We start from the raw sequence: 115,343 nt of genomic DNA on the forward strand, positions 1-115,343 counted from the left end.
CGACGACCTCCACTGTCTTCTTCAGCCACTTGGGCATGCCCCAGTTGCCGTCGAGGTCGGTGCAGTTGACCGGATCGCCGGTGCAGTAGTCGTACGGACTGGCGTTGCCGCCGGGGACGGGGTCGATCTGGAGGAATCGGCCCAGGGCCGGGCTGTAGAGGCGGGCACCCATGAGGATGTCGCCGTCCAGCGCCTCCGCGGAGCGCTCCTTGCCGCCGAGCCAGCCGTAGCGGACGTTGGCCTGGCCGTCCTGGGGGATGCCGAACTCGTCGAAGTCCAGCACGACCGGCTTGGTCAGCGCGGTGTCCGTGGTGACGACCACCGACCCGAACAGGTTGGTCAGTTGGAGCTGGATGTCACCGGTCCTGCTGGTGGTGGCGGCCAGACCGGCGTCCGGACCCGTGACGTTACGGGTCAGGTTGCCCTGGGTGGTGTCTTCGACCGTCCAGCGGACCTGGTCGGAGTCGTCGCCGTAGTGGTTGAGCTTCGACGTGGCGTTGGCCCAGGTGCCGTCGGCCTGCTTCTTGCTGGTGGTGAACGCGGTGAGGCGGTGGGCGGCGTCGACGGCCCACTCCTGCTTGGTGTCCCCCTTCTCCTGGACGGCGACCTTGTCGTTCGCCCAGTAGGTGTTGGTCGCGCCGGTGGCCGTCTTCACGGTGCGCCCGAACGCGTCGTAGACGAAGCCCGCGTCGGTGAGCCGGTCGGCGCTGTCGTAGGTGTGGTTCTCCGCCGTGACCCCGGCCGTGCTGCACTCGCCGGCCGCCCCGCGCGGGGAGGTCTGCTTGGACAGGCGGTTGGAGTGGGCGTCGAAGGCGTACTGCCGGGTGACGCAGCCGGTGGCGGCCGTGGTCTGCTCGGCCTTCACCAGCCGGCCGAGCCGGTCGTACTGGTAGGAACGGGTGGCGGTGGAGCTGGTGTCTTTGGCGACCTGGCCCTGGGTGGACATGTCGGTGGTCTGGGCCCAGACCACCGTGCTGTCCGAGGTGCGGGTGTAGGTGCGGCCGGTGGCCTCACCGACGGCGTTGAAGGTGTCCTTGCGGACGATGCCGCCGGGGTAGGTCTGCTCGACCAGCTGGCCGTCCGGACCGTACTTGGCGGTGAACTCGCCCGCCACGCTGTCGGTCACGGAGGTGACCAGCCCGCGGGGCTCCTTCACCCGGTCGTAGGCGTAGCCGGTGGACCCGGTCGGGTCGCTCACCTTCACCGGCTTGCCGAACCGGTCGAACTCCGTGGTGGTGGTGCCGCCGTCGGCGTCCGTGTAGGAGATCAGTCGGCCCAGTTGGTCCATGACCCGGGTCAGGGACTTGCCGTCGGAGGTGGTCTTCACCGCGTCGCCGGTGGCCGGGTCGTACTCGACGGTGACCTTCGGCAGCGGCTTGCCCTCGTCCGAGGTGATCTCGGTCGAGAGGATCCGGTCCAGCTCGTTGTAGACGGTGACGGTCTTGCGGGACTTGCCCGCGTTGGTCTCGGTGACCTCCTCCGGCTCGTTGAACGCCGAGTACCGCGTGACCCGCTTCACCGGCAGGGTGGTGGGCATCCGCGAGGCGTCGGCCCCGGTGACGGCCCCGCCCGGCAGCGTGACGCAGGGCAGGCCCGCCCACTCGGGACGGTTGGCGCACGCGGCGTCGTCCGCATTGGTCCCGGCGGTGTAGAACACCGACTTGACCGTTCCGGCGTCGGTGCCGTTGGAGCCCGGCTTGCGGGATTCCAGCGCCCGCCCGGAGGCGTCGAACTTGACGTAGGCGGTCAGCTTGGCGCCGAGGGCGTCGGTGGTGACCGAGGTCGCCTTCTTCAGCGTCCAGCCGGGGGTGCCGCCGATCGGAGTGTCGAAACCGTGCTTGGTGACGCGCAGCTCCACGTCGTCGGCGTAGCCGTCGATGCGGGCGCCGTCGGTGGCGGTGGTGACCAGGTGGTAGGCCTGGCCGTCGGGCTTCCCTTCGTCGTAGGTGTTGGTGTTGTGGTCCCGCGCGACGACCGAGGTCCCGGCGGCGAGCGTCGGGTTGACGGTCGCCTTGGTGAGGGTGACGGTGTCGATGCCGGTGTGGAACCGCTCGCCGCTGCTGGCCGCGTTGGTGTCGACCACGGTGAGCTTCAGCTCGTGGTCGCCGCGCGTCAGCTTCACGGGTGCGCCGGTGGTGTACGGGGCCACCACGGCGCTGGCGCTGTAGGTGTCGAGCCGCTGGCCGACGTCCTTGCCGTCGATCGCCCACTGGATGACGCCGTGGTCGCTGTTCTTCGTCAGCTGGCCGGAGAGGACGTACTCGCCCTCCTCGGGAACGGTGACGCGCATGGCGTCGAACGCTCCCGCCGCCGTGCCGCGGATGCCCAGCTGGGCACCGCCGGACCAGGTGACGCCGCAGCAGTCGTTGTCGATCTGGACCTTGGCGTTGGTCCCCAGCTGCGGCAGCTTCTCGGCCTCGGCCGTGACGACGGCCGGGTTGGTCTGCCCGTTGACCTGTTCGGCGAGCGAGGCTCGGTAGACCGGGCCGAGGATCTCCGTCACGTCCAGGCCGTCGGCCGTGTAGACGGTGCGGGAGTCCAGCAGCCGGGCGCGCGAGACGGAGTCGGCCGTCGTCAGGTTCAGCTCGGCAGCGAGCTTGTCCGCGTCCGGGTGGACGCCGAGCGCGATGGAGCGGTTGGTGGCCGACAGGCCGCGCACGGCGTGGCCGTAGCGGTCGTACTCGGTGGTGCTGATGTCACCGCCCGGTGTAGTGGACGGTGCCGCGGTGTTGACCTCGTTGCCGGAGGCGTTGAGGTAGTGGACGGTGGCCGGCTTGTAGCCGTCCGGACCGGGCTTCGCTGCCGAGGCGGTGTTGGCGCCAGGGTCGTCCTCGGGGCCGAACACGGCGGTGGCGTCGGTCGGCGCATCGGTCTGCGCCCACTTGGCGACGTCCGCGCCCGCCAGGTCGTTCGGACCGCCGGCGCCGCGGGTCAGCGGCACCTCGTAGACGACCGACGTCGCGTTCTCGCCGGTGACCTGGTCCTTGCTGCCCGGCGCGAGCGTGCCGCGACGGACCTTCAGCAGGCGGCCAGGATCCTGGTCGGCCGCTGCCTTGCCGTAGTCGAAGTTCCACGGCAGCTCACCGGCGGCGCCGATCCGGGTGACCCGGCCGGCGTCGTCGTAGCTGTACGCGGTCTTCAGCGGGGTGGCCAGGCGCGGGTCCCAGACCTGGGCGAGGCGGCCGCGGTCGTCGTACGCGTAGTGCGCGACCTCGACGGCCTCCTGCTTGGAGGTGGCCGGGTTCCACGTCCAGACCTTCACGCCCCGGACGCGGTCCAGATAGTCACCCGGGGTCGCGGCCGTGGCGGTGGTCGCCTTGGCGTAGTCGTACTCCATCACCTCGCAGCCGCGCGGCAGCGGGTCGACGGTGCAGCCGTTGACGTCGTCGACGCCCGGCTCGACGGCCGGGATGATGCGCTTGACGAGCGAGCGGCCGTCGGTGGTGTCGTACTGGTAGCGGGTGGTCGAGGCCGCGTCGGGCCCCGTCTCGCTCACCACCTGGTAGATGTTCGAACCGGCCTGGCGGGCGAAGACGGTCTTGGAACCGTCGAGCTCGCCGAGCTCGTAGGCGGTGCCGGAGGTCTGGAGGTCCCAGACCTGGTTGGGCCCGGTCCAGCAGACCCAGATCGAGGCGCCCTTGTCGGCGTCGAGGCACTGGCCCGACTGGCGGTTCATGACCGTGCCGTTGGTGCGCACCTCCCACTGCTGGTTGGCGCCGCCGTTGCAGTCCCAGAGCGTGAGCGCGGTGGCGTTGGCGGTCTGGCCCCAGGGGTTGTCCAGGCAGTAGCCGAGCAGGCGCAGGGTCAGGTCGTCCCCACGGGTCCACTGCTGGTTCGACCCGCCCGTGCAGGCGGCGGGCCGCAGTCCGGCGCCGTTGCCGGCGGCCCCGTTCGGGACCTCCAGGCACTGGCCGGTGGCCGACAGGACGATCGCGCCGGACTTGGCCGGCACGGCCTTGAGCGACATCGACTCGGCGCCCGGCTCGGGGAAGAACGTTCCGTCCGTGCCCTTGGCGAAGGTCAGCGAGTTGTCGTCGTTGCTCTTGATCTCGACCAGGTCGGACTGCGGGAAGGACAGCGCCCGGTAGTCCGAGCCGGTGCCCGCGTCCGGGCCGCCGGCCCACTGCGGGCCGAACGGGGCGACGATCTCCTTCAGCGACAGGTCGTCGAAGAAGACCTCCTTGCCGCTGCCGGCGGTGTTGCCGTTGTAGAGGCGGAACCAGGCCTCGGTGGCGTCCTTGGGCACCGTCAGGTCCAGCGTCAGCTGTTGCCAGCCGTCGGTGAACGACGCCTTCGGAGAGGCGGTCTCGCCGTAGCCGGCCGGGGTGCGGTAGACGCCGACCATCCGCAGGCCGCGGTTGGCCAGCGGGTTGTCCAGGCCGGTCGCGCCGGGGACGTAGATCCAACCGGTGAGCCGGTAGGTCCTGCCGGGCTGCATGCCCTGGCCGAGCGTGTACTCGGGGCCGAGCGCGGCGAAGGAGTCCCACCCGGAGCCGGCCGGGACGACCAGGAGCGAGTCGGGCGAGTTGTCGTGGCCGCGGACCGTGGAGCGGGACAGCGCCGCCTGCCCGGCGGTGAAGCCGGTGAGGTCGGTGCCGATCTGACGTTGGTTCAGCGTCAGGCGCTCGCCCTGGGGCTGCCAGCCGCGGCCGAGGTCACGCGAGGAGGCGGTGCGCTTGACCGACAGGCCGCGTTCGTCGGCGTCGGTGATGTCGGTCGAGTAGTCACCGGTGAGCAGGTTGACCGAGCCGGGGCCGATGCCGGCGCCGGCCGCGCCGTCGGCGTTGCGGTCGACCGTGATGGTGTTCCAGACGGTGGCGTAGCCGTTGCCGGAGCCGTCCTCGGGGAAGAGGAGAGCGCGGACCTGGACGACGCCGCCGACCTGGCCGAGCGTGTCGAGGACGCTCCAGTTGGCGTGCGGGCCGAGGTCCGCGAGACGCGGCTTGTCCTCGGTGACCGCGGTGTTGTCCGCCTTGGTCAGGTTGGTGCGCGGGACGTTGTACTCCGCGGCGCCGGGGCCCCGGCGGTACTGGTAGACGACGCGCTGGAACTGCGCCTGGGCGTCGACCGCGAGCTTGACGCGCTTCGCGGACTGGGTGCCGTTGACCGGCGAGCTCATGCCCGCCTGGCCGACCTGGAAGGTGTACGTCGCGGGCGGGGACAGGTTGCCCGCGCGGTCCTTGGACTGCACGCTGAGCACGCGCCGACCCTCGGTGGTCGGCGTGATCGACGTGGTCAGCGCGCCGGTGGCGGCGACCGTCACCGGGGTGCCGCCGTCCAGGGTGTAGACGTAGGCTGCGGTGTCGTCGGTGCCCGGGGCGGGGGAGAAGGTGAACGACCCGGCCTGGTTGGCGGTGCCGTGCCAGAGCCCATCCGCCGGGTAGTCCGCCGAACTCACGAACGGCGTACCGGGCTTGACGGTGTCGGCGATGACGTTGGTGCCGACCCAGCCGGAGCGGGACTTGCCGTCGTCGAGCATGGCCCAGATCGTGTACTGCACGCCCTCGTCGAGCTTGGCGATGCCGTAGTCGGAGGGGCGGACGGTCGCGATCGCGCCGTTCGGGGTGTCCCGGACGATGCTGCCGATGAACGTGCCGCCGCGCCACAGGTCCAGGTAGATCTTCAGCGGGTCGCCGTCGGGGTCGGCCGCCTGCACCTGGAAGCGCGGGTTCGCGTCCGAGGTGTAGCGCGGGTTGCCCTGCTGGGACGGCTGCACCTCCACTGTCGCCGGGGTGGCCGGGACGGTGTTGTAGGTGATCGAGAGGTACGGAGGCCAGTAGCCCTCGGCGGAGCTGAACTTCTTCCAGGACAGGTTGCTCGACTCGTCGGCCGCCTTGAGGGCGAACCCGTATTCGTTGTGACCGAACCCGGCGAAGTACCGGATCATCTCGGTGACGTCGGCCTTGGCCCAGAACGTGCCGTCGGAGGCGTAGCAGTCGTGGGTGTCACCGTCGTTCGCCACGTCGTACGTGTCGTTCGAGGTGGCCCACTTGCGCTCCATCGCGGGCTGGTTGCCCCAGCGGGTCCACCAGGCCGCGCCGGGCGCGTTCCAGACCTCCCACTGCTTCGGGATGCAGGACGAGGAGTGATGGTTGGCGAGGTTGAGCGTGGCGCCCAGGATCTGCTTGCCGTTGAACGACCCGCCCGGGACGGTCAGGAACGACCGGGCCACGACCTTGCCGTCGTAGCTGCCCAGCTTGAGGTCCGTCGACGAGGAGGCGTCGATGTTCTCGTTGGTCTGGACGTAGGTGTCGAAGGTCGTGCCGACGTCCACCACCGGGTCGACGGTGACCGGGAATCGGGTCTTCGGGTCGGCGAGGAAGGCGGCGTCCGGGGTGAACACCAGCTCGGTGTCCGCGCCCTGGCCGCGTACCTCCATCGTCACCGGGCCGCGGTTCAGGTGCTCCTGCGAGGCAGGGTCGACCGCGGCGTCCCACATGACGGGGGTCGGGATCTTGACCGCCGCCTTGCCGGTCGCCTTGTCGAGCAGCTGGATCGAACCGTCCTGCTGCGGCGAGACGGTGAGCCCGGTGGTGTCCAGCGGGAGCGTCACCGTGCCGGTCTGGGCGACGGCGGAGCGGTCCTTGACGATCAGGAACTGCTCGAAGCCGGTCCGGGTGGCTTCGAGGACCAGGTCGACGCCGGGGCGGGCGTTGACGTAGGTGGCCTTGTTGCCCTCCAGCTTGGGCTTGGGCAGCTTGCCCAGCCAGCCGAACTTGACCTGCTGCTCACCGGAGCCGATCCTGACCAGCTCGCGCTCGGCGGGGACCGGGGCCGGGGCGGACTGCGGGTCGGCGGCCGGGGCGGCGGCGCGGGCGCCGCTGCGGGAGGCCCGGCTCGCGTCGGCCGAAGCCGAAGCCGAGGTCGAAGCCGAAGCCGAAGCCGAAGCCGACGCCGACGCCGGGGTCGAAGCCGAAGCCGAAGCCGAAGCGGACGGAGACGATGACGGGGACGCGGAAGCGGGGGCCGTCGGTATCGCACTGGGCGACGTCGCCGGTGCCGTGGTCGGCGCGGTCGTCGGTATCGCGGCGCCCGGCAGGCTGTCGCCCACCGTCACCCCGGCGTCGCCGCCCTCGAAGACCACCCCGCCCGGGTGCGCCTTCGGCGCTACCTTGCCGTCCGGGGTCTGCACCAGCGTGGTGTCGACGGGCACCCAGGCCTCGCCGAGCTTCATCCGGATCGGGCCGGTGGAGCGGTCGGAGGTCAGCGTGCCGTCCGGGTTCGCCCACAGCGTGGTGAACTCCGTCCGGGCGTTGGTGACCTCGATCCGTCGCTTCTGCAGCCGGGCCGAGAGCAGCGCCGAAGCCTCGTCAGGCGCCTCGGTGGCCGGAGCAGTGGGCGGAGTGGCGGGTGAGGGTGCGGCGGTGGCCGGAGCGGCTGTCACCGCGTCCACCACCACGCCGGCCTGCACCAGCAGGCCGAGCGTCAGGAGCGCTGATACGGGGCGCATCCGACGCGTAGAGAAGGCCCCGCCCGCAAAAGCGGACGAGGCCCGAGACCGTCGTTTCATCAAAAACTCTCTCAAGGGATGTGCATTGTTTTGAATGGCCTGATCGAAGCCGAAGCACAATCTCTCACCCCCAGCTGACTCCCAGTGACCAATCAGGATGACGATTGCGTAACAGATCGCTTACGCTGAGAAGCCGTGAGAAATGGAGTCATTTCGATGACATCGTCCCAGGTGAGCGAGGTGTCCGACATGCGAAGAGGGTCCCCAATCGCGTGCGCTAAGGGGGTCGGGACGGTCGTGAAATTAATAAGTGACGTGCAGTCAATTGCTGTGCGGGCTTTCCACCGCTACCCGCCGATGGCGAGACACCCGGAGGTGCCCCGCCATCGGCGCTGTTCGCAAAGTGGAACCCGAGCACAGGTGCCGTCAGGCGGTGCCGCGGCCCGCCCGGCGGCGGCGCAGCAGCGCTGTGCCGAGCCCGAGGGCGGCGAGCAGGGTGCCGGCCCCGGTGAGCAGGGCGGCGGTCGGGGTGGAGTCGCCGGCCGGCGCCGCGACGGGGGCCGTTCCCCGGTCGAAGCCGCCGAGCAGGTGCGCCTTGGCGTAGTCGGTGCCGGGCAGCTTGTCGGCGTACCGGTCGTGGACCACCTGCTGGTACTGGGCGAGGGTGATGCCCGCGTCGCCCACGGACCGGACCGCGTCCGGGTTGAGCGGCCGTACCTGGCCGTCGACCAGGGCGTACCAGGCCCGGATCTGCGGTTCCTCGAAGGCCACGGCGCCCCGGCCCAGTGCTGCCGCGGCGGCGGCGTGGTCGGTCTCGTCGCTGCCGGAGGCTATGTTGATCTCGGCCCAGGACCCGCTGGCGTGCGGGTCGGGGGCCGTCCACACCGAGGCCTTGCGGCCGTCGGCCGCGTCGGCCTCGGTCGCCATGAACGCGAACTTCGCGACCGGCGCCCCGACGGAGGCCGCCGCGACGAAGTCCGGGTTGAGGTAGTACACGGGGACGGTGTCGCCGACCACCCGGGCCGGGGCGGCGGCCTGCGCCTGGCGGGCGTCGGAGGAGCCCTGGCCGGAGCCGTGGGCGAAGAACCCGCCGAGGGTCTGCACGACGGGGGCGGCCTTCGCCGCCGCGGCGGCCGCGGTGACGTCGGCCGCGGACGGGGCGGACGGGGCGCCGGCTGCCGTGGCCGGGGTGGCGGCGAGGGCGGGGGCGGCGGCGAGCAGTCCGCTGCCGGCCAGGGCGATGGCGGCGAGGGCGCGCGGGGCGCGGAAGTGCGTCATCGTGTCACGCCCCGATCCGGTACAGCGAGTCGTTCCAGTTGAACTGGCCGTTGTAGCCGGCGTAGTAGCTGTACGACGCCAGGTTGTAGCGGTTGCTGCTGGGCCACGGGTCGCCCCAGTAGATGGACTTGTTGCTCTGGTCGTAGCCGTAGATGACCTGGGCGTGCCCGCCGCCGGCCAGCCAGGAGATGCCGGTCTCGATCGGCCGGCCCGCGTTGATCTCGCTGACGATGGTGTTGAAGGACAGGGCGCCGGTCTCCTGGCCGGGGGACACCCCGAGGGCGGAGAGCGCGTTCTGCACCCAGGAGAGCTGGCCGGGCTGGTTGGGGCACTGGTACGAGGTGTCCTGGCCGTAGGCGAGGTCGCAGAACGAGTTCTGGTCGGTGCCGTGGCCGAGGAAGGTGGCGATGGTGTCGCCGGAGGCGGCCCAGCACCACTGGTCCTGCTCCTGCGTCTGCATGGAGATGTTGAGCCGGGAACTGGCGGCGAAGGTCTGGGAACTTCCGGCGGCGGCCTGGGGGGAGGCCGAGGCGGTGCCGGCGCCGGTGGTCACGACGGCGGCCAGCATGCACAGCGCGGCCAGTGCGGCGCGCAGGGACGACCCACGGATGGGTCCGCTCATGGGGGAACTCCTTCGTGCGGGGGCACGGGCGGCTCCGTGTGCACCCGGCGCCGCCCTGGGGTGTGCCTTGTGTGGGGGTGTGCTGTGTGGGGGTGTGCCGCGCGGCCGACGCGGCGGGCCCGGACCGGGGTTGCTAGGAAGAGTAGGCAGCCCGCCGGGCCTCTCCCAGACCCCCCGGAGGGGCGCGGGCGGTGCTGTGAACGGGGCTGTGAAGAGGGGTGCTGCGGCGGAGGTGCTGAGCCGCAGACGGGCGGCCGGGAGCGGGGCTCCCGGATATGGACGCGGCCGGGGTAAGCCGGTAATTTCACAGCGCGCCGCGTCCCCCCGTACCGCGTCCCCCCGCCCCCGCGCCGCCGTCCCCCGCACCCCCCGCCCCCGCACCGCCGCCGTGTCCCCTCGGCCCCGCCGCCGCGTGCCGGCCGGGCCAGTAGCCCCGGGAGTCCCGATGGTCAGTCGTCAGGAACCGCCGCCCGGTGTTGCCCCGGAGAGCGCCGCCGTGCTGGCCGCGCTGCGGAGCGGGCCCTTCGGTCTCGCGCTGCGCACCGCGATCGAGGCCCGCGGGCTGCCGCTGGAGCGGCTGCGCAGCCGGCTGGCCGAGCGCGGACTGCGGATCGCCGTCACGACCCTGAGCTACTGGCAGCGCGGGCTGCGCCGACCTGAGCGCCCGGAGTCGTTACGGGTGGTGGCCGCGCTGGAGGAGATCCTCGGGCTGCCGACGCACGCGCTCACCGCCCTGCTGGGTGCGCCGCGGCCGCGCGGCGGGGCGGACCGCGACGGCGGCGGGCCGCGTCCGTACCCGCAGATGGTGCGCACCCCCGGTGATCTGGGCGGGCTGCTCGCGGATCTGGACAGCCCGGCGGCCGGGAAGCTCCAGGTGGTCACCGAGTGCGCGACGGTGACGGTCGGGCCGCATCGTGAACTGGCGGCGCTCAGTTCGATGGTGGCGGTCCGGGCCCGTCAGGACGGGGTCGACCGGGCGCTGCTGATCTACGACTGCGACGAGGGGGTGGACGAGGGGGCCGTCGAGATCGTGGCGGGGGACAGCTGCCGGCTGGGCCGGGTGCGCCGGGATCCGGTGGCCCGGGTGGTGCTCGCGGAGCTGCTGTTCGACCGCTCGCTGCACTGCTCCGAGACCCAGGTGTTCTCCTTCGAGGTGCGCCCGCACAGCGCGGCCGAGTGCTGCCGCTACCGTGCGGCCTTCCGCTTCCCGGCGGACCACTACGTCCTGCGGGTGCGCTTCGATCCGGGTGAACTCCCGGTGCAGTGCCAGTGGTTCACGGCGAGTGACTCGGAGGGTCCGGACGACAGCCTGGCCGACCTCACCCTGGACAGCCACCACCTGGCGCACGTGGTGGCGACCGCGCTGGGGCCCGGGGTCGCGGGCATCCGCTGGGCGTGGACCTGAGGCGGCCCTGAGGTGTGGACCTGAGGCGCGGCCCTGAGGTGTGGACCTGAGGTGTGGACCTGAGATCGGGGGTCAGGCCGGTTCGTGCGCGGTGCCGCCGACGAGGGCGCGGGCCTGCGGGGCGGTCATGGGGTGGGCGAAGAGGTAGCCCTGGCCGAGCGGGCAGCCCATGGCGGCGAGGAGGTCGCGCTGTTCGGGGTGTTCGATGCCTTCGGCGATGACCCGGACGCCGAGGGTGTCGGCGATGCGGGTGATGCCTTCGACGAGGGCGTACTGCTGCGGGGAGAGGCCGAGGCCGTCGATGAAGGACTTGTCGATCTTGAGGATGGAGATCGGGAACTCGCGCAGGTAGGAGAGCGAGGAGTAGCCGGTGCCGAAGTCGTCGATGGCGATGCCGACGCCGAGGTCGCCGAGGGTGGCCATGTCGGCGTGGACGCGGTCGTCGCGGCGCATCAGGACGGATTCGGTGAGTTCGAGGACGAGGGTGTGGGGGTCGATGCCGGAGCTGCGCAGGGCGCCGCGGACGACGTCGACGAAGCCGGCGTCGCGGAACTGGCGGGCGGAGACGTTGACGTTGACCCGCAGCGGGGGGAGGCCGGCGGCGGCGCGGTCGGCGGAGCTGGCGGCGTGCCAGGCGGCGGCCTCCTGGGCGGCGCGTTCCAGGACCCAGGCGCCGAGGGGGACGATCTGGCCACTCTCCTCGGCGAGGGCGATGAACTCGTCGGGCAGCACCATGCCGCGCCGCTGGTGCGGCCAGCGGACGAGCGCCTCGAAGGCGACCAGGCCGCCGGTGCGCAGGTCGACGATCGGCTGGTAGTACAGCTGGAAGGAGGATTCGGCGATCGCCGCGTCCAGGTTCTCGTTCAGCTCGTGCCGCTCCACCAGCCCGGTCTGGAGGGCGGGCTGGTAGTGGCGCCACTGGCGGCGGCCGGCCGCCTTGGCGGAGTAGAGCGCGAGGTCGGCATGGGTGAGCAGTTCGGCCGCGTCGACGCTGTCCTCGGTGGTGGCGACGCCGATGCTGGCCGTCACCCGGACGGCCCCCGCGCTCAGCTTGAACGGTTCTGCGAACACCGCCAGTACGGTGTCCGCGATGGCGTCCACGTCGGCCGGGCGCAGCGCGTCCTCGACCAGGACGGCGAACTCGTCGCCGCCGAGCCGGGCGGCGGTGTCCGAGCTGCGCAGCGCGGTGGAGACCCGCAGCGAGACGGCGATCAGCAGTTCGTCGCCGACCGCGTGCCCCTGGGTGTCGTTGACCACCTTGAAGTCGTCGAGGTCGAGGAAGAGCACCCCGGTGACGGCGCCGCTGCGCTCGCCGCGGGACAGCGCGTGGCCGACCCGGTCCAGGAACAGCACCCGGTTGGCGAGGCCGGTGAGGGAGTCGTGGAAGGCCCGGTGGGTGAGTTCACGCTCCATCTGGCGCTGCTCGGTCACGTCGCGCAGGGTGAGCACCAGGCCGCCGACCGTCGGGTCGGCGCGCAGGTCGTTGAAGCGGACCTCGGCCTCGATCGGGGTCCGGTCCTGCCGCAGCAGCCGCCAGTGCTCACGGGGCTGCTCGCGCAGCGGTTCGCGTGTCGGCGAGTGCGGAGGCGAGTGCGGCGGTTCGCGCGGCGGCGAGTGCTCCGGCGCGTGGGCCGGGGCGGCGTCCACCGGGCCGCGCATCCGGGCCAGCGCCCTGCCGACGGCCCGGCTGTCCTCGGGCGGGACGAGCTCGGTGAGCAGGGTGCCGTCCAGGCTGGGGTAGCCGAGGACCCGTTCGGCGGAGGAGGAGGCGTAGCGGACGCCGTCGTCGGCGTCCAGGATCAGGATGACGTCGCTGGCGTTCTGCACCAGGGTGCGGAAGTACAGCTCGCTGTTGCGGCGGTTGACCTCCTGGCTCAGCATGACCCGTTCGACGGCCAGCGCGGCCTGCGCGGCCAGGATCTCCAGCGAGCCCCACAGGCTGGTGAGCTCCTGCGCGGTGCCGGTGACGATGAGCGCGCCGATCAGCGGGTCGCCGGAGGGGCGCTCGTCGAGGGTGAGCGGGCACAGCAGGGCGGAGGGCATGCCGTCGAGGCGGGCGGCGAGGTCGCTGCCGATGTCCTCGACGGGCAGCAGCCGGGTCTCCCGGTAGGCGGCGAGGGCGAGCGCCTCGTCGGAGTCGGTGACGGGGCCGAGGTGGTGCTGGGCGGCGCCGCGTTCGGCGTGCCGCACGTGCAGGACGCCGGCCTCGGTGACGGCGAGCAGGGCGACGTGCCCGGGCTCGGTGGGCATCAGGGTGGAGGCGGTGGCCTGGACGGCGTCCGCGACCTCCTCGACGGTGACGGCCGCGGTGAGTCTGGCGCCGGCCTCGCGCAGGGCCCGCTCGCGGGCGATCGCCTGTCGGCGGGCGACCACGACGACCGCCAGCCGGGCCAGCACCAGCAGGTACAGGAGGGCGGAGAAGGCGCCGATCACGCCCGCGTTGCTGGTGTTGCCGTTCAGCGACTCGATGATCAGGATCGCCGGGGCGATCAGCGAGGCCAGGGTGAGCAGGGCGAGGCGGCCGGCGCTCAGGTCGGGCTGCTGGGTGGGGACGGGTCTGGTCAGCTCGACCATGGACGGGTGCAGCGCTGCCGCGCCCCAGGCGGTGTAGAAGGCGGCCCAGCCGAAGTCGACGGGGGTGCCGATGTGCCAGTTGCCGTGCAACTGGATCAGCCCGTAGAGGGTGTCCGCGACCAGCATGCCGACGGTGCCGACGGTGAGCAGTTGCAGCGCCCGGCTGTTGCCGCCGCGCGGGGTCAGCAGCCGCAGCAGCAGGGCGAGGACGACCACGTCGCCGAGCGGGTAGCCGATCGAGACGGCCTTCCGGAACCAGGAGAGGTCGGGGTTGCGGGCGTACGGGAGGATCAGGTAGATCCAGGCGAGCAGCGCCAGGCCCATGGTGAGGATCAGCGCGTCGAGCAGGCCGGCGCGGTCCTGACGGGCCGTGCGCCAGCGGATGAATCCGAGCACACCGGCCGCGTACAGCACGAACTCGGCCAGGTAGAAGCCGTCGGCGACGGACGGGAACGGGTTGTGCAGGTGCAGGAACTGGGTCTGGACGACCTGGACGACCTCGCCCGCGGTGAAGCTCAGGTTGGCGAGCGCCAGCACGTACCAGAACAGCGCGTGCGCGGGGCGGTTGAGGCGGACGCCGGCCACGATGGCCGCGCTGCTGCCGAGTCCGATGCCCGTCCACCAGATGATCCGCTGCGAGGGGTTGACATAGTAGACGCCGGTGAACAGCACCATCCACAGCAGGTAACAGACCATCAGGCGTTGTCGCCGACGTGTCAACGGGGCTACCTCCTCCGCGACGCCACCCGGCCGGTGGGACGGGGGAGTTCGGGCGAGGACGGGTCTTGGCGGTCGCAGGGTCGTCTCGCCCCGGGCTGACGGGCACACGGCAGCGTCGCGTCCGGTCGGGTTGCGATCGGACGTTCGTCCTGTGCCCTGAGTGCGTATAGTCGGAAATGTCGCACCTCCCAGGAAACTGCCGCCACAGCACGAGGTCAAGCCGGTGGACGACGCAGCAGACAGCGCACAGGGCGTACGAACGGATGTGAACTCCGGGCGTCACGCCGTGGTTCGCAACGACAGCGGTCAGTACGCGATCTGGCCCGGCGACTTGACCGTGCCGCGTGGCTGGCACCTGGTGTACGGGCCGGCCGGCCGCGACGACTGCCGGGCCCACGTGGCCCGCGAATGGCGCCCGCCCGGGCTCGGCTTCCCCGGGCTCGGCTCCCCCGGGGAGCGCGGCCGCGGGCGGGCCGAGGGCGACGGCGGCACCGTGCCCGGACTGCTGCGCTCCCGCGCCGCGCAGCACCCGGACGCGGTCGCCGTCGTCGCCGACGACGCCACGCTGAGCTACCGCGAGCTGGACCGGCGCAGCGACCGCCTGGCCAGGGCACTGCGGGCGCGCGGGGCCGGCCCCGAGCAGGTGGTGCCGGTCTGCCTCGAACGCGGTGCGGGCCTGGTCGTCGCCTGGCTCGGCGTGCTGAAGGCGGGCGCGGCGCTGCTGCCGCTGGATCCGGCGTACCCGGCGCGGCGGCTGGCCCGGCTGGTCGAGGACAGCGGGGCGCGGGTGGCGGTCACCGAGGGCGGGGCGCTGCCGGGCGTCGAGCCGGTGCCGGTGGACGCCGAGGACGGGCCGGACGGCGGCGGTGAGCCGGTCCTCGCCGGGTTATGCGGCGCGGGCGGGCCCGACGGCGCGGGTGAGCCCGACGGCGCCGGGCCCGACGGCGCCGGTGAGCCCGACGGTGCCGCGCCCGACGACCTCGCCTACCTGATCTACACCTCCGGCACCACCGGCACCCCCAAGGGCGTCCCCGTCACCCACCGCGCCCTGGTGTTCACCCTCGACCGGGTCGTCCACGCCTACGGCCTCGCCCCCGGCGAACGCGTCCTGCAACTCGCCGCGCTCGGCTTCGACACCGCACTGGAGCAGGTCTTCGCGACCCTGCTCGCCGGGGCCACCCTCGTCCTCGGCGGCGGCCGCACCTGGGCGCCCACCGAACTCGTCCACCGGATGCGCGGACTCGGCCTCGCCGTCGCCGACCTCACCCCCGCCTACTGGCACCACGTGCTCACGCTGCTCCCGCCCGGCGGGCCCGGCCCGGAGGGGCTGCGGCTGGTCGTCGTCGGCGGGGACGTCGTGCACGCCGACGACTGCCGCAGTTGCCTGGACCGGCTGCCCGGCGTCCGGCTGGTCAACGCCTACGGGGTCACCGAGGCCGCCGTCACCTCCACGCTCTGCGAGGTCACCCCCGCCCTGCTGGACGGCGCCGGCCCGGGCGGCCCGGCCGCGCCGGTGCCGATCGGCCGCCCACTGCCCGGCGTGCGGGTGCACGTCCTGGACGCCCGACTGTCCCCCGTACGGCCCGGCGAGAAGGGCGAGATCCACCTCGGCGGGCCCGGCCTCGCCCGGGGCTACTGGCGCGCCCCCGTGGCGACCGCCGAGGCCTTCGTCCCCGACCCGTACGCGCCGGTGCCCGGCGAGCGGATGTACCGCACCGGCGACGCCGGGCGCTGGCGGGCCGACGGGCAGCTGGAGATCCTCGGCCGCTTCGACGACCAGGTGAAGGTGCTCGGCCACCGCGTCGACCCCGCCGAGATCGAGGCCGCCCTCGCCGCCCACCCCGACGTCCGGCAGGCCCGCGTCGCCGCCGACGGCGGCGACCCCGACGGGGGCCGCGCGCTCACCGCCTACTACACGCTCGCCGACCACGCCGACGCCGGTGCAGAAGCCGGGGTCCGCCGCGACCGGCTCCGCGCCTACCTGGCCGAACGGCTGCCGGAGTACATGCTCCCGGCCGCCTTCGTGGCGCTGGAACGCATGCCGCTCACCCCGGCCGGAAAGGTCGACCGCCGCCGGCTGCCGCACGCCGAGCCCCGCACCCCGGGCCGGCCCGGCCCGGGCGGCACCGGGGCGGCGGGCGGTGGGGGAGCCGTCGAGGACGCCATCGGCCGGCTGTGGGCCGAACTGCTCGGCGTCGAGGAGGTCGGGCCCGCCGACGACTTCTTCGCCCTCGGCGGCAACTCCCTGCTGGCCATGGAGATGCTCGCCCGCGCCCGGATCATGCTCGGCCTCGACGTCACCCGCGTCCGCGCCCTCACCCGCGCCCTGCTGCGCGACGCCACCCTGCGCGCCTTCGCGACCGCCGTCCAGGCCGCCCGCGCCGACGGAGCCGTGCGCACCGCCCGCGTCGACGGAACCGACCCTGGCTCCGGCTCCGGCTCCGGCGAGGCCGCCGTCGACTGGGCCGCCGAAGCCCGGCTCGCCCACCCCGTCCAGCAGTCCTGGAGCCCGGCGCCCAGCCGGGCCGAACCCGCCGAGATCCTGCTCACCGGCGCCACCGGCTTCTGCGGCGCCCACCTGCTGCACGCGCTGCTCGCCACCACCGGGGCCCGGATCCACTGCCTGGTCCGCGCCCCCGACGAGGAACACGCGCTGGAACGCCTGCGCGCCGCCCAGCAGCGCTTCCTGCGCCACGACCTGACCGACAGCCGGGTGGTGCCCCTGGTCGGCGACCTCGCCGCACCCCGACTAGGACTGACGCAGCGTCAGTTCGACGGTTTGGCCGGGAGTCTGGACGCCGTCCACCACCTCGGCGGACAGGTCAACTTCCTCTACCCGTACCACCAGCTGCGCGCGCCCAACGTCGGCGGCACCCGCGAGATCATCCGCCTCGCCGGGCACAGCCGGGGCGTGCCCGTGCACTACCTGTCCACCCTCGCCGTGCTGGCCGGCTTCGGCGCGGCCGGCGTCCGCGAGGTCACCGAACGGACCCCGCTCGCCCACCCCGACCGGCTCGGCGTCGGCTACGTCGAGAGCAAGTGGGTCGCCGAACAGCTGCTGCACGAGGCAGCCGCCGCCGGTCTCCCGGTCACCGTGCTGCGCACCAACGACGTCACCGGGGACCTCGCCACCGGTGTGATGAACACCGGCACCGAGATCTGCGCGCTCATCGCGTACCTGGCGGACAGCGGCACCTGCCCGGACGTGCTGCTGCCGCTCGACTTCGTCCCGGCCGACCGCTTCGCGCGCGCCGTCGCCCACATCGCCGCCCACGCCCCCGCCGACGGCGAGGTCTACCACCTCACCTCGCCGCGCCCGGCCGACCTCGCCGATCTCGCCGAACGGCTCCGGGCCCGGGGCCACCCGATCGCCGAACTCCCTTACCGCGACTGGGTGCAGGGCCTGGTCCGGTTCGCCGCCAGGCACCCCGCCCACCCCATCACGCCGTTCGTCCCGCTGTTCGTCGACCGCGCTCCCGGGTCGGCGCTGTCGATCAGCGAGCTGTACTTCCGGCCCGTCTTCCCGCTGTTCGACCGCGCCAACACCGACGCCGCGCTCGCCGGCAGCGGCATCGACCTGCCCGCCGTGGACGCCGGCCTGCTCGACCACTACCTGGGGCGGCTGGCGGCGGAGGGCTTCCTCGGGCCGCCGGCGTGAGCCCCTTCGACGGGCTGGACGTCCAACGCGGGCCCGGGGACGGGCCGGTGGCGTTCGGCGCCGGCCTGGGCGCGTCGGACCTGCTGGCGGCGTACCGTCGCGGCCTGTTCCCGATGCCCGCGGCGGACGAGTACGCAGGCGCCTACAACGAGGCGCGCTACGAACAAGCCGTCGAGGCGGGCGAGGTGGCGCTGCTGCCCGGCGGGAACGACCCGTACGCGCTGGCCTGGTGGTCGCCCGACCCCCGGCCCGTCCTGCCGCCCGACGGCGTCCGGCTCGGCAGCCGCCTCGCCCGGCGGCTGCGCCACCGGCCGCAGTGGTGGACCAGCGCCGACCGGGCCTTCGGCGAGGTGGTGGCCCGCTGTGCCGAGGGCCGCCAACCGGCCTGGCTGACCGGCGAGTTGCGGTCCGCACTGGAGCGGCTGCATGCGCTCGGGGCCGCCCACAGCGGCGAGGTGTGGGAGGGCGAGGAGCTGATCGGCGGGGTGTTCGGCGTCGCCGCCGGGCCCGTCCTCAGCCTCGACTCGATGTTTCACCGCCGCCCCGACGCCGCCCGCGTCGCCGTCGCCGACCTCGGGGTGCGCTTCGGCGCGGCCGGCGGTCGGCTGCTCGACGCCCAGTGGGACAGTCCGCACATCCGCAGTCTCGGCGCCGAGCCGGTGCCCCGCTCCCGGTACCTGGCCGCGTTGGCGGCGGACGCCGCGGTGGGCCCGCTGCCGGGAGCTCCGCTGCCCGTGGCCCGACTGGTCTGACCTGCGCCTTTTACCCTGCCTGGCCTGTCTTCGACAAACTTATTCCCCGTCAGTAACATGACGCCGCGTGTTCAAAAGCTCCATAGGCAGGGCCGTCGGCCCCGCCCTCCTCACCCTCGCCCTCGCCGGGGTCGCCGCCTGTGGGCCGACCACCTCCGGCACTCCGCAGGCCACCGCCGGCACCACCGAAGCGGCCGTCACCACCGGCACGACCACGACCGCGTCCGCCGCCGGCAGTCAGGCCCCGACAGCCCAGGCCGCCGGCACCCCCCGCGCCCGGGCCGCCGCCGCCCCGACCACCGCCGCTGCCACCGCACGGCCGACCGGTACGGCCGGTACGCCGGTCACCGCCGCCCCGGCCGGCGACCGGCAGGCCGCCGTGGCCGCTCCCGCCAAGGACGGCGGCGCGGCCACCCCCGCCGGGCAGAACCTCCAGCTCACCGCGTACGACCCGGCGGGCGGCACGGCCGTCCTCTCGGCGCCGCCGGCCGCCGGGCCCACCGCGACCGCCGGCGCGACGCCGACCCCCGCCCCCGCCGTTCAGCCCGGGCAGCTCATCGCCAGCCCGCCCACCGCCGCCGCGCCCCAGGGCGCGCTGGTCGCCGTCACCGGCGTCCGCCCCGGCGCGGGCGCCAGCCTCAACCTGACCACCCGCCCCGCCACCCTCGCCGAACTCCTCGGCGGCACCGAGGCCGACGGCCCGGTGCCCGTCGACCCGCACGGCATCACCGTCACCCCGCTGGTCAAGGACCTCAAGGCCGTCGTCGGTGCGGACGGCGGCGGTGTGAAGGCCGACGCCTCCGGCACCCTGGAGGTCGACGTCAAGGCCCCCGTCCCGCTGCCCGACGGCGCGAGCGTGGACGCCTCCGGCTCCCTCCAGCTGCACCCCGCCGTCCACTTCGCCTACCACGGCGCCGCCGCCGGCAGCCCGCGCACGGCCTCCATCGGCTTCGACCTCGGCGCCCACGCCCAGTGGAAGGTCACCGGCGACGTCGCGCGCAGCACCGGCGCCGCGCCCGTCCGGCTGCCCTTCGCCACGTTGCAGGCCAGCCCGGTGCTCACCGTCGCCGGACTGCCCGTCGTGGTCAACCTGAAGCTCACCTGCTACCTGGAGGTCGGCGCCGACGGCCAGGTCCACCTGGAGGCCGAACAGGAGGCCACCGGCACCTGGGCCGTCCGCGCCGACTACACCGGCGGCAAGGGCTGGACCCCGACCACCGACGCCGACACCAAGGTCTCCCCGGTCCGGGTGCGCCTCACCGGCAGGGCCGGGGTGCGGGCCGCGCTCGGCGCCGAGGTCTCCGTCGGCCTCTACGACACCGTCGGCGTCCAGACCACCGTCGCCCCCTACCTGCGGGCCCGGGCCGACGGCTCGCTGACCGCCGACTCCTCCGGCAACCCGCCGCAGGCCCAGGGCAGTTGGTCGCTGGTCGGCGGCGTCGACCTGAACGGCTCGCTGCTCGCCCACCTCAAGGTCTTCGGCACCCCGGTCATCGAGGGCACGTACCCGCTGCCGCCGTTCCACCGCGAATGGCCCCTGGCGGCCGGCTCCGCGGCCCTGCCGTCCCCGCGCCCGAGCGGCTGACCCGGAACCGCCCCGGGCTCAGGTCCGGTTACTGCCCGGGTGGTACGCCGGGCAGCGGGGCTACTGCTCCTGACGTACCGACAGTTCGTGTCCCAGGGCGATGATCCGGCGCCGGGTGCGCTGGAAGGCTGACGCGCAGGAAGTCGGCCTGACCGACTTCCTGCGCATCCGCACCCGCATCCGCACCCGTCATCGTCAGGAGACCGCATGACCACCCCCAAGGCCCTGCGCCGCGTCGCGGCCGCGGGCCTCGCCCTCACCGCCTGCCTCGCCACGGCGCCCGCCGCCACGGCCGCCGCCGCCGAGCGTGACGGCGGCCCCGCGAGCGCCGGAGCCGGACTCGACCGCTACCACCACCAGCGCCTCGACTGGCGCAGCTGCGTCCTGGGCCCCGACGACGAGGTGGGCCGCGGCCTGGAGAGCGCGGGCGCGCGCTGCGCGGACGTGACCGTGCCGCTCGACTACAGCGCCCCCCGGGGGCGGACGATCACCGTCGCGATCTCCCGGCTCAAGGCCACCGACACCCGGCACCGGATCGGCTCCCTCCTGCTCAACTTCGGCGGCCCCGGCGGGCCGGGCCTCGCCAACTCCGTACTGGTGCGCGGGGCGATGAAGGAGGCCGGCGCCCGCTACGACGTGATCGGCATGGACCCGCGCTTCGTCGGCCGCAGCACTCCGCTGGACTGCGGCCTGTCCACCGGCCCCGTCCTGCCCTCGGCCAGCGCCGACCGGGCGGTCTTCGACCGCCAGACGGCGTGGGCCAGGAGCGTGGCCGACCGGTGCCGCGCCACCAACGGCTCGGTGCTGCCGCACGTCACGACCCGGAACACGGCCCGCGACCTGGACGTCGTCCGGGCCGCGCTCGGCGAACGGAAGATCTCCTACCTGGGCTACTCGTACGGCACCTACCTGGGCACGGCCTACACCCAGCTGTTCCCCGGCCGCTACGACCGGGTGGTCCTCGACGGCGGGATCGACCCGCGTAGCTACAACCCCCGGCTGATGCGGGGCACCGAGAACGAGCACGAGCGGGCGCTCGACGGCTGGGCCGACTGGGCGGCCGCGCACCACGCCGACTACGGCCTCGGCGACACCCGCGCGCAGGTGCGCGCCACGATCGACCGCGTCGTCGCGGCGGCCGAGCGGGAGCCGCTCACCGTCGGTACCGCCCCCGACGTCTTCCGGCTCGACGGCAGCCAGGTCCCCTCCCTGGTGTTCGCCGGGATCGCGAGCGACCTCGATCCGGCGCGGGCGGGCCTCGCCGAGCAGTTGTCCGTGCTGGCCGGGGCCGCGGACGGGCGGCCCACCCGGGTGTCGCCCGGCTTCGCCGCCTTCCTGCGGGGGACGTTCACCAGCGCGGGTTCGGCCACCGGCAGCGTGCAGACCGCCATCCTGTGCGGGGACGTGGCCGCCCCGCGCGACCCGGAGCAGTACTGGCGCGACATCGAGCGCGGCCGGGCCGCCCACCCGCTGTTCAGCCCGATGACCGAGAACATCACCCCGTGCGCGTTCTGGGACGCGCCGCGCGAGGAGCCCACCCGGGTCCGGCGCGACACCGCGGCGCTGATCGTGGCCGCCAGCAACGACCCGCGCACCCCGTACCGGGGCAGTGTGGCCCTGCACGGCATGCTGCCCAGCTCCCGGCTGGTCACCCTCGAAGGCGCTTTCCAGCACACCAGCTTCGGCGTCTACGGCAACGCCTGCGTCGACGACTCGGTGAACACCTACCTGGCCACCGGCCGGCTGCCGGGTAAGGACCGCACCTGCGCCAAGCAGTCCTGAGCAGCCCTCAACAGTGCCGAGCAGCCGTGGGCAGCCCTTCCTGACCAGCCGAAGGCTGCCCTAGGCTGCGGCCATGCTCTCTGTGGTGGTGGCCCCCTGGGCGGGCGAGGCGGAGCCGGTGTTCGTGCGGGCGCCGGACGAACTGCACGATGCCGCGAGCACGATGAAGGTCGCGGTGTTGGCGGCGCTCGCCCGTGGCGGGGCGGATCTCGATGCCGAGGTGCCGGTGGTGAACCGGTTCGAGTCCGTGGTGGGCGGGGAGTTCGGCAACGATCCCGACTGGGACAGCGATCCGCTGCCGTGGGAGCTGCTGGGCACGCACGTGCCGCTGCGGCTGCTCGCCGAACGGATGATCACGCACTCCTCCAACCTGGCCACCAACCTGTGCCTGGCCCGGGTCGACCGGGCGGCGGTGGCCGAGGCGTGGCGGCGGGCCGGGGCGACGCGCAGCGCGAGCCCGCGCGGGATCGAGGACTACGCGGCGCGCGACGCCGGGGTGCACAACCTGGTGAGCGCGCGGGACCTGGTGCGGCTGCTGCACTCCCTGGGCGGGGAGCCGGAGTTGCTGGCGCTGCTGGAGCGCAACGCGTTCCGGGTGGACCTGGCGGCGGGCCTGCCGCCGGGCACCCGGATCGCCTTCAAGAACGGCTGGGTGCCCGGCGCCCGGCACAGCGTGGGCCTGGTCCACCCGCAGGACTGCCCGCCCTACCTGATCGCGGTCTGCTACACCGGCCCGCTGGCCTCGGGCGAGGACCGCACGGACCCGGCGGCCCGGCTGCTGGCCCGGGTCTCGGCGGCGGTGTGGCGGCGGCGGCACGAGCTCGCCGGCGCGTGAGCCGACGCGTGAGCTGCCGCGCGAGCCGACGCGAGAGCTGGCCGGCCGCCCGCCCGCCTGCTGCGCGGCTTCGCGCAGCAGGCGGGACAGCGGTCAGTACGGCTGGACGAGGACGTGGGCGGCGCCGGGGATGCCGACCTTGAGGAGTTCGTCCTCCTCCGGGGTGGTGGGCGTGCCGGTCTCCTGCTTGAGGACGGCCCGGGAGAGCGCCTGGACCCACATGGCGCGGGGCCGGCGGCGCTCCTCCCAGGCGGCGAGCGCGGCGGGGACGGCCTCGGCGGCGTCCAGGCTCTGGGCGAGGACGAGGGCGTCCTCGACGGCCATCGCGGCGCCCTGGGCGAGGTGCGGGGTGGAGGCGTGGGCGGCGTCGCCGGCGAGCGCGATCCGGCCGACGTGCCAGGGCTCCTCGACGCTGACCTGGGAGATCCGCGAGTAGACCACGGCGGACGGGTCGGTGACCTGGGCGAGGGCCTCGGCGATCGGGCCGCCGAAGCCGGCCAGGCGCTCGGCGAGCTGCTCGTGGGCGTGCCCGGGGTCGGGCCGGAAGTCCTCGGCCTCGGCGAACACCGAGCCCAGGTACATGAGGTCGTCGGTGATCGGGGTGAGCAGTGCCTTGGCCTTGAGGTTGCCGGTGGACATCACCACGCCCTGGACCTCGGGTGAACGCGGCAGGGTGACGCGCCAGTTGGCGAAGCCGGTGTACTCGGGCGCGTACTTCTCCCCGTAGAGGCGCTTGCGCAGCGGGGAGCCGATGCCGTCGAAGCCGACGACGAGGTCGTAGCGGTCGCGGTGCCCGTCGGTGAGGGTGGCGTCGACGCCGTCGGCGTCCTCGGCGAGGTCGGCGATGGTGGTGCCGAAGCGCAGGGTGGCGCCGGCCCGGGTGGCGGCGGTGGCGAGCACCTGGGCGAGGGCGGGGCGGGGGATGCCGTTGTTGGAGGGGGCGTCGCCCATCCGGGGCTGCGGGATCTTGGCGAGGGTGGCACCGGTCGGGTCGCAGATGGTGAGCACCTCCCACTCGAAGCCGGCGGCGAGGCAGTCGTCGAGGACGCCTATCTCGCGCATCACGTGGAGGGCGTTGGAGGGCTGGATGATGCCGACGCCGAGGGCTTCCAGCTGGTCGCGGAGTTCGGCGACGTCGACGTGGTGGCCGCGCTTGGCGAGGGCGGTGGCGAGGGTGAGCCCGCCGATGCCGCCGCCGTGGACGAGGACGCGCAGGGGTGAGGTCATGGGGTAGCTCCTGGGGAAGGGAGGTGGTTCAGCCGACGTTCAGCCGACGGGGGCGGCGGAGAGGTCCATCAGGTGGTCGACCAGGGCGAGCAGCAGGTCGCGTCCGAAGGCGCGTTCGCGGACGTCGCCGAGGAGCATCGGTACCTGCGGGTCCAGGTCGAGGGCGGCGCGGATCTCGTCGGGGGTGCGGGTGTTGTGGCTGTGGAAGCAGTTGATGGCGACGACGAAGGGGATGCCCCGACTCTCGAAGAAGTCGATGGAGGCGAAGCTGGTGTCGAGCCGGCGGGTGTCGGCGATGACGATGCCGCCGAGGGCGCCGTTGACGAGGTCGTTCCACATGAACCAGAAGCGTTCCTGCCCGGGGGTGCCGAACAGGTAGACGACGAGGTCCGGGTTGACGGTGATCCGGCCGAAGTCGAGGGCGACGGTGGTGGTGTCCTTCTGGTCGACGCCGGACAGGTCGTCCACGCCGACGCTGGCCCGGGTCAGGTACTCCTCGGTGCGCAGCGGGGCGACCTCGCTGACGGAGCCGACGAGGGTGGTCTTGCCGACGCCGAAGCCGCCCGCGATGAGGATCTTGACGGCGGCCGGCGCGGTGGCGACGCCGGCGTCAGCGGCACTGCTGGGGTGGGGTGTTGCCATGGTTCAGAGTCTCCGGAGTCCTTCGCGAACGGCCGTGAGCAGGCCGAGGTCCACGCCTCCGGCGGCCCGGGCCACCGAGAGCGGTGCCCGGGCCCGCAGCAGGCCCTGGGCGACCAGGTCGCCCAACAGGATCTTGGTGACCGAGACCGGGAGGTCCAGGCCGGCCGACACCTCGGCGACGGCGGCGGGCCGCCGGCAGTGGTCGAGGATCATCCGGTGCTCGGGCTGGAGGCCGCGGGCACCGGCGCGGCTGCCCCGCGCCAGGGCCCGGGTGGCCTCGTCCTCGACGGTGGTGAGCACGGTGATCAGGGTGAGGTCGTCGCGCTCGGGCGCGGTGCGGCCGCGGGTGATGGTGTACGGGCGCACCATGGCGCCCGACTCGTCCTCGGCGTCCTCGTCCGGCAGTTCGCTCCAGTGCGGGACCCCGCCGCGCTGCCCGCTCCCGTTTCCGCTCCCGTACGGGCCCACCGGTGTCAGCTCCGGTTCCGGGCGGCGAAGGCGTCGAAGCCGGCGGGGGAGGCGGCGCCGGCCTCGGCACGCACCGGGGTGGTCATCTTCTGGCCGACCTGCTGCACCAGGGTGTGCATGGCGACCGACATGACCTCGGCGTCGACCTCCTGGGAGGCGACGACGGCCAGGTGGGTGCCCCGGGCGGCGGCGATGATGAACAGCCAGCACTCGGCGAGTTCGACGATCACCTGGTGGACGGCCCCGCCGTCGAAGAGCTGGCCGACGCCGCGGGCCAGGCTCTGCTGGCCGGTGGCGACGGCGGCGAGGCGCTCGGCGTCGGCCCGTTCGATGGTGCGGGAGTGGCTGACGACCAGGCCGTCGTCGGAGAGCAGGACGGCGTTCCTGGTCCCGGGCACCGAGTCGACGAGTCCGTCCAGCAGCCAGTCCAGGTCCTGGTGGGTGGCGATCGTTCGGTTCATGACTGGTCATCCGTTCGTGTGGTTCGGGGGTCCGCGGCCGGCAGGGCCCAGGGGGAGGGGCCGGGCGCGGGCGTCGGGGAGCCGGCGGGGGCGGTGGGGGGAGCCGGTGGGGTCACGGCCCCGGGCAGCGGGTGCTCGCCGCTGTCCTGGGCGCGGGCGGCACGGGACTGGCGCTGGAAGGCGCCGATCGTCGCACCGGAACGCTTCGCCGGGCGCTGGAAGGGGCCGCCGGCGGGCTCGGTGGCCGGGGCGGCGGGTTCGGCGGCGGGCTCGGCCCACTGCGGGCGGGGCGCCGGCGGGACGCGCAGTTCGGCGGCCAGGCTGGCCTGCCGGACGCGCTGGGGCAGCGGGGGCTGCTCGGTCTCGCTGGGGCTGAGCGGCACCGCGGAGGCGTACTCGCGGCGCCGGCGCCGTTCGGCCAGCCGGTAGTGGTCGGCCGGGCGGTACTGCTCGTCGGCGTACGGGGCCTCGGCGTCGGTGACCCGGGCGTAGGCGATGTCCGGGTAGGCGGGCACGTCGTGCGAGGGCAGCTGGTCGACCGGGGCGTCGGGGGCCGGCGAGCTGTGCTCGATCGGCTGCTCGGCGTACGGGACGGGGAACGGCGCGGGCTCGGCGGCGGGCGCGGCCTCGGGCTGGACGTACTCGACGTGCCCGAAGGCCTGGAGGGGGGCGGTCAGCGGGTCGTGCGGGAGCTGCTGGGTCTGCCCGAGCGGTTCCGCGTACCCGAGCGATTCCGCGTACCCGAGCGGTGCGACGTACCCGGGCTGCTCCACGTGCTGGACCTGCCCGAACGCCTCCACCGGGGGGAAGGATTCGGCCGCGGCGAAGGCCTCCACCGGTGGGAGGGGCTCCGCCGGCGCGAAGGACTCTCCCGGCGGGAAGGAGTCCACGGGCGCGACCGGCGGCCCCGCCGGCTCCGGCTCCGGGGCCTCGTTGGAGGCGGTGAGCAGCGCCTTGCGGGAGCGCCGCACGAGCGGGATCGGTTCGACGGGGGCGGCGTCGGGGAGTCCGGCGTCGCCGTCGATGACGAGCTCGTCGGGGACGAGCACGACGACCCGGGTGCCGCCGAAGGCGGACGGCCGGAACTCGATCTTGAGTCCGTTGTGCGCGGCCAGCCGGGCGATGACGTAGAAGCCGAGGCGGACGTCGTCCGCCCGGGCGAGCACGTCGGTGCGGGGCGGGCGGCTCATCAGTTCGTTGGCGGCGTCGTACTGCTCGGGGTCCATGCCGAGGCCGCGGTCCTCGATCTCGACGGCGAGTCCGCGGCCGACCATGGCGGCCCGGACCTCGACCGGGGTGGGCGGCTTGGAGAAGGTGGTGGCGTTCTCCATCAGCTCGGCGAGCACGTGCGCGACCGGGCCGACGGCCCGCTCGGACAGCCACGGGTGGCCCTCGACGTCGATCATGATCCGGCGGTAGTCCTGCACCTCGCCCTGCGCGGCGCGCAGCACGTCCAGCAGCGGGACGGGCTTGCGCCAGCGCCGCTGCGGCTGGCCGCCGGCCATGATGACGAGGTTCTCCTCGTAGCGGCGCAGGCGGGCGGTGAGGTGGTCGAGGTCGAACAGGCCCTCCAGGACCTCAGGGTCCTCGTGCTTGCGCTCCAGCTCGTCGAGCTTGCGCAGCTGGCGGCCGATCAGCAGCTGGGTGCGGCGGGCGATGCGCTGGAGCAGCCGCTCGAAGCCTCGGTGCTGCTCGGCCTGCTTGACGGCGGCCTCGACGGCGGAGGCGCGGGCCAGGTTGAGGGCCTGGCCGAGGCGGGCGAGCTCGTCGGTGCCGTTGCCGTGCGGGCCGGCGGTGATGGTGCGGCTGTCGGTCTCGACGTCGACCTGCTCGCCGCGGCCGAGGCGTTCGACGACCTCGGGGAGGGTGCGCTCCATCTCCTCGGCCTGGGTCTGGAGTTCCTTGATGCGCCGGCGCAGCGAGCGGCTGAGCCGCCAGGAGGCGATGATCACCGCGACGACGGTGATCAGGCCGACGACGGTGGTCAGGACGACCTTGGTGAGGAGGGAGAGGATGGTGCCCTTGCCGACGTCGACGATGGCGCTGGTTCGGTTCTCGATGGCCTTGACCAGCTGCGGGTTGAGCTGGTCGAGGGCCTGGCGCCACTGGTCCTGGGCGGCGGGGAGCTTGACGGTGCCGTTGGCCTCGGCGGCGGTGGGCTTGGTGAGCGACTGCTCGACGGCGGCCTTGGCCTGCCAGGCGGGGCTGTTCATCAGGTCGTGCCAGGCGGCGGCCTCGCCGTCCGGGATGTACGGGAGGACCTGGACGGTGAAGAGGTGCTCCTGCGCCCCGACGGCCTGCTGCACCTGCTGGTAGTCGGCGGCGGAGAGTCGCCCGGTGGGCCAGCCGCGGGCCAGGATGGCGTCCTCGCGGGCGAGCATCTCCTTGGCCCAGAAGGTGTTCACCAGGGTCTTGGAGACCCAGGTGACCTCGCCGGCGTCGACGCGGCTGAGTGCGGTGAACAGCCGCAGGTCGACGGCGATCAGGTCGGTGTAGTACGCGTAGAGGGCCTGCTGGTCGATCGAGCCGTGGTCGACGGCGGTGCGCTGCTCGGCGAGCTTGCCCATCGCCTGGCGGGCTTCGGTGACGGCGGTTCGGACCTCTTCGGGGGCGCTGTCGGCGGTCTCGCCGGAGAGGACCTGGAACTGGCGGACCGCGTCGTCGGTCTGCTGGCGCTGGCGGCGCAGCTGGTCGGTGTTGCCGCCGGGCCGGGCGAGCGCCTCGGCGCTGAGCCGGCGTTCTTCCTGGAGGCTGTAGTAGACGATGTTGGACGGCTGGCCGGCCTTCTGGGCGAGCAGGCCCTGGGCGGCCTGGCGCTGGAAGTCGAAGACGGTCTCGCCGCTGGTGACCGCCCACAGGGCGGCCAGGGCGATGCTGGGGACGACGGCGAGGACGAGCAGCGCCGTCCGCAGTGACAGGCGCGGACGCCTGCGGGGGGCCTTCGGCGTCGGGGGCCGCCGATTCGCACGCGCGCGCAGAGCAGTCTCCTTGGGGATGGCGGCCGGCCTGAGCGGGGCGGCCGTCCGGGGCACGGGCTTGACGAGGCGATACTAGTCATACCGTGTGATTGGAGTGAAAGTGCGTTCGCCGCCTGGGCCGTGGTCACACACGCTCCGGACACAATGTCATCTGACGGTTGATCGTGCGTGCTCGAAGCATCCCAGTTCGGAGCGGGTTGACGAGGCGTCGGCCATCGGAGCGGGCGGCCGGGTGGCCGCCGTGTGAAAACTGTGTGTCCGCGCTCCGGATATTCGCCCGACCGGTCGGTCGGTGGCCTCGGTGCCCGCTCCGCCCGCTCCGCTCAGTCGGCCAGCAGGCGCGACCGGGTGGCCTCCAGCTCGGCCGCCAGCACCCGCCCGGCCTCCTCGGGATCGCCCCGGTGCAGCGCCCCGACGAGGTCCGCGTGCGACGCGTAGCCGTGGTTCGGGTCCCCGCTGCGCAGCCCCAGCACCCCCACCAGGTCCACCAGGTGCTCCCTCAGGACCGGCGCGAACTGGGCGAACAGGTCGTCCAGCACCGGGTTGTGCGCGGCCGCCACCACGGCGGTGTGCAGCGCGATGTCTGCGTCCACGAAGGCCGCGTCGTCCGCGCCGCCCGCCGCCAGCCGGGTGGCCAGCGCCGTGTCCACGGAGGTGAGGTCCGTCTCCGTGCGGCGCGCGGCCGCCAGTCGGGCCGCCTGCACCTCGACCATGGTGCGCACCTCGTAGACGTGCGCCAGCTCCGCCCGGCGCAGCCGGGTCGGCCAGTCCAGGGCGGGCCGGTCCGCCGTCACGAACACGCCCGACCCCTGCCGGCTCTGCACCATCCCGGCGCCGGCCAGCGCGCGCAGCGCCTCCCGGACGGTCGAGCGGCCGACGCCCAGCTCCTTCGCCAGGGTCACCTCGCCCGGCAGCTTCCCGCCCACCGGCCAGTGTCCGGCGGTGATCTGCTCCTCCAGGCGTCGGGTGGCCTGGTCGACCAGGGGGGAGCGGTGGAGGGGGCCGAGCGGGGGCATTCGCGTTCACCTGTCAGCTTGTCTGAGGACTTGGTTCGTGGTTAGTCTACCCGGCATGCAGCCGTGGAGTCTCCCTCCGGGTGGCCTTCTTCTTGGTGGCCGCAGCGGGGCGTGACCGGACCGGCACCCCGCTGCGGGGCGCCGTCCTGCCGGTCCACCGGTACCTCCGTAAGGACTCATCATGCGATTCCCGACCCTGCGTACCCCCGCCGGCCCCGTCCCGGTCACCGCCCCCGCCTGGAACCCGCAGCGCCCGGGTGCCATGCCCTCCCACCGCTACCGGCCCGCCCACGAGCGCGTGCACGTCCCCGCGCTGATGCGGCGCTGGCCCGGCCGACGGATCGACCACGCCCCGCTGTGGGTCCCCGTCGACCTGCGCGACGGCAACCAGGCACTGGCCGAACCCATGGACCCGGCACGCAAACAGCGGATGTTCGACCTGCTCCTGGCCATGGGCTTCAAGGAGATCGAGGTCGGCTACCCCTCCGCCAGCCGCACCGACTTCGACTTCGTCCGGCAACTGGCCACCGTGCCCGGCGCGGTGCCCGAGGACGTCACCGTCGTCGTCTTCACGGCGGCGCGCGCCGACCTGATCGACCGCACCTTCGAGGCCGTCGAAGGCCTGCCCCGCGTCGTCGTCCACCTCTACACCGCCACCGCCCCGCTCTGGCGCGAGGTCGTCCTCGGGCGCGACCGGCACGAACTGCGGGCCCTGATCACCGAGGCCGCCACCCACCTGGCACGGCGGGCCGACGGCCGGCCCGGGGTGCGCTTCCAGTTCTCGCCCGAGGTGTTCAACCTGACCGAACCGGACTACGTCCTGGAGGTCTGCAACGGACTCACCGAACTGTGGGACGCCGGCCCCGACCGGCCCGTCGTCCACAACCTGCCCGCCACCGTCGAGATCGCCACCCCCAACGTCTACGCCGACCAGATCGAGTACCTGCACCGGCACCTGGAGCGCCGCGAGTCGGTGATCCTCTCCGTCCACCCGCACAACGACCGGGGAACGGGCGTCGCCTGCGCCGAACTGGCCGTGCTGGCCGGCGCTCAGCGGGTGGAGGGGTGCCTGTTCGGCAACGGCGAGCGGACGGGCAACGTCGACCTGGTGACGCTGGCGCTCAACCTGCACACCCAGGGCGTCGACCCCATGCTCGACTTCTCCGACCTCGACGAGATCCGCCGCACCGTCGAGCACTGCAACCGGCTGCCCGTGCACGAGCGCCACCCCTACGCGGGGGACCTGGTGCACACCGCCTTCTCCGGCACCCACCAGGACGCCATCAAGAAGGGCTTCGCCCACCACGCCAAGGTGGCGGCCGAGTCCGGCGTCCCGGCGCGCGAGGCGCCCTGGTCGGTGCCGTACCTGCCGATCGACCCGGCCGACCTCGGCCGCGACTACGAGGCGGTCATCCGGGTGAACAGCCAGTCCGGCAAGGGCGGCATCGCCTACCTGCTCCAGACCGGGCACGGGCTGGAACTGCCGAGGCGGCTCCAGATCGAGTTCTCCCGGGTCGTGCAGGAGGCCACCGACGACAGCGGGCGGGAGGTGACGGCGGAGGGACTGTACGGGCTCTTCCGCGCGGAGTACCTGGACGCGGCGCCGGACTGGCCGTGGCAGGCCGGCGACGACTGGGCGGAGGTGGACGGCCGGCGCGGCGAGGGCGCCGGGCCGCTCGACGCGGTGGCCGACGCGCTGCGGGTCGACATCCTGCACTTCAGCGAGCACGCCGTCGGGGCTGGTGCGGGTGCGGGTGCGGGTGCGGGCGCTGGTGCCGGCTCCGGTACCGACGCCGTCGTCTACGTCGAGGCCCGGGTCGGGGGACAGGTGGTGTGGGGCGCCGGGCGGGACGGCTCGGTGCTCACGGCGGGCGTACGGGCGGTGCTCAGCGCCGTCGGCCGCGCGCAGCGGGGGTGACGGACGGGCCGCCGTCGGCCGTCGCGCCGGAGTGACCCGTACGGACGGGAGTTGTACGGAGACGGCCCACCGCGACACCGTGCGCGGTGGGCCGCGCCGCCTACATCGGTTTCGGTGCGATCACCGCGAACGGCGCGCCCTGCGGGTCGGTCACCACCGACATCCGGCCCGCCACCATGTCGAACGGCGGGGCGAGGACGGTGCCGCCGTGCTTGACCAGGGCGTCCACGGTGGAGTCGACGTCGTCCACCGCGAAGTACGTCAGCCAGTGCGCGGGCGTGCCGGGCGGGTCGTCGGCGAGCAGCGAGGCCCCGCCGACGGCCCGGCCGCCGACCCGCAGCTCCCAGTACTGCTCGGCGCCCTGCGCCGGCTCGATCTCGATGCCGAACGCCTCGCCGTAGAAGGCGGTGGCGCCGGGCAGGTCGCTGGTGTGCAGCTCGTTCCAGATCAGCGCGCCACTCTCGTTGACGACCCGGGCGCCGAAGAACTCGCCCGGCTGCCAGACGCCGAACACCGCGCCCTGCGGGTCGGCGGCGATCAGCATCCGGCCGAGCTCGCCGACGTCCATCGCCGGGACGAGCAGGGTGCCGCCCGCGCCGACGATCGCGTCCTGGGTGGCCTGGGCGTCGGTGGTGGACAGGTAGCTGGTCCACACGGTCGGCGGGGTGGGCATCCCCTCCGGCGCCATCGCCGGTCCGATCCCGGCCGACGGCTTGCCGTTCAGCTCGCAGACCGCGTACCCGCCGAACTCGGCCGGGCCGACCTGCCCCTGCCAGCCCAACAGGTCGCGGTAGAAATCCAGTGCCGCCTGCTGGTCCTGCGCCATCAGATCGACCCAGCACGGGGTGCCGGTCGGGTACGGAGTGGTGACTTCGGGCATTCTCGCTCCTTCAGGTGAGGTCCTGCGTCGGTCACCCTCTCGTCGCGGACCGTGCGCCGCCACTCGACACGCTGTCACGACCCGCCGGGCGGCCGGTGACGAGCCGGTCAGCACCGGTCAGCGCCGGTCACCGCCGTCGAAGCGGGCAGAGCGGGGGCGTTTCGGAGGTGGGGCCGAACGTCCGGGGGCACGCCACGGCGGCGACCGACCGGAGCTGCTGGCCGGGTGTCCAGTACGTCCACACCACGTCGTGCGGGAACGTGTCGAGGAACGCCAGGGCGTGATCCAGCCGGGTGAACGCGGGGAGGTCGGCCTCCGAAGCGGGGGAGTCGGCGAGCTGCTTGCCCAGCCAGTCGAGCGCCTCGGCGGGGTCGTTGGTGGTGAGCCTGATCTGCGCCGCCGACTTGGCGAGCCAGTGCATGACCTCCAACGGCGGTATGGGGCTGCCCCATTCGGGCCGCGAGCCGTTCTGCGGTTCCGGCGACCGCCGCTCGGCGTCGTCGGGTCGCTTGCTGCCCGCCCACGCGTAGCAGTGCCAGTGGAGGCCGGGCCTGTTCCAGTGATCCATGAGCGCCCTACCCTGGGTGTGAGGCGGGCCCCGCTCCCAGTTGCGTTGGGAGCGGGGCCCGCTGGTGCGAGGTGGTGCGTCAGGCGGAGGCGGTGAAGCGGTCCGGGTCGATGCCGGCGGAGCTCAACTCCACGGTGGTGAAGCGCAGTTCCCGCCCCGGCGCCTTGGTGTCGCCCATCACCCACAAACCGCCGGCCACCCCCGGCACCTCCTGCAGGGTCACGCACGACTCCCCGTCGTCACCCCCACCCTGGTTCCCGCCACGCGCCTTGTAGGCGGCGAGTCCGGCCGGGATCTCGATCTCGTACAGGTCGCTCACTGCACTGCCTTCCTGTTCGGTGAAAGGGGAATCCGTTCCCACGCGGTGGTGCACCCGCACGCGGTCGGATTCCCCAAATGGCCGGATGCGGGAGTCTGTTGGGTTTGCCTCACGCGGCGGTGTCCGGGTTCAGGCACTCCCCGACCTCGCGATGCTTCCGCCGGAGGACCGTCACGTCCGTGAGCTTCGAACGGTCCAAGCCCTCCGGGTCCTTGAACGCCTCCCGCGCCATGGCGTCGTGCCAGCAACAGGTGGGGCACAGTCCGGAGTCCGGTGCGGCCGGCTCGGGTTCACGCTGGGCGATCTCACGCAGAGACATCTGGCCGGCTCCCTTCCTGGGGCGCTTCGTTGATGAGGAAGACGCTACGGAGGGTAGGCGGTTGGTCTCTACGAGGTTCTACAAGATTGCACGCCCATCACCCGAGTGCATCAATCGCCGCCGTGATCAGCGCGCGGGCCGGGGTGCCGTACACCGCTATGTCGGACAGCTTCTGAAACGCGGCGAGGTACTGGGCGATCTCGCCCGGCGCGGTCATGGTCACGGCAGCGGTGAGGGTTTCGACCTGCGCCTGTTCGCTGTCGTAGACGCTGAACGTCTCCAGTGGCCAGATGTCCCGGTCGGCGTTGAGGGGGATGACCCCGAGCGACACGGCGGGCAGGGACATGATCGCCAGCAGGTAACCGAGTTGCCCAGACATCGCGTCCGCGTCGCCGACCCGGTATCGCAGGACGGACTCCTCCACCACCACGGCGAACCGGTGGTCGCCCTCCCGCAGGATGTGCGACCGTGCGAGCCGGGCGGAAACGGCGTCTGCCACGTCATCGGGCGTGCCGCGAAAGCGGGTGATGGAAGAGAGCAACGCCGTTGCGTAACCGTGGTTCTGAAACAGCCCGGGAACCACTGTCGAACAGTAGACCCGGAACACGCGGGTGCGCTCGAACAGGGGCACATAGGAATCCTGCAACCTCCTGAGCCCGGTACGCTGGAGGCGCTTCCACTCCACGTACATCTCATCCGCTGAGCGTGATGCGGCGATGAGATCGGCGGTCTGATCGTCGGCTCTGCACAGCCGACACCAGATCCGAATGTCCTCATCGGACGGCGGAGTTACCGCGTTGATGATCCGAGACGATTTCGAGGGATGCCAGCCGGCTTGGCGAGCCAGCTCACGCCCGTTGAGTCCAGCGTCCTTGCAGAGGTCTCGCAGGCGGGCGGCGAGCGCTTTGCGTGCTGATTGGACGCTGGATGACGGAGATGTGGGCATGAGCTGGCAGTCCGGTGCTTCGTAGGTCAGATCCGATAGTTCTCGTGAGGAACGGCCCGCGACCAGACCGCTTCGAACGCCGAGGCGCAGAGCTTCGCCACGGCAGGATCCCCCGTCACCTCGTCGCCCAGATAGGCACCCGCCCCCGAGAAGTGGCCGAACCTCACAACCGTGTCGTCGAACACCCAGAAGTCGTTACCGGGAAGGGCGAGGTCAGATGCCCGGCGACGCGGCAGCCACCGGATCTGCTCGCCCGCGGACACATTGGCGAACGTGCCTTCGTGGAGGTACTGCGTGTACTCGCTGACCGGCTCGGAGACGATTCGCGCGCGGCGGATCTCGACACCCCGCGCCACCGCGCCCGATACGAGATCGAGCCAAGGGCGCCACCAGGAGGCGCGGTCGGCCAGGTTGTGGCGATGTCCCGCCCGCCATGCGGCGACGCGCGGGGCCTCGTCCGGGTCGTCGTACGAGTCCCGCATCTCAAGGTGAACCGCCGAGCGCTGGGCGGCGTCCAGAAGCTCAACGAACGTGGGCGCCTTCGGCGACATCAATAGCCTCCCTGAGAGCGGCAGCCATGCGGACGGGCAGCCGCAGCACGGTCTCACTGTCGGGGATCGGCCCTGCGGCCAAGCACTCCTCTTCGGTTGCCTGGTCGACCTTCCAGCCCTGAATGACGAATTCCCCCGCGTCCTTGTCGACCCACACCGTCGGGCAGTTGGCCCCATCCGTGTTCGGGTCCTTGGCGATGAAGGTTAGTGCCATCGTTCCCTCCGTGCCTCGCGGTTGCATGGATGTGCAAGACCATCCACCCGCAGCCAGGCTGTAGTCAAGAGGTTACAAGCGGTTGATCTGCGCACTCGGGTGATCCGGGCACTCATTGTGACCGGCATGGAGCCGGGGCGGCGCTGGGATTGTGCGGCCTTCCGAGCCTGAGCCCAGGGAGGCCGCCGTGTCCCGAACGCCGCAGCAGATCTTCCGCATCCGGGACGGGAAGATCGCTCGACTGCGTGACTACTTCGGGCCTGAGCTGGCGAGTTGATGAGCTGAGAACATCCGACCAGTCACGGGTGGCGTCACGCCAGGGTGCGGAAGAAGGTCCGGATGTCGGTCACCAGCAACTCGGGCTGTTCCAGGGCGGCGAAGTGGCCGCCGTGGTCGAACTCCGTCCAGTGCACGATGTTGTCGATGCGTTCGGCGAAGGCGCGGACCGGCAGGGTGATGTCGTGGGGGAAGACGGCCATGCCGGTGGGGACGGTGGAGGGGGTGGCCTCGGTCCAGCCGTTGCGGGCCGACTCCTTGTACAGCCGCGCGGAGGAGCCGGCGGTGGCGGTCAGCCAGTACAGCATCACGTTGGTGAGGAGGTGGTCCCGGGGCACGGCACCTTCGGGAACGCCGCCGTCGCAGTCCGTCCATTCGCGGAACTTCTCGACAATCCAGGCGAGTTGGCCGACCGGTGAGTCGGTGAGCGCGTAGCCGACGGTGTGCGGGCGGGTCGCCTGGACGGCGGTGTAGCCGGAGGTTTCGGCCTGGTGGCGGGCCCAGGTGTCGAGCCGTTCGCGGTCGAGGGCGTCGAGGGTGGACGGGTCGCCGGTGGGGAAGGTGGGGGAGGTGTTGACGTGCACGCCGATGACCCGGGTGGGGGCGGCGAGGCCGAGTTCGCGGGAGATGCCGGAGCCCCAGTCGCCGCCCTGGGCGCCGTAGCGCGGGTAGCCGAGGCGGTCCATCAGTTCGGCCCAGGCACGTGCCACACGCCGGTAGTCCCAGTCGAGTTGGCCGGTCGGTCCGGAGAAGCCGTAGCCCGGGATGGAGGGCGCGACCACGTGGAAGGCGTCGCGCGGGTCGCCGCCGTGGGCGCGGGGGTCGGTGAGCGGGCCCAGGATGTCCAGGAATTCGGCCACCGAGCCGGGCCAGCCGTGCGTGATGATCAGCGGGGTGGCGTCGGGTTCGGGTGAACGGACGTGCAGGAAGTGCACGTTGGCGCCGTCGAGGGTGGTGGTGTACTGCGGGAAGGTGTTGAGCCTGGTTTCGTGCTCGCGCCAGTCGTAGCCGGTCCGCCAGTACTCGGCCAGGTCCTGGAGGTAGTGGAGCGGGACGCCGTAGTCCCAGTCGGCGCCGGGCAAAGAGTCGGGCCAGCGGGTGCGGGCGAGGCGGTCGCGCAGGTCGTCGAGCTGGTGCTGTTCGATGGCGATGCGGTAGGGGCGGATGTCGGTTTCGGCGGTCATGGCGGGGCCTTTCGAAGCATGGGGTGGGGTCAGGTCGTCGGCAGGATGTGGGCGAGCAGGGCCGCTTCCAGGTCGCGCAGCGGGAAGGCCGGGTCCTCGGCGGCGAGGGTGAGGCCGCCGCGGATGCCGGCGAGGAGGAGCAGGCGGGCGGCGGCGGGGTCGGGGACGCGGCAGGCCGCCAGGGCTTCGTCCAAGGCCTGTAGGAGGTCGGCGGAGGCGAGGTCGGCGCCTGCGGCGACCAGGACGGCGCGGGCTTCGGGGTCGGCGAGCAGGGCGGAGACGGCCCGGCTCTCCTCGACCTCCTCGGGGGCGGAGTCCAGGCCGAGCAGGGCGGAGCGGACCAGGAGTTGCAGGGTGGCGGCGGGGCTGTCGGCCGGTTGGGCGGCGAGCGCCGCGCGGGTCCGTTCGCGCCAGCCGTCGGCGATGTCGATCAGCAGGCCGTCCTTGCTGCCGAAGTAGCGGGAGGGCAGTCCGTCGGCGACGCCGGCCCGGGTGGCGACCTGGCGCAGGGTGGTGGCGCGGTAGCCCTGTTCGGCCATGAGCAGGACGGCGGCGCGCCGGATCTTGGCGCGGGTCGCTTCGCGGACGGCCGCCGAGGCCTCAGGCGTGCGGGGCATGGGGGCGTCCGGTGTTTGGTTGAACCATTGTTCAATATAAACACACGGCAAAGGTCCGCGTCACGCCCGGCGCGGGCCCCGGGGAGTCGGAGCTGGCGGGGCAGCCGCTAGCCCAGTTCGTAGCGGACGATCTCGTCGGTCGCGGTGGTCACGACGAAGCCGGTCTTCACCAGGACCCTTCCCGAAGCGGGGTTGCCCACGCGGTGCTCGGCGGTGACCCGTGGGGTGCGGTGGTGGGCGAGGAACCGGCGCACCGCTGTGGTGGCGTAGCCGTGACCCCAGGCGTCCTCGCGCAGGATGTAGCTGAGGCTGCCCGTGTGGCCGGTGATGCGGAGCCGGACGATGCCGAGCAGGTCGTCGTGGACGTCGATGCCGAGGATGCGTGCGGTGCGCGGCCGGCGGGCGTCGGCCTCCTGGGCTTCGCGTATGTAGTCGTGGGCCTGGGCGGCGGTCATCTGGCCGAACCACAGGTCGGCGACCGACCTGCCGCTGTAGATGCGGCGGACGGCGTGGGCGTCGCCCGGCCGGAGCTCGCGCAGGTGCACCCTTCCTCCAAGTCGTGGCGTCGGTCCGGGGCTTCCGCGCGCCGCGCGGGAAGCCGACGGGAGGCCCCGGGCCCGGACGGCTCAGGCGAAGATGAGGCGGAAGATCTGGTTGTGGACGAAGAAGCCGCCGGGCTGGCCGGGGATCGGCTGCAGGTTGAACGTCTCGGCGAACTGCAGGGGCTTGTCGAAGGCGTTGTCGATGAGGAGGTTGCCCGTGACGGTGACCAGTACGCCGTTGCCCGGGGCGGGCTGTGCGTCGGTGGTGTTCACCTTGTGCTTGACGGTGGCCAGTTGGGGCGTCGTCAGCTTCGCGAGGATGTTCTGCTGTCCCTGGACCTGGGCGTTCTCCCAGGTGAGCATCGACTCGGGTCGGTAGAGGCTGTTGAGGTTCGGGCGACCCGAGATGCCGGAGTCGAAGGTGTTGTAGTAGTGCGGCACGAACGAGTTGGCAACGGCGTTGAAGTCCATGCGCGGAACGTACCAGTCCGCTCACAGCGGGTGTGCGCTGTTTGACGGAACTGCCACCGGGGTGACCGGATCCCCTTATCCTGGACGGCTCCTGACGAGCCCGGTGCCCGTGCCCGTCTTGACCCTCCCGTCGTGGGAGAGCCGACAGTGGAGTGCAAGCACGTCGATGAGGTCGATGAAGCGGTGCTGTTGAGCCTCGGAGAGGTCGCGCGGCTTCGAGCGCCCTGCTGCCGGCGGCCAGTGTTCCGGCGCACCGCCGGTGTCGGTGGGTGCGGGTAGCGTGAGCGCACGTGGGCAGTTGGGCCGACACCCGGGGGGACCGATGGAGAACGCGCCGGACCACGGCCGGACCGTGCGGAACGGTTCGCTCGCCATGATCGGCCTGGGGGTCCTGCTGTTCGTCCTCAGCCTGGTCTACCTGATACCGCACGACATGGGGGTGACGTCGGCTCTCCGCAGTCGCGGCGTCCACATGCCGGCGGTCGTCACCGAGTGCACTGAGGTGAGCGCGCCGCAGGACAACCCGGCGGGCAACGCCAACTGCCGGGTGCGGTTCACGACCTCCGAGGGGGCGTCCGTCGAGACCCGACTCGCCTACGTGACCGACACCGTCAAGGCCCGCGACACCGTGGCGGTGGTGTACGACCCCCGGCACACGGACGTCGCCGCCCTTGCTTCGAGCATCGGTTTCTGGAACTCACTGGGCCGGAACGCGCTCGATGTGGTCGCACTGGTGGCGTCCGTCGTCATGACCCTGCTGGGCCTCGCGGTCCATCTCGCGTACCGCCGGCTCACCCGGGCACGCAGGCGGCCCACCGCTCTTTAGGCGGTGAGGAGTGGGAAGTCGGCCCCGCCGATGTGGCCGTGCCGCGCTTGCCGCCAGTCGATGTAACTATTACAGTTACGACATGGAGAGGGGTGATGGGCGGCATGAGCGCGAACAGTAGGTTGACCGTCGCCGCACACGCCCTGACCTGGATCGGGCTGTACCAGCGCCGTGGCCACGAGGTCGCCACCTCCGAGCAGATCGCGACGAGCGTCAACACCAACCCCGTGGTGATCCGCCGCCTGCTGGCCCAGCTGCGCACGGCGGGCCTGGTCGACTCGCGAAGGGGTGCCGGGGCCGGCTGGACGCTGTCGCGGGACCTGTCGGCGATCACCCTGCTCGACGTCTACGAGGCGGTGGAGCCAGGGCCGATCTTCGCCCTGCACCCCGCCACGCCCGACCCCGAGTGCGTCGTGGGCCACGGCATCGCTCCGGTGATGGCCGCCGTCTACGACGGGATCGAGGCCACCCTCCGCCGGGAGCTGTCGGGAACCACGCTGGAGGATGTGCTGCGCGATGTGCTGAAGGCCGCCTAGCCTCGGCCGTGGCAGTGCTTCCCGCGCCGGTTTTTGCGCCCAAAAATGTAACAAGAATAGTTACGTCAAGATTCGGAGAATCTCATGGGACAGCTGGACAACAAGACCGCCCTCGTCACCGGCGCCTCCACCGGCATCGGCCTGGCCATCGCCCGCCGCTTCGCCGCCGAGGGGGCGACCGTCTACCTCACCGGCCGCCGTGAAGCCGAGCTGGCGGCCGCCGTCGAGCAGGTCGGCAGCCGGGGCATCGGCGTCCGGGGCGACGTGTCGAAGCTCGACGACCTCGACCGGCTCTTCGCCGAGATCACCGAACGCAGCGGCCGGCTCGACATCGTCGTGGCCAACGCGGGCCTCGGGGACTTCGGCCCGCTCGGCGAGATCACCGAGGAGGAGTACGACCACACCACCTCCGTGAACCTCAAGGGCACGGTGTTCACCGTGCAGAAGGCGCTCCCGCTGCTGTCGGCCGGCGCCTCGGTGATCCTGCTCTCGTCCAGTGCGGCCCTGCGCGGCGTCCCGGGTCTGGGCGTCTACGCCGCGACCAAGGCCGCGATCCGCAGCCTCGCCCGCACCTGGGCCACCGAACTCGCCGGTCGCGGCATCCGGGTCAACGCCCTCACCCCGGGCCCGGTCACGACCCCCGGCGCCGACGAGCTGCGGGCCGCGTCCCCCCAGGTCGATCAGGCCGTCGCCACGACCCCGCTCGGTCGCGTCGGCCGACCCGAGGAGGTCGCCGCCACCGCCCTCTACCTGGCCGGGGACCAGAGCTCCTTCACCACCGGCGCGGAACTGCTCGTCGACGGCGGCCTCACGCAGCTCTAGGGCTGTTCCGTCTCGGCACGGAACCTGAGCGGGGTGGAAAGGCGGAGTGGGAAGTCGGCCCAGCCGACTTCCCACTCCCTCACCGGACTTCGGTCAGCGGCACAGGGCCGTGTCCACGACGTTCTCGACGTGCTCCGAGCCGGCGGCGTCCGGCGGGACGGTGGTCACCGCGATGTTGACGGCGCGGCCGTCGTCCGTCGCCCCGCCCCGGGTCTCGTAGCCGGGGATGTCGCCGCCGTGGCCCCAGTAGACGCCGCCGCAGGACAGCGGTCGGCTGATGAGCCCCAGGCCGTAGGCGGCGCCGCTGTCGCCGATGGGGACGGTGGTGCGCATCTGGGCGAGCTGGGCCGGTTGCAGGAGGCGGCCGCCGAGGAGGGCGGTGAAGAACTGGTTGACGTCGGAGTTGGTGGAGATCATCTGGCCCGCCGCCCCGCCCGCGGAGGGGTCCAGCTCGGTGAAGTCGATCAGGTGCCCGTCGGTCGCGTCCTTGAGGTAGCCCTGGGGGTGGGCCTCGCGGATGGTCCGGTCGCCCTGGGCGGGGTAGTAGGTGTGCCGCAGGCCGAGGGGCTTGATGATGCGCTGGTCAATCTGTTCGGCGATGGGGCGGCCGGTGACCTTCTGGACGACCAGGCCGGCGAGCACGTAGTTGGTGCTGCTGTACTTGAAGCTCGCCCCCGGGGCGAAGTCGGCCTTGTGCTGGAAGGCGATGTCCAGCAGGTCGCGCGGCTCGAAGTACCGGTGCTGGATGGAGGGTTCGTCGATGTAGCCCTCGTAGTCCGGGAGCCCGCTGGTGTGCTGGAGGAGCTGGCGGACCGTGATGTGGCGCCCGTCGATGCCGTCGCCGCGGACCAGGCCGGGGAGGTAGGACTCGACGGGCTCGTCGAGCCCGATCTTCCCCTCGCCGACCAGCTGCAGCACGACCACCGCGGTGAACGTCTTGGTGTTGCTGCCGATCCGCACCTGGCCGTCGACCGGCACCTTCGCGCGGGTGGTGACGTCGCCGACCCCCGCGGTGTAGGTGCGGGTGCGGCCGTCACGGCCCTGGACGCCGGCCAGCGCGGCGGGCAGGCCGTCGTCACGGACCAGCGCGTTCAGCCCCTGCTGGACGGCGTCCGGGCGGGGGGCGGCGGCTGCCGTGGACGGTGCCAGGGCGGTGCCCGCGGTCATGAGGCCGACGGCCACCGCGGCCGCCGCCGCCACGACGACCCCGCGCCGACCGGCCTGCGGGCGCCGGGAGGAGAGCCGGGACGAACGCCGGGAAGAAGGCCGGGAGGAAAGCGGCTGCCACATCTGCTCACGCACGAGTCAACTCCGGTGCAATCAAGGGGAGGCCGGGAGGTCCTCCCCGGGTGTGATCGCCAGTCTGCTCGGGCGGCTCGTCGATGACCTCCCCCGACCGGGGGAGCACTTTCTCCCACGTTTCCGCGATGCGCACCGACCGCGCCGACCGTCCCGCACGCCGACCGCCCGCACGCCGACGCGGGGCCGGCCCGACGGGGGTGCGGGCCGGCCCCGCGGGCCTGGTCGGGCGGTCGTGATCGGCCCGGTCGTGATCGGCCGGTCGTGTTCAGCCGGTCGCGCCGACCGCTACTCGGTCAGCATCTTCTCGCCGGCGTCCGGCAGCTTGGCGCCGTTCTTGTCGAAGAACTGCCACGACGTCACCTTCTTGCCCGGCTGCTCGGGGACCACCAGCCGCTGGTACGGGGAGTCCCCGACGGCCTTCAGCCACGGTTCCATGACCGAGCCGTCCGACCAGGTCACCAGGACCTTGCCGACGTCCGGGCCGAGGGCCATCACGGCGAGCTTGATCGGGAGCGGACCGGGCGTGCCGGCCTTGTCCCGGGCGCCCATCAGGCCGCCGCTGAACGTGTCGGCCATCCGCGGGTCGACGTGGCCCGGCGCCGGGTAGCTGCCCGCGTTGTCGTACGGCTGGCGCACGTCGTCCAGGGTGACGTAGTCGTTCACGACGTCCTCGGTGGGCTGCCAGTACTGCTGGATGAACGCCTCCGTCGGCTTGTCGAGTGAGGAGTCGACGGCGTGGCGCTCCTCCCAGACGGCCACCGCCTGCTCGTACGCCCGCTCCTTCGGGGCGACCGGCCAGAGTGCCGTCCAGAGCTTCCACGTCTTGCCGTCGGGGGTGCTGCCCTGGGCCAGCGTCACCCGGACCGGGGTGAACGGATCCCGCTCGGCCGTCGCCGTGCCGGACGGCTGGGCGGCCGGACCGCCCCCGGTGCCGCCGCCGGGACCGCCGTTGGCCGGGACGAGCGACTGGGTGCCGCTGCTCGCGGGGGAACTGTGCAGACCCGCCATCGTCCCGCCGCCCAGCACCACCACGGAGGCCAGCGCGAGCGCGCCGACCACCGACCGGCGACGGCGCCGGATCCGGCGGCCGCCCGCCATGATGTCCGCCATCGGCGCCGGGCCGACCTTGGCCCCGGCCGCCACCTCCGCCAGGCCGAGCCCGACCCACACGTCGCCGTCGTCGCCCGCCGCGCCCATGCCGACCGTCCCGCCGTTGCCACCCGCGCTCATACCGCACCTCCGATGCTCGTCATGCCCTTGATTTCCTTCAGCGCTGCGGCCCCCCGCAGTCTCGCGATCCCCTTGGCCGCGTGGCTGCGCACGGCTCCGGCCGAGCAGCCCATCGCCTCGGCGGCCTGACTGTCGCTCAGGTCCTCCCAGTACCGCAGCACCACAGCCTCGCGCTGGCGGGCCGGCAGGGCGGCCAGCGCCGTCATCAGCGCGCCGCGCTGGTCGGAGCGGGCGTAGCAGTCCTCCGCTCCGGCCTCGTCCGGCACCGCGTACACCAGCAGCTCCGGCGCGCGGCGGCGCCAGCGGCGGGCGTGTTCGTTCACCAGGATCCGCCGCACGTAGCTGTGCGGATCGCCGGCCCGTCGCACCTTCGCCCAGGCCGCGCAGGCCTTCTCCGCCGCGGACTGCACCAGGTCCTCGGCCGCGTACTGCTCCCCGGCCAACAGGTACGCCGTCCGCAGCAGCCGTGGCCAGGCCCCGACGATGAACGCCTGGAACTCCTCGTCCCGGTCGGTCTTCGTGCCTCCCATGAGCACCTCCTCACCCACCTAGAGCCCGGAAGCGGCCCAAAGCGCTTACTCCCGCCGATCACCAAACCGGTTGGCGCCCCCCGGGGGCGTCGATACGATCCGCGGATGATCCTCTCCCATGACGTATCTCATGACCTGCCGGGCAACCGCCCCACCGTGGTGCTGCTGCACTCGTCCGTGTGCGACCGGAGGATGTGGGACCCGCAGTGGCAGGGGCTGGTCGACGCGGGCTACCGGGTGATCCGGGGCGACTTCCGGGCCTTCGGCGACACGCCGCCGGCCGACGCCCCGTACAGCGACGCGCAGGACGTGCTGGCGCTCCTCGACCACCTGGGCGTCGAGAGCACCGCGCTGATCGGCGCCTCGTACGGGGGGAAGGTCGCCATGGACGTGGCGGCGCTGCGCCCCGGGGCCGTCACCGCGCTGGCCCTGCTCTGCTCCGGGGCGTCCGGGCACGTCGCCGGTGACGCCCTGATGGCCTTCGCCGCGCGGGAGCGGGAACTCCTCGCGACCGGGGACGTGGAGGGCGCCGTCGAGCTCAACGTCGAGAGCTGGCTGGGCCCGGAGGCGGGCGACGAGGCCCGCGAACTCGTCCGCCGGATGCAGCGGCGCGCCTTCGAGGTGCAGGCGGACGCCGAGGTCGGCCCCACCGACGACGAAGCGGACCTCTCCCGGATCACGGCGCCCTGCCTGGTCGTGACCGGCGGCCACGACCTGGACGACTTCCGGCAGATCGCCGACTCCTTGGCGACCCGGATCCCCGGTGCCCGCCGGCTCGAACTGCCCTGGGCCGGCCACTTCCCCGGTCTGGAGCGGCCCGAGGAGACCTTCGAGCTGCTCACCGGATTCCTCCGCGAGACGGCGTAGGCGCCCCGAGCAGCGCTGCCTCAGCCGGCGGAGCCGCGCCGGCCGGGGCGGGGCGGGTCTGGGCAGGCCGGGTCGGGGGAGGACGGATCGGGACAGGCTTGGCTGGGGCAGGCTGCGTCGGGATCGTCCAGCAGCAGCTCCAACAGCGGTACGGCCGCCTCCAGTCGGCGGCACTGCTGCGGGGTGAGCCGCGTGCTGCGGCGGGCCAGCAGAGCGGAGCGCTCCCGGCGGATCCGGGTGATCGCCGCCAGGCCGGCCGGCGTGAGTTCGAGCAACTGGGAGCGGCCGTCCAGCGGGTCGGGGGTCTTGGCGATCAGGCCGTCGGCGGTCAGCGGGGCGATCGTACGGAGCACGGACGGCACGGCCACCCCCTCCCGCGCGGCGAGTTCGCCGAGCCGCAGCGGGCCGTGCACCTCCACCCGGGCCAGGGCGGAGAGTTGGGCGACGGTGAGGTCCTGGCCGCCGGAGGCGCGGGCCATCTGCCGGTTGAGCCGGCCGATCGCCAGCCGCAGCCGGACGAGGGCCTCGGCGGAGAGACCGGCCCCGGCTCCGCTGTGGCTCCCGGTCCCGGTGTCGGCCCCGGCATCGGCATCGGGGTCGGTCACGGTGTCGGCGTCAGTCACGGCGTCGGTGTCGGCGTCGGTCGCGGCATCGCGCCCGGTCATGGCCTGCGGGCCTTTCCGTGCGGTGCGGGCCGGTTCGCGCCGGGCCGTCCGGCGGCCTCGCCCGCGCCCGGCCGGGGGCGGCGGGGGCGCCGCGGCCCGGTCCGCTCGCGCACCAGCGAGGCCGCCGCGGCGACCAGCGACATGGCGATCGCCAGCCAGAACACCACGACCAGGCCGTCGTGGAAGGGGCCCGAGATCAGTTGCGGGAAGAACTCCCGGCCGGTCAGCGTCCGGGCGTTGGCCGCCGGGAGCATGCCGAGCACGTGCGGGCCCAGCAGCTGCTGGATCGGGTTGTAGCCGAGGAACGCGGCGAAGAGCGTGCCGACCGGTGGCAGCGAGGCGATGGTGTGCGCGTCGGCGGCGGGCACGCCCTGCGCGGTCAGCCCGGCGGTGAGGGTGTGCGGCAGCGAGCCGGCCAGGCCGGCCACCATCAGGGAGAAGAAGACGCCGATCGAGAGCACCATGCCGGCGTTCTGGAAGGTGGCCCGCATGCCGGAGGCGGCGCCGCGGGCCTCGGCCGGCACGCTCGACATGATCAGCGAGGTGTTGGGGGCCGCGAACAGGCCGCCGCCCAGGCCGTTGAGGAACACCAGGACGGCGAACCACGGGTAGCCGAAGTCGGTGGGCAGGAGCAGCAGTCCGGCGAAGGACAGGGCCATCACCACCAGCCCGCCGGAGGCGAACAGCCGGGCCCCGGCCCGGTCGGAGAGGTAGCCCGAGACCGGCCCGGCGGCCAGGAAGCCGACGGTCAGCGGGACGAGGTAGATGCCCGCCCACAGCGGGGTGTCGGCGTAGTCGTAGCCGTGCAGCGGCAGCCAGATGCCCTGGAGCCAGATGATCAGCATGAACTGGAGGCCGCCGCGGGCGATCGAGCCCAGCAGGGTGGCCGCGTTGCCGCCGGCGAAGACCGGGTCGCGGAACAGCGCCAGCGGGAACATCGGCTCGGCGACCCTGGACTCGACCAGGCAGAAGGCGATCAGCAGCGCCACACCGCCGAACAGCCCGCCCAGCACCCAGGGGCTGGTCCAGCCCATGGTGTGGCCGCCGTAGGGCTGGATGCCGTAGGTGATCGCGGCGAGCAGGGCGGTCAGGCCGACGGCGAAGGTGATGTTGCCCCACCAGTCGATCCGGGCGGGCCGCCGTACGCCGGTCTCGCGCAGCGACCGGTAGGCCCAGACCGTGCCGAGGATGCCGATCGGCACGTTGACCCAGAAGATCGACCGCCAGTTCCACTCGGCCAGCAGCCCGCCCAGCACCAGGCCGATGAAGGAGCCGGCGATGCCCGCGACGATGTTCACCCCCAGCGCCATGCCGCGCCGGTGGGCGGGGAACGCGTCGGTGATGATCGCGGCCGAGTTGGCCATCAGCATCGAGCCGCCGATCGCCTGCACCACCCGCCAGCCGATCAGCCACAGCGCGCCCGGCCCGCCGTGCAGCGGGTCGAGGGAGAGGGCCACCGAGGTGAGGGTGAAGATCAGGAAGCCGGCGTTGTAGATCCGCACCCGGCCGTGGATGTCGCCCAGCCTGCCGAGGGTGACCACCAGGACGGCGGTGACCAGCATGTAGCCCATCAGCATCCACAACAGGTAGCTGACGTTGCCGGGTTGGAGCGGGTCCAGGCCGATGCCGTTGAAGATCGCGGGGAGGGAGATCAGGACGATCGAGGCGTTGATGGTGGCGATCAGGGTGCCGAGAGTGGTGTTGGAGAGTGCGACCCACTTGTACCGCGGATGGTCCGCCGCCACGGCCCCGCGGACCGTGCGGACGCGCCTGCCTCTGCCGTTGTTCGGGATCTTCGTCGCCACCGCTGCCCCCAGGTGAGTGGCAGGCCGGGGGCCGCCAGTCGGAGAGTACTTCGATAGCTTTCGCTAACTAACGATAGTCCGACCATCCTGCTGCCGATACCCCGCAGGCATCCCGGGGGCCGCCACCGGCCACCGGCGGCCGGCCACCGACCGTCGGTGGCCGGCCGCCGGCGGCCCGCTCCCGCGCGGCCGGGGCCCGACGGCCGGCTCGTACGCACAGGCTCACGTCCGGCGGCCCCTGCTTTCCGACGCGGCGCATACACATTTCCGCCACATTCCCGCGGTGCTGCGCCGCCCTTTCGTGGCGCCGGATGTCCGAATTGCCTGACCGGGGCGGCTTCGTGTCGAATTCCTTGACATGACCACCTTCTCATTTTCGTCTGCCACAAGTAAAACTTCGCAAAGAATGGCTCTCCGCAGGGGGGTCGCTGACCTGCGCAATCAACATATTGTTGCAGCTCAGAGGCCTGATGATCACCCTTCGCCATACGGGTGTAACCGGTCGTGTCCGCGCCGACCGGCATTCCGCAGGAGTACGGTTCCGGAGGAATCGCCGGGCGTGCTCGCGAGTAAAGTCGAGCAGCCTTGCGGGACTATTCGCCATGCCGTGGAAAGACGTACCGGGAATTGGTGCGAAGTATGGGTCAGAAAAAGGGTGAGCCGGGGGCCTCGGAGGCCGCCCGCCCGATATCCCTCAAGTTAGCCGTCGAAGTCCTGCGCGGCGTCGCGCAGGTGGACTTCATGCCGTCCGCCGTCTGCGGCCTGTTCTTCGTGGCCGCACTCTTCGCGGCCGGCTGGCGCTACGGCGTCTACGGCCTGCTCGGCAGCGCCGTCGGCACTGCCGTCGCGTACGGCCTGCGGTTGGCGCGCGACGCCGTCGAGGCCGGGCTGCACGGTTACAACGGCTGCCTCGTGGCGCTGGGGTGCGCGGTGTTCCTCGGCCCCGACCACCCCGCCACCGTCGCGGCGGCCGTCCTCGGCGCCGTCGTCGCCGTGGTGGTCACCGCGGGCCTCGGCGCGGTGCTCGACACCTGGAAACTGCCCGCGCTCACCGCGCCGTTCTGCCTGGTCGCCACCGCGACGACGGCCGCGGCGCCCGGCTTCCGCCACCTGTGGCACGGCACCGGCGCCCCGACCGCCCTGGCCGGGCCGGCCGCCGGCCCGACCGGGCTGACCTGGGACCAGCTGTGGCACGGGTTCTTCGCCAACATCGGCCAGATCTTCTTCATGCCCCAGTGGTACGTCGGCCTGCTGTTCCTGGCAGGCATCTTCGCGGCCAGCCGCCCGGCCGGCCTGCTGGCCTGCGCGGGCAGTGCGACCGGGCTGCTCACCGCCTGGACGCTCGGCGCGCCCGCCGACGCCGTCGGCCAGGGGCTGCTCGGGTACAGCGGGGTGCTCGTCGCGATGGCGCTGTGCGGCGTGTTCGTCGCCCCCGGCGGGTGGAGCGCGGCCTACGCCGTCCTCGGCGCGGCCGCCGCCACCGTCCTGACCCCGGCGCTGGCCGCCGCCACCGTGCCGTTCGGCGGCCACGCCTTCACCTGGCCGTTCGTCCTGACCACCATGCTGTTCCTGGCGGCGGTGCCGGCCATTCCCCGGCTGCGCAGGGTCTGACCGGGTTTCGGTAGTCCGAATTCCCGCTCGTGACAGGCGTGTTCATTCGGAGTTCCTGCGGAGTTCCCTCGGAAAGGAAGAGTGATTCCCGTGAATCTCGCCCCGCGTGAGATGGACAAGCTGTACATCTACGTTGTGGCCGATCTGGCCCGCAAACGCCGCGACCGCGGTGTGAAACTGAACTACAGCGAGGCCTGCGCGCTGATCAGCGAGGCGATCATGGAGGGCGCCCGGGACGGGCGCACCGTCGCCGAGTGCATGGAGATCGGCAAGCAGGTCGTCAGCGGCGAGGACGTCATGCCCGGCGTCCGCGAGATGCTGCCGCTGCTCCAGGTCGAGGCCGCGTTCCTGGACGGCACCAAGCTGGTCTCCTGCCACGACCCGGTGGGTGCCTGAGCCATGACCGTACGTCAGGCGGAAGCGGCGACCGGTCCGACGCCGGCGCCGACCTCGGCCCCGCCGCCCGCCGCCACGGTGGTGCTGGCCGGCGGGCACGAGAGCGACGGCGGCCGGGACCTGGCCGCCCTGGTGGAGCGCGAGCCCGCCGTCCACGCCGCGGCCGCCGCCGGCCGGGCGCTCGGCGAGGCCGTCCGCTCGGCGCTGGCCGCCACCGACGGCCCGGTGTGTGTCGTCCCGATGACGCTGGGCCGCGACCCGAAGCTGGTGGCCGACACCGCCCGGGCGCTGCGCTGGCTGGCAGCAGGGGAGGGGCGCGGACGACTCGCCCTGACCGGGGCGTTCGGCGGCAAGGACCACCTCGTCGGCTGGCTGCGGGCCGCGGCCTCCGCCGCCCCCGGGTCCGACGGCGCCGTGCTGGTCACCGCCCCGGCGGCCGGCCCGTTCGAGGACGCGGACCTGTTCCGGATCGCCCGGCTGGTCCGCCAGTACGGCCACCACCGCTGGGTCGAGGTGGCCTTCGCGGGCGGCGACCCCGACCTCGCCGAGGGCGCCGAACGCTGCCGGCTGCTCGGCGCCCGCGAAGTGACGGCCGTACCGGCCTCGTTCGGACCGGCGCTGCGCACCGAACTGCCCGGGGTGCGGGACGGCGGGCCGCTGCTGCGGTCGTCCGCGATCGCCGGCGTCGTCGCGGCCCGCACCGCGGCGGCCCTGCACCTGCTCGGCCACGGCGAGGACGGCATCCTGGCCGGCCTCGACGCCGAGCACGGGCACGGCTACGCCCACAGCCACGGCCCCGGCGGGGACCACTCGCACGGCCACGGCCCCGGTGCCGCCGACGGACACACCCACGGCCACACACATCACTGAACCGACAGAGAGGAAGGGCCCGCCATGTCTGGTGGCGCCACGTACCTGTACGGCGACGACCCGGTGGAGATCAACGCCGGTCGCGCCCAGGTCACCATCACGGTCAGCAACACCGGCGACCGGGCGATCCAGGTCGGCTCGCACTACCACTTCTTCGAGGTCAACCGCGCCCTCGACTTCGACCGCAACGCCGCCTACGGCAAGCACCTGGACATCCCGGCCGGCACCGCCGTCCGCTTCGAGCCGGGCGACACCAAGGACGTCACGCTCGCCGAGTTCGGCGGCCACGGCCGCCTGATCGGCTTCAGCAACCTCGTCGACGGCGGCATCAGGTCGGCCGACACCCGCGCCCGGGCGATCGACCGGGCGATCGCCCTCGGGTTCAAGGGCACCAACCTCGACCACAAGGAAGGCGACCGCTGATGGCCACGCTGTCCCGCAAGCAGTACACCGATCTCTTCGGGCCCACGGTCGGTGACCGCTTCCACCTCGCCGACACCAACCTCGTCGTCGAGATCGAGAAGGACTTCAACCAGGGCCACTACGGCGACGAGGCCGTCTACGGCGGCGGCAAGGGCATCCGCGACGGCATGGCCCAGGACCCGGCCGCCACCTCCGCCCAGGGCGCGCTGGACCTGGTGATCACCAACGTCGTCGTGATGGACGCCGTCCTCGGCGTGGTCAAGGGCGACATCGGCGTCAAGGACGGCTTCATCACCGCCGTCGGCAAGGCCGGCAACCCGCACACCCAGAGCGGCGTGCACCCCCAGCTGGTCATCGGCCCCGGCACCGAGGTGATCTCCGGCGAGCACCTGATCGCCACCGCCGGCGGCATCGACACCCACATCCACTTCATCGCCCCGCAGCAGGTGCAGGAGGCGCTGAGCAACGGCATCACCACCCTCATCGGCGGCGGCACCGGCCCCTCCGACGGCACCAACGGCACCACCTGCACCCCCGGCCCGTGGAACATCCACCGGATGTACCAGGCGGTCGAGGACCTCCCGGTCAACGTCGGACTCCTCGGCAAGGGCAACGGCTCGCTGCCCGGCGCCCTGCGCGAGCAGGTCGAGGCCGGCGTCTGCGGCCTCAAGGTGCACGAGGACTGGGGCAGCACCCCCGCCGCCATCGACAGCGCGCTCGGCGTCGCCGACGAGTACGACGTCCAGGTGGCCATCCACACGGACACCCTCAACGAGGGCGGCTTCTTCGAGGACACCCTCTCCGCCATCGACGGCCGCACCATCCACACCTTCCACACCGAGGGCGCGGGCGGCGGCCACGCCCCCGACATCATGCGGATCGCCGGCGAGCCCAACGTCCTGCCGTCCTCCACCAACCCCACGCTGCCCTACACCGTCAACTCGGTCGACGAGCTGCTGGACATGGTGATGGTCTGCCACCACCTCAGCCACGACATCCCCGAGGACGTCTCCTTCGCCGACTCCCGGGTCCGCGCCGAGACGATCGCCGCCGAGACCGTCCTGCACGACGAGGGCGTCATCTCGATCTTCTCCTCGGACTCGCAGGCGATGGGCCGGATCGGGGAGTCCTTCACCCGCGCCTTCCAGACCGCCCACCACTGCAAGGACCAGCGCGGCAAGCTCGACGGCGACACCGAGCGCAACGACAACTTCCGCGTCCTGCGCTACCTCGCCAAGCTCACCATCAACCCGGCCATCGCCTCCGGCACCGCCGACCACATCGGCTCGCTGGAGAGCGGCAAGCTCGCCGACATCGTGCTCTGGCCGATCAACTCCTTCGGCGCCAAGCCCAAGATGGTCATCAAGGGCGGCGTCATCAACTGGGCGCTGATGGGCGACCCGAACGCCTCGCTGCCCACCCCGCAGCCGGTCTACTACCGCCCGATGTACGGCGCGCTCGGCCGGGCCAAGCAGGCCACCCGGGTCTCCTTCATGTCGCAGGCCGCCATCGACCTCGGCGTCCCGGCCCGACTCGGGCTGGACAGCCGGGTCCTGCCCGTGCGGCGCTGTCGCTCGGTCGGCAAGCAGCACATGGTCCGCAACGACGCGCTGCCGAAGATCGCCGTCGACCCGGAGACCTACAAGGTCACCCTGGACGGCGAGCCGGCCACCATCGAGCCCGCCCGCGAACTCCCGCTCAACCACCTGTTCTACCTCGCGTGAGCCGCTCTCCAGGGCCCGGTTCGTCGGGGCTCGGTACTTCGGGGCCCGGTTCGTCGGGGCTCGCCTCTCCCGGGCTCGGGGGAGGCCTGGACGCCCTGCTGGTCAGCCTCCAGCTGACCGACTCCGCCTTCCCCAGCGGCTTCTACACCCTCTCGCACGGCCTGGAGGGCTACGCACAGGCCAAGGCCGTCACCCCGGACACCATGCCCGACCTGCTCACCGACCTGCTGCGCCACTCGGTCGGCCCCGGCGACGCCACCGCGCTCGCCCTCGCCCACGGCGCCGCCCGGGCCGGCGACTGGGGCCTGCTGGTCGACGTGGACCAGCGGCTGCACGCCACCAAACTCAACCGCGAGCTGCGCCTGGCATCCACCCGGACCGGGCGTCAACTCCTCGACATCGCCCGGGAGTCGATCGGCGGCGAACCGCTGGACCGGTACGCCGAACTGGTCGCCGCCAAGCAGGCCCCCGGCTCCCAGCCGGTGGCCGCCGGAGTCGCCTACGCCTCCGCCGCCGTGCCCGTCGACCAGGCCGTCGCCAGCGACCTGTTCGCCTTCTGCACCAGCTTCGTCGGCGCCGCCCTGCGGTTGCGGCTGACCGACCACCGCAAGGCGCAGGTGGTGCTGCGGGCCGCCGCGCCGGTGATCGAGGAGACCGTACGGGCCGCCCTCGCCCGGGAGTTGGAAGACCTGGGCGGGTGCGTGCCGGTCGCGGACGCGATGTCCGGGCGGCACGAACGGGCCGAGGCCCGGCTGTTCGCCAGCTGAACCGCGTCCGGGAGGTGCGGGCGGGCGCCGGAGTGTCGCAGCTCCCGTTCCTCCCGGACGCAGAACCAACGTCACACCGCATCAGAAGGAGACAGCAATGACCGAGAACGTGCTCCGCGTGGGCATCGGCGGGCCGGTCGGCTCCGGCAAGACGGCGCTCATCGAGGCCCTCGTCCCGGTGCTGATCGCCAACGGCCACCGCCCGGCCGTCATCACCAACGACATCTACACCCAGGAGGACGCGCAGCACGTGCGTCGCACCCTGGCCGGCGTCCTCGACCCCGAGCGGGTCGTCGGCGTCGAGACCGGCGCCTGCCCGCACACCGCCGTCCGGGACGACCCGACGATGAACCTCGCGGCCGGCGCCGAGATGCTGGAGCGCTTCCCCGACGTCGACACCCTGCTGTTCGAGTCCGGTGGCGACAACCTCACGCTGACCTTCAGCCCCGTCCTGGTCGACCTCTTCCTCTTCGTCCTGGACACCGCCGAGGGCGAGAAGATGCCCCGCAAGCGCGGCCCGGGCATCACCGAGTCCGACCTGCTGGTCATCAACAAGATCGACATCGCCCAGTACGTCCGCGCGGACCTCGGCATCATGGAGTCCGACGCCCACCGCGTCCGCGAGGGCGGGCCGGTCGTGCTCACCAACTGCCTCACCGGGCACGGGCTGGACGAGATCGCCACCTTCCTGGAGACCTTCCGCAAGGTCCCGGCATGACCGTCACGGTGGCCGCGGGGGAAGCGGCTGCGGGGGAGGCCGCCGTGCCCCGGCTCGATCCGCGGCACTACGAGCCGGCCCGCGTCCCGTACGCCGTCCGCCGGTACGCCGGGACGCCCGACACCCTGGGTGTCGGGCGCCCCGGCAAGGTCGGCCTGCTGGAGCTGGCCTTCGAACGGATCGGCGAACGCACCGAACTCACCGGCCACTACCAGAAGTCGCCGCTGCAGATCATGCGCCCGCTCTACTTCGACCCGGCCCGCCCGGACCTCGCCGTCACCTTCCTGATGTCCACCGGCGGCGGCATCCTCCAGGCCGACCGGCTCCGCACCGACCTGCGCTGCGGCGCCGACACCGCGACCCACCTCACCACCCAGGCGGCCACCAAGGTCTACCGGATGGAGTTCGACTACGCGACGCAGCTGGTCAACCTGGACGCCGGCCCCCGCGCCTACGTCGAGTACCTGCCCGAGCCCGTCATCCCCTTCGTCGATTCCCGGCTCTACCAGCGCACCGTCCTCACCGTCGACCCCACCGCCACCGTGCTGGCCGGCGAGACCGTCCTCGCCGGCCGCCTCGCCCGGGGCGAGCGCAACGCCTACCAGGTGTTCGCCTCCGACCTCGAAGTGCGGCGCCCCGACGGCCAGTTGATCGCCCTCGACACCGTCCGGCTGGAGCCCCTGGAGGCCGGCGTGACCGGCCCGGCGGTCCTGGCCGGCCACGACGTCATGGCCAGCCTCTACGTCGTCACGCCGCTCGCCCCCGCCGCGCAGGTCGCCGACACCCTGCACGAGGCCCTGGCCGGCAGCGGCCTGCTCCACGGCGTCAGCGTCCTCCCGCACGACAGCGGCGCCTGGCTCCGCCTGCTCGGCTCCGACACCCGCGCCTGCGCCGCCGCCCAGCGCACCGCCTGGGACGCCGTCCGCCGGCTCCTCATCGGCGCCCCGGCTCCGGCCCTGCGCAAGACCTGACCCCGCTCCGCACCTCCCCGTACCTCCCCGCACCTCCCCGAAGCGCCCCGGCGCCTCGGGGAGGGGGCGCGAGGGGGCGAGGGGGCGAGGGGGCGAGGGCGGCCCCGGATGCAGCCGGACCGGCCTGGTCGCAGCATGGAACCGGAGGCTCTCATGCACCGACCCACGTTCGGACCTTCCCCACCCGACCCCGCATCCGGCGGCCCGGCATCCGGCGCGGCAGTCGATCCCGCCCCCGTCCCCGCCCCCGGTCCGGGGCCGGGACGCCAGAGCCGGGGCGGTCTGCGATCCGGCTCGGTCTTCCTCTCGTTCGTGCCGTGGATCGTGTTCGACGTCATCGCCGGGCCGAGCACCTGGAAACTGGCGGCCCTGACGGCGCTGGTCGCCGCGCTCGTCCTCGCCGTACCGGACGCGCGCCACCATGCGCTCAAGGTGCTCAGCATCGTCGGCGTGGCCTTCTTCGCCGTGCTCTGCGTGCTGGGCCTGGCGCTCGACCGGCACAGCCTGATCTGGCTGGAGACCTACGCGCAGGTGCTGTCCAGCGGCGTGCTCGCGGTGGTGGCCCTGGGGTCGCTGGCGTTCACACCGTTCACCGAGCAGTACGCCCGGGAGTCCACGCCGCCGGAGGTCTGGGGTACGCCGCGGTTCCAGCGCACCAACCGGTTGCTGACCGCGCTCTGGGGCGCGGTCTTCCTGATCACCGCGCTCCTGGGGCTGGCGGCCCTGCACGTCGGCTCGGCGAAGGACTGGCTGACCTGGGTCATCCCGGTGATCCTGCTGGTGCTGGCGTTCCGGATCACCCGTTGGTACCCCGAGCACGTGCGCGAACAGGCCCGGCGCGGTCGGTGAGCAGCACACCCGGGGGGCGTCCGGGCGCCGCGGCGGCGGGATTCACCCGGTCGGGTGGATCCGGTGGGACCGCTCCCGGACGGGCGAGGGCCGGCTGGATAGTGAGGAGGCAGTCGCATTCCTCGCTGTTCGCGTTCTCAACTCGCTTCAAGGGGAGGACACATGGTCGGTACGGCGCACCGGAGCACCGGTGTGGAGGGGGTGGAGGGCGGTGTCGGTCTGACGGCTCTCCTGGTCGCCGCGGCGCGCGCGATCGAGACCCACCGGCACGACACCCTGGCGCAGGACGTCTACGCGGAGCACTTCGTGCTCGCCGCGCCGGCGTCCGCGGGCTGGCCGGTCCGGATGCACCAGGTGCCGGACGGGGATGCGAACCCGCTGTGGGGGCGGTTCGCGCGTTACTTCGGCCTGCGGACGAGGGTCCTCGACGACTTCCTGCTCCGGTCGGTGCACGCGGGCGCCCGCCAAGTGGTCCTGCTCGGCGCCGGGTTGGACACGCGGGCGTTCCGGCTCGACTGGCCTCCCGGCTGCACGGTCTTCGAGGTCGACCGGGAGGGCGTACTGGCCTTCAAGCACGGGGTGCTCGGAGGGCTGTCGGCCTCCCCGAAGGCGGCGCGCGTACCGGTCGTCGCCGACCTGTGCGCCGACTGGGCCGGAGCGCTGACCGAGGCCGGCTTCGACGCGGCCGTACCGAGCGTCTGGCTGGCGGAGGGGTTGCTCTTCTACCTGCCCAACGGTGTCGAGACGCAACTCATCGACACGGTCGACCGGTTGAGTGCGGGCGGCAGTGCCATGGCGTACGAGGTCAAGCTGGAGAAGAGCCTGTTGGAGTACCGCGAGAGCCCGCTCTACACCTCGACGAAACACCAGATCGGCATCGACCTGCTCGATCTGTTCGACGGAGAGCCGCGGCCCGACTCCGCGGGCGCCCTGGCCGGCAAGGGCTGGATCACCTCGGTCCACACCCCCTTCGACTTCACCCACCAGCACGGTCGCGGCCCCCTGCCCGAGCCGAACGACGCACTGGAGGGCAACCGCTGGGTGTTCGCGCACAAGCCCCGGGTGTAGGTGCAGGAGGGCGGAGCGCCTCGCTCAGCGGGCGCTCCGCTCCGGGATCAGGACGGGTTTGACCACCCGGCCCGCGTCGCAGTCGCGTTCGGCCTCGTTGATGGCGGCGAGCGGGTACCGGCGGATCAGCTGGTCGAAGGGGAACCGCCCGGCCTGCCACAGCCGGGTCAGCCGGGGGATCAGCAGCGCCGGCACCGCGTCCCCCTCGCAGATGTGCGAGATCCGCCGGCCCCGGTCCAGTGTCCCCGGATCGAGCGACAGCGCGGTGCGGAGCCGGGCCACCAGCCCGAGGTGGCCGGTCGGGCGCAGGGCCCGGAGCGCCTCGTTGATCAGCGGGCCGGAGGCCGTGGTGTCCAGCGCGTACTGGGCGCCACCGTCGGTCAGCCGCTGGATCCGCTCGGCCAGGCCGGGCCGGGGGACAAGGCCGGGCCGGGAGGCCAGGTCGGGCCCGGAGGCGTGGTCGGCCGGTCCGGCGCGCAGCGGGATCGCGCCGAACCGCTCGGCGAGGTTCAGCCGTTCGGTGTAGCGGTCGACGGCCACGGCCACCGCCCCGGCGGCCGTGGCCGCCATCACCGCGGCGAGGCCAACCGCCCCCGCGCCGAGGACCAGGACGGTGTCGCCGGGGCCGGCGCCGAAGGAGTTGAACACCGCCCCGGCACCGGTCAGGAAGCCGCAGCCGAGGGGCCCGAGCAGGTCGACGGGCAGCGAGCGGTCGACCCGGACGGCGTTGCGCGCCGGAACCATCGCGTACTCGCCGAACGAGGACTGGCCGAACCACCGGGGGGCCAGCTCGCCCCCGGCCGCGTCGGTGAACCGCGCCGCCTCCTCCTCGCGCCCGCCGAAGAGGTTGAGCGCGGCGAAGGAGTCGCAGTAGGCGGGGGCCGCACCCAGGCAGTTCCGGCAGTGTCCGCACGAGTCGAAGCTCAGCACGACGTGGTCGCCGACGCTCAGCCCGGTGCCCGGGCCGCCGGTCTCCACCACGACCCCGGCCCCCTCGTGCCCGAGCACCGCAGGCAACGGCGAGCGGCCCGCCGAACGCCGGACCGCGAGATCGGTGCGGCACATCCCGCAACCCGCGATCCGCACCAGCACCTCGCCGTCGGCCGGCCCCCCGTTCAGGACCACCTCCTCGACGACGAACCCGCCCTCGTACGAGCGCAGTACCGCCGCGTCGAACCTCATCGTCACGCCTCCTCCGGATCGTCAAGCCTCCTCAGGCCGGTGCACGACGAACGGCCTGAGGTTCCCGTAGAGCCCCCACGGCCCGCCCGCGACGCCGACACCGCTGTCCTTGATGCCCGCGAAGGGCTGGGCGAGGGACAGCTCGGCGTGGTGGTTGATCCACGCCGTCCCGCACTCCAGCCGGTCGGCCACCGCCTCGGCCCGGTCGAGGTCCGTCCCCCACACCGAGCCGCCCAGCCCGAATCCGGTGTCGTTGGCCGCCTCGACGGCCTCGTCGACGCTCCGGTACGGCAGCACCGGCAGGACCGGGCCGAACTGCTCCTCCGTCACCACCGGACTGTCGGAGGGGACGTCGGCCAGCACCGTCGGGGCGAAGAAGTAGCCCGGCCGGTCCAGCCGGTGGCCACCGGCCGCGGCCCGGGCGCCGTCCGCCAGGGCCCGGGCCGTGTAGCGCTCGACCCTGGCCAGCTGGGGGGCGTTGTTGACCGGCCCCAGCTGGGTGCCCGGGTCGAGTCCGGCGCCGACGACGACGCTCTTCGCCCGCTCCGCGAGGGCCTCGACCACGTGGGAGTGGAGCCGGGCCGGGGCGTAGACGCGCTTGACCGCCATGCAGACCTGCCCGCAGTTGCGGAACGCCGCCCAGAACAGCCGGTCCGCGATCCGGTCCACGTCCACGTCGTCCAGCAGGACGGCGGCGTCGTTGCCGCCCAGCTCCAGGGTGACCCGGGCGAGCGAGACGGCCGCGCCCGCCGCGACGGCCCGTCCGGTGGGGACCGAGCCGGTGAAGGTCACGTGGCGGATCCCCGGGTGGGAGGCGAGCAGGGCGCCGAGGGGTTCGCGGCCGGTGACGATCGTCAGGACGCCCTCGGGGAGGGCGGTGGCGAGGACGGACCCCAGCAGCCGGGTGGCGAGGGGGGTGAACGGGGAGGGCTTGAGCACCATCGTGTTGCCCGCGGCGAGCGCGGGCGCGAACTTCGCCGCCGCGAGCTGGAGCGGGAAGTTCCACGGGACGATCGCGGCGACCGGCCCCAGCGGCCGCCAGCGGATCTCGCTGCGCACCGGACGGCCGTCCGCGATCGGCTGGGGCCCGGGGGCCAGGTCGGCGAAGTAGCGCAGGCGGGCCGCCGTCCGGGCGACCTCGGCGGCCGACTCGGCCAGGGGTTTGCCCTGTTCCCGGGTGAGCAGCGGGGCGAGGTCGGCTCCGGCAGCCTCCACGGCGTCGGCTGCCGCGCGCAACGCGGCGGCGCGGGCGGCGGGGTCGGCCCGCCAGCTGCGCCAGGCCTCGTGGGCCCGGCCGACGACGGCGTCCAGCGCGTCCGGCTGCTGGTCGGGGGCCTCGGCGAAGGCCTCGCCCGTCGCCGGGTCGACGACGGCGAAGCGACCGCCGTCGGGCCCGGGCGGGCGGCCGGGCCGGCTCGCCGGCATGCCGGGGGTCAACTCGCGGCGGTGACGACGGCCGCGTGGTCCCGGGCGTGCCGGTCCATCTCCGCCCGGAAGTCGGCCACCAGCTGCGGCCGGATCCTTCCGGCGGTGCGGTCGCCGCCCTCGCAGACGGCCCCGCGCACTCCCACGATGTCCGTGCCGATACGGGTCAGCGTGCCGAGGTCCGCCGCCTTGACGCTGCCCGCGAGCGCGGCGAGCAGATCGGCTTCGTGGGCCAGCCGGACGAACTCCGCGCAGACCTCGGGCGGAACGTGGTCGAACAGCCTGGTCCCGTCCTTGATCGCGGTGTCGAGCATGGCCGCGTCGGAGCCGGAGCGACGGGCGATGTCGGGCAACGCGAGCGGGTTGACGCAGCCGATCCGGTGGGCGTCGGCGTAGCCCGAGGCGACGACGAACGCGTCCGGCCGGTAGTCCTTCACGGCCCGGACGACCCCTCGCATGACGTCGACGGCCTGTTCGGGCGTCGTGCACCCGTAGAGGCCGACCTTGATGTACGTGGCGCCGGAGACGGCCGCACCGAGCGCGGCCTGGGCCACCGTGCCGGGCTTGTACGGGACGTCCCCCACGGTGGCGGACAACGGCTTGTCCGCCGGGACGGCGTCACGGATCTCCCTGATCACCCACGGGAAGTTCGCGCCGAGCGAGCCCTCGTCCGGCTTCTTGACGTCGACGATGTCGAGGTGCTCCGCCGCCTTCGCGCAGTCGAGGGCCTCCTCGACGCCGTCCGGGGAGATGAGCAGCAACAACGTGGGCTCCTTCCACCGCAGGTCCACCGGCCGGGGGCAGGTGTGCGGAGTCGTCTGGATCACGTGCGGTCCGCTCATCATTCCTTCGGCCCGTGGCCCCCGGTAGGGCGCGCGGAACCCGAACGGGTCACTGTCGTGGCGCGATCACCCCCCGACGCGCCGGACACGCCAGTTCGAACCCGTCGCACACGGGCGCGGTCGGGTCGCCGGGGTCGGGATTCCTGCTCCTGGCCGCCCGGGACGGCCGTTCAGGCCCACCGCTCCACGAAGCGGCGCTGCCAGGGCGTCTCCACCGCGTGCCGGTCGTAGTGCTCCCGGACGTACGCGACGGCCTCGGCGGCCGGGACGCCGTCCAGGATCGCGACGCAGGCGAGGGCGGTGCCGGTGCGGCCGTGGCCGCCGGCGCAGGCGAGTTCGACGCGTTCGGTCGCCGACCGCCGCCAGACCTCGCGGAAGGCGTCGGCCGTGTCCGCCCGGTCGGCGGGGAGCCGGAAGTCGGGCCAGTGCACCCAACGGCCCTCCCACGGGAACGGCTTGGGCGGGCGGCCCAGCAGGTAGAGCCCGAAGGAGGGGTGCGGGCCGGGCGGCAGCGGGCGGCTGAGGCCGCGCCCGCGCAGCAGCCGCCCGGAGGGCAGGCGCAGCACGCCGGGGGCGGCCGGGTCCCAGGGCGCGGTCGGCCCGGTCGGCCCGGTGGTCTCGGTGGTCTCGGTCATCTCGCGGTTCTCCTCAGGACGCCACGTGCAGGGCCGGGGTGCCCGGCATCCCGGCCCGGTGGGCCAGGGCCGCCGCCTCGCCGCGCGAGGAGACGCCGAGCTTGGCCAGGATGTTGGCGACGTGGAACTTCACCGTCGACTCGCTGATGTGCAGCGCCGCGGCGATGTCCCGGTTTCGCCGGCCCTGGGCCAGTTGGTCGAGCACTTCCAGCTCGCGCGGCTGGAGGCCGTCCAACGGGTCGGTGGCGCGCGGTTGTTCGGGCAGGCCGAGCGGCAGGTCGACGCTCACCGTGGTGCCCCAGCCGGGGACGGCCTCGATGGCGCAGCGCCCGCCGAGGGCGGCGATCCGGTCGGCGGTGCGGTGGACGGCCAGCGCGTCGGTGGCCAGCAGGCCGGGGCCGTCGTCCCGGACCACCGCCCGCAGCGTGTCACCGGTGAACCGCCAGCTCACGTGCAGCCTGGTCACGGCGTCCTGCTCCAGCATCACGAGGACGGCCGCCCGGACGGCGTCCCGGGCGGCGTGCGCGGTGTCCGCCGGCACGGACCGGCCTGCCTCCGCCGGCGGCGCGACGTCCAGCCGCACCCGGGTGTGCCGCAGCAGCGGGCGCAACTGCTGGTCGAGCCGGGCGAACGCGGCGTCGGCGGGCTCCTCGCTGAGCGCCCGGTCCAGGTCGGCGCCCCGGCGAAGGTCGAGCAGCGCCGTCACGGCCAGTTCGGTGGCGGCGCGGCGCGCGGTGGCGTCGTCCAGCGCGGCGGAGCGCAGCGGCGCGAGGATCGCGGTGAGCGCCGCGCCGTGGGAGCCGGTGAACTCGGCGATCGCCCGGGCGCGGGCGTTGGCGGAGGCCCGGGAGGCCACCGCGTGGGTGGGGCCGGCGTCGGTGGCGCGGTGGTGCGAGTGGGTGGTGACCAAGTCCCACAGCTGCTGGAGGACGGCGAGCGCCCCGGCCGCCACCGGGTCGGCGCCGCCGTCCCGGACCAGCACCAGCACCGCGGTGGTGGCGTCCGACGCCGACGCCGTGACCACCACGACGGACCTCGCCCGCCCGGCCAGCTGCGCCTCGCCCTGCCAGGCCCGGCCGTCGGCCGTCGCCGAGGTGGTCGTCTCGGCCAGCTTGGCGAGCTCCAGGCCGCTGACGGCGGCGGTCAGCTCGGGTGGGCCGAAGGCGAGCGTGGGGGAATAGGTGCAGATGCCGCTGAGCTGGGCGATCGCCACGTGCGGGACGAGGGTGGCGACCACCTCGGAGAGCCGGTCCATCAGGTGCGGCCGGGGGGTGCGCAGCACCTCGACGGCCCGCGCCAGCGCCTCCTCGGGGCGGCCCCAGTGCTGCCGCCACCGCTCGTCCGCGCCGTCCCCATCCCCGTTCCCGTGGTCCAGGTCCCTGCCGTCCACGTCCTCGCCCGTCTCGTTGCGCACGTCCTTGTCAACGCCGATGCCGTCGCCCATGCCGGCCAGCCTAGCCCGGGGGCCGGGGCGGGGGCCTGGCCGTTCGGACAGGTGGAACCATCCGAAAGGCGGGCCTGGCGACCACCCCGGACGATCCAGGATGGAGCCGTCGGAAGAAACAACTCACCGAACCCGCAAGGACATTCCATGACCAAGGCGATCGCCTTCTCCGAGTACGGCGGCGTGGACGTGCTGCGCCCGACCGACGTCGAGCTGCCCGCCCCGGGCCCCGGCCAGGTGCGGGTCGCGGTCCGCACGGTGGGCGTCAACCCGCTGGACCACAAGGTGCGCAGCGGCTCGATGGTGGCGGCCTTCCCGGTCTCCTTCCCGCACGTCGGCGGCTACGAGCTGGCCGGTGCGGTGGAGGCCGTCGGCCCGGACGTGACCGCGTGGGCGCCCGGCGACGAGGTGTTCGGCGCCGTCATGGGCGGCGCGTACGCCGAACAGGCGCTCGTGGACGCCGACCTGCTGGCCCGCAAGCCCGCCGCGCTGAGCTGGGAGGAGGCCGCGGCGATCCCGGTGGCGGCCGAGACCGCCGAGCGGGTGCTCGGCGTCCTGGGCGTGCGGGCCGGCGAGACGCTGCTGGTGCACGGCGCGGCCGGCGGGGTCGGCACCCTGCTGCTGCAACTGGCCCGGGCACGCGGGATCACCGTGGTCGGCACCGCCGGCGAGGCCAACCACGACTACCTGCGCGAGCTGGGCGCGATCCCGGTGGCCTACGGCGACGGCCTGGCGGACCGGGTGCGGGCCGCTGCCCCGGGCGGGGTGGACCGGGCGCTGGACGCGGCGGGCAAGGGCGGGGTGCTGCCGCTCTCCATCGAGCTGACCGGCTCCGCGGACCGGGTGGTGACGATCGTCGACTTCGCCGGCTCCGCCGAGTACGGCGTCCGCTTCAGCGGCGGGGCGGAGGGCGTCGAGTCCTACCACCAGCGCGCCTACGCCGCCGTGCTGGCGCTGCACGAGGCGGGCACCCTGCGGCTGCCGCTGCACCAGGTGCTGCCGTTGGCGGAGGCGGCCGAGGCACACCGTCTCAGCGAGCACGGGCACCTGCGCGGCAAGATCGTGCTCACGGTCTGAGCCATGGGTGCCGGGGTCGTCGACGACCGGCAGTCGGCCCGGTGCACTGGTCAACTGGTCGATGCACCGGGCGTTCTGACGCGGAATCGGTAGAGTCCGGTGGCATGGTGACTGAGAACGCATCAGGGGTGTCGGCGGGCCGCCTGGCCGGGCGGTCCTGCGTGGTGACGGGTGCGGCCAACGGCATCGGCCGGGCCGTCGCCGAACGCTTCGTGCGCGAGGGCGCGTCGGTGGTCGGCACCGACATCGACGTCGAGGGCCTGCGCCGGCTGGCCGACCGGTTCCCGCACGCCGTCAGCACGGTGGTCGGCGACGTGGCCAGCGACGAGGACGCCCGCCGGATGGTCGACGCCGCCGTCGAACGGCACGGCCGCCTCGACGTCCTGGTGGCCAACGCCGGGGTGATCCCGCTCATGGAGGTCACCGAGGCCACCGCCGAGGAGTGGGACCAGGTCATGGCCGTCGACGGCCGCGGCATGTTCCTCACCTGCAAGTACGGCATCCAGGCGATGGCCGCCCAGGAACGGCCGGGTGGGGCGATCGTCTGCGTCTCCTCCATCTCCGGCGAGGCCGGCCAGCGCGGCCAGGCGGTCTACGGGCCCGCCAAGTTCGTCGCCTCCGGCCTCACCCGGCACCTCGCCGTCGAATGGGCCGACCGCGGCATCCGGATCAACGCCGTCGCCCCCGGCACCATCGCCACCGACCGCGTCGCCCGCCTGTACGACGAACCCGGCGGGACGGAGTACCTCGCCGCGATCGAGAAGCGCCACCCGATGGGCCGCCTCGGGGCCCCGGCGGAGGTCGCGGCGGCCGTCCTGTTCCTCGCCTCCGACGACGCCTCCTTCATCACCGGCGCGGTGCTGCCCGTCGACGGCGGCTACCTCGCGCAGTAGCCGTCAGCCCCCGGTGTTCGCGACAGGGGAGCCAGGGGAGAGAGCCGGGCGAGCCGGGGGAGCCGGGGGAGCTAGGGAAGCCGGGGGAGCCGCTCGACGATGACCATCGCCGCGTCGTCGTCCAGCCGGCCGCCGACGTGGGCGAGCAGGTCGCGGCGCAGGTGGTGGAGCAGGGCGGTCGGGCGTTCGTCCTGCCAGGCGGTGACGCGGTCGGTGAGCGGGTAGAAGCGCCGGTCGGCGTCTCGGGCCTCGATCACGCCGTCGGTGTAGATCAGCAGCCGGTCGCCGGGGTGGAACGGGAAGGTCTCCACCTCGTACCGGACCGGGGCGAGCTCGCCCAGGCCCAGCGGCGGCGCCGGGTGGCGGGCGGCCAGCGTGGTGATGCCGTCGGGGCGCAGCAGCAGCGGGGGCGGGTGGCCGCAGTCGATCAGCCGGACCGCCGTGCCGTCGTCGGGGATGTCGAGCAGGACGGCGGTGATGAAGGACTCGCCGCTGTCCTCCGGCGGGGCCGCCTCGTCCGGGTCCTCGCCGCTCAGGCGGCGTCGGCGGGCCTGTTCGCCGAGCTGGGCGAGGTCCCAGCAGACGCTGCCGTCCAGGTAGGCGGCGAGCCCGGGCAGGTCGGCGTGCAGGTGGGCGGCGGCGCGGAAGGCGCCGAGCAGCAGGGCCGCGTCGCCGAGCGAGGACAGGCCCTTGCCGCGGACGTCACCGACCAGCAGCCGGGTGCCGGTGGCGGTGCGGGCGGCCGCGTACAGGTCGCCGCCGACCTGTGCCTCGGCCTCGGCGGCGAGGTAGACGGAGGCCAGGTGCAGCGGCCCGATCCGGTCCGGCAGCGGGCGCAGCAGGACCCGCTGGGCGGCCTCGGACACTGAGCGGACCTGGGCCAGCTCGCGTTCGTACCGTTCGCGCAGCGCCCGCAGTCCGATGATCAGGGCGGAGACGACGACCTGCGCGCCCAGCTGGGTCTCGATGTTGGCGCTGGTGAGGCCGTCCCGGGTGATGCCGATGACGGTGAGCGCGGCGAGGGCCAGCAGGGCGACGCCGGCGGTGGCCCGGGCGCCGGCGTAGGAGGCGGTGAGCGCGGGGGCGACGATCAGCAGCGGGCCGAGGTGGATCTGCGCGGGGGAGAGGATGTCGACGACGGTGATCACGACGATCAGCGCGAGCGACAGCGCCGTCAGCGCGCGGCGGTCGGGCCGCCGGGGGCGGCGGCGGTCGCGGGGCTGCGGGTCACGGGGACGCTGCCGGAGTGGCACCTTTCCTCTGTACACCGTCGGGGCGGTGGGGCGCACCCCGGGCGCTCCTCGGGTACACCCCGGAGGCCCCCGGGCGCACCCCGTACAGGGGGTCTCAGCCCTCTTCGCCGTAGCGGGCCAGGTAGGCGGCGAAGCGGGCGACGTCCTCGTCGGACCAGTCGGTGAAGCGGGCGGTGAAGGCCAGCCGGCGCTGCTCGTTGGCGTCCTGCAGCAGGGCGAGCCCGGCCTCGGTGGCGCGCAGGATCTGGCCGCGCTGGTCGTCCGGGTCGGCCTCGCGCCGCAGCAGGCCGAGCTTCTCCAGGGCGGTGACCTGGCGGCTGACGGTCGACTTGTCGAGCATGAAGTGGGCGGCCACGTCGGCGGCCCGGCAGCCGCCGCGCTCGGTGATCAGGTCGAGGATGCTGTAGGTGACCAGGGAGAGGTCGGGGTGCAGCTGGGAGGCCTTGTGCCGGGCGCGCCGGGCGAAGGCGGTCAGCTCGCGCTGGATGGCGTCGATGGACGACTGGCGGCCGGGCACGGGCGTTCCTACCTCCTCGATATTTGTTGCACTATACAACGGATTCCCCCGGGTTCGCGCGCCGCTCCGGGCCTCCCTGTCCCTGAGTGGCCTGCCAGGCGCGGGCGGCGGCAATCCGGCGGGTCGCACTCGGGTGAGTGGCGAACAGTAGCTCAAGCGCCCTCGGCGGGTCGACATCGGAGACGTTCGCCACGGCCAGTCTGCGTTGCATCGCGACGAACTGCTCGGCGTCCGACGTCAGTTCGAGCGCATGCCGGTCCGCCCTGGCCTCGATCCGGCGGCTCACCGCGCACTGGGCCGGCCCCGACAGCGCCCCCAGCAGCGCCGCGCACGCCGCCAGCAGCGGCAGCGCCCGCGGATCGGCCGCATCCGCCGCCCCCGCCGCCGACAGCAGAGGTCGCCAGGAGCCCAGCACCCCCAGCACGGCCACCGCCGCGGCCGCGCCCACCGCGCCCAGCAAGGTGCCGAACGGCACGTCCCGGTGCTTCACGTGGCCCAGCTCGTGCGCCACCACCAGTTCCACCTCGCGCGGCGTGGCCGTCGACAGCAGCGTGTCGTACGCGACGATCCGGCGGGTCGCGCCCAGCCCCGACACGTACGCGTTGAGCGCGGTGGTCCGCCGCGAGGCGTCCGCCACCAGGACGTCCCGCACCCGTACGCCGTCCCGCTCGGCCAGCGCCAGCAGGGCGCTGCGCAGCGGGCCCGGCGGCATCGGGGTGAAGCGGTTGAACACCGGCTCGATCAGCAGCGGGTGCAGGAAGGACAGCGCCGCCGTCAGCACCGCCGCCGCGCCCGCCGCCGGCAGCCACCAGTGCCGCGGCGACCAGGCGGTCAGCGCGAACAGCCCGAGCGCGAGCGGAAGGACCAGCACGAGGGCCAGCCCCAGGCCGCGCAGCGCGTCCACCGTCCAGCCGGCCCAGCCCTGCGTCACCAGCCCGTACCGGGCCCGGACCACCCGCAGTCGGGCGCCGAACGGCAGCTGCAACGCCTGGCCGAGCACCACCAGGGCCGCCGCGCCCGCCAGCACCCCGGCCGTCCGGGAGCCGCCGAACCAGCCGCCGACGGCCGAGACCAGGCCGGCCCCGGCCGGGGTCAGGCCGAGCAGCAGGGTGAGCGCCAGGCCCGCCAGCCGACCGCCCAGTGCCCAGGGGAGCTGGGCGCGGCGCAGCGCGCGGCCACGGGCGCGCTCGGCGGGGGTGAAGTCGGCTGGTGGGCGGCCGGTGGGGGCGGGGCCGGCGGAGGCGGTGGTATCGGTGTCGTCCATGGGGTGGGTGCGGCTCCGGGCTCTGGCGGACGGGGGCGGTTCAGCATCTCCTACCGCGCCGGGGCGGCGCTCAGTCCTCGGCGCCCGGTGCTCCAGTCTTTGGTGTCCGGCCGTGGGTGTCCGGCCGTGGGTGTTCGTCGGCTCGTGTCCGGCCGTGGGTGTTCGGGGGTGGGTGTCCGGCCCGCCGGTGTTGTGCTCGGAATGTTGCGGAACCGAGGCGGATGGGTGCGGAACCCGTGCCGTAGGCTGACCGCTTCTGGATCGACCCGGGGGGAACCACTCATGCGCCGTGCCGCGGCCGCCGTCGCGCTGTTCGTCGGCCTGACCGCCGTCGCCGCCTGCGGGCCCGACGACCCCGCCCCGGCGCCGGCCGCCGCGCCCGGCTCGACCGCGGCCTCCTCGGGTGGGGCGGCGGGCGCGTCCACCAGCCCGGGTGCGACGCCGTCCGGAACCGCCGCCGGGAAGAACGCCGCGCCCCGGCCCGACGGCAGCATCACCGTCGCGTTCGCCGGAGACGTCCACTTCGAGGGCCGCACCGAGGCCCGGCTCGCCGTCCAGCCGCCGGAGCAGGCCCTCGGCCCGCTCTCCCGGACGCTCGCCGACGCCGACCTGTCCGTCCTCAACCTGGAGACGGCGATCACCGGGCGCGGCGCCCCCGAGCCGAAGACCTACACCTTTCGCACCTCGCCCAAGGCGCTCTCGGCGCTCAAGGACTCCGGCGTCGACGTCGTCTCCATGGCCAACAACCACGCCGTCGACTTCGGCGCCGACGGCCTCACCGACACCCTCGCCGCCAAGGACTCCTCGCCGATCCCGGTCGTCGGCGTCGGCCGCAACGCCAAGGAGGCGTACGCCCCGTACGTCACCACCGTGCGCGGTGTGAAGGTCGCCGTCGTCGCCGCCAGCCAGGTCGAGGACCTGACCAACCAGAAGTGGCGGGCCGGTGCCAACAAGCCGGGAATCGCCTCCGCGCTGGACGTCCCCGCGCTGGTCAAGGCGGTCGAGGCGGCCAAGCAGCAGGCGCCCGTCGTCCTCGTCTACCTGCACTGGGGCGACGAGGGCAAGGCCTGCCCCACCGGCCCGCAGACCGCCATCGCCAAGAAGCTCGCCACCGCCGGCGCCACCGCCGTGGTCGGCACCCACGCCCACACCATGGTCGGCTCGGGCATGCTCGGCAACACGTACATCGGCTACGGCTTCGGCAACTTCCTCTGGTACGGCACCTCCAACTACGCCTTCTCCAACGAGACCGGCGTCACCACCCTCACCCTCACCCGCGACGGCAAGGTCACCGGCGAGGCCTTCGCCCCGGCGACCATCGACGACAAGGGCGTCCCCGTCCCGGCCACCGGCGCCACCGCCGAGGCGGCCCGCAAGCGCCGCGACGCCCTCCGGGGCTGCACCGGCCTCGCCCCGGCCCCGGCGGCTCCGTCGGCTCCGTCGGCTCCGGCTCCGTCGGCTCCGGCGACGGGCGCGACGGGCGCGACGGGCTGATCCGCCTCCGGGGGCGCGTGGCCCTCTCGTGAGTGACCGGGAGCCGTCCTCAGCTCCCGGTCGCCGTCCGGCAGTTCGCCGCCCTCCAGCCGCCGCGGCACCGCGGCCGTGGGGGGTTCGGTCCATGGTCTCGGCGAGACGAAACGTCTCGTGCCGGTGCGCCCGGAAACGGCGGCGATCGGACCGGAGTCGAGGGGGTGGCGGTGAGTTGACGACTGCACAGGGCATCGGCGCAGCCGAACATATGTGTTAGGTTAGGCTTACCTAATATTGCTGGTCGGAGGGGATGTCCGTGCAAAAGTCCGAATTCGCCGGTGCCGTCGCGATGGTCACCGGGGCCGGGCAGGGCATCGGTGCGGCCGTGGCCCGGGCGCTCGTCGCCGAGGGTGCCGTCGTCGCCGCGGTGGACCGCAACCCCGGCCCGCTCGCCGCCCTCGCGGCGGAGTCGCCCGCCGTGCACCCGTACGTCCTGGACGTCACCGACGGCCCGGCGGTGGACGACACGGTCGACCTGATCGAGCGCCAACTCGGGCCGATCGCCGCGCTGGTGAACGTCGCCGGGATCCTGCGCACCGCACCCGTCGTCGAACTCACCGACCAGGACTGGGCGGAGACCTTCGCGGTCAACACCACCGGCGTCTTCCACACCGGCCGCGCGGTCGGCCGCCGGATGGCCGACCGCGGCCGCGGCGCGGTGGTCACCGTCGGCTCCAACGCCGCCGGGGTGCCGCGCGCCGGCATGGCCGCGTACGCGGCGTCCAAGGCGGCGGCCACCATGTTCACCCGCTGCCTCGGGCTGGAACTCGCCCGTTCCGGCGTGCGGTGCAACATCGTCTCGCCCGGCTCGACCGACACCGGGATGCAGCGCGCGCTCTGGGGCGAGGACGCCGAGGCCGCCGAACGGCTGGTCATCGACGGCGACTTGGGTGCCTGGCGGGTCGGCATCCCGCTCGGGCGGATCGCCGCACCCGCCGACATCGCCGAGGCGGTGGTCTTCCTGGCCTCCGACCGGGCCCGGCACATCACCATGCACGACCTCTACGTCGACGGCGGCGCGACCCTGCGCGCCTGAACGCCCTCGCCGTCCCCGCGCCTTCCTCGCCGCTTCCCTCCGCTCCCCTCCGCGCCCCGGGCAACCCCCGGGCGTCGGCCATGCCCTGACCTCCTTCCCCGACCTCCTTCCCTGACCTTCCTCCCCGACCTTCCTCCCCGACGTCCAGACCGTCCAGACCGTCCCAGACTGGAGACTTCACGGTGACCACGGTGCACCACGCCCCCGCCGGGGGTGTCGTCGAGCACGCCGCTCCCGCCCCCGCTGCCCCGGCCCCCGCCGGGCCCGCCGACGCTTCCGCCCCGGCCCCCGACCACGCCGTCATCGGCGCGGCCAGCGGCCTGCTCGGCCAGTACCGGGCCGCGGCCGACGAGGCGTTCTTCGCCTCGCCGACCCGCACCCTGCTCACCGCCGGGGTGCACGCCCGGGTTCCGCAGGACGGGCGCCCGCTGCCCGTCCGGGTCGCCGCGACGCTGGCCGAGGCCCGTCGCGCCGGGGTCGAACGGCCGCTGGTGGTCGGCGCGGTGGCGTTCGACCACGACAGCCGGGTCGAACTCGCCGTCCCCGAGAGAGTCCGCAGAGCCGGGGCGCTGCGCGACGACCCGCTGATCGCGCTGCCCGCGCCGCCGGCCGAGGTGGTCGACTGGCAGGTGCGTCCGATCCCCGAGCCGGCCGCGTACGGCGCGGGCGTCGCGGCGGCCGTCGAGCGGTTGCGCGGCGGCGAGTTGAGCAAGGTCGTGCTGGCCCGCACGCTGGAGCTGAGCGCCGACCGCCCGCTGGACCTGCCCGCGATCCTCCAGCGGCTCGGCCGCCGCGACCCGGGCGGCTACACCTTCGCCGTCCCTGCCGGCGGCGGGCGGACGCTGATCGGCGCCAGCCCCGAACTCCTGCTCTCCCGGCGCGGAACGGCCGTCCTGGCCAACCCGCTGGCCGGTTCGGTGCCGCGCAGCGCCGACCTCGGCGAGGACGTCCGGCGCGCCGCCGCGCTGCTGGAATCGCCCAAGGACCTGCACGAGCACGCCGTCGTGGTGGACGCGATCCGCGCCGCGCTGGCGCCGTACTGCCGCACCCTGGACGTGCCGGCGCGGCCGACCCTGGTGCGCACCGCCGCGATGTGGCACCTGGCCACCACCATCACCGGCGAACTGGCCGATCCGGCGGTCTCCGCCCTGGAGTTGGCCACCGCCCTGCACCCGACCCCGGCGGTCTGCGGCACGCCGACGGCCGTCGCCCGGCGGGTGATCGGCGAGGTCGAGCCCTTCGACCGGGGCCTGTACACCGGCATGGTCGGCTGGGGTGACGCGGACGGCGACGGCGAGTGGGTGGTCACCATCCGCTGCGCGGAGGCGGACGAGCGGACCCTGCGGGTGTACGCGGGTGCGGGCGTCGTCGACCGGTCCCGGCCTGAGGACGAACTCGCCGAGACCAGTGCCAAGTTCCGCACCTTCCTGGACGCCGCGGGGGTGTCGCAGTGACGGCGACGGAGAGCTTTCTGACGCAGAACCAGTCCGCCGTTGTGGGCCGGACCTCCGTTCAGGAGTCCGCCTTCACCCCGTACCCCGCCGAGTTCGCCGAGCGCTACCGGGCCGCCGGGTACTGGCGCGGCGAGACCTTCGGGCGAATGCTGCGTGAGCGCGCCGCCGCGCACGGCGAGCGGATCGCGATCGTGGACCCGGCGGGGGAGGGGCGGCGCTGGACGTACGCCGAACTCGACCGCCGCGCCGACCGGATGGCCGCCGGGCTGCTCGCCCGGGGGATCGGGCGCGGCGACCGCGTGGTGGTCCAACTGCCCAACGTGGCCGAGTTCTTCGAGGTGGTCTTCGCGCTGTTCCGGATCGGCGCGCTGCCGGTCTTCGCGCTGCCCGCCCACCGAGCCACCGAGATCGGCTACTTCTGCTCCTTCACCGGGGCGGCCGGCTACGTCGTCGCGGCCGTCGACAACGGCTTCGACTACCGCGAACTGGCCTCCCGGGTCAAGGCGGAGAGCCCGGCGCTGCGGCTGGTCCTGGTGGCCGGGGACGAGCCGGGCGAGCACCTCCGGCTGGCGGACGTGCCCTGCGACGGGCCCGGGCCGGTCGAGGAGCCGGAGCCCGGGAGCGTCGCCTTCCTCCAGCTCTCCGGCGGCAGCACCGGCGTGCCCAAGCTGATCCCGCGCACCCACGACGACTACATCTACTCGCTGCGCGGCTCGGTCGAGCTGTGCGCGCTCGACGAGGACAGCGTCTACCTGTGCGCGCTGCCCGCCGCCCACAACTTCCCGCTCAGCTCGCCCGGTTCGCTCGGCACCCTGTACGCGGGCGGCCGGGTGGTGCTGTGCCCGCGGCCCAACCCGGAGACGGCCTTCCCGCTGATCGAGCGCGAGGGCGTGACCATCACCGGGCTGGTGCCGCCGCTGGCCCTGCTCTGGCTGGACGCCGCCGAGCGCGACGCGGGCGGCCCCGGCGCGGGGGACCTGGACAGCCTGGAGGTGCTGCTGGTCGGCGGTGCCAAGTTCAGCGCCGAGGCTGCCCGGAGGGTGGGCCCGGTGCTCGGCTGCACGCTTCAGCAGGTGTTCGGGATGGCGGAGGGGCTGGTCAACTACACCCGCCTGGACGACCCGGAGGAGCTGATCACCACCACCCAGGGCCGGCCGATCTCCCCCGACGACGAGGTCCGGGTGGTCGACGACCAGGACCAGGACCTGCCCGACGGCGCCACCGGCCACCTGCTCACCCGCGGCCCGTACACCATCCGCGGCTACTGGAACGCGCCCGAGCACAACGCCAACTCCTTCACGGCCGAGGGCTTCTACCGCACCGGCGACCTCGTCCGCCGCACCCCGACCGGCCACCTGGTGGTCGAGGGCCGGGCCAAGGACCAGATCAACCGGGGCGGCGAGAAGGTCGCCGCCGAGGAGATCGAGAACCACCTGCTCGCCCACCCCGCCGTGCACGACGCGGCGGTGGTGTCGATGCCCGACCCCTACCTCGGCGAACGCACCTGCGCCTACGTCGTCCTGCGTACCGAGCATCGCGAACAGCCGCCGAAGAGCATCGAGTTGAAGCGCTTCGTACGGCAGCGCGGACTGGCCGAGTACAAGGTGCCGGACCGGGTCGAGTTCGTCGACGCCTTCCCCGCCACCGGGATCGGCAAGGTCAGCAAGAAGGACCTGCGCGCCGCCATCGCGGCCGCACTCCCTACTCACTGAAGGAAAGACCACCGTGGGCCTGCCCCGCATTCCCTCCTATCCCCTGCCCGCCGCCACCGAACTGCCCGCCAACCGGGTCGAGTGGACGGTCGACCCGGACCGCGCCGTGCTGCTGGTGCACGACCTGCAGAACCACTTCCTGGACGCCTTCGACGCCGCCGCCGCGCCGGTGCCCGAACTCCTCGGGAACGTCGGCCGGTTGGCCGGGGCGGCGCGTGCCCACGGCATACCGGTGCTCTACTCGGCCCAGCCCGGCGGGCAGAGCCCGGCCGAACGTGGCCTCCAGCAGGACTTCTGGGGCCCGGGCATCCCGGACGACCCTCGTGCGACGGCGATCGCCGACGCCGTCGCCCCCGCACCGGGCGACACGCTGCTCACCAAGTGGAAGTACAGCGCCTTCGTGCGCACCGATCTGGACCGGCTGCTGCGCGAACAGGGCCGGGACCAGCTGGTGATCACCGGCGTGTACGCGCACATCGGGGTACAGGCCACCGCCTGCGACGCCTGGATGCGCGACCTGCCGGCCTTCGTGGTGGCCGACGCGGTCGCCGACTTCGGCCCGGACGAGCACCGCGCGGCGCTGTCCTGGGTGGCCGGCCGCTGCGGGCAGGTCACCACCACCGACGCCGTCCTGGCGATGCTGGAAGGGAAGTGACGGGCATGGCCTTCACCGTGGAGCGGATCCGGGCCGAGGTCGCCGACCTGCTCGGCGAGGACCCGGCGGACGTCCCGCTGGACGAGAACCTGGCCGACTGGGGCCTGGACTCGGTCCGGCTGATGGCGCTCGCCGAGCGCTGGCGGGCCGAGGGCGCCGAGGTGGCGTTCGTGCAACTGGCCGAGCGCCCGGCCGTCGAGGCCTGGGCCGCACTGCTCGGCGCGGCCTGATGGAGACGGTGCTGCTGGAGGCCGCCGGGCCGCAGGCGCCCCCGCGCACGGACCGGGCGGCGAAGTACCCGCCGACCACCGTCGTGGGGCCGGTCGAGGCGCAGGCCGCCCGGACCCCGGACGCCCCCGCCGTGCTGCTCGCGGGCGGCGCGGCCGTCACGTACCGGGACCTGAACGCCGCGGCCAACCGGCTGGCGCGCGCCCTGGCCGCGCGCGGCGCCCGGCCGGGGGCGGTGGTCGGCCTGGCGCCGGCCCGCCACCCGGCGCAGCTGCTGACCGCGCTGCTCGCGGTGGCCAAGTCCGGCGCGGCGTACCTGCCGCTGGACCCGGCGGACGCACCCGGGCGCCGGGAGCGGCTGCTCGCGGAGACCGCGCCGGTCTGCGTGCTGGGGGAGGGGGTGCCGGAGGCGCTGGCCGGGCTGGACGTGGACGGCGAGCTGGCCACCGACCCGCCCCGGGCGCTCACGCCGCAGCACCTGCTCTGCGTCGGGTACGGCCCGGGCGGGCGACCGGACGCCGTCGGGCTCACCCACGCCGAGGCCGACCGCCGGGTGCGCGAGCTCCAGGCGGCCCACCCGCTCGGCCCGGGTGACCGGGTGCTGCAACTGGGCCTGCCGCTCTGGGAGTTCCTCTGGCCGCTGCGGACCGGCGCCGCCGTGGTGCTGGCCGACCCGCAGCGGTCGGGCGAGGTCGGGGAGCTGGTGAGGGAGCTGGGCGTCACAGCGGTGCGGGCGTCGTCGGCGGCGCTGCTGGGCGACTGACGGGGGCGGGGCGAGGGCGGCGAACAGATGACAACGTTCGGTGAACAACTTTCAGATAACAGATGATGAAATCTGTTATCTGAAAGTTGTCATCTGTCAGTCGTCAGTCGTCAGTCGTCAGTCGTCGATCGGCGGCCGTCGGTCGGCATGCGTCGGCTGTCAGGCGTGTGCCGCCAGGTCGGCCGCCGTCCAGGCCATGGCGACCGCGCCGTCGAGCACCGCCCGGTCGGCCTCCGCCCCCACCGCGGCCTCGGCGAACGCGGCCTCGTGCGGGGCGCAGGCACCACCGGTGATGTCCAGCACCGGGTGGATGGCGGGCACGGCGTGGGAGACGTTCCCCATGTCGGTGCACGCGAACGGCCCGCTCTCGACCGGCTCCGGCCGGCCGAGCGCCGCCGCGTTGGCCCGCCAGAGGGCGAGCAGGGCGGGGTCGGAGCGCATGTCCAGGTAGTCCGGTTCGGGCCGGTCGAGCGTCACCTCGCAACCGGTGGCGAGCGCCCCGGCCCGGAAGCAGTCCTCGACCCGGGCCCGCAACTGCGCGAGGTCCTCGGCCGCCGAGGCGCGGATCTCGTACTCCGCGCTCGCGCTGTCGGGGATCAGGTTGGGCGCGGTGCCGGCGGCGGTGGTGATGCCGTGCACCCGCCACTGCGGCGGCAGGTGCTGGCGCAGCAGCCCGAGGGCGACCTGGGCGACGGTGAGGGCGTCGGCGGCGTTGCGGCCCTGGTGCGGGTTGAGGCTCGGGTGGGCGGCGCGGCCGGTGTAGCGGACGGAGAGGGTGCCGAGCGCGAAGGAGCGGAAGTCGGCGACCTCGACCGGGCAGGGGTGCACCATCATCGCCGCGTCCACGCCGTCGAAGGCGCCCGCCTCCAGCAGGAGTGCCTTTCCGGCTCCGCGTTCTTCGGCCGGCGCGCCGATCACCCGTACGGTGAGCCCGAGTTGGTCGGCGTACGGGGCGAGGCCGAGTGCCGCGCCGAGGCCGGCGGCGGCGATCAGGTTGTGCCCGCAGGCGTGCCCGAGGCCGGGCAGCGCGTCGTACTCGCAGACGAGTGCGACGGTGACCGGCCCGCTGCCGAGGCTCGCGGTGAACGCGGTGTCCAGTCCGTGCGCGGGCGCGGTGACGGCGTAGCCGTGGGCGCGCAGGAGTTCGGCGCACCAGGCGGCCGCGCGGTGCTCCTCGAACGCGGTCTCGGGGTGGGCGTGGATGCGGTGGCTGAGCGCGAGCAGTTCCGCGCGGTGCGCGTGGACGCGTTCGCGGACGGCCTGTTTGGTCGCGGTCAGGGGCATGGGCGGCGCCTCCGTGATGTCAGGGCCCCCGCGCTGGGGGGCCGTTGACCAGATCATATGAAGTTAGATTAGGCTAACCTAACTAGGCGTTTCGTTCGCCGGACCCCGAGGAGCACCCCGAACCATGCCTGCCGTCGAAACCCAGGCCGTCGATGTCCCGCTGCTCGCCGCCCAGGCCGCCATCTGGTACGCGCAGTCACTCGACCCCGACAGCCCGGTCTACAACACCGGCGACGCCGTCGAGATCACCGGCCCGCTCGACGAGGCCCGGTTCGAGGACGCGCTGCGGCAGGCGGTCGACGAGGCCGAGGCACTGAGCGCCGTCGTCGTCACCGGCCCGGACGGCACGCCCCGCCAGCAGCCGCGCCCCGGCCGCCGCTGGCCGCTGCACCACCTCGACCTGCGCGCCGCGCACGACCCGGCCGCCGAGGCCGAGGCCTGGATGCGCGCCGACCTCGCCCGCCCGGCCGACCTCGCCGAGGGCCCGCTGTTCACCCACGCGCTGATCCGCCTCGCCGAAGACCGGTACCAGTGGTACCGGCGGATCCACCATCTCGCCGTCGACGCCTACGCGTTGAACCTCCTCGGCGAGCGCCTCGCCGAGCTGTACACCGCGCACGCCACCGGCACCGAGCCCGCCGCACGCCCGTTCGCCACCCTCGCCGAGGTCGCCGCCGAGGAGGCCGCCTACCGGGACGGCGAGGAGTACCCGGCCGACCGCGCCTACTGGGCCGACCGCCTGGCCGGAGCCGACACCCCGGCGACCCTGCCGGGCAGCCCGGCGCCCGCACTGTCCGCAACCCCGGCCCAGGCCCCCCTGCGCCTCACCGCCGAGCTGCCCGCCGGCACCCGCGACCGGCTGGAGCGCGCCGCCGCCACCGCCCGCGCCACCTGGGCCGAACTGCTCCTCGCCGCCACCGCCGGCTACCTGCACCGCCTGGCCGGCACCGAGGACGTCGTGCTCGGCCTGCCGCTCGCCAACCGCCGCGGACCGGCCGCCCTGCGCACCCCCGTCGCCGCCGCCAACGTCCTCCCGCTGCGCCTGGCCGTCCGTCCCGCCGACAGCGCCGAGGCGCTGCTGCGCCGGGTGGTCCGCGAACTGCGCGCCGTCCGCCGCCACCAGCGCTACCCCCTGGAGGACCTGCGCCGCGACCTCGGGCTGACCGGCGAGCGGCGCGCCCTGTTCGGCCCGATGGTCAACATCAAGGCCTTCGAGGGCGATCTCGACCTGGCCGGCCTGCCCGGCGTCGTCCGCAACCTCGCCGCCGGGCCCGTCGACGACCTCGCCGTCGGCGTCTCGCCCGCCCCCGGCGGCGCGCTGCGCCTCGTCCTGGACGCCGACCCCGCCCGCCACGACACCGCCTCACTCGCCGCCCACCGCGACGGGCTGCTGCGCTACCTCGACGCCCTCGCCGACCTGCTGCTCACCGCCCCGCAGACGCCCATCGCCCGGATCGACCTGCTCGACCCGGACGGCCTGCGCCGCGCCACCGCCGGCCGCACGGAGCCGCCGCTCGGCCGGACGCTGCCCGAGCTGTTCGCCGCACAGGCCGCCCGCACCCCGGCCGCCGTCGCCGTCCGCAGCGGCAAAGTCGCCCTCACCTTCGCCGAGTTGGACGCCGCCGCCAACCGCCTCGGCCACCGCCTGAACGCCCTCGGCGTGCGCGCCGGTGCGCCGGTCGCGCTCGCCCTGCCGCGCGGCGTGGACACCCTGGTCGCGATGCTCGGCGTGCTCAAGGCCGGCGGCGCCTGCGTCTCCCTCGACCTCGCGCACCCCCGGCAGCGCCTGGCCGCCGTCCTGGACGACGCCCGCCCGGTCTGCGCGGTCGGCACCGCCGAGGCCCTCGCCCAACTGGACCTGCCGGCCGGCCTGCCCGCCGTGCTGCCCGGGGACGCGGACGCCGAGCCCGCCACCGCACCCCCGGCCCCCCGGCCCCACCACGCCGCCTACGTGCTGCACACCTCCGGTTCCACCGGCCGCCCCAAGGGCGTCGTCGTCACCCACGCCTCGCTGGCCAACCTGTACGCGGGCCACGGCGAGGACCACATCGCCCCGGCCGTGCGCCGCACCGGCCGCGAGCGCCTGCGTGTCGCGCACAGCGCCTCGTTCGCCTTCGACGCCTCCTGGGACCCGGTGCTGTGGATGGTCCACGGCCACGAGCTGCACCTGCTCGACGACGCCACCTACCGCGACCCGGCCGCCCTGGCCGGCCACCTGCACCGGGAACGCGTCGACTACCTCGACGTCACCCCCTCCTACCTCGAAGTCCTGCTCTCCGAAGGCATCCTGGACGAGGAGTGGCACCGCCCGGCGGTCATCGCGGTCGGCGGCGAGGCCACCCCGCCCGCCCTCTGGCAGCGCCTCACCGCCGCACCCGGCCTGCACCCGATCGACCTCTACGGCCCGACCGAGACCACGGTCGACGCCTACGCCTGGACGCCCGGCCCGGACGGCGCCCCGGTCGGCCGGGTGGTGCGCGGCTCCCGCGCCTACGTCCTCGACGGCTCGCTGCGCCCCGCGCCCGACGGCGTCGCCGGCGAACTGTACGTCGCCGGGGCGTGCCTGGCCCGCGGCTACCTCGGCCGCCCCGACCTCACCGCCGAACGCTTCCTCGCCGACCCGTTCGGCCCGCCCGGCGACCGGATGTACCGCACCGGCGACCTCGCCCGCCGCCGACCGGACGGCACCCTGGAATTCCTCGGCCGCGCCGACGACCAGGTGAAGATCCGCGGCTTCCGGATCGAGCCCGGCGAGATCGCCGCCGTCCTCGCCCAACTGCCGGGCGTCGCGCAGGCCGTGGTGATCGCCCGCTCCGGTCCGCAGGGCAAGCGGCTGCTCGGCTACGTCGTGCCCGAGGTGCTCTCCGAGGCGGCTCCCGAGGCAGCCTCCGAGGCGGTTTCCGAGGCGGTCTCCGAGTCCGAGGCCATGCCGGAGGACACCGCCGAACCCGCCCCCGCCCCCGCCCCCCGCGTCGCCCTCGACCCGGCCGCGCTGCGGGCCGCCCTCGCCGCCCGGCTGCCCGGACACATGGTCCCGGCCGCCGTCCTGGTCCTCGACGAACTGCCGCGCACCGCCCACGACAAGCTCGACCACCGCGCCCTGCCCGAGCCCGCCGCGGCCGAGCCCGGCACGGCCCCGGCCACGCCGCAGGAGGAACTGGTCTGCGGGCTGTTCGCCGACGTCCTCGACCTGCCGCAGGCACCCGGGCGGGACACCTCCTTCTTCGACCTCGGCGGCCACTCGCTGCTGGCCGGCCGCCTCGCGGCCCGGCTGCGCGAGACCTTCGCCGCCGCCGTCGGGTTCGCCGACGTCTTCCGCCACCCGACCCCGGCCGCGCTCGCCGCCCTGCTCGACGCGCACCCCGGCGGCGAGCCCGAGGCCCGCCCCGCGCTGGTGCCCGTGCCGCGCACCGACCGGATGCCGCTGTCGCCCGCCCAGCGCGGCCTGTGGTTCCTGCACCGGCTCCAGGGCCCCAGCCCCACCTACAACATCCCGCTCGCCCTCACCCTCACCGGCCCGCTCGACCGGACCGCCCTCACCCTCGCCCTCGGCGACCTCGCCGCCCGGCACGAGGTGCTGCGCACGGTCTACGGCGAGGAGCCGGACGGCACGCCGTACCAGCGGGTGCTGCCCGCCGAGCCCGTCGAACTGCACGACGGCACCGAGCTCGCCGAAGCCGTGCGGCACGCCTTCGACCTCACCGGCCGGCCGCCGCTGCGCACCACCCTGTTCACCCACGGCCCGGCCGAACACACCCTGCTCCTGCTGCTCCACCACATCGCGAGCGACGGCGCCTCCACCACCCCGCTGGTCCGCGACCTGTCCGCCGCCTACACCGCCCGGTTGGCCGGCCGCGCACCGGAACTCCCGTTGCCCGCCGTGCAGTTCGCCGACCACGCGGCCTGGCAGCGGCAGCTGCTCGGCACCGCCGAGGCGCCCAGCCCGCTCGCCGCGCGGCAGTCGGAGTACTGGCGCACCGCCCTGGCCGGCCTGCCCGACCAGCTGGAACTGCCCACCGACCGACCGCGCCCCGTCGTCGCCGGCCACCACGGCGCCACCGTGCCCTTCACCCTCGACGCCGAGGCCCACGCCGCCCTCGCCGCGCTCGCCCGGGCGGCCGGCGGCACCGTCTTCATGGCCGTCCAGGCCGGACTCGCCGCCCTGCTCACCCGGCACGGCTGCGGCACCGACATTCCCGTCGGCACCCCGGTCGCCGGCCGCGACGACCCCGAAACCGCCGACCTGGTCGGCTACTTCGTCAACTCCGTGGTCCTGCGCACCGACACCTCGGGCGACCCGACCTTCCGCGAGCTGCTCGGCAAGGTCAGAGGCACCGTCCTCGCCGCCCACGAGCACGCCGACCTGCCCTTCGACCGCCTGGTCGAGGAGCTCAACCCGCCGCGCTCCCTCGCCCGCCACCCGCTGTTCCAGGTGATGCTTGCCTGGCAGAGCCGCCCCGACGAGCTCCACCCGCTGGGCGGCGGCCTCACCGCCCGGATCGCCGCCGTCCCCAGCGGCACCGCCAAGTTCGACCTCACCCTCAACGCGGGCGAGCTCCCCGACGGCGGCATCGGCGGCTTCCTGGAGTACCGCACCGACCTCTTCGACGCCGCCACCGTCGAAGGGCTCGCCACCCGCCTCGCCCGGCTGCTCGCCGCCGCCGCCACCGCCCCCGACACCGCGATCGGCCGGCTCCCGCTGATCGGCGAGGAGGAGCGGCTGCGCGCCCTCGTCGAGTGGAACGGCACCCCGTACACGTCGGCGCTGCACACCTCGGCGCTGCACACCTCGGCTCCGCACACGTCGGCCCCGGACGCCACCCTGGCCGGGCTGTTCGAGGCCGCCGCAGCCGCCAACCCGCGGGCCGTCGCCGTCAGTTGCGGTGACGAGCAGCTCGACTACACCGAACTCGCCACCCGCGCCGACCGCTTGGCCCGGCTGCTGGCCGCCAACGGCATCGGCCCCGGCACCATCGTCGCCCTCGCCCTGCCGCGCTCGCTCGAACTCGTCGTCGCCCTCCTCGCGGTGGCCAAGTCCGGCGCCGCCTACCTGCCGCTCGACCCCGACTACCCGGCCGACCGCCTCGCCTACATGCTGGCCGACGCCGCCCCCGCCGCCCTGCTCACCGACCGCGCCACCGCGCCCCGGCTGCCCGCCCACCAGGTGCCCCAACTGCTCGTCGACGGACCGGAGTCGGCCACCCACCCGGCCGCCCCGCTGGCCCAGCACGAGCGCACCCGCCCGCTGCGCGCCGAGGACACCGCCTACGTCATCTACACCTCCGGCTCCACCGGCCGCCCCAAGGGCGTCCCCGTCACCCACCACAACGTGGTCCGGCTGTTCAGCTCCACCGACCGCTGGTTCGGCTTCGGCGCCGACGACGTCTGGACCCTCTTCCACTCCTACGCCTTCGACTTCTCCGTCTGGGAGCTGTGGGGGGCCCTGCTGCACGGAGGCCGCCTGGTCGTCGTCCCGCACCTGGTCAGTCGCGACCCGGCGGCCTTCCTCGACCTGCTCGCCCGCGAACGCGTCACCGTGCTCAACCAGACCCCGTCCGCCTTCTACCAGCTCAGCGCCGCCGACCGGGACCGCCCCGGATCCGAACTCGCCCTGCGCTACGTGGTGTTCGGCGGCGAGGCGCTCGAACTGGCCCGGCTCGACGACTGGTACGCCCGCCACCCGGAGGACGCGCCCACCCTGGTCAACATGTACGGCATCACCGAGACCACCGTGCACGTCTCCTACATCGCCCTCGACCGGGCCACCGCCGCCGCCGGAAGCAGCAGCACCATCGGCGTCAACATCCCCGACCTGCGGGTCTACGTCCTGGACCAGCACCTCCAGCCCGTCCCGCCCGGCGTCACCGGCGAGATGTACGTCGCCGGGGCCGGCCTGGCCCGCGGCTACCTCGGCCGCCCCGACCTCACCGCCGGACGCTTCGTCGCCGACCCGTACGCCGAACTGTTCGGCGAACGCGGCACCCGGATGTACCGCTCCGGCGACCTCGCCCGCCGCCGCGCCGACGGCGTCCTGGAGTACTTCGGCCGCGCCGACCAGCAGGTGAAGCTGCGCGGCTTCCGGATCGAACTCGGCGAGATCGAGGCCGTGCTGGCCGCCCACCCGGGCGTCGCCGACGCCGCCGTGGTCGTCCGCGAGGACGCCCCGGGCGACAAGCGACTGGTCGGCTACGCGGTCACCACGGCGAGCCCCGAGGACCCGAGCGCCGTCGCCGCCCCCACCCCCGAGGACCTGCGCGCCCACGCCGCCGCCGGACTGCCCGCCCACATGGTGCCCTCCGCCGTCGTCCTGCTCGACCGGCTGCCGCTCACCGCCAACGGCAAGCTCGACCGCCGCGCCCTGCCGGCCCCCGACGCGCCCGCCACCGGCGCCGGACGCCCGCCGCGCACCCCGCGCGAACAGCAGCTGTGCGAACTCTTCGCCGAGGTGCTGGGCGTCGCGGCGGTCGGCGTCGACGACGACTTCTTCGCCCTTGGCGGCCACTCGCTGCTGGTCGTCCGCCTCGCCGGGCGGATCCGCGAACTGCTCGGCCTGGACGTCGGCATCGGCACCCTGTTCCAGTCGCCCACCGTCGCCGCCCTCGACACGGCCCTGGCGGCCGGCTCGCAGAGCGCCGACGCGCTGGACGTCCTGCTCCCGCTGCGGCCCGCCGCGCCCGGACGCCGTACCCCGCTGTTCGCCGTCCACCCCGCCGGCGGCCTCAGCTGGTGCTACACCGGCCTGATCCGCCACCTGCCCGCCGACCTGCCGATCTACGGCCTCCAGGCCCAGGGCGTCGGCGCGGCCACGGCGGCCCGGCCCCTGCCGCAGACCCTGGACGAGCTGGCCGCGCACTACGTCGACCGGCTGCGCGAGGTCCAGCCCGAGGGCCCGTACCGGCTGCTCGGCTGGTCCACCGGCGGGATCATCGCGCACGCCGTCGCCGTCCGGCTCCAGGACCTCGGCCACGCCGTCGAGTTGCTCGCGATCCTGGACGCCTACCCCGCCGAGGGCTTCCGCGACCTGCCCGTCCCCGACCAGGCCGAGGCGCTGGAGGCGCTGCTCACCATGGGCGGCTACGGCCCCGAGGACCTCGCCGGGCGGCCGCTCGAACTCGCCGCCGTCACCGAGCTGCTGCGCCGCGAGGGCAGCCCGCTCGCCGGACTCGACGACGCCACCGTGGCCGCCCTCAACCGGATCTACCTCAACACCAACCACCTCGTCCGGGGCCACGACCACCGCCCCTTCGACGGCGACGTGCTGTTCTTCCGCGCCACCGTCGACACCATCGACGAGACCCTGGTGCCCGAACTCTGGACCCCGTACGTGTCCGGCCGCATCGACAACACCGACGTCGCCTGCTCGCACAAGGACATGACCCTGCCCGCCCCGATCGCGCACATCGCCCGCGTGATCACCGACCACCTGGAGAAGTCCTCCGATGAGTGACGCCCCCGCCAACCCCTTCGACGGCGACGGCGAGTTCCTCGCCCTCGTCAACGACCAGGGCCAGCACTCGCTCTGGCCGGCCTTCGCCGCCGTCCCGGCCGGCTGGAACGTCTCCCACGGCCCGTGCGAGCGCGCCGACGCCGTGCAGTGGATCACCGCCCACTGGACCGACCTGTGACCCCTCCGGCCGTCGAGGCCGCCCCGGCGCGCCCCCTGCTCGCGGGGCGCGCCGCGGTGGTCGTGGTCTACACCGCCGCGATGTGCATGAACGGCCTGGACTCGACCATCGTCAACCCCGCGCTGTTCACCATCGCCGAGGACTTCGGGCGGCCCGTCTCGGCCGCCAACGCCGTCGAGACGGCCTTCCTGGTCGGCCTCGCCGTCGGCCTGCCGGTGGCGGGCTGGCTCGGCGACCGGTTCGGCGTGAAACGGGTCTTCCTCGGCTCCCTGGCCGCGTTCACCCTCGCCTCCGCCCTGTGCGCCGCCGCCCCCGGCCTCGGCTCGCTCGCCGCCGCGCGGGCCGTCCAGGGCGTGGCCGGCGGGCTGCTCACCCCGGTCGGGATGACCCTGCTGTTCCGGGCCTTCGCCCCGCACGAGCGGGCCGGCCTGGGCCGGATCCTGATCGTCCCGACCGCCCTGATGCCCGCCCTCGGCCCGCCGCTCGGCGGCCTCCTGACCGAACACCTCTCCTGGCACTGGCTGTTCCTGGTCAACGTGCCGGTCGGGGTCGCGGCCGTCGTGACCGGGCTCATCGGCCTGCGCGCGGCGGACGAGCCCCCGGCCGGCCGCTTCGACACCACCGGCTTCCTGCTCGCCACCCCCGGCCTCGGACTGCTCACCTACGCGCTCGGCTTCGGCCCGGCGCACGGCTGGTCCTCGCCGGGAGTGGCGCTCAGCGGCGTGGCCGGTCTCCTCCTGCTCGTCATCGCCGTGCGCCACCAACTCCGCTCCGCCGAACCACTGGTGGATCTTCGGCAGCTCGCCGACCGCACCTTCGGCACCGCCACCTGGCTGGCCCTGCTCACCTCGGCCGGCCTGATGGGCGCCCTGTTCGTCCTCCCGCTGCTCTACCAGGCCGCCCTCGGGGCCTCGGCCCTCGACGCCGGGCTGAGCGTCTTCCCCGAGGCGATCGGCCTGATGGCCGCCTCCCAGGTGGTCGACCGCCTGCTGCCCCGGTTCGGTCCCCGCCGCCTCGCGCTGCCCGCGCTGCTGCTCGCCGCCCTCGTCCTGGCCGCCCTCGGCTTCGCCGAGAACCCCTGGGCCGTACGGGCGTTGATGTTCGCGGTCGGGCTCGTCCTGGGCACCGCCGTGCTCACCGTCCAGATCGCCGGCTTCGCCGACGTCCCCGGGCCCGCGATGGGCCGCGCCATGGGCCTGTTCACCATCGTCCGCACCCTCGGCGGCGCCCTCGGCATCGCCGCCACCGCCGCCCTCATCGGCGCCCTGGACACCGACGGCGGCTCACTCGGCCCCTACCGCCTCGCCCTTCTGCTCACCGCCGCCCTGGTCGCCGCCGGCACCCTCCTCACCACCCGCCTCCCCCGGGAGGCGCCGGCACCACCCCTCGCCGACTGAACAGCCACGCCGCACCCCGCGATCGCGGGGTGCGGCGTCAGTTCGTTGGACGCGGCCTTCCGGGCTCAGGCGCTCGGCCAGAGGATCAGGTCGGGCAGGGCGTGCCGGCGCGGTCGGTCGCCGAGGTCGGCGAGTGCGGTGCGGATGGCCCGGAGGTGTCCGACGGTCAGCTGCAGGGGCGGCTCGTCGGGTTGGTGGGTCGTGCGGATGGGGTAGTCGACGCCGGGGGTGCGGGTCATCTCGATGTGGCAGCCGAGCAGGTGCGTCACCGGGCGGCGTTCGGCGAAGTCGATCAGCCGGTCGACGGTGCGGGTGAAGGCAGGCCAGTCGTCGATGTAGAGGCGGCCCGGGTAGACGGTGTCGCCGGTGAGCAGCAGGCCCGTCCACGGGTCGTAGTAGGTGACGGCCGCCGGGTGGTGGCCCGGGGTGGCCAGGCATTCGAGCACCCGGCCGCCGCCCAGGTCCACCCGCGCGACGGCGTCCGGGTCCTGGTCGAAGCCGAAGTACGGCCAGGCCGTGGCCGGGTCGGCGCCGACCAGGGTCGTCGCGGGCCGGTCGGCGAACTGCCCGTCGCCCGCGACGTGGTCGCCGTGCGGGTGGGTGTGCAGGACGAGCAGTCCGTAGCCGTCGCGGGGGTGGTCGGCGAGCCACTGGTCGATGAGTCCGTCGACCACGGTGCGCAGGGGGAAGTACGCGGCGGAGGCGGTGGCCCCGGTGTCGATCAGGACCGCCCGCTCGCCCCCGAACAGCAGGAACAGGAACGGCGCCTCGTAGTCGACCGCCTTGTTCTGCCGCAGGATGACGGTGTGCTCGTCGTACGCGTGGACCTGGATGTCCGGGTCCGTGTTGTGCTTCGCGGACGGGGACCCGTGGATCCACCGCACGTCGAGCGGACGGGCGATCGGGGCACCGGCGGCCATGACGTCTCCCTCGGTGCGTCGTCTTGGCGGGCCGGGTACGGCGCACATCTCGTCCGGGGCGGTCACCGGCGCGCCGCCACCGGGACGCTAGCACGCCCGGGTGGCGGGACGCCTCGGCCGCCGTCGGTCCGGATGGTCCACCGGGAGTTCTCAGGCACGCCCCAGCAGGTGCGCCAGCCCGTCCGCCAGCCCGCCGCGCCAACAGGCGTAGTCGTGGCCGCCGTTGAACTCGCGGTACGCGAGGTCGTAGCCGCGGGCGGTGAGGACGTCGCGCAGGTGACGGTTCTGCGGGAGCAGCATCCACTCCTGGAGGCCGACCTCGACGTAGAACCGGGCCTCCCGCCTTTGCTCGCGGGCGAATTGGCGGGTCAGCCACTCACTGCCCTCGTCGAACTCGGTCTCGTCCGGCCACCAGAAGGAACCGGACTGACAGAGCGCGCCGCCGAAGCGGTCGGGGCGCCGGAACGCGGCGAAGGCGGCGGTGAGGCCGCCCGCGCTCTGGCCGGCGATCACGGTGGCGGCCGGGTCGGTGGTGGTGCCGAACTCCGCCGCCGCCCAGGGGAGGAGGCGGTCGGCGAGGAGGTCGACGAAGGCCGGGTTGCAGCTGAGGTCGTCGGGTCGGCAGGAGCCCATGGTGTGGACGAGCAGGGCGACGGTGGGCGGGATGGCGCCGTCCGCCGCCAGGTTGTCGAGGGTGTCGCCGACCGACAGCACCTCGCCCCACATCTCGCCGTCCAGCAGCACGGCCACCGCGAACGGCCCGCCACCGGCGGAAGGCCCGCCCCCGGCGGGGAGGTGGACGTCCACCCGCCGCCCGGCCACCTCGTGGGCCACCGTCCGCCCGCGCGGCACGCCGTCGCGCCGCCGGACGTACGGCTGGGCGGGGGCGTCGGGCAGGCTGAGCACGGACGACGGGTGGCGCCCGTCGCGGGCGGGCAGCCGGGGGGCGGCGTCGTGCGGGTCGGGGCGGGCGTGGTCGAGGACGCGCAGCCAGTCCGCCCGGGCGGTGCCGGGGGCGTCCCCCCGGAACGGGTACAGCTGGTAGGACGCCCGGTGGTCGGCGCGCAGCCGGTAGGTGATCGACCAGCGGCCGTCGTCGCGGCGGGTCATCAGGTGCGGGGCGAGGTCGCCGGCGTGCCGGTCCTTGTCGGTGACGGTGTGCAGGAGGGCGAGCACGCCGTCGCACGACGCGTCCTCGTGCACGAAGGTGACCAGGCGGTAGGCGGGGTCGGCCGGATCGGGCTCGACGAGGGGAAGGGTTTCCATCTGCGGTACTCCTCGGGAAGGTTAAGCGGGGGTGCCCTTGCGGCCGAGCAGCACCCAGAGCAGGAAGGGGCCACCGAGGACGGTGGTGACGATGCCGACCGGGATCTCCACCCCGTCGATCAGCACCCGCCCCACGGTGTCGGCGAGCACGACGAGGACGGCGCCGGTCAGTGCCGAGCCGAGGACCGGCACGCGCGCCGGCCCGGCCAGCCGCCCGGCGATCACGGGCGCGGCCAGCGCGACGAAGCCGACCGGCCCGCACACGCCGACGGCCAGCCCGGCCAGCGCGACGGCCAGCAGCAGGCAGCCGAGCCGGACCCGGCCCGGGTCGACGCCCAGCGAGGCGGCCACGCTGTCGTCGAAGCGCAGCACCGCAAGCCGCCGGGCCACCGCCAGCGCGAGCGGCACGAGTACGGCCAGCCCGATCAGGACCGGGGTGGCGACGGCGTAGTCCCGCCCGTTGAGACTGCCGGAGGTCCAGACGTACAGCGAGCCGGCCGAGTTGAGCGAGCGGCGGGCGAGCGCGACCTGGATGACGGCCGAGGCGAGCGCGGACATCGCGAGGCCGACGACCAGCACCCGGTAGCCCTGCGCGCCGAGCCCGCCGGAGACCAGGGTGACGACCAGGACGGCGGCCAGCGCGCCGAGCGGGCCGGCCCACCAGGCGCCGAAGGTGCCGGAGACGGTGGCGGAGATCAGGACGGCGGCGGTGGCACCGTCGTTGACGCCGAGCAGTTCGGGGGTGGCGAGGCGGTTGCGGGCGAGGGTCTGGGTGAGGCAGCCGGCCAGGCCGAGGGCGGCGCCGGCGGCGAGCCCGGCGACGATCCGGCCGAGCCGGAACTTCTGCACCAGCAGCACGTCCAGCCGGTCGCCGTAGCCGAACACGGCCTGGAGGGTGCGGCCGAGGCCGAGTTCGCTCTGCCCGGCGTGGGCGGACACGACGACGACGGCGAGCAGCGCCGCGGCCAGGGCGAGCGAGGCGAGCAGCGCCCGGCGGGGGAGCAGCAGCGACCAGGCGCCGCGCCGCAGCACCAGGTCGGGTTTCGGCGCGGGCGGCTCGGACCGCCGGACGGGGGCGGGCTCGGCCGGGTCGGCCATGCCGAGCGCGGCGGTCCGGCGGGAGCGGACGATCGCGATCAGCGCGGGGGCGCCGACCAGGGAGACGATCACCGACACCGGCGCCTCGAACGGGCGGGCCACCAGCCGGGCCAGCACATCGGCCCCGGTGAGCACGGCGGCACCGAACAGGCCGGCGAGCACGGTGAGTTGCCCGACCCTGGGGCCGGCGACGGCCCGCGCCAGGAACCCGGCGAGCAGACCGAGGAAGGAGATCGGGCCGGCCAGCGCGACGGCCGAGGCGGTCAGCAGGGTGACGGCGAAGGCGACCGCGGCCCGGGTGGCGCCGGGCCGGTGGCCGAGACCGCGGGCGAGGTCGTCGCCGAGCGCGAGCGCGGTGAGCGGCCGGGTGGCGAGCAGGGCGAGCAGGAAGCCCACGCCGAGCACCGGGGCGAGCTGGCGCAGCGTCGTCCAGCCCTCCACCCCGGCCAGCGAGCCCAGCACCCACACCCGGTACCGGTCGTACGCCTCGGGCGAGTTGACGATCAGCACGCCGGTGAGCCCGCCGAAGGTGGCGCCGACCGCCGAGCCGCCGAGCACCAGTCGCATCGGGGACCCGCCCCGGGCACCCGCGATGAGCAGCACCAGCGTGCTGGCGAGCACGGCGCCGCCGAAGGCGAAGGCCAGGTACCCGTACGAGGTCTGGATGCCGAGCACGGCGATGCCGAGCACGACCCCCAGCGAGGCGCCGGCGTTGACGCCGAGCAGTCCGGTCTCGGCGAGCGGGTTGCGGGTGACGGACTGCAACTGCGCCCCGGCGACCCCGAGCGCGGCGCCGACCAGCAGGGCGGTGGCCGTGCGGGGCAGGCGCAGGTCGCCGACGACGAGGGCGAGCCGGCCGTCCGCGCGGGCCCCGTGGCGGTCCAGCAGGTAGTCCAGCACCCGCCCGGGGCCGACCTCCCCGGCGCCGACGGACAGCGAGAGCGCGGCGAGGGCGAGCAGGACCGCGACCGCGCCGAGGGCGATCGGCCAGGCGGCGCGGCGGCCGTCCCCGCGCGGTGGCGTCGGCGGCGGCGGGGCGTCCGGCTCGGTGCGGGACTCCCCGGGGGCGCCCACTTGCGACAATGTCATAAGGTAAGGCTAACCTAATGAGCGCATCGTCCTGTGGGCACCGTCACCGTGCCGGGTCGCCCGGACGCCGCCCAACCCCCGTACCACCGCTGCCCGGAGGCACCCATGCCGTTCGCCCAGAGCCCGCTCCACCCCGTCCGCCGCCGCGCGGCCCGGGCGCTGGCCGTCACCGGGGCGGCCGCCCTCCTGCTCGCCGGGTGCGGCTCCTCCGGGTCCTCCTCCGGATCCTCGGGCTCCGCGGGCGGCTCCTCCGCCGCCGGCAGCCCGGCGGCGGACGCGGCCGGCGGCAAGCGCACCGTCAAGGACGCGACCGGCAAGGCCGTCGAGATCCCCGCCGCGCCCCAGCGGATCGTCACCCTCACCCAGGAGGACCTCGACGCGGTGCTCGCCCTCGGCGTCAAGCCCGTCGGCATCACCAACGGCCAGGGGCTCAACGAGCCGCCCGCCTACCTCAAGGACAAGGTCCAGGGCGTCCCGGTGGTCGGCAACCTGCTGCAGCCCGTGATGGACAAGGTCATCGCCGCCAAGCCCGACCTCATCCTGGCCGGCGACATGCAGGACGAGCAGATGCTCAAGCAGCTGCGCGAGATCACCCCCGCCACCCTCGTCACCATGGCGCCCACCGACGACTGGAAGCTCGCCTTCCGCGGCATCGGAAACGCCGTCAACAAGCTCGACCAGACCAACAAGGTGATCGCCGACTACGAGGCCAAGGCGGCCAAGGCCGGTGGCGACCTCGGCAAGAACAAGGGCGCGGCCGTCTCCATCGTCCGCTGGAACCCGACCGGGCCGAGCTGGATGGAGAAGAAGCAGTTCGCCAGCGGCGTCGCCCTCGACATGGGCCTCACCCGCCCGGCCGCGCAGGACAAGGACGGCAACGCGCACAGCCCGGCGCTCAGCCTGGAGAAGCTCGCCGAGATCGACGGCGACTGGCTGTTCCTGTCCACCCTCACCGACGACGGCAAGACCGCGCTCAAGGACGTCCAGTCCAAGCCCGCCTACCAGGAGCTGGGCGCGGTGAAGAACAAGCACGCCGTCACCGTGGACGGTTCGGTCTGGTCCACCCGCGGCGGGCCGCTCGCGGCCGACGTGGTCATCGGCGACATCGGCAAGGCGCTCGCCGCCTCCTGACCGGTCCGCGTTCGGGCCCGTGCCCGCGTTCGGGCCCTGTTCGGGCTCGTACCCGCGCTCGGGCCCTGTTCGGGCCCGTGCCCGCGTTCGGGCCCGTACCCGGTCGGCCGGCACCTTGCCCGGTCGGCCCGCAGCCCCCTCCAACCGAAGGAACCCTCGATGGAGTTGACGATCCAGGGCCTCACCGCCGGCTACGGCCCCGGCCGCCCGGTGCTCGCCGGCGTCGACCTCACCGTCCCGGCCGGCCGGGTGGTGGCCGTCGTCGGCCCGAACGGCTGCGGCAAGTCCACCCTGCTGCGGGCCGTCGCCCGGCTGCACCGGCCGGACGGCGGGCGGGTGCTGGTCGGCGGCGAGGACGTCTGGCGGCTGCGGCCGCGCCAGGCCGCGCACCGGGTCGCGCTGCTCCCGCAGAGCCCGCAGGCCCCCGAGGCGGTCACCGTCGCCGGACTCGTCCGCTATGGCCGCCACCCGCACCAGGGGCTCTTCCGCCAGTGGTCGGCCGACGACGAGCGGCTCACCGCCGGGGCGCTGCGCGCCACCGGCGTCGAGGAACTCGCCGACCGCCGGCTGGACCGCCTCTCCGGCGGCCAGCGGCAGCGCTGCTGGCTCGCCATGGTGCTCGCCCAGGACGCGCCCGTCGTGCTGCTCGACGAACCCACCAGCGCGCTCGACCTCGGGCACGCCGTCGAGGTGCTGGAACTGGTCCGCGAGGTCGCCGCCGGCGGGCGGACGGTCGTCATGGTGCTCCACGACCTCGCGGCGGCGGCCCGCTACGCCGACCTGGTCGTCGCCCTGCGCGACGGCTCGGTGGTGGCCTGCGGCCCGCCCCGCGAGGTGGTCGACGCACCGCTCGTGCGCGCGCTGTACGACATCGACAGCGACGTGCTCGCCGCCCCCGGGGACGGCGCGCCGGTGATCGTTCCCCGTGCGGCGCCGGTGCGTTGACGATGCGTCAGGCATGACCTGGCGCGCGACGGGAGGCGGGTGGCGGGGCAGGCGGCGTGCCGTCTGCCCCGTTCACTCGTTCGACGGGTTTGCGCCCAGGAAGCCGCGGAGCGGCCTCTCCGGCTGCCGCTTTGTCAGTGGGCCTCGCTACGTTCCTCGCATCGCTGACCGGCAGGTGGGAGGAGACGTCCGTGGCATGGGTGGAAACAGGCGCGGGAGGGTACCGCGTCGCGCTCGACGGGGAGGGCAAGGTGGTCTGCCGCAACGCGGCGGGCCGCGAGCTGAAGTCCCTGCCGTCGAAGCTCGGTGACGATCCGGTGGTCGTCCAGCTCAGGCAGCTCACCGAGTGGCTGGCCGCGCACGAGCGGCGCTGCCAGGAGGACGTCGAGCGGTGGATGGTGCGCTCGCTGCCGGTGCCCGCCGCCGTGCTGACCGCGGTCTGGGCGGACGAGGCCTGGCAGGCCGTCCTGCGCGACCTGGTGGTCACCGGCTCGGACGGCGCCGTCGCCGGCTTCCTGCGCGGTGCGGACGCCGAGCGCGGGATCGGCCTGGTGGACCTGGACGGCGACACCGTCCGGCTCACCGACGGAGAGATCCTGATACCCCACCCCGTGCTGCTCCCGGACCTCGACGACCTGCGCGAGTTCGCCGTCGAGCTCGGCGTCTCCCAGCGCGTGCCGCAGCTCTACCGGGAGGTCTGGCACCGGCCGGACGAACTGCCGGCCGGCACCGAGGTCACCACCTACGCCGGCGGCCGCTACCGGGAGCTGCGCGAGCTGCTCGGACGCTGCGCCCGGCTCGGCCACCGGGTGCGCGGCGGCTCCGCCGTCCAGCCCGTGGTGGAGGCGGGGCGCACCGTCGAGGCCCGCGTCTGGGTGGGCGACTACTACGAGTACGACGCCTGCGAGACGGGTGCGCTCAGCTGGGCGGGCCCGGACGGCCGGGTGCTGCCGCTCGCCGAGGTCGGCCCGATCGCCTGGTCCGAGGGCATGCGGATGGCCGCCGCACTGTACGCAGGCCGCACCATCGAAGGGGAGGACGCCGCATGACCGCCACCGGACTCGACCAGAGGGCCGTTCAGGACGCCGACCGGGCGGCTGCCCAGGACACCGGGCCGCACGAGCGGCTGCTCGACGCGGGGGCCGTGCTCCCGCCCGGCACCCTGCCCGGCGCCGGCCGCCCCGACAGCGCCGCCGACGTGCTCACCGCCCGCGCCTACACCCACCCCGCGCTCGACGGGCGCCGGATCGTCCGGCTGGTCCCCGGCGCGCTCGGACCGGCCGAGGACCTCGCCGTCGACTTCCTCGGGCTCGTCCCCGACGGCGCGCCCGCCGAGGTCGGCCAGGTCCGCCAGGAGGCGCTCGGCTTCCCCGCCTGGGCGCTGGTCCACGACCCGGCCAACGGGCACCACGCGCTCGCCCTGGTCAAGGAGATGGAACGGCTCTCCCGCCAGGCCCGGTCCAAGCCCGGCACCGCCAAGGACGGGTTCGAGGCGCTGGCCGCCCGTCTCGGCCGCGCCGTGCCGCACTTCCTGCCCACCTTCTGCGAGGAGGTCGGCCGGATCTTCCTCGCCCACGGCAACCAGACCTACGCCGCCAGCTACTTCGGCAAGGCCCGCGAGGCCGAGCGCACCTACCGCCTGACGGTCGACGAGGAGCGGCTGCGCGCCGTCTTCCTGGAGTTCGCCCTGGCCGGCGCGCTCACCGTCAAGTCCCTGCGCCAGTACGTCAAGGAGCTCACCGGGCGGCTCGACGCGCTGACCGCCTGGCAGCGCTTCCGCCAGCTGTGCACCGAGCGCTCCGCCGCCGGCATGGCCCCCTACGCCGGGGTCGCCGAGGACGCCCGCGCGCTGATCAAGGCCGCCGGGCTGGACCGCGCCGAGCACGAACAGGCGCTGCTCGCCGAACTGCTGGCCGCCCCGGGCGTCAACCGGGCGCCCGGCGCGTTCTGGAAGTCCTGGCACGGTTCCCTGACCGAACTCGGCCGGCGCGACCCGGCGGTCCGGGCCCGGCTGCTGGAGCTGATGCCCGACCCGGCCGGCACCGACGCCGCCCTGAACGACACCGCCTGGCTCGGCCTGCTCGCCGAGACCGGGGCCGAGCAGCTGCTCACCGGCCCGCGCCCCGAGGGCGCCGAGGACTCCGAGCCTGCCGCCGCGTGGCTCCGGCGCTGGTGCCACCACCTCGGGCGCGGCTGGCGCTCCCGGCCCAGTTGCGCCGCCACCGTCGCCCTGGCCGGCCGGATGGCCGAGCGGCTGCGGGCCGACGGAGTCCCGGTGGACCTGTACACCGACGTCCGCCGCAGTCAGACCCAACTCGACCTGCTGGACCAACTGCTCGCCGACGGCGTGCCCGTCGCCGACCCGTCGGCCACCCACCGGTTCGACCTCAAGGACTGGGTCGACCAGTGCGGCGCCGACAGCACCGGCCTCGCGGCCGTCGCCGCCGACCCGCGCTTCCGGCCCGCCCTGCGCGCCGCGACCGCGCCCGCCTGGGACACCGCCGTCAAGCGGCAGGTGCCCGCCCTGCCGCTGCTGCGCCGCCTGTTCGAGGAGTGGGCCGAACTCCGGGCCGACGAGCTGACCGCCGCCCGCGGCCTGGCCGGCGCCGCCGACCTGGTGCAGTCGCTGAGCCCGTACCGCACCGCCGTGCGGGCCGTCGCCCCGGACGCCGCCGAGCGGATCGCCGCCCTCGACGTCACCGCCCTGCTCGCCGGGGCGCTCGGCGCCGGCATCCTCGACGAACTCGGCTGGCCCGCCCTGGAAGAGGCCCTGGCCACGCTCGCCGACCCGGCCGACCCGACCGACCCGACCGACCCGACCGACCCGACCGACCCCGCCAAACCCGTGGACCCTGCGGACCCCGAATCCGCCGGGCCGGACTCGGAGTCGCCCGACACCCCCGGCCTCAACGGCGGGCGCCTCACCGGCCTGATCGTCGAGGACGCCTGGCCGCACCTGATCCTCGCCCGCCACGACCAGGCCGTCGTGGTCGGCCCGCAGGGCGTCCTGCTGGAGCACACCCTGCGCCTGCCCCCGGCGAAGGAACGCTGGAACCAGCCCCGGTTGCGCTTCGTCGACGGCGAACTCCTCGTCGCCTGGTACCAGGACGGAAAGCAGCACGCCTACTGGTCCAGCCGGCCCGGGGAGGTCACCGAACTCACCGGCGAGACCATCGCCGGCTACTACTACGGCGACCGGGATCCCGAGCCCCCCTCCCTCCCGCTGCCCGGCGGCGGCCGCACCACCGGCGAACGCCCGCTGCACCCCGGCGACACCCGGATGCCCGGCGAACACCGGGTCCTCGGAGACGGCACCGGCCACTGGACGCTGCGCTACGGCCAGGACGGCGCCGTCCTGCGCGAACTCGACCCGCACACCGGCGCCCTCGGCCGCGCCGCCGAACCACCGGTGATCGCCGCCACCGCGGCCGCAGGCTGGCTGCCCGCTGCTCGCGCCCGACTGCTGCCGCTCCAGCCCGGCCTGGAGCAGACGCCGCTCGGCACCGACGGCACCGTGCTCGGCAGCTGGGTCCGGATCGACCCCGGCCGCGCCGTCACCACCACGACCGCCGACGGACAGGCCATCGTCCTGCCGATCACCGACGGCCACCCGGACCACGTCCCGGTCGGCCGCCTCACCCTCCCCGGCCAGGCCCGACCGGTCGTCACCGAGGCGCAGCGCGGCGGCCTCGCCCTCACCCTGCCCGACCTGGCCACGGACACCGACCGCACCGCCGACCTGCGCCCCTGCCGCCCGGGGGACTTCGCCGCCGCCGGCACCGGGCTCGTCCCCCCGCTCGACCACTGGCACGCCCTGCGGCCCCGCGACGAGGCAGGCTCCCGCGTCCTGCGTGGCGTCGACACCGAGCAGGCCGCCCGCCTGATCGACGCCGCCTGGCCGACCGACAGCCGGCCCGCGCCCGAGGAGGAGCAGCGCTGGATCACCGTCCAGGGCGTCCGGCGCCCGCTCGCCCGCTCCGGTGGCGCCCGCCGCGCCCTGCCCGTTCAGGCGGTCGGCACCGTCCTGCCCGGCATCAGCCACCCGCTGCTGCTCGCCGGGGTCGCCGGGCTCGCCCGCACCGCCGCCGACCTGCTCGACCGGACCGCACGGTTCGTCCCGCAGCCGGAGGCCGAGAAGCCGTCCAAGGCCGAGGCCGCCGAGTACCGGCCCGAGCACGGCCGTGACCACGAACTGCGCGAGGCCGTCACCACCCTCCTGCCCGACGTCGCCTGCTTCGGCCCCAACTGGGGCGACGGAGACCGGTGGCGGGTGCTCACCAACCTGCGCGCCGTCACCGCCGTCCTGGCCGACCCGCCGACCGCCACCGGCGAGGGCTGGAGCACCCCGGCCACCGTCACCCTGCAACACGGCGACACCCACCACGGCTGGCTCCACCTGCTCGGCCGTCTCGACACCCTCGCCTACGCGGTGGCCGCCCCGCTCACCGAACCGGCCCACCGCGCCAGCCTCGTGCTGCTCCTCGGCGAACTGACCGAGGGAGTGCTCGCCGACCGCGGCGCCACCCTGCGCGAGATCGTCCTCGGCGAACCCGCCGACCGCGCCGACCGCCGCCGGCCCGCCGTCCCCCGCGAGGGGCAGGTGCTGCGCCACGGCGACCGCACCGTCGTCATCCTCGGCCACCGCCGGCACCACGAGGGCACGGAGCAGTGGTACGCCGTCGACCACGACCCGAGCGGCGCGTTCGGCCCCGTCGCCCACTTCACCACCGTCAAGGAACGCGGCACCGAGGAGCGGGTCGACGCCGCCTGGATCGCCGCGCTCCGGCAGGCGGCCGTGCTGCACGGCGGCGCCCCCTGGCAGCCCGCCCGTGCCATCGCCTTCGGCGGGCTCACCGGGATCGGTGCCGCCCGCGCCGCCCTGCTGCTCAGCCCGCCGCCCGGGCTCTTCCAGTGGCACAGCGCCGTCCTGTCCGCCGACCGCCTCGCCGAGTACGGCCTCAAGTCCACCGAGGCCAAGGCCGCCCGGGACTGGCTGCGCGGTCGCGACCGGACCGCCCTCACCGACGTCTGGGGCGCCCTGCTGCCCGCCGACCCGAAGACCCTCTGGACGGAGGGCCCCGACGTCGACGCCGGCGCCGCCGCCTGGATCCGGCACTTCGGCCGGCTGGTCACCCTCCCCGAGGCCGCCCAGGCCACCGTCACGGGCGCGCGGATCGAACACATCGAGGCGGTGCTCAACCTCGCACAGACCCCCTGGCTGACCGGCACCACGGCCTTCCGGCTCAGCGACGACGGCGGGTCCACCCCCCAGCTGCTCGCCGAGGACCAGAGCGCCGCACCGGCCTCCGGCGACCTCGGGCACGCCGTCGACGCCCTGCGCTGGCTCGCCTACCACCTGCCCGCCGACAGCCCGCTGCGCCCGCTGCTGCCCGCGGCCGCCGCCGCGCTGCGAAGCCGCCTCGCCGACCCCGACCTGCTGCTCGACCTCCACCTCGTCCACACCACCAAGGGCGCCTCGATGTCGGCCGTCCTGCGCACCCACTTCGGCCTGCCGGCCGCGGGCGGAGTCGACCCGAACGGACTGGTCGACTGCGGCCCGGCCCTCGTCCTGACGCCCTACCACGGCGAGTACGAGCGGGTCTGGCTGCGCCCGGCCGGGCTCACCGGCCCCGACGACCCGGTGCTCGAACTGCTCGGCGGGCTGGGCGCCAGCTACTGGCTGGAAACCGAGCGGGGCGCCATCGAGGCCGTCCTGCGCGGCGAAGTGGAGCGTCTGGCGGCCTCCGCCGCCGGCCCCGCCGCCGCGGCCGGTGACGCCGCGGCCTGGCTACAGCACCCGCAGCTCACCGTCCCCGACCTGGTCGCCGAGGCGGCCCGGGCCCACGGCCTCGGCGAGGACGCCGCGGTGCTCTACCTCCAACTGCTGGCCCTGCCCGACCCCACCGACCGCAACATCGCCCGCTGGACGGGCTGGAAGCCGGCCAGGCTCAAGCGCGCCCGCGCCGAACTCGCCGCCACCGACCTGGTGCTGGAGGCCAAGCGGGCCCGGGCCGGCCGCACCCTCTTCCTGCCCGGCGGCTGGCAGGAGGCCAAGGCCCCCGCCCTGCCCGCCGAGACCTGGAAGGCCGCGCTCTACGAACTGCCCACCCACCGCGTCTCGCTGCCCTACCTGCCCGTCCCGGAGCTGTTCGCCCGGGCCTGGCAGCGGACCCTCGACGGCGACGCCCCCGGCTACGAAGAGCTCCAGACCAGCAAGCGCAGGAAGGCCCGCCGATGAGCGCCACGCCGACGAACAGCATGCCGACCAACAGCACACCGACGGGCAGCACACCGGGGAGTGCCGACGCCGCCCCCGCGAGCCGGCAAATCATCCCGCCCGAGGAGAAGCACGCCGCCGAACTGGAGTTCCTGGCCGCGTACGACACCGGCCCGCGCCCGCCCGGCTGGCGGCTCACCCCGCGCGCCGTCGTCACCTTCGTCATGGGCAGCGACGGCGAGAAGCTCAAGGCCGGCCGCCGCGGCCTCGCCATCGAGCAGAAGTTCGTCGGCGAGCGCGCCCTCGTCGAACGCTGCGTCGTCACCCTCGCCGGGGAGCGCGGCCTGCTGCTCGTCGGCGAGCCCGGCACCGCCAAGTCCATGCTCTCCGAACTGCTCGCCGCCGCCGTCTGCGGCACCAGCGCGCTCACCGTCCAGGGCACCGCCGGCACCACCGAGGACCAGCTCAAGTACGGCTGGAACTATGCCCTCCTGCTCGCCAAGGGGCCCAGCCGGGACGCCCTGGTGCCCTCCCCGGTGCTCACCGCGATGACCGGCGGGGCGGTGGCCCGCGTTGAGGAGGTGACCCGCTGCCTGCCCGAGGTGCAGGACGCGCTGGTCTCCCTGCTCTCCGAACGGCGGGTCGCCGTTCCAGAGTTGGCCGGCACCCCGGACGGACAACTGCACGCCGCCGCCGGTTTCACCCTGATCGCCACCGCCAACCTGAGGGACAAGGGCGTCAGCGAGATGTCCGCGGCGCTCAAGCGGCGGTTCAACTTCGAGACGGTCGGCCCGATCGCCAGCCTCGCCGCCGAGGTCGAACTCGTCCGCCGGCAGTCGACCGTCGCCGTCGCCCGCGCCGGAGCCACCTACGCGGTGGACGACGCCGTCCTGGAGGCCCTCGTCACCGCCTTCCGCGACCTGCGCACCGGCCGCTCCACCGAAGGCTGGGACGTCGAGCGCCCGTCCACCGTGATGAGCACCGCGGAAGCCGTCTCGGTCGCCACCGCGCTCGGTGTCACCGCCGCCTACCTGCCCGACGGCGGCGACCTGCTCGGCCGCCTCCCCGGCCAGCTCATCGGCGTCGTGCGCAAGGACGACCCGGCCGACGCCGCCCGGCTGCTCGGCTACTGGGACGGACCGGTCCGCCGGCGCGCCGAACAGGGCGCCGGCACCTGGCGCACCCTGTGGGACCTCCGCTCGGCCCTGGAGGCATGAGGCCATGACCAGCACGGTGACGCCCGCCCCGGCCGGCCCTGATCGCCAGGCCGGCCGCGACCGCCAGGACGGCCCCGCCCGTCCGCTCGGTCCTGACCACCTGGACGGCCTGGACGGCTTGGACGACCCGCGCCAGGCCGTCCGGGCCGCGGCCGACCAACTGGCGGCCTCCGGCACCGGCCGGCCCGGGCCCTACCTGATCGGCGTGCGGCACCACGCGCCGTCGCTCAGCGCGGTCCTCCCCGCGCTGCTCGACGCCGCCAAGCCCGAGGTGGTGCTGGTCGAACTCCCCGCCGAGTTCCAGCCCTGGCTCGGCTGGCTGGCGGACGAGGCCACCCAGGCCCCCGTCGCCCTCGCGGCCGCCCCGGCCGGCCGCGAGGGCGGTCGGGGCACCGCGGCCGATTCCGGCCCCGGCCGGCTCGCCTTCTACCCGTTCGCCGACTTCTCCCCGGAGCTGGTCGCCCTGCGCTGGGCCCGGCGCAACGGCGTCGAGACACTCGCCTGCGACCTCCCGCTCGCCCACCGCACCACACTCCACGGGGAACAACAGCCCGTCGCCGACGCCCCGGGCACCCCCGGCGTCGCCGACGCGCTGCGCCACCGCCTCACCGGGCGCGCCTTTGACGACGACCTGTGGGACCGCCTCGTCGAGACCGCAGCCCCCGGTTCCACCCCCGACGCCGTCCGGCGCGCCGCCCTGCTGGTCGGCTGGGCGCTGCGCCGCGACGCCGAGACCGGCTCCGGCGTCGACCCGTACGACCTGCGGCGCGAAGCCTGGATGCGGGCCCGGATCCGGGCCGCGGCGGCCGACGGGCGCCGGGTCGCCGTCGTCGTCGGTGCCTTCCACGCGCCCGCCCTGCTCGACGGGCCCGCCGCCACCGAGGAACCGCCGCACCCGGACGACCTCGGGCACGCCCTCTCCCTGATCCCCTACACGTACCCGCTGCTCGACGCCCGCTCCGGCTATCCGGCGGGCATCCGCGATCCCGAGTGGCAGCACACCGTCCTCGACGCCGGCGGCGACCCCGACCGCCTCACCCTGGCCCTCACCACCACCGCCGTCCGGATCTGCGAGGCACTGCGCAGCCAGGACCACCCCTCCGGCCCGGCCGACGCCCGCGAGATCGTCCGCCTCGCCGGAGACCTCGCCCGCCTGCGCGGCCACGCGGCCCCCGGCCGCGGCGAACTCGTCGAAGCCGTCCAGACCGTCCTCGCCCAAGGCGAACCCCTCGGCCGCGGCCGGGCCGTCGCCCGGGCGCTCGAACGCGTCCTGGTCGGCACCCGAACCGGCCGCGCCACCCCCGCGGCCCCGCGCAGCGGGCTCGCCCCCGCCGTCGAAACCCTCCTCGCCGACCTCGGCCTCCCCGGCCCCGCCGACCCCGAGCCCCGCGAACTCCGCCTCGACCCGCTGCGCACCCCCCTCGACCGCCGCCGCGAGATCCTCCTCCACCGCCTCACCACCTGCGGGGTCCCCTACGCCGACCCCGTCACCACCACCGGCGCGGGCGGCACCGAAACCATCGGCACGCGCTGGAGCCTCCACTGGACCCCGGCCACTGCCGCGATGCTCACCGTCGCGGGCACCCGGGGCGTCACTCTCGCGCAGGCCGCCGAAGGCACCCTGCGCGAACGCCTCCGCCGAGAACAGCAGGCCGACGGTCCCACCGCCCGCGAGGTCCTCCAAGGCCTCACCGACGCGGCCGCCTGCGGCCTCCCGGCCCTCGCCGACACCCGCCTCACCCAACTCGCCGCCGTCCTCCCGTCCTCCGGCACCCTCCCCGAACTCCTCGACGCCCTGGCCCTCCTCGACCGCCTCGCCGCCGGCCACCTCCCGGGATACCCCTCACCCGACACCCCCGACGGCTCCGCACCGTTGCCCGATGCACCCGATGCACCCGATGCACCCGATGCACCCGATGCACCCGATGCACCCGATGCGGGCGGGTCGTCGGCCGTGCGGGCGGGGCGGTTGGGGGCGGTGGGCGAGGTGTTGACCGTGGCGGCCGTACGGCAGCTGGAGGGGCTGGGCGGGTCGGACGATCCGGCGGATGCGCGGGCACTGGTGGAGCTGGCGCGGCGGGCGGACCTGGACGGCGGGTTGCGGCTGGGGCACGTGCTGGCCGAACTCGCGGACCGGGGGAGTCCGTTGGTGCGAGGTGCGGTCGGAGCGGTGCGGGTGCTGCTGGGCCGGGAGCGGGCGGAGGTGCTGGGCGGGCGGGCGGCTTCGTGGGTGGACGGGGCGACCGGTCCGGAGGCCCGGCACGCGCTCGGTCGGGGGCTGGTCGGCCTGCTGACGGCGGCGGAGGGGCTGTTCGCCGCCGCACCGGAGGCGCTGGAGCCCGTGCTGGAGCGGATCACCTCGCTGCCCGACGCCGCCTTCCTGGACCGGCTGCCGGCGCTGCGCGGCGGCTTCGACACGCTCAGTCCGGCCGCCCGGGACCGGTTGCTGGTCCTGGTCGAGGAACGTCTGGGCACCCGGCTCGCGAGCCTGCCCGAGGACGTCCCACCGGCGGTGGTGGCCGGCTGGGTCCGCGCGGATCTGGCCGCCCGCGCGGCGCTGGCCCGGCGCGGCCTGCTGCCGGCGCCCGGGGACGACCCGGTGCCCGAGCCTCCGCACCACGTCGGCCCTCTCCCTTCCGCACCTGTCGCCACGCGGCACGCCCTCGCCCCGGCCGAGCGCTGGCGGCTGCTCCTCGGTCGCCCCGGCAGCGGCCTGAACGGGCGTTGCGCCCGACTCGCCACCGCCCTGGACGAGTTGTACGGCAGCGGGCGAGGCGAGGGCTCCGGCCCGGGCCTGGACGGGCGGTCCGGGCGAGGAGGCCGCGAGGCGCCCTTTCCGGGGGTGCGGGAGTGGGCCGAGGAACTGTCGGCGCTGTTCGGGCCGGGCGTTCGGGAGGAGGTGCTGGCGGCCGCCGTGGCGCAGGGCCGGACGGACGTCCTGGAGGCGATCGAGCCGGGCGCCGTCCGCCCGTCGGTCGACTTGCTGCGCACGGTGTTGGAGCATGCGGGCGGCCTGCCGGAGGCGAGGGTGGCGCGGCTGCGTCCGCTGGTGCGGCGTCTGGTGGACGAGCTGACGCGCGCGTTGGCGACCAGGCTGCGTCCGGCGCTGACCGGGATCAGCGTGCCGCGTCCGACGCGTCGGCCGGGTGGCGGACTGGACCTGGAGCGGACCATTCGCGCCAATCTCGCCACGGCCCGCCCGTCGGGGGACGGCGGCACGCTCATCGTGCCCGAGCGCCCGGTGTTCCGGACCAGGGCCCGGCAGTCGGCCGACTGGCGGCTGATCCTGGTCGTGGACGTCTCCGGGTCGATGGAGGCGTCGACGGTCTGGGCGGCGCTGACGGCGTCGATCCTGGCCGGGGTGCCTTCGCTGAGCACCCACTTCGTGGCGTTCTCCACCGAGATCGTCGACCTGACCGAGCGGGTGGAGGATCCGCTGAGTGTGCTGCTGGAGGTGCGGATCGGTGGTGGCACCAGCATCGCGGGCGGCCTGCGGTACGCGCGGAAGCTGGTGACGGTGCCGTCCCGGACGCTGGTCGTGGTGGTCAGCGACTTCGAGGAGGGCGGTCCGGTGGGCGGGCTGCTGGCCCAGACCCGGGCACTGGTGGATTCCGGTGTGCACCTGCTCGGTTGCGCGGCGCTGGACGACACGGGGACGGCCCGCTATTCGAAGGCGGTCGCGGGCCAGCTGGTCGCGGCCGGCATGCCCGTGGCGGCGTTGAGTCCGCTGGAACTGGCCCGCTGGGTGGGGGAGAAGGTGCGATGAGTGTGACGGAGCGGACGAGCGGCTGGCCGGTGGTCCGGCCGGAGGTGGTCGCGGAGGTGGTGGCCGGGTTGAGCGCCCGGCTGCAGAAGCGGCTGGACGGTGCGGCGGCGAAGCTGGCGGAGCGGCCGGTGATCCGTTGCGGCGACGAGTGGCGGGTGGAGGTGGACGAGGAGACGGCGCTCGTGCTGCACGCCCCGGGCGCGGTGGTCGCGGATGCGGCCGACGTGCGCTGCGGCTGCCTGCTGGCCCCGGCCTGCGTGCACCGGGCCGCTGCGGTCACGCTCTGCCCGTTGGCCGAACTGGCCGAACTGGCCGAGGAGACCGAGGAGACCGAGGAGACCGAGGAGGTCACGCCGACCGAGGCCGCCCCAGCGTCCTCGGAGGAGGCGCAGCCCGAGGCCGGGCCCACCCCGGTGGAGGTGGCGGCGGCCCATCATCTCCACCGAGCCGGGTGTGCCGTGCTGGCCGCCGGGGTGAGCGGCGCGGGGGCGGTCGCGCAGGCCGAGCTGCTGCGGGCGGCCCACCGGGCGCGGCTGGCGGGGTTGTACCGCCCGGCCGTGGCGGCGGTCGCGGTGGTGACGAGGGTGCGCGCGGCCCGGTCCGGGGCGCCGGACCACCGGCTGGCGGACCTGGTGGCCGGTCTGCGTGAGCTGCTGGACCTGACCACCGCTCTGAGCACCGGCTGCGGCCCGGTCTCCGAGCTGCGCGGCACCGCCCGCCAGGCGTACGGCGAGGAGGGCGGGTTGCGGCTGTACGGGCTCTTCGCCGAGCCGGTGCTGACGGCCACGCATGCGGGAGTGGTGAGTTGGGCGGTGGACGCCGGGGGGCGGCTCAGCACGGTGGCCGAGGTGATGCCGCACGGTGATGCGGCGGACGCGGCCCCGCAGGCGGTCGGTGCGGGCAACCGGACGGTCCGGCTGGGGGAGGCCCCGCTCAGCCACCGGGAGTTCAGCCGCGCCGGGCTGGCCGTCCAGGGCGCCACCCGGTCCGCCGCCGGGCGGCTGGGCGCGGGTGCTTCCGTCCGGGCGGTTCGGGCGGCGGGCGCGGCGTGGACGGCGGAGCCGGTGGCCGCGCTCTGGGCCGAACCGGCGGCCGCCCAGGTGGCGCGGGTGCTCGCGGCGGAGCCGCTGCCGTACGAGGGCCGTCCGGCCGGGAGCGACCTGCTGTTCCTGGACGTGACTCTGCTGGGCCCGGCTCCGGCCGGCCCGGGCGGGGCGCCGAGGCTGCTGGCGCGCTGCGAGGGCGGTGCCGACGGCGCCGACGGCGGCGACGGCGGCTTGGTGGTCGGTCTGTGCACGGGGCACGAGCACCCGGGGCTGGCCTTCCGGGCGAACCTCGCACTGCTCGCCACCGCGCCCGGCCTGCGGCTGCGGGTGATCGGCCGTCTGGAGCGATCGGACCGGCCGGAGCTTCGCCTGCTCGCGATCGGTACACCCCCGGAGCCCTCGATGGCCCCCGAGATCCCCGGCCTTCCCTCGCTCGCCGTCCCCGCGGACCGGGCCGACCGGGTCAATCTCGGCCTCGAACGCCTCCAGACCGCCGACCTCCGGACCGCCGACCAGCGGACCGCCGCACCCGCCGATGCCGGGCCCGGCTTCCCGGCCGGTCTCCCGAACGAGGCCCCTTACGGTCCACCCGTCCACGTGCTCGGCCGCCGGGTCGAGCAGGCGGTCACCACGGGGCGCCACGCCCTGGCCCCGAGCGCGGCCACGGCGGCCGCCGACGGGAGCCTGCTGCGCGCCGCCGGGCTGGTGACGGCCGCCGAGCTCCTGGACGCCCTGCGGGCCGCCGCGGCCGACCGGCGCCGCGACGTGTTCGGCCGGGTGGTCCCGGACGACCACGACGCCTTCGCTGGGTCCTGGCTGGCGGCCGCCTGCTACACGGAGGAGCTGGCCGCCGCGCTCTGCGCCGCCGCCTGGGCCGGGGAGCCCGCTCTGGACCGGCATCGGGGGGAGGTATAAGGAAAAGTATTTGCATAGACAGCTAATCCGCGTCAGCTGGCATACTTGTCGCAGGGAAGACGTCGCGAGACGTGCAGGGACGTGGAAGGGAAGGCGAGCTATGGGTATCCGCGACGACGCGGCCGAGGTCCGGGCCCGTGGCTGGCGAACTCTCGCCGCGCTGCACGGGCTGATCGACGCGGCGCTGGAGAAGGCGCTGCAGGCGGAGCACCGGCTCTCGGTGGTCGAGTACACGGTGCTGGACGCCCTGTCGCGGCAGGACGGGTGGCACATGCGGATGCAGCAGCTGGCCCGCGCCGCGGCGCTGAGCAGCAGCGCGACGACCCGCCTGGTGACCAGGCTGGAGGACCGTGGGCTGCTCAGCCGCTACCTCTGCGCCGACGACCGGCGCGGGATCTACACCGAGCTGACGCCGGAGGGCCGCACCCTGCTGACGTCCGCCCGCCCGGTGCACGACGCCACCCTGGAGGCGACGCTGGCGCAGGCCGCCGAGGTGCCGGAGCTGGCACCGCTGGTCCACGCGCTCTCCGGACTCGACGACCCGGCCGGGCTCACCGGCCGCACTCCGGCCAACGCCTGAACCCTGGCCAACGCCTGAACCCCGGCCCTGACCTGACCCCCGACCCCGACCTGGCCCCCGACCCCGACCCCGACCCCGACATCAAGGTCGGCGCCGGCCCCGGCAAGCCGACAAGCCCGTACGGACCGGACGCTCAACGCCGCCCGGCGGACAGGGCGTTGCGGTGCACCTGGTCGAGCAAGGCGAGCAGCAGCTCCTTGCTGGACGCCCGTTCCCGCACGTCGCAGAGCACGATCGGGACCTCGGGGTCGAGGTCGAGGGCGCGCCGGACGTCCTCGGGGCTGGCGTCGCGGCGGCCGTGGAAGCAGTTGACGCCGATCGCGAACGGGATGCCGCGCTGCTCGAAGAAGTCCACGGCGGCGAAGCTGGATTCGAGCCGCCGGGTGTCGGCGAGGACGATCGCCCCGAGGGCGCCGAGCGCGAGGTCGTCCCACATGAACCAGAACCGGAACTGGCCGGGTGTGCCGAACAGGTAGAGCACCAGGTCCTCGCGGACGGTGATCCGGCCGAAGTCCATCGCCACGGTGGTGGTGGACTTGCCCTGGACGCCGTCGAGGCTGTCGACCCCGATGCTGGCGCGGGTCATCCGCTCCTCGGTCTGCAGCGGTTCGATCTCGCTGACCGAGCCGACCATGGTGGTCTTGCCGACGCCGAAGCCGCCGGCGACGAGGATCTTGACCGCGCCCGGCACCAGGCTCTGGGTCGTCAATTCGGTTCTCCTGGAGTGGGACTGAGAGGTGCGGGGCGGTCGGGTCCGCAGGGTCAGAGCCGGCGGACGCCCTCGATCACGGCCTGGATCAGCGAGATGTCCGGCGCCTCGGCGAGCTGGACCGGGGCGCGGGTGAGGATCAGCCGGGCCTCGGCGAGGTCGTCGAGCAGCACCTTGACGACGCTGACCGGCAGGTCGAGGGTGGCCGCGATCTCGGCCACGGCCAGCGGGCGTTCGCGGCACAGGTCGAGGATCGCGGCCGGTTCGGGCGTGAGCCGGCTGGTGTCGGTGCGCGGGTCGGAGGTGACCACCAGGGTGATCAGCGCGAATCCGTCACGGACCGGGCCGGTGCGCCCGTTGGTGATCGCGTAGGGGCGGACCAGATGGCCTGCGTCCTTGTCGTAGAACCAGGCCTCGTCGGCGTCGGCGGTCACGCACCGCCGCCCGCGCCGGCCTGGCCTGCGTCGCTGCGCGGCGCCGCGGTGAGGTACTGGCCGACCTGCTTGACCAGCATGTTGATCTCGTAGGCCATCAGCCCGGCGTCCACCTGCTCGCTGGTGAGGACGGCGAGCCGGGCGCCCTGCCCGGCGGTGGTGACGAACAGGAACAGCTGGTCCATCTCGACCACGGTCTGCCGGACCCGGCCGCCGTTGAAGCGGTGGCCGGCGCCGCGGGCGAGGCTCTGCAGGCCGGAGGCGACGGCGGAGAGGTGTTCGGCGTCGGCCCGGTCGAGACCCTGGGACATGCCGACCAGCAGGCCGTCCTCGGAGAGGACGATGGCGTGCCGGGTCTCGGGTACCCGCGCCACCAGCTGGTCCAGCAGCCAGTTGAGGTCGCGCTGGGTGTCGGTGTGCTGCGTCATCACTGCTGTTCCTTGGCTTCCTGAACGGCGGAGGCTTCCCGGGCGGCGGAAGGTGCGGCCGGGAAGTGGGGCGCGGCGGGCGCCTGGGGGGCGGTGGGGCTGGTCGGCGCGTCGGGGTCGGCCGCGCGGGCGGTCCGGGTGCCGCGCTGGATGGCGGCCATGGTGGTGCGGGATCGCTGTGGCGACGGGTCGTCGGCCCTGGCGGCCCCGGTTTCTCCGGTGGCCCCGGCGGCTCCGTGCCAGGGCCCGGCCTGGGTCGGCGGGCCGACCACGGGGGGCGGCATGGCGCCGGGAGCGTGGGCCTCGCGGAGCTGTTCGGCGAGGCTGGCGTTGCGGACCCGCTGCGGCAGGACCCGCGGGGTGCGCAGTTCGCCGTCCGGTCCGTGGTTCAACTGCTCCTCCTGGGCGCGTTCGTGCGCGGGCGCAGGGGGCTCGGCGGTGGCACCGTAGAAGGGCCCGGCCGTGGTCCCGGCCGTGGTTCCGGCCGGCACGTCCGCAGCACGGCCGTCGGCCGACGGCTCACCGGGCGAACTGTCGGACGGGGCCTCGTACGGGCGCGGGAGAACGGGCCGGGGGACGACCACGGCCCCGGGCAGTCCGGGTATCTCGGCACCGACCGGCAGACCGCCGTTGGCCGGGCCGGGGGCGGCTCCCCCGGCCGGGCCGCCCTCCAGGGGGTACTGGGCGAGCAGTTCGCCGATGATCACACCGCTGCCACCCGCACCGGGCACACCACCCACACCGGGCACACCGGGAACGCCAGGCGCGCCGGGAACACCAGGAGCTCCGGGAACGCCAGGCGCCACCAGGCCGCCGGCGACACCACCAGTCCCGGGCTCGCCGGGCCCGCCGGGCGCACCCGGCTCGGCCCCGGGCGCCGGAGCGCCCGGTCCGGTGCCGATCAGCCCGCCGAGCACTCCGGCGAGCGCGCCGGTCAGCCCCCCGTCCGGACCGCCGGGGTCGTTGCCGCCCGCCGCCCGCAGGGGCTCGGGGACGGGGGTCCGGGTGACCCGCGCGCCGGACGGCAGCCCGGCCATGGCGGCCGGCTGTTCGGCCTGCTCCAGCAGCACCGACGGCACCAGCACCACGGCCCGGGTGCCGCCGTAGGGCGAGGGCCGCAGGGTGACCTGGATGTCGTGCCGGGCGGCCAGCCGTGCGACGACGAACAGGCCGAGGCGCAGGTCGTCGCCGAGGGCGGAGACGTCCAGCTCGGGCGGGTTGGCCAGGTAGTCGTTGAGCCGCTCGTACTCGTCCTCGCCCATGCCGAGGCCGCGGTCCTCGACCTCGACCGCCAGGCCCTTGGGGACTTCCTGCGCGGAGACCTGCACCTGGGTGTACGGCGGGGAGAAGGTGGTGCCGTTCTCGATGAGTTCGGCGATCAGGTGGATGACGTCTGCGACGGCCTGTCCGCTGAGTGAGGCGCGCGGCACGCCCTGGACGACGACGCGGGCGTAGTTCTCGGTCTCGGAGACGGCACTGCGCAGCACGTTGACCATGGGCACGGCGTTGCGCCAGCGCCGGGCGGGCAGGGCGCCGCCGAGGATGACGAGGTTCTCGGCGTTGCGCCGCATCCGGGTGGCGAGGTGGTCGACCGCGAACAGTTCGCGCAGCAGCTCGGGTTCCTCGTGCTCGCGCTCCAGGGCGTCGAGCATGCTGATCTGCCGGTGGATCAGGATCTGGGTGCGGCGGGCGATGTTGAGGAAGACCTTCTTCGTCCCCTCGCGGCCCTGGGCCTGGTGGATGATGGCGGCGACGGCTGCCTGGCGGACGGCGGCGAGGCCGTCGGAGGTCTGCTGGACCTCGTCGCCGGTCCGGCGGGACGGCGACCAGGCGGGCGGTGTGGGCACGGGCTCCCCGGCGCGCAGCCGTCCGACGACCTCGGGGATCTCGTCCTGGGCGAGCGCGAGGGTGTCGGCGCGCAGTGCGCCGAGGCGGGCGGACAGGGTTCGCGCGGTCCGGATGCCGTGGACCAGGCTGATCAGCAGGACCAGGGCGACGACGGCGCTTCCGGCGATCACGGTGGTGCGGTGTTCGGCGCCGCGCAGCAGGTAGGCGGCGTAGCCCCAGGCGGCGGCGAGGCCCAGGCTGGGGACCAGGACGAGGGCGAGGAGCGAGCTGCGGAGCGAGCCGGACCGGCCGGCGCGGTGGGCCGTGCGGGGGGCCGATATGCCTGGCATCTGATTCCTTGGTGCAGGGCCGAGTCGCTGGGCCGAACGGCGGGTCGGCCTGAACGAGGTCCGGCCGGGGCTTCAGGGCGCCACGGCCGGGGTGGCCGGACGGGGTGACGCGGTGTCATCGCCCGGGCGGGGGTGCAGCACGGCCGCCGACGGCAGGAACGGTATCAGTCCCAAGTGCCCTCATCGCAACATCAACTGACGATATGTGGGCGGGTGATGGCGATGGCGGAGGTGCCCGGAAGGAGTGTCCGCCGGCGGAACGTCGCAGCTCACGTCGGCCGCGGGCGGCGCGTGGGCGGTGCGCGGACGGCTCTCCGGGAGCCGGGAGAACCTCCCGGAGAGTCGTCAGGAACAGGTCAATTCACCGCCGCGCCGAACGTTCGCCCTCGTCCGACAGCCCGGCCCGCCGGTCCGCCGGTGCGCAGGTCGGTCGGTGTACAGGTCCGTCGGTGCGCAGGTCGGTCGGTGTACAGGTCCGTCGGTGCGCAGGTCCGTCGGTGCGCAGCGCCGGTTCAGCCCGCCAGCGGTATCGGTACCACCTGCCCGCCGCCGATGGCCTGAAGCTCCACTGCGGCCTCCCGCTGGGACAGTTCGGTCCACGCCCAGCTCGCCAGGTCGGACAGCTCCGCCGACCACTGCTTGCCGTAGGTGCCGCAGGCGACCTGGCCGAGCCGCAGCCGCTGGACGTCCGAGGTCCCGGCCGGCGGGTAGACGTGGGTGGCGTCGCGCAGGTAGCGCTCGATGCTGAACTCGGTTTGCAGGCCCCGGGCGGCGTGGATCTCCATGGCGTTGCGCGCGGAGTCCAGCGCGTACTCGGTGTTGATGAGTTTGGCGTTCATCAGCTCGGCATCGCAGGCCTTGCCGTGGTCGAGCAGGTGCGAGGCGTGGTAGGCGGCCAGCTTGGCGGTCATCAGCCTGGACTGCATCTCGCCGAGCTTCAGCGCGATGTTGGGCAGGCGGTTGATCGGCTTGCCGTAGAGCACCCGCTCCTCGGCGAAGCGCGCGGTGTCCTCGACGATCGCGGTGTGGATCCCGAGCGCGACGGCGGCGAGGTTGAGCCGGCCGTAGAGGGTGGAGGAGGAGTAGGCGACGTCCAGGCCCTGGCCCTCCAGGCCCAGCCGGTTGCCGACGGGGATGCGGCAGTCCTCGAAGACGATCTCGCCGAAGCTGAAGCCGTGCAGGCCGCTCTGCGAGCCGAGTTCGCCGACGCGGAAGCCGGGGCGCTCGCTCTCGACCAGGAACGCGGACAGGCCCCTGCTGCCCTCGCCGGTGCGGAGGACCACGCCGTGCACGTCGCCGATGTGGGAGTTGCCGACGAACCACTTGCGGCCGTTGAGCACGTACTGGTCGCCCTCGCGGCGGGCGGTGCCGGACATGCCGAGCACGTGGCCGCCGCACTCCGGCTCCGTGACGGCGATGGTCGGCAGCGACTCGCCGGAGGCGAACCTCGGCAGCCACTTGCGCCGCTGGACGTCCGAGCCGAAGTGGATGACCTTGGCGACACCGAGCTGTGAGGCCTGCGCCACCGCGCCCATGGCGCCGCTGACCCGGGCGAGTTCCTCCACGATGACGGTCTTGGCGAGGTGCCCCAGCCCCAGTCCGCCGAATTCGCGCGGAATGGTCACCCCGATCCAGCCCCGCCGGGCGATCTCCCGCGACAGTTCGAACTCGACGGTCCGTTCGGCCTCCATTCGGGCCACGTGCGGGCGTACCTCCTTCTCCGCGAACTCCCGGACCTCCGCTCGGAGACTCTCGTGGCGCTCGTCGGTGAAGTAGTCCATCGCCATGCTGGGGTCCTCTCGTGTCAGTGGATGTGCCGTGCCTCCGTCCGTGCTGTCGAAGTCGCTCCAGCCGCTCCCCGGGGATGAGTGGGGGTTCGAGGTGGTGGCGGCCGACTGCCCCGTCGCAATCGGTGCATGCGGAACTCGGGGCGGCTTCCCGGGGATTGGGAATGCCGCCCGTGTCTTCGGCAGGGCTCATTGTCGTATGGGCCTCCTGTGCTGACCCAGAGTCGATCTTGAATTGGCGGAAATCGGCCCGTCCTTACGCTGAGGAGTTTTGCCATGGCTCTGAGTGGGAAGTGATCTTGACCCGCCGCGGCAACCTGCTGAGCGGCCGCTCACATGCGGCTTTGACTGTCCATCAGCAACGGTGATGAGCCGGACCGGGAGCACCGAACCGCCCGGATGTCTGATTACATGTGCGCCATGACTGATGTGATGAGCACTCAAGGCCAGTTCCCGGGTGCCGCCGGGGAGTCCGAGCGGACCCGCAGGCTGCGCAGCCTTGGTCTCAACGAACCGTCCGCGGACGAGGCCTTCGACCGCTTCGCCCACCTGGCCGCCAGCATCACCCGCGCTCCCATCGCGATGGTCAACTTCATCAACGACGAGCGCCAGATGTTCCGGGGGCTCTACATTCCGCCAAACTCGAACGACGTCGCGGTCGACGACGGCGCTTCCTGGGCCGATCGGGGCATCGCCTTCGACCTCCCCACCCGTCAGATGCCGCTGAGTCACGGTTTCTGCCCGCACGTCGTCGCCCAGCGCTCCCCCCTCGCGCTCGACGACATCCTCGCCTACCCCCGGTTCTCCGGGAACCCGGTCGTCGACGAACTGGGCGTGCGCGCCTACCTCGGCGCCCCGCTCGTCGACGACACCAACACCGTCATCGGCACCGTCTGCGTCCTCGACCGGGAACCCCGGCAGTGGGGGCGCGAGCGGCTGCGCGACATCCAGCACCTCGCCGAGGCGCTGCTCTCCGAGATCCGGCTGCGCGACAACCTGCTCGCCCAGCAGCAGGAGATGTTCGCCGCCTTCGACGGCTCCCCGTTCCCCATCATGCTGACCGACGGTCCCGGTCAGGAGATCCGCTACGCCAACGCCCAGCACGCCGACACCTTCGGCGCCCCGGTGGCGTACGGCGCGATCGGCCTGGCCTACCCGCAGCTCGGCGCCGCCGGCCTCCAGCAGGCCATCGTCGAGGCCTACCACACCGGGCGCAGCACCGTCCTCAACGACGTCCGGATCCAGTCAGGCCGCCCCGACGCCCAGCGCGGCCAGCAGGTCTTCAGCTTCACCTGCACCCCGCTGCGGGCCGCGCGCACCGGCCAGGTCAACGGTGTCCTCACCGTCGGCATGGACGTCACCGCGCAGTCCCGCACGGAGGAGGAACTCGGCACGCTGGCCGCCCTGCTGGTCGACCGGCTCCAACAGAACGGCGCCACCCCCGTCGGCCGCCCGGGCATCGCCGGGGAGTCCGGACTCGTCCTGCCGAACTGAGCCGCCGACCCGCCGACCCGCCGTCCGCGTGCGGCGTCGCCGTCCCCCTCCGCACCATCGCTCGCCGATCCGCACCACCGCGCACCACCCGCCACCGTGGCGGGGCGCCTCTCACCCCCGAGGAGAGGCTCCCCGCCACGGTGCCGTCCGGGTGCGGGCCCGAGCGGGTGAACCGTCCCCGCCCGCACCCCGGCCGCGTCCCGCCCGGCGGCCGCAGATGGTAGGCATGGGCCGCATGGACTGGTTCGCCGCCCCCGACCACTGGCTGAGCCGACTGCTCGTCCAACGCCTGCTCGCCGGCCTCTACCTGATCGGATTCCTCGCCGCCGCCGCACAGTTCCGCGCCCTCATCGGCAGCGACGGCATGCTGCCGGTGCCCCGCTTCACCGCCCGGGTCCCGTTCCGCCACGCGCCCGGACTGTTCCACCTCCACTACAGCGACCGCTTCTTCGCCGCCGTCGCCTGGAGCGGCGCCGCGCTCGCCGCCGCCGTGACCGCCGGACTCGGTGACGCCGTCCCGCTCTGGGCGTCCGTCCTGCTGTGGGCGGTGCTCTGGGGGTTCTACCTCTCGATCGTCAACGTCGGACAGACCTGGTACTCCTTCGGCTGGGAGTCGCTGCTGCTCGAAGCCGGCTTCCTCGCCGCCTTCCTCGGCAACGCCGACACCGCGCCGCCCACCCTGGTGCTCTGGCTGATGCGCTGGCTGGTCTTCCGGGTCGAGTTCGGCGCCGGACTGATCAAACTGCGCGGTGACCGCTGCTGGCGCGACCTCACCTGCCTGCGCTACCACCACGAGACCCAGCCCATGCCCGGGCCGCTCAGCTGGTTCTTCCACCACCTGCCCGACCCGCTGCACCGCGTCGAGGTCGCCGCCAACCACTTCGTCCAACTCGTCGTCCCCGTCGGACTCCTCCTCCCGCAGCCGGTCGCGAGCTACGCCGCCTGCGCCGTCGTCGCCACCCAGCTGTGGCTGATCGCCTCGGGCAACTTCGCCTGGCTCAACTGGCTCACGATCACGCTCGCCCTCGCCGCCGTCGACCCGGCCCGCATCGGACTGCCCGTCCACGCCCGCGTCCACCCCGCCACGCCCGTCTGGTTCGAGGCGCTGGTGATCGCCCTGACCGCGGCCGTCGCCGTCCTGAGCTACTGGCCGGTCCGCAACCTCGTCTCCCGCCGCCAGGCCATGAACCGCTCCTTCAACCGGCTGCACCTCGTCAACACCTACGGCGCCTTCGGCAGCATCAGCCGCGTCCGCCAGGAGGTCGTCGTCGAAGGCACCGACGAACCGACCCTCACCCCGCACACCGTCTGGCACGAGTACGGCTTCAAGGGCAAACCCGGCGACGTGCGCCGTCTCCCGCGCCAGTACGCCCCCTACCACCTGCGGCTCGACTGGCTGATGTGGTTCGCCGGCATCTCACCCGCCTACGCCCGCCCCTGGTTCCTGCCCTTCGTCGCGCGCCTGCTCGCCGGCGATCCCGCCACCCTCCGCCTGCTGCGCCACAACCCCTTTCCCGGCACCCCGCCGACCCACGTCCGGGCGACCCTCTACCTCTACCGGTTCACCAGTTGGCGCGAACTGCGGGAAACCGGCGCATGGTGGCACCGCACCGCGCTCCACGAGTACCTCGCGCCGGTCGACCTCACCTCCCTCGGCCACGCCGGGTACCGCCCACCCCTCGGCCGACGGCTCCGCGCCGTCCCGCTGGACCGGCTGCGGCGGCCCGGGGCCCGCCCGGGGGCCCCGCCCGCCCGGCCCGACGGCCGTGGGCCCCAGTACCCGTCCGGCCCAACGTCCCACCACCCGTGCGGCCCTCCCGGGTAGCGGCCAGGCGGGGGGTATGGCACACGACACCGGCCCGTCGGGCGGTGGGTGCGTGCAAGGCTCGAACGGGCACCCGTATTCTGGGCGTCCACAACCGGCGGCCCGCCCGCGCGCCCCCCAGCCCCGCCCCCGGGGCACCCCGCGCAACCGGTCCGCCGCCCCCTCGCCGCCAGCCCCGCCGTCGTCGCCCAGAACCGGACCTCACATGACAGTGCTTCACTCGCGCAACGCCGACGCAGCCGACCCGGCGGACGTCGCCGACGCCGCAGACGTCAAGGACCCCCAGGACGCCAAGGCCACCACGGCGGAGACCGACCTCCGCGAGGACCTCGGCCGCTACGCCGAACTCGGGGCCTTCACCCTCACCGCCGACACCCACGCCTGGTACGCGGCCGTCGACACCGTCGCCACCCCCGAGGACGCCCGGGCCGCCTCCACCGCCCTCGCCGAACTGCGCGGCCGCGACCTCCGCCAGACCTGGGACGCCGTCACCGTCCTCGCCGCCGACGCCAAGCTCGACGAACCCGACACCGTCGCCAAGGCCGCACTCCTCGTCGAGATGCTCCAGCGCGTCCACCGCACATCCGCCACCCTCACCCCCGCCGCCTACGACGCCGACCTCGGCGCCCTCGCCGCCGCCACCGCGGACGGCACCTGGCGCCGCGAGAACGGCGTCAAGCTCTCCTGGCTGCGCGCCCGCTCCCTGCGCAAGCAGGCCACGGCCCTCGCCGCCGACCGCCGCATCCGCCGCGAGGACCTGCACGAGGCACTCGCCTCCGCCGAGGTCGAGCGCCGCGCCTGGGCCGCCCTCGCCCCCGCCGGCACCCTGCCGGTCGTCCCCGCCGACGGCGCCCTGGTCGAGCGGACCGCCCAGGCCTTCGAGGCGATCAACACCGGACTGCGCGGCCTCGCCCGGCTGCTCCCCGACCACGACCTCGACGGGCTGGCCTTCGCCGAGCTCGTCGACCTCGTCGAGCGGCTCGCCGCGGACGAGGGCACGCTCTACCGCCTGCCCACCATCCGCGGGCTGCGCACCACCCTGGAGGAAGCCGGCCTCGGCGACCTGCTCACCGAACTCGCCGCCGCCCGGGCCGACCGCCGCGCCGCCGAAGCCGCGTTCGCCGCCCGCCAGGCCCTGGCCGGCGGCCAGCGCGATGGGCTCGCGGGGGAGGGCAGCACCGTCGAGGTTCCGGCTTCGGTTCCGGGTCCGGGTCCGGTTTCGGTCGAGGAGACGGTGACCGACGCGGACACGGAAGCGGAAGCGGAAGCAGACTCGGGCGAGGCTGAGGCCGTGGTCGAGACGGCCGAGGCAGCCGAGGAGGAGGTGACGGAGGAAGCCCCGTCCGCTGTCGTGGTCTCCCTCCCGGCACCGTCCCCGGCCGCCGACGACCTGGTGGTCGCCGCGACCGCCGCCCTGGCGGAGGCCGCGGAAACCACGGAGGCCGAGGCCGCCGTCGAGGTTTCCGCTGTCGAGGCCGTGGCCGACGCCAAGGCCGAGGTCGAGCTTGCGGAGGAAGCTCCGCTCCTGGAGGACGCGCCCGTCGTCGAGCCGGAGACGATCGAGCCGGCTGCGGAGCCTGAGACGGTTGCCGAGGTCGACGCGGTCGAGGTTCCCGTGGCCGAGGTTGAGCCGGTCGCTGAGCCTGCCGTTGTCGTGGAGCCGGTGGTCGAGGTCGAGGCCGTCGAGGAGGCGCCCGCCGTCGCCGTTGCGGAGCTGGTGGTCGAGGTCGAGGAAGCTGCGGAGCCTGAGACGGTTGCCGAGGTCGACGCGGTCGAGGTTCCCGTGGCCGAGGTTGAGCCGGTCGCTGAGCCCGCCGCTGTCGTGGAGCCGGTGGCCGAGGTCGA

At 74.1% G+C, this 115,343-nt stretch carries 87 protein-coding genes and 1 riboswitch (2 of these 88 cut by a window edge); of the genes, 44 read left to right on the forward strand and 43 right to left on the reverse strand.

Going from position 1 to position 115,343, the window contains the following annotated elements:
• The 3 genes from ACIOGZ_RS00230 to ACIOGZ_RS00240 form a co-directional block, all read right to left on the reverse strand.
• Positions 1-7,450: the 5' portion of a ricin-type beta-trefoil lectin domain protein gene (locus tag ACIOGZ_RS00230; protein WP_400984138.1), read on the reverse strand. 1,007 nt of this gene lie to the left of the window's left edge; only the first 7,450 of its 8,457 coding nucleotides appear in the window; its start codon is at positions 7,448-7,450; the stop codon falls past the left edge of the window.
• Positions 7,451-7,876: 426 nt separating this feature from the next.
• Positions 7,877-8,728, reverse strand: a complete 852-nt coding sequence (locus tag ACIOGZ_RS00235; RefSeq protein ID WP_400326187.1) for a hypothetical protein — start codon at positions 8,726-8,728, stop codon at positions 7,877-7,879.
• 4 nt (positions 8,729-8,732) lie between these two features.
• Positions 8,733-9,350, reverse strand: coding sequence for a papain-like cysteine protease family protein (locus ACIOGZ_RS00240; RefSeq protein ID WP_363579628.1), 618 nt, complete (start codon positions 9,348-9,350; stop codon positions 8,733-8,735).
• A 445-nt stretch (positions 9,351-9,795) separates the two neighbouring features.
• On the opposite strand from ACIOGZ_RS00240, the gene ACIOGZ_RS00245 reads away from it, so the two are divergent.
• Complete coding sequence (locus tag ACIOGZ_RS00245) at positions 9,796-10,755, forward strand: helix-turn-helix transcriptional regulator (RefSeq protein ID WP_363579627.1); 960 nt, start codon at positions 9,796-9,798, stop codon at positions 10,753-10,755.
• A gap of 72 nt (positions 10,756-10,827) precedes the next feature.
• Here the strand turns inward: ACIOGZ_RS00245 and ACIOGZ_RS00250 are convergent, their stop codons facing one another.
• Positions 10,828-14,049 (reverse strand): EAL domain-containing protein, encoded by a 3,222-nt coding sequence (locus ACIOGZ_RS00250; RefSeq protein WP_400984141.1) that lies wholly within the window; start codon positions 14,047-14,049, stop codon positions 10,828-10,830.
• 265 nt (positions 14,050-14,314) lie between these two features.
• On the opposite strand from ACIOGZ_RS00250, the gene ACIOGZ_RS00255 reads away from it, so the two are divergent.
• From ACIOGZ_RS00255 to ACIOGZ_RS00275, 5 genes are all read left to right on the forward strand, one after another.
• Complete coding sequence (locus ACIOGZ_RS00255) at positions 14,315-17,707, forward strand: amino acid adenylation domain-containing protein (RefSeq protein WP_400984473.1); 3,393 nt, start codon at positions 14,315-14,317, stop codon at positions 17,705-17,707.
• Entirely contained in the window at positions 17,704-18,459 is a 756-nt protein-coding gene (locus tag ACIOGZ_RS00260) for a leucyl/phenylalanyl-tRNA--protein transferase (RefSeq protein ID WP_363579624.1), read from the forward strand. The genes ACIOGZ_RS00255 and ACIOGZ_RS00260 overlap by 4 nt, the downstream gene beginning before the upstream one ends.
• 67 nt (positions 18,460-18,526) lie before the next feature.
• The gene (locus ACIOGZ_RS00265) at positions 18,527-20,044 is read left to right on the forward strand and encodes a hypothetical protein (protein ID WP_400984144.1); all 1,518 of its coding nucleotides are present in this window, start codon (positions 18,527-18,529) and stop codon (positions 20,042-20,044) included.
• Positions 20,045-20,251: 207 nt separating this feature from the next.
• Positions 20,252-21,826 carry an alpha/beta hydrolase gene (locus tag ACIOGZ_RS00270; protein ID WP_400984146.1) on the forward strand — a complete coding sequence of 525 codons (1,575 nt, stop codon included), beginning with the start codon at positions 20,252-20,254 and terminating at the stop codon, positions 21,824-21,826.
• A 73-nt stretch (positions 21,827-21,899) separates the two neighbouring features.
• Complete coding sequence (locus ACIOGZ_RS00275; protein WP_363579621.1) at positions 21,900-22,661, forward strand: serine hydrolase; 762 nt, start codon at positions 21,900-21,902, stop codon at positions 22,659-22,661.
• A 93-nt stretch (positions 22,662-22,754) separates the two neighbouring features.
• Here ACIOGZ_RS00275 and ACIOGZ_RS00280 read toward each other — a convergent pair whose 3' ends face one another.
• From ACIOGZ_RS00280 to ACIOGZ_RS00305, 6 genes are all read right to left on the reverse strand, one after another.
• The gene (locus ACIOGZ_RS00280; protein WP_400984149.1) at positions 22,755-23,888 is read right to left on the reverse strand and encodes an FAD-dependent monooxygenase; all 1,134 of its coding nucleotides are present in this window, start codon (positions 23,886-23,888) and stop codon (positions 22,755-22,757) included.
• Between the two features lie 39 nt (positions 23,889-23,927).
• The gene (locus ACIOGZ_RS00285) at positions 23,928-24,530 is read right to left on the reverse strand and encodes an ATP/GTP-binding protein (RefSeq protein WP_363579619.1); all 603 of its coding nucleotides are present in this window, start codon (positions 24,528-24,530) and stop codon (positions 23,928-23,930) included.
• Positions 24,531-24,533: 3 nt separating this feature from the next.
• Positions 24,534-24,998, reverse strand: coding sequence for a DUF742 domain-containing protein (locus tag ACIOGZ_RS00290; RefSeq protein WP_400804632.1), 465 nt, complete (start codon positions 24,996-24,998; stop codon positions 24,534-24,536).
• 5 nt (positions 24,999-25,003) lie between these two features.
• On the reverse strand, positions 25,004-25,459 hold the full coding sequence (locus tag ACIOGZ_RS00295; RefSeq protein WP_363579618.1) for a roadblock/LC7 domain-containing protein: 456 nt from the start codon (positions 25,457-25,459) through the stop codon (positions 25,004-25,006).
• Positions 25,456-28,491 (reverse strand): nitrate- and nitrite sensing domain-containing protein, encoded by a 3,036-nt coding sequence (locus ACIOGZ_RS00300; protein ID WP_400984152.1) that lies wholly within the window; start codon positions 28,489-28,491, stop codon positions 25,456-25,458. Before ACIOGZ_RS00300 ends, ACIOGZ_RS00295 begins: the two co-directional genes overlap by 4 nt.
• Positions 28,492-28,760: 269 nt before the next feature.
• The gene (locus ACIOGZ_RS00305) at positions 28,761-29,453 is read right to left on the reverse strand and encodes an FCD domain-containing protein (protein ID WP_363579616.1); all 693 of its coding nucleotides are present in this window, start codon (positions 29,451-29,453) and stop codon (positions 28,761-28,763) included.
• A 181-nt stretch (positions 29,454-29,634) separates the two neighbouring features.
• On the opposite strand from ACIOGZ_RS00305, the gene ACIOGZ_RS00310 reads away from it, so the two are divergent.
• Complete coding sequence (locus ACIOGZ_RS00310) at positions 29,635-31,371, forward strand: 2-isopropylmalate synthase (RefSeq protein ID WP_400984155.1); 1,737 nt, start codon at positions 29,635-29,637, stop codon at positions 31,369-31,371.
• 100 nt (positions 31,372-31,471) lie between these two features.
• Here the strand turns inward: ACIOGZ_RS00310 and ACIOGZ_RS00315 are convergent, their stop codons facing one another.
• The 11 genes from ACIOGZ_RS00315 to ACIOGZ_RS00365 all read right to left on the reverse strand — a co-directional run bounded on the left by ACIOGZ_RS00315 (position 31,472) and on the right by ACIOGZ_RS00365 (position 38,258).
• On the reverse strand, positions 31,472-32,251 hold the full coding sequence (locus ACIOGZ_RS00315) for a VOC family protein (protein WP_400843672.1): 780 nt from the start codon (positions 32,249-32,251) through the stop codon (positions 31,472-31,474).
• A gap of 127 nt (positions 32,252-32,378) precedes the next feature.
• Positions 32,379-32,819 carry a hypothetical protein gene (locus tag ACIOGZ_RS00320; RefSeq protein ID WP_363579613.1) on the reverse strand — a complete coding sequence of 147 codons (441 nt, stop codon included), beginning with the start codon at positions 32,817-32,819 and terminating at the stop codon, positions 32,379-32,381.
• 79 nt (positions 32,820-32,898) lie between these two features.
• Positions 32,899-33,138 carry a DUF397 domain-containing protein gene (locus ACIOGZ_RS00325; RefSeq protein WP_363579612.1) on the reverse strand — a complete coding sequence of 80 codons (240 nt, stop codon included), beginning with the start codon at positions 33,136-33,138 and terminating at the stop codon, positions 32,899-32,901.
• Between the two features lie 109 nt (positions 33,139-33,247).
• A complete protein-coding gene (locus ACIOGZ_RS00330) occupies positions 33,248-33,457 on the reverse strand; it encodes a hypothetical protein (protein ID WP_363579611.1) in 210 nt (69 codons plus the stop codon).
• Positions 33,458-33,554: 97 nt separating this feature from the next.
• A complete protein-coding gene (locus tag ACIOGZ_RS00335) occupies positions 33,555-34,403 on the reverse strand; it encodes a helix-turn-helix transcriptional regulator (RefSeq protein WP_363579610.1) in 849 nt (282 codons plus the stop codon).
• Positions 34,404-34,429: 26 nt separating this feature from the next.
• A complete protein-coding gene (locus ACIOGZ_RS00340; RefSeq protein WP_400984158.1) occupies positions 34,430-34,954 on the reverse strand; it encodes a DUF6879 family protein in 525 nt (174 codons plus the stop codon).
• The gene (locus ACIOGZ_RS00345; protein ID WP_363579608.1) at positions 34,926-35,168 is read right to left on the reverse strand and encodes a hypothetical protein; all 243 of its coding nucleotides are present in this window, start codon (positions 35,166-35,168) and stop codon (positions 34,926-34,928) included. Before ACIOGZ_RS00345 ends, ACIOGZ_RS00340 begins: the two co-directional genes overlap by 29 nt.
• 311 nt (positions 35,169-35,479) lie before the next feature.
• Positions 35,480-36,628 (reverse strand): epoxide hydrolase family protein, encoded by a 1,149-nt coding sequence (locus tag ACIOGZ_RS00350; protein ID WP_400984161.1) that lies wholly within the window; start codon positions 36,626-36,628, stop codon positions 35,480-35,482.
• Between the two features lie 29 nt (positions 36,629-36,657).
• The gene (locus ACIOGZ_RS00355; protein WP_363627615.1) at positions 36,658-37,245 is read right to left on the reverse strand and encodes a helix-turn-helix domain-containing protein; all 588 of its coding nucleotides are present in this window, start codon (positions 37,243-37,245) and stop codon (positions 36,658-36,660) included.
• A 107-nt stretch (positions 37,246-37,352) separates the two neighbouring features.
• Entirely contained in the window at positions 37,353-37,790 is a 438-nt protein-coding gene (locus tag ACIOGZ_RS00360; RefSeq protein ID WP_363627614.1) for a GNAT family N-acetyltransferase, read from the reverse strand.
• 81 nt (positions 37,791-37,871) lie between these two features.
• Complete coding sequence (locus ACIOGZ_RS00365) at positions 37,872-38,258, reverse strand: nuclear transport factor 2 family protein (protein WP_363579604.1); 387 nt, start codon at positions 38,256-38,258, stop codon at positions 37,872-37,874.
• 322 nt (positions 38,259-38,580) lie between these two features.
• Between ACIOGZ_RS00365 and ACIOGZ_RS00370 the strand changes: the two genes are divergently transcribed.
• From ACIOGZ_RS00370 to ACIOGZ_RS00380, 3 genes are all read left to right on the forward strand, one after another.
• Complete coding sequence (locus tag ACIOGZ_RS00370) at positions 38,581-39,084, forward strand: DUF3592 domain-containing protein (protein WP_363627613.1); 504 nt, start codon at positions 38,581-38,583, stop codon at positions 39,082-39,084.
• Between the two features lie 104 nt (positions 39,085-39,188).
• Positions 39,189-39,620: an Rrf2 family transcriptional regulator gene (locus tag ACIOGZ_RS00375; RefSeq protein ID WP_363627612.1), complete on the forward strand. Its 432-nt coding sequence runs from the start codon at positions 39,189-39,191 to the stop codon at positions 39,618-39,620.
• An 84-nt stretch (positions 39,621-39,704) separates the two neighbouring features.
• Positions 39,705-40,442: an SDR family oxidoreductase gene (locus ACIOGZ_RS00380; protein ID WP_363579601.1), complete on the forward strand. Its 738-nt coding sequence runs from the start codon at positions 39,705-39,707 to the stop codon at positions 40,440-40,442.
• A 93-nt stretch (positions 40,443-40,535) separates the two neighbouring features.
• Here the strand turns inward: ACIOGZ_RS00380 and ACIOGZ_RS00385 are convergent, their stop codons facing one another.
• The 3 genes from ACIOGZ_RS00385 to ACIOGZ_RS00395 form a co-directional block, all read right to left on the reverse strand.
• On the reverse strand, positions 40,536-41,642 hold the full coding sequence (locus ACIOGZ_RS00385) for a serine hydrolase domain-containing protein (RefSeq protein ID WP_400805266.1): 1,107 nt from the start codon (positions 41,640-41,642) through the stop codon (positions 40,536-40,538).
• Between the two features lie 387 nt (positions 41,643-42,029).
• Entirely contained in the window at positions 42,030-42,974 is a 945-nt protein-coding gene (locus ACIOGZ_RS00390; protein ID WP_363579600.1) for a hypothetical protein, read from the reverse strand.
• Positions 42,971-43,504 carry a SigE family RNA polymerase sigma factor gene (locus ACIOGZ_RS00395; RefSeq protein ID WP_363579599.1) on the reverse strand — a complete coding sequence of 178 codons (534 nt, stop codon included), beginning with the start codon at positions 43,502-43,504 and terminating at the stop codon, positions 42,971-42,973. The genes ACIOGZ_RS00390 and ACIOGZ_RS00395 overlap by 4 nt, the downstream gene beginning before the upstream one ends.
• Before the next feature lie 105 nt (positions 43,505-43,609).
• Between ACIOGZ_RS00395 and ACIOGZ_RS00400 the strand changes: the two genes are divergently transcribed.
• Positions 43,610-44,371 carry an alpha/beta fold hydrolase gene (locus ACIOGZ_RS00400; protein ID WP_363579598.1) on the forward strand — a complete coding sequence of 254 codons (762 nt, stop codon included), beginning with the start codon at positions 43,610-43,612 and terminating at the stop codon, positions 44,369-44,371.
• Between the two features lie 20 nt (positions 44,372-44,391).
• On the opposite strand, the gene ACIOGZ_RS00405 is transcribed toward ACIOGZ_RS00400, so the two are convergent.
• Complete coding sequence (locus tag ACIOGZ_RS00405; RefSeq protein ID WP_400984165.1) at positions 44,392-45,036, reverse strand: MarR family winged helix-turn-helix transcriptional regulator; 645 nt, start codon at positions 45,034-45,036, stop codon at positions 44,392-44,394.
• Positions 45,033-46,781, reverse strand: coding sequence for an MFS transporter (locus ACIOGZ_RS00410; RefSeq protein ID WP_400804652.1), 1,749 nt, complete (start codon positions 46,779-46,781; stop codon positions 45,033-45,035). The genes ACIOGZ_RS00405 and ACIOGZ_RS00410 overlap by 4 nt, the downstream gene beginning before the upstream one ends.
• A 699-nt stretch (positions 46,782-47,480) precedes the next feature.
• Here ACIOGZ_RS00410 and ACIOGZ_RS00415 point away from each other — a divergent pair.
• The 10 genes from ACIOGZ_RS00415 to ACIOGZ_RS00460 all read left to right on the forward strand — a co-directional run bounded on the left by ACIOGZ_RS00415 (position 47,481) and on the right by ACIOGZ_RS00460 (position 56,238).
• Positions 47,481-48,452 (forward strand): urea transporter, encoded by a 972-nt coding sequence (locus ACIOGZ_RS00415; protein WP_363579595.1) that lies wholly within the window; start codon positions 47,481-47,483, stop codon positions 48,450-48,452.
• Between the two features lie 90 nt (positions 48,453-48,542).
• On the forward strand, positions 48,543-48,848 hold the full coding sequence (locus tag ACIOGZ_RS00420) for an urease subunit gamma (RefSeq protein ID WP_063349823.1): 306 nt from the start codon (positions 48,543-48,545) through the stop codon (positions 48,846-48,848).
• Positions 48,849-48,851: 3 nt separating this feature from the next.
• On the forward strand, positions 48,852-49,718 hold the full coding sequence (locus ACIOGZ_RS00425; protein WP_363579594.1) for a cobalamin biosynthesis protein CbiX: 867 nt from the start codon (positions 48,852-48,854) through the stop codon (positions 49,716-49,718).
• Positions 49,719-49,742: 24 nt separating this feature from the next.
• The gene (locus ACIOGZ_RS00430) at positions 49,743-50,141 is read left to right on the forward strand and encodes an urease subunit beta (RefSeq protein ID WP_350887002.1); all 399 of its coding nucleotides are present in this window, start codon (positions 49,743-49,745) and stop codon (positions 50,139-50,141) included.
• Positions 50,141-51,865 carry an urease subunit alpha gene (ureC, locus tag ACIOGZ_RS00435; RefSeq protein WP_350886999.1) on the forward strand — a complete coding sequence of 575 codons (1,725 nt, stop codon included), beginning with the start codon at positions 50,141-50,143 and terminating at the stop codon, positions 51,863-51,865. Before ACIOGZ_RS00430 ends, ureC begins: the two co-directional genes overlap by 1 nt.
• A complete protein-coding gene (locus tag ACIOGZ_RS00440) occupies positions 51,862-52,632 on the forward strand; it encodes an urease accessory protein UreF (protein WP_400984169.1) in 771 nt (256 codons plus the stop codon). Before ureC ends, ACIOGZ_RS00440 begins: the two co-directional genes overlap by 4 nt.
• A gap of 97 nt (positions 52,633-52,729) precedes the next feature.
• Positions 52,730-53,350, forward strand: a complete 621-nt coding sequence (gene ureG / locus ACIOGZ_RS00445) for an urease accessory protein UreG (protein ID WP_063349828.1) — start codon at positions 52,730-52,732, stop codon at positions 53,348-53,350.
• Positions 53,347-54,321 (forward strand): urease accessory protein UreD, encoded by a 975-nt coding sequence (locus ACIOGZ_RS00450; protein ID WP_363579593.1) that lies wholly within the window; start codon positions 53,347-53,349, stop codon positions 54,319-54,321. Before ureG ends, ACIOGZ_RS00450 begins: the two co-directional genes overlap by 4 nt.
• 312 nt (positions 54,322-54,633) lie before the next feature.
• Positions 54,634-55,170 (forward strand): hypothetical protein, encoded by a 537-nt coding sequence (locus ACIOGZ_RS00455; protein ID WP_363579592.1) that lies wholly within the window; start codon positions 54,634-54,636, stop codon positions 55,168-55,170.
• A gap of 162 nt (positions 55,171-55,332) precedes the next feature.
• Positions 55,333-56,238, forward strand: coding sequence for a class I SAM-dependent methyltransferase (locus ACIOGZ_RS00460; protein WP_363579591.1), 906 nt, complete (start codon positions 55,333-55,335; stop codon positions 56,236-56,238).
• Positions 56,239-56,262: 24 nt separating this feature from the next.
• Here the strand turns inward: ACIOGZ_RS00460 and ACIOGZ_RS00465 are convergent, their stop codons facing one another.
• The 5 genes from ACIOGZ_RS00465 to ACIOGZ_RS00485 form a co-directional block, all read right to left on the reverse strand.
• Positions 56,263-57,420, reverse strand: coding sequence for an NAD(P)-dependent alcohol dehydrogenase (locus tag ACIOGZ_RS00465; RefSeq protein ID WP_363579590.1), 1,158 nt, complete (start codon positions 57,418-57,420; stop codon positions 56,263-56,265).
• Positions 57,421-57,441: 21 nt separating this feature from the next.
• Complete coding sequence (locus ACIOGZ_RS00470; RefSeq protein ID WP_400984174.1) at positions 57,442-58,845, reverse strand: aldehyde dehydrogenase family protein; 1,404 nt, start codon at positions 58,843-58,845, stop codon at positions 57,442-57,444.
• A gap of 8 nt (positions 58,846-58,853) precedes the next feature.
• On the reverse strand, positions 58,854-59,609 hold the full coding sequence (locus ACIOGZ_RS00475) for a (5-formylfuran-3-yl)methyl phosphate synthase (RefSeq protein ID WP_363579672.1): 756 nt from the start codon (positions 59,607-59,609) through the stop codon (positions 58,854-58,856).
• Between the two features lie 248 nt (positions 59,610-59,857).
• Positions 59,858-60,322 (reverse strand): protein-tyrosine phosphatase family protein, encoded by a 465-nt coding sequence (locus tag ACIOGZ_RS00480; RefSeq protein WP_400984176.1) that lies wholly within the window; start codon positions 60,320-60,322, stop codon positions 59,858-59,860.
• 13 nt (positions 60,323-60,335) lie between these two features.
• A complete protein-coding gene (locus ACIOGZ_RS00485) occupies positions 60,336-61,766 on the reverse strand; it encodes a LuxR C-terminal-related transcriptional regulator (protein WP_363579587.1) in 1,431 nt (476 codons plus the stop codon).
• A 147-nt stretch (positions 61,767-61,913) separates the two neighbouring features.
• Between ACIOGZ_RS00485 and ACIOGZ_RS00490 the strand changes: the two genes are divergently transcribed.
• Entirely contained in the window at positions 61,914-62,843 is a 930-nt protein-coding gene (locus tag ACIOGZ_RS00490; protein WP_400984179.1) for an NADP-dependent oxidoreductase, read from the forward strand.
• 104 nt (positions 62,844-62,947) lie between these two features.
• Positions 62,948-63,736, forward strand: a complete 789-nt coding sequence (locus ACIOGZ_RS00495) for an SDR family NAD(P)-dependent oxidoreductase (protein ID WP_363579585.1) — start codon at positions 62,948-62,950, stop codon at positions 63,734-63,736.
• 71 nt (positions 63,737-63,807) lie between these two features.
• On the opposite strand, the gene ACIOGZ_RS00500 is transcribed toward ACIOGZ_RS00495, so the two are convergent.
• The 3 genes from ACIOGZ_RS00500 to ACIOGZ_RS00510 all read right to left on the reverse strand — a co-directional run bounded on the left by ACIOGZ_RS00500 (position 63,808) and on the right by ACIOGZ_RS00510 (position 66,770).
• Positions 63,808-64,989 (reverse strand): PP2C family protein-serine/threonine phosphatase, encoded by a 1,182-nt coding sequence (locus tag ACIOGZ_RS00500; RefSeq protein WP_363627604.1) that lies wholly within the window; start codon positions 64,987-64,989, stop codon positions 63,808-63,810.
• A 94-nt stretch (positions 64,990-65,083) separates the two neighbouring features.
• Complete coding sequence (locus tag ACIOGZ_RS00505) at positions 65,084-65,506, reverse strand: MarR family winged helix-turn-helix transcriptional regulator (RefSeq protein WP_063349838.1); 423 nt, start codon at positions 65,504-65,506, stop codon at positions 65,084-65,086.
• 31 nt (positions 65,507-65,537) lie between these two features.
• Positions 65,538-66,770: a M48 family metalloprotease gene (locus tag ACIOGZ_RS00510; RefSeq protein WP_400984183.1), complete on the reverse strand. Its 1,233-nt coding sequence runs from the start codon at positions 66,768-66,770 to the stop codon at positions 65,538-65,540.
• A 282-nt stretch (positions 66,771-67,052) separates the two neighbouring features.
• On the opposite strand from ACIOGZ_RS00510, the gene ACIOGZ_RS00515 reads away from it, so the two are divergent.
• The 7 genes from ACIOGZ_RS00515 to ACIOGZ_RS00545 all read left to right on the forward strand — a co-directional run bounded on the left by ACIOGZ_RS00515 (position 67,053) and on the right by ACIOGZ_RS00545 (position 74,148).
• Positions 67,053-68,264, forward strand: a complete 1,212-nt coding sequence (locus ACIOGZ_RS00515) for a CapA family protein (RefSeq protein WP_400984186.1) — start codon at positions 67,053-67,055, stop codon at positions 68,262-68,264.
• Between the two features lie 286 nt (positions 68,265-68,550).
• Positions 68,551-69,336, forward strand: coding sequence for a 2,3-dihydro-2,3-dihydroxybenzoate dehydrogenase (locus ACIOGZ_RS00520; RefSeq protein ID WP_400984189.1), 786 nt, complete (start codon positions 68,551-68,553; stop codon positions 69,334-69,336).
• A 302-nt stretch (positions 69,337-69,638) separates the two neighbouring features.
• Entirely contained in the window at positions 69,639-70,790 is a 1,152-nt protein-coding gene (gene dhbC, locus ACIOGZ_RS00525; protein ID WP_400984476.1) for an isochorismate synthase DhbC, read from the forward strand.
• A gap of 41 nt (positions 70,791-70,831) precedes the next feature.
• A complete protein-coding gene (locus ACIOGZ_RS00530; RefSeq protein ID WP_400984478.1) occupies positions 70,832-72,502 on the forward strand; it encodes a (2,3-dihydroxybenzoyl)adenylate synthase in 1,671 nt (556 codons plus the stop codon).
• 13 nt (positions 72,503-72,515) lie between these two features.
• Complete coding sequence (locus ACIOGZ_RS00535; RefSeq protein WP_363579580.1) at positions 72,516-73,157, forward strand: isochorismatase family protein; 642 nt, start codon at positions 72,516-72,518, stop codon at positions 73,155-73,157.
• 5 nt (positions 73,158-73,162) lie between these two features.
• Positions 73,163-73,387: a phosphopantetheine-binding protein gene (locus ACIOGZ_RS00540; protein WP_063349844.1), complete on the forward strand. Its 225-nt coding sequence runs from the start codon at positions 73,163-73,165 to the stop codon at positions 73,385-73,387.
• Positions 73,387-74,148: an AMP-binding protein gene (locus ACIOGZ_RS00545; protein ID WP_363627600.1), complete on the forward strand. Its 762-nt coding sequence runs from the start codon at positions 73,387-73,389 to the stop codon at positions 74,146-74,148. Before ACIOGZ_RS00540 ends, ACIOGZ_RS00545 begins: the two co-directional genes overlap by 1 nt.
• A gap of 159 nt (positions 74,149-74,307) precedes the next feature.
• On the opposite strand, the gene ACIOGZ_RS00550 is transcribed toward ACIOGZ_RS00545, so the two are convergent.
• Positions 74,308-75,432, reverse strand: a complete 1,125-nt coding sequence (locus tag ACIOGZ_RS00550) for an amidohydrolase (protein WP_363627599.1) — start codon at positions 75,430-75,432, stop codon at positions 74,308-74,310.
• 124 nt (positions 75,433-75,556) lie between these two features.
• Here ACIOGZ_RS00550 and ACIOGZ_RS00555 point away from each other — a divergent pair, with 124 nt between their 5' ends.
• Genes ACIOGZ_RS00555 through ACIOGZ_RS00565 form a run of 3 tightly spaced genes read left to right on the forward strand, consistent with a single transcriptional unit; the run spans position 75,557 to position 84,454 of the window.
• Positions 75,557-82,879, forward strand: a complete 7,323-nt coding sequence (locus ACIOGZ_RS00555) for an amino acid adenylation domain-containing protein (RefSeq protein ID WP_363627598.1) — start codon at positions 75,557-75,559, stop codon at positions 82,877-82,879.
• Positions 82,872-83,057: an MbtH family protein gene (locus tag ACIOGZ_RS00560; RefSeq protein WP_063349847.1), complete on the forward strand. Its 186-nt coding sequence runs from the start codon at positions 82,872-82,874 to the stop codon at positions 83,055-83,057. Before ACIOGZ_RS00555 ends, ACIOGZ_RS00560 begins: the two co-directional genes overlap by 8 nt.
• On the forward strand, positions 83,054-84,454 hold the full coding sequence (locus ACIOGZ_RS00565) for a DHA2 family efflux MFS transporter permease subunit (RefSeq protein ID WP_363579576.1): 1,401 nt from the start codon (positions 83,054-83,056) through the stop codon (positions 84,452-84,454). Before ACIOGZ_RS00560 ends, ACIOGZ_RS00565 begins: the two co-directional genes overlap by 4 nt.
• A 65-nt stretch (positions 84,455-84,519) precedes the next feature.
• Here the strand turns inward: ACIOGZ_RS00565 and ACIOGZ_RS00570 are convergent, their stop codons facing one another.
• From ACIOGZ_RS00570 to fhuB, 3 genes are all read right to left on the reverse strand, one after another.
• On the reverse strand, positions 84,520-85,374 hold the full coding sequence (locus ACIOGZ_RS00570; RefSeq protein ID WP_363579575.1) for an MBL fold metallo-hydrolase: 855 nt from the start codon (positions 85,372-85,374) through the stop codon (positions 84,520-84,522).
• Between the two features lie 12 nt (positions 85,375-85,386).
• A riboswitch (guanidine-III (ykkC-III) riboswitch) is annotated at positions 85,387-85,447 on the reverse strand.
• 77 nt (positions 85,448-85,524) lie between these two features.
• Positions 85,525-86,640, reverse strand: coding sequence for an enterochelin esterase (gene fes / locus ACIOGZ_RS00575; protein ID WP_400984195.1), 1,116 nt, complete (start codon positions 86,638-86,640; stop codon positions 85,525-85,527).
• Positions 86,641-86,661: 21 nt separating this feature from the next.
• On the reverse strand, positions 86,662-88,827 hold the full coding sequence (gene fhuB, locus ACIOGZ_RS00580; protein ID WP_363579572.1) for a Fe(3+)-hydroxamate ABC transporter permease FhuB: 2,166 nt from the start codon (positions 88,825-88,827) through the stop codon (positions 86,662-86,664).
• A gap of 105 nt (positions 88,828-88,932) precedes the next feature.
• Here fhuB and ACIOGZ_RS00585 point away from each other — a divergent pair, with 105 nt between their 5' ends.
• From ACIOGZ_RS00585 to ACIOGZ_RS00620, 8 genes are all read left to right on the forward strand, one after another.
• Positions 88,933-89,958, forward strand: a complete 1,026-nt coding sequence (locus ACIOGZ_RS00585) for an iron-siderophore ABC transporter substrate-binding protein (RefSeq protein ID WP_363579571.1) — start codon at positions 88,933-88,935, stop codon at positions 89,956-89,958.
• A gap of 159 nt (positions 89,959-90,117) precedes the next feature.
• Positions 90,118-90,903 (forward strand): ABC transporter ATP-binding protein, encoded by a 786-nt coding sequence (locus ACIOGZ_RS00590; protein ID WP_363579569.1) that lies wholly within the window; start codon positions 90,118-90,120, stop codon positions 90,901-90,903.
• A gap of 191 nt (positions 90,904-91,094) precedes the next feature.
• Positions 91,095-91,952 carry a DUF4132 domain-containing protein gene (locus ACIOGZ_RS00595; protein WP_400804704.1) on the forward strand — a complete coding sequence of 286 codons (858 nt, stop codon included), beginning with the start codon at positions 91,095-91,097 and terminating at the stop codon, positions 91,950-91,952.
• Positions 91,949-97,141 (forward strand): hypothetical protein, encoded by a 5,193-nt coding sequence (locus tag ACIOGZ_RS00600; protein WP_363579568.1) that lies wholly within the window; start codon positions 91,949-91,951, stop codon positions 97,139-97,141. Before ACIOGZ_RS00595 ends, ACIOGZ_RS00600 begins: the two co-directional genes overlap by 4 nt.
• A 20-nt stretch (positions 97,142-97,161) precedes the next feature.
• Positions 97,162-98,337: an AAA family ATPase gene (locus tag ACIOGZ_RS00605; RefSeq protein WP_400984480.1), complete on the forward strand. Its 1,176-nt coding sequence runs from the start codon at positions 97,162-97,164 to the stop codon at positions 98,335-98,337.
• Between the two features lie 4 nt (positions 98,338-98,341).
• Complete coding sequence (locus ACIOGZ_RS00610; protein ID WP_400984198.1) at positions 98,342-102,103, forward strand: DUF5682 family protein; 3,762 nt, start codon at positions 98,342-98,344, stop codon at positions 102,101-102,103.
• Positions 102,100-104,064: a hypothetical protein gene (locus ACIOGZ_RS00615; RefSeq protein WP_363579562.1), complete on the forward strand. Its 1,965-nt coding sequence runs from the start codon at positions 102,100-102,102 to the stop codon at positions 104,062-104,064. The genes ACIOGZ_RS00610 and ACIOGZ_RS00615 overlap by 4 nt, the downstream gene beginning before the upstream one ends.
• A 100-nt stretch (positions 104,065-104,164) precedes the next feature.
• Positions 104,165-104,644 carry a MarR family transcriptional regulator gene (locus ACIOGZ_RS00620; protein ID WP_363579560.1) on the forward strand — a complete coding sequence of 160 codons (480 nt, stop codon included), beginning with the start codon at positions 104,165-104,167 and terminating at the stop codon, positions 104,642-104,644.
• Positions 104,645-104,777: 133 nt separating this feature from the next.
• Here the strand turns inward: ACIOGZ_RS00620 and ACIOGZ_RS00625 are convergent, their stop codons facing one another.
• The 5 genes from ACIOGZ_RS00625 to ACIOGZ_RS00645 form a co-directional block, all read right to left on the reverse strand.
• Positions 104,778-105,353 (reverse strand): ATP/GTP-binding protein, encoded by a 576-nt coding sequence (locus ACIOGZ_RS00625; RefSeq protein ID WP_363579559.1) that lies wholly within the window; start codon positions 105,351-105,353, stop codon positions 104,778-104,780.
• 53 nt (positions 105,354-105,406) lie between these two features.
• Positions 105,407-105,787, reverse strand: coding sequence for a DUF742 domain-containing protein (locus ACIOGZ_RS00630; RefSeq protein ID WP_363579557.1), 381 nt, complete (start codon positions 105,785-105,787; stop codon positions 105,407-105,409).
• Positions 105,784-106,215 (reverse strand): roadblock/LC7 domain-containing protein, encoded by a 432-nt coding sequence (locus ACIOGZ_RS00635; protein ID WP_360205186.1) that lies wholly within the window; start codon positions 106,213-106,215, stop codon positions 105,784-105,786. Before ACIOGZ_RS00635 ends, ACIOGZ_RS00630 begins: the two co-directional genes overlap by 4 nt.
• Positions 106,215-108,392 (reverse strand): ATP-binding protein, encoded by a 2,178-nt coding sequence (locus tag ACIOGZ_RS00640; protein WP_400984201.1) that lies wholly within the window; start codon positions 108,390-108,392, stop codon positions 106,215-106,217. Before ACIOGZ_RS00640 ends, ACIOGZ_RS00635 begins: the two co-directional genes overlap by 1 nt.
• Before the next feature lie 512 nt (positions 108,393-108,904).
• Entirely contained in the window at positions 108,905-110,179 is a 1,275-nt protein-coding gene (locus ACIOGZ_RS00645) for an acyl-CoA dehydrogenase family protein (RefSeq protein ID WP_400804726.1), read from the reverse strand.
• Positions 110,180-110,599: 420 nt separating this feature from the next.
• Between ACIOGZ_RS00645 and ACIOGZ_RS00650 the strand changes: the two genes are divergently transcribed.
• From ACIOGZ_RS00650 to ACIOGZ_RS00660, 3 genes are all read left to right on the forward strand, one after another.
• Positions 110,600-111,673 carry a GAF domain-containing protein gene (locus ACIOGZ_RS00650; protein ID WP_363579553.1) on the forward strand — a complete coding sequence of 358 codons (1,074 nt, stop codon included), beginning with the start codon at positions 110,600-110,602 and terminating at the stop codon, positions 111,671-111,673.
• A 235-nt stretch (positions 111,674-111,908) separates the two neighbouring features.
• Complete coding sequence (locus ACIOGZ_RS00655) at positions 111,909-113,498, forward strand: lipase maturation factor family protein (RefSeq protein ID WP_363579667.1); 1,590 nt, start codon at positions 111,909-111,911, stop codon at positions 113,496-113,498.
• Positions 113,499-113,703: 205 nt separating this feature from the next.
• Positions 113,704-115,343, forward strand: the 5' portion of a protein-coding gene (locus ACIOGZ_RS00660; RefSeq protein WP_363579551.1) for a hypothetical protein. It continues 550 nt past the right edge of the window; only the first 1,640 of its 2,190 coding nucleotides appear in the window; its start codon is at positions 113,704-113,706; its stop codon lies beyond the right edge, outside the window.

This window comes from Kitasatospora sp. NPDC088160, assembly GCF_044741445.1.
In the GTDB taxonomy this organism is placed as follows: Bacteria; Actinomycetota; Actinomycetes; order Streptomycetales; family Streptomycetaceae; genus Kitasatospora.

Coding starts and splice junctions, on each gene's coding strand:
- ACIOGZ_RS00490 (WP_400984179.1), top strand. CDS start 61,914: ATGACCAAGGCGATCGCCTTCTCCGAGTACGGCGGCGTGGACGTGCTG.
- ACIOGZ_RS00350 (WP_400984161.1), bottom strand. CDS start 36,628: ATGACCGCCGAAACCGACATCCGCCCCTACCGCATCGCCATCGAACAG.
- ACIOGZ_RS00270 (WP_400984146.1), top strand. CDS start 20,252: ATGACCACCCCCAAGGCCCTGCGCCGCGTCGCGGCCGCGGGCCTCGCC.
- ACIOGZ_RS00655 (WP_363579667.1), top strand. CDS start 111,909: ATGGACTGGTTCGCCGCCCCCGACCACTGGCTGAGCCGACTGCTCGTC.
- ACIOGZ_RS00370 (WP_363627613.1), top strand. CDS start 38,581: ATGGAGAACGCGCCGGACCACGGCCGGACCGTGCGGAACGGTTCGCTC.
- ACIOGZ_RS00465 (WP_363579590.1), bottom strand. CDS start 57,420: ATGAGGTTCGACGCGGCGGTACTGCGCTCGTACGAGGGCGGGTTCGTC.
- ACIOGZ_RS00245 (WP_363579627.1), top strand. CDS start 9,796: ATGGTCAGTCGTCAGGAACCGCCGCCCGGTGTTGCCCCGGAGAGCGCC.
- ACIOGZ_RS00510 (WP_400984183.1), bottom strand. CDS start 66,770: ATGGACGACACCGATACCACCGCCTCCGCCGGCCCCGCCCCCACCGGC.
- ACIOGZ_RS00585 (WP_363579571.1), top strand. CDS start 88,933: ATGCCGTTCGCCCAGAGCCCGCTCCACCCCGTCCGCCGCCGCGCGGCC.
- ACIOGZ_RS00610 (WP_400984198.1), top strand. CDS start 98,342: ATGACCAGCACGGTGACGCCCGCCCCGGCCGGCCCTGATCGCCAGGCC.
- ACIOGZ_RS00640 (WP_400984201.1), bottom strand. CDS start 108,392: ATGCCAGGCATATCGGCCCCCCGCACGGCCCACCGCGCCGGCCGGTCC.
- ACIOGZ_RS00590 (WP_363579569.1), top strand. CDS start 90,118: ATGGAGTTGACGATCCAGGGCCTCACCGCCGGCTACGGCCCCGGCCGC.
- ACIOGZ_RS00430 (WP_350887002.1), top strand. CDS start 49,743: ATGTCTGGTGGCGCCACGTACCTGTACGGCGACGACCCGGTGGAGATC.
- ACIOGZ_RS00330 (WP_363579611.1), bottom strand. CDS start 33,457: ATGTCTCTGCGTGAGATCGCCCAGCGTGAACCCGAGCCGGCCGCACCG.
- ACIOGZ_RS00450 (WP_363579593.1), top strand. CDS start 53,347: ATGACCGTCACGGTGGCCGCGGGGGAAGCGGCTGCGGGGGAGGCCGCC.
- ACIOGZ_RS00550 (WP_363627599.1), bottom strand. CDS start 75,432: ATGCCCCTGACCGCGACCAAACAGGCCGTCCGCGAACGCGTCCACGCG.
- ACIOGZ_RS00515 (WP_400984186.1), top strand. CDS start 67,053: ATGCGCCGTGCCGCGGCCGCCGTCGCGCTGTTCGTCGGCCTGACCGCC.
- ACIOGZ_RS00600 (WP_363579568.1), top strand. CDS start 91,949: ATGACCGCCACCGGACTCGACCAGAGGGCCGTTCAGGACGCCGACCGG.
- ACIOGZ_RS00480 (WP_400984176.1), bottom strand. CDS start 60,322: ATGACCGAGACCACCGAGACCACCGGGCCGACCGGGCCGACCGCGCCC.
- ACIOGZ_RS00415 (WP_363579595.1), top strand. CDS start 47,481: ATGGGTCAGAAAAAGGGTGAGCCGGGGGCCTCGGAGGCCGCCCGCCCG.
- ACIOGZ_RS00340 (WP_400984158.1), bottom strand. CDS start 34,954: ATGTCGCCGAAGGCGCCCACGTTCGTTGAGCTTCTGGACGCCGCCCAG.
- ACIOGZ_RS00495 (WP_363579585.1), top strand. CDS start 62,948: ATGGTGACTGAGAACGCATCAGGGGTGTCGGCGGGCCGCCTGGCCGGG.
- ureG (WP_063349828.1), top strand. CDS start 52,730: ATGACCGAGAACGTGCTCCGCGTGGGCATCGGCGGGCCGGTCGGCTCC.
- ACIOGZ_RS00280 (WP_400984149.1), bottom strand. CDS start 23,888: ATGACCTCACCCCTGCGCGTCCTCGTCCACGGCGGCGGCATCGGCGGG.
- ACIOGZ_RS00520 (WP_400984189.1), top strand. CDS start 68,551: ATGTCCGTGCAAAAGTCCGAATTCGCCGGTGCCGTCGCGATGGTCACC.
- ACIOGZ_RS00335 (WP_363579610.1), bottom strand. CDS start 34,403: ATGCCCACATCTCCGTCATCCAGCGTCCAATCAGCACGCAAAGCGCTC.
- fhuB (WP_363579572.1), bottom strand. CDS start 88,827: ATGACATTGTCGCAAGTGGGCGCCCCCGGGGAGTCCCGCACCGAGCCG.
- ACIOGZ_RS00405 (WP_400984165.1), bottom strand. CDS start 45,036: ATGACCGGGCGCGATGCCGCGACCGACGCCGACACCGACGCCGTGACT.
- ACIOGZ_RS00305 (WP_363579616.1), bottom strand. CDS start 29,453: ATGCCCCCGCTCGGCCCCCTCCACCGCTCCCCCCTGGTCGACCAGGCC.
- ureC (WP_350886999.1), top strand. CDS start 50,141: ATGGCCACGCTGTCCCGCAAGCAGTACACCGATCTCTTCGGGCCCACG.
- ACIOGZ_RS00235 (WP_400326187.1), bottom strand. CDS start 8,728: ATGACGCACTTCCGCGCCCCGCGCGCCCTCGCCGCCATCGCCCTGGCC.
- ACIOGZ_RS00240 (WP_363579628.1), bottom strand. CDS start 9,350: ATGAGCGGACCCATCCGTGGGTCGTCCCTGCGCGCCGCACTGGCCGCG.
- ACIOGZ_RS00470 (WP_400984174.1), bottom strand. CDS start 58,845: ATGCCGGCGAGCCGGCCCGGCCGCCCGCCCGGGCCCGACGGCGGTCGC.
- ACIOGZ_RS00485 (WP_363579587.1), bottom strand. CDS start 61,766: ATGGGCGACGGCATCGGCGTTGACAAGGACGTGCGCAACGAGACGGGC.
- ACIOGZ_RS00545 (WP_363627600.1), top strand. CDS start 73,387: ATGGAGACGGTGCTGCTGGAGGCCGCCGGGCCGCAGGCGCCCCCGCGC.
- ACIOGZ_RS00320 (WP_363579613.1), bottom strand. CDS start 32,819: ATGGATCACTGGAACAGGCCCGGCCTCCACTGGCACTGCTACGCGTGG.
- ACIOGZ_RS00395 (WP_363579599.1), bottom strand. CDS start 43,504: ATGGGAGGCACGAAGACCGACCGGGACGAGGAGTTCCAGGCGTTCATC.
- ACIOGZ_RS00570 (WP_363579575.1), bottom strand. CDS start 85,374: ATGGCCGCCGGTGCCCCGATCGCCCGTCCGCTCGACGTGCGGTGGATC.
- ACIOGZ_RS00650 (WP_363579553.1), top strand. CDS start 110,600: ATGACTGATGTGATGAGCACTCAAGGCCAGTTCCCGGGTGCCGCCGGG.
- ACIOGZ_RS00365 (WP_363579604.1), bottom strand. CDS start 38,258: ATGGACTTCAACGCCGTTGCCAACTCGTTCGTGCCGCACTACTACAAC.
- ACIOGZ_RS00375 (WP_363627612.1), top strand. CDS start 39,189: ATGAGCGCGAACAGTAGGTTGACCGTCGCCGCACACGCCCTGACCTGG.
- ACIOGZ_RS00615 (WP_363579562.1), top strand. CDS start 102,100: ATGAGTGTGACGGAGCGGACGAGCGGCTGGCCGGTGGTCCGGCCGGAG.
- ACIOGZ_RS00310 (WP_400984155.1), top strand. CDS start 29,635: ATGCGATTCCCGACCCTGCGTACCCCCGCCGGCCCCGTCCCGGTCACC.
- ACIOGZ_RS00635 (WP_360205186.1), bottom strand. CDS start 106,215: ATGACGCAGCACACCGACACCCAGCGCGACCTCAACTGGCTGCTGGAC.
- ACIOGZ_RS00315 (WP_400843672.1), bottom strand. CDS start 32,251: ATGCCCGAAGTCACCACTCCGTACCCGACCGGCACCCCGTGCTGGGTC.
- ACIOGZ_RS00275 (WP_363579621.1), top strand. CDS start 21,900: ATGCTCTCTGTGGTGGTGGCCCCCTGGGCGGGCGAGGCGGAGCCGGTG.
- ACIOGZ_RS00285 (WP_363579619.1), bottom strand. CDS start 24,530: ATGGCAACACCCCACCCCAGCAGTGCCGCTGACGCCGGCGTCGCCACC.
- ACIOGZ_RS00390 (WP_363579600.1), bottom strand. CDS start 42,974: ATGAGCGCGGGTGGCAACGGCGGGACGGTCGGCATGGGCGCGGCGGGC.
- ACIOGZ_RS00645 (WP_400804726.1), bottom strand. CDS start 110,179: ATGGCGATGGACTACTTCACCGACGAGCGCCACGAGAGTCTCCGAGCG.
- ACIOGZ_RS00560 (WP_063349847.1), top strand. CDS start 82,872: ATGAGTGACGCCCCCGCCAACCCCTTCGACGGCGACGGCGAGTTCCTC.
- ACIOGZ_RS00620 (WP_363579560.1), top strand. CDS start 104,165: ATGGGTATCCGCGACGACGCGGCCGAGGTCCGGGCCCGTGGCTGGCGA.
- ACIOGZ_RS00355 (WP_363627615.1), bottom strand. CDS start 37,245: ATGCCCCGCACGCCTGAGGCCTCGGCGGCCGTCCGCGAAGCGACCCGC.
- ACIOGZ_RS00295 (WP_363579618.1), bottom strand. CDS start 25,459: ATGAACCGAACGATCGCCACCCACCAGGACCTGGACTGGCTGCTGGAC.
- ACIOGZ_RS00605 (WP_400984480.1), top strand. CDS start 97,162: ATGCCGACCAACAGCACACCGACGGGCAGCACACCGGGGAGTGCCGAC.
- ACIOGZ_RS00425 (WP_363579594.1), top strand. CDS start 48,852: ATGACCGTACGTCAGGCGGAAGCGGCGACCGGTCCGACGCCGGCGCCG.
- ACIOGZ_RS00345 (WP_363579608.1), bottom strand. CDS start 35,168: ATGGCACTAACCTTCATCGCCAAGGACCCGAACACGGATGGGGCCAAC.
- ACIOGZ_RS00540 (WP_063349844.1), top strand. CDS start 73,163: ATGGCCTTCACCGTGGAGCGGATCCGGGCCGAGGTCGCCGACCTGCTC.
- ACIOGZ_RS00460 (WP_363579591.1), top strand. CDS start 55,333: ATGGTCGGTACGGCGCACCGGAGCACCGGTGTGGAGGGGGTGGAGGGC.
- fes (WP_400984195.1), bottom strand. CDS start 86,640: ATGGAAACCCTTCCCCTCGTCGAGCCCGATCCGGCCGACCCCGCCTAC.
- ACIOGZ_RS00555 (WP_363627598.1), top strand. CDS start 75,557: ATGCCTGCCGTCGAAACCCAGGCCGTCGATGTCCCGCTGCTCGCCGCC.
- ACIOGZ_RS00400 (WP_363579598.1), top strand. CDS start 43,610: ATGATCCTCTCCCATGACGTATCTCATGACCTGCCGGGCAACCGCCCC.
- ACIOGZ_RS00380 (WP_363579601.1), top strand. CDS start 39,705: ATGGGACAGCTGGACAACAAGACCGCCCTCGTCACCGGCGCCTCCACC.